The sequence below is a fragment of the Sulfurospirillum sp. SCADC genome (genome assembly GCF_000743525.1).
Taxonomy (GTDB): domain Bacteria; phylum Campylobacterota; class Campylobacteria; order Campylobacterales; family Sulfurospirillaceae; genus Sulfurospirillum.
In genome coordinates, this window is sequence record NZ_JQGK01000001.1 from 1 (window position 1) to 115,343 (window position 115,343).

A 115,343-nucleotide genomic window follows, 5' to 3' on the forward strand; every position below is an offset into this window, starting at 1 on the left:
TGTTTAACTAGCAGTTTGAGTTATTGTAATTATACACTAGTAGGTGGATACGATACCCGCTTTGGCTCTAAACCATCAAAATATGCGCAACGTCCACTAGTATTGGATTACGGCAAAGTACTTTTAGAAAATCAACAAACCAACACCACCACACAGGAGAAATAGAGTATGGCAAATGCAAACTATATCAAAGAACAAATCGCAAAGTCTTCCGCAAAACAACAAGCGGTTTCAGAAGTCACACAAATATTGAAAGCAGTATTGGGTGAAAATTCGGCAGATTATGTCGATGCGGGCAGTAAACAATCCTAAGGAATATTTGCCAATACAATCAATAAATGCAATTATCCGAAAAATATCTTTTACATGTAAAGGCTAATTATACGCTTTCGTCGCTTTTTTGATCTCGAAAATGAGCTCTTTTTGGCGGTTGTACATGTAGCGAAGTAGATAGTCATCGTAAGGTTTTGGGAGATTCCCGAGCATGACGACGATTTTTGTGGTGTCGTCTTTTTGTGAAATGTAGGTAACTTTTGCCTCGATGTCCATGATGACGTAGCCATTTTCGCCTTCTTCGTTGGGAAGCGAAAAGTTGAGGCGGACTTTTTGGTTGAGCATCTCCTCTTCGCGGAACGATTTGCCGACTTTCATCGCAATCGAAGTAACTGAAATGTCGAGAATGTCGCCTTGGGCAGATGAGCGTTGGGCGTATTTGATGAGCACAGGAGTTCGGATGCTGGTTTGAACGCGCGTGTGTTGTCTGCTATTGGCACTGCTTGGCATAAACGAGAGATTTTTAATGACCGCAAACGAGCGTTTAATGTCAACGAGCGAAACCTCTGCTTTGATGTCTTTGGGAAAATTGGGCGCTTGTAAAACCGTCTCTTTTTCGATCTGCATCGCGTAACCTTGGAGGTTTTCGCAACTCATCTGATAGCTGTCTTCCGCCATTTTTTGAATGAACGACGTGGTGTTGATGCAGAGACCTTTGTAGATATTGAGCAGTTTGATCGGAATTTTGTTATTGACACAGTTGTGCATCAAGTACGTGATCTGCTCTTGCTCTTCGATGACATTATCAAGGTAGTCTAACTCAAAGTATTTGATCTTTTCAATGTCGTGTGGCAGAAGCGTTTTGGTGTTGATTTTCTCGATATAGTCGATGACAACGTTGAGATCGTCCGATTCGACATGAAACGCGGACGTGAGAATAATCGGCGTGATTTTTTCATTGATAGTCGCGTGAATCAGCTCTTGTTGCAGGTGTTTGGTCTGTTCGCACGCATGTTCAAAACTTCGATCTTCTCCCATCAAAATGTAAAGATTGGGGCTCCATTGGATGACCTCTTGGTCTTCTTCTTTAAGTTGAAACAGTTTGAGCATCAAGTTTTTAAACGCATCATACAGTGTGGTGCTCGTGAAGGTTTTGCTCAGTTTATCAAGGTTTGAGATGTTGATAAAAACGAGAGAAATAGGCGCTTTTGTCACACTTTGTTGCGCCAAACGGTCTTTGAGTTTGTCGACAAAATCAAAACGGTTTAAAATGGACGAGCAATTCTTGGTCTCACTTTCAGGATCATAATTGATGAGCGTTACGATCTTCTCACGGCTTTGAGGAAACGATTTGATGACGCACAGATAAACCTCTTTTTCAGCCGATGCGGTTTCGATGACAATGCTTCCTTGCGCATCTTCATCCCCTTTAAGCGCTTCACAGAGCTCTTCGTCGCGGTTTAGTTTGACTTGAAGGGCGGCAAGATCATTGGTTTCATAGAGCATTTTCGCTTTGGCATTGGCGTAGGTGAGCGTTTCGCCTTGAAAAACGAGAAAAGGAAAAAAGTGCTCTATCTTTTTTTCCAGTTCGATTTTTTGGAAGGTATAAAGTTTGTCATCGAGTTTATTGGCATTTTTTGAGAAGATGGAAAAGAGGAGATTTTCTTCATTTTTAAGCGGTAAAACATCGGTGATGCCAAAGTGCAGTGCAAATTTTAACAGAAGTCTGTTTTCCACATCGTCAGCAAAAAGATAGGCGATAATCGGTTTATGTTTGGCAAAAAGACTGACCAGAAGTTTGAGTTTGTCTTTACTACTTTCACCTATTTCGATAAAAAGGATGTCTGCCATAGGAACTGTTTTGAGATCTTTTGCAAGATCAAACGATTGAAATGCAGCATGTTCTTTTTTGGCGCGACTCAAAATGGTGAGTTTTTCTTCGTCAAAATAGAGATGAGCGATAGAAAGATAGCGCGTTTCATGCAAAAACTGTTCTAAAAGCATCCAAATTCCTCACAATCATAGTAATTTAAATTCTACCCAAATTCATAGAAAATTTAATCATTTTTTAACTACAATACTATAACATTTAAAAAGGAACAGAGTAATGATGTATTATTTAGCGATCAAAGGGAAACAAAAGCTGAGCGGAACGGTTCTGATTTCAGGAGCCAAAAATGCCGCACTACCCCTTTTAGCGTTAACCCTCCTCTCAAAACGAACGATTACGATTTCAAATATGCCTCAAGTTGCTGATGTCAAAACACTCTTACAGCTGCTGACAAACCTAGGTGCAAGCTTTACATGTAACGATAAAAATGTGGTAGAAGTCAATGCTACAACAGTCAATTCGGCATGTGCAAACTATGACATCGTGCGTAAAATGCGCGCTTCCATCTTGACACTTGGGCCGCTTTTAGCACGTTTTGGACACTGCGAAGTCTCCTTGCCTGGAGGTTGTGCCATTGGTCAGCGACCGATTGATCTGCACTTAAAAGCGTTGGAGCAAATGGGTGCGGAGATCGAGATCAAGCAAGGGTATGTTTTAGCCAAAGCACCGAAAGGGCTTAAAGGTGCTACGATCATTTTCGATAAAGTCACCGTCACAGGCAGTGAAAATATCATTATGGCGGCAGCACTTGCGCATGGAACGACCACACTTGTCAATGTCGCCAAAGAGCCCGAAGTGGTTCAAGTGTGCGAAGTCTTAGCCGAAGCTGGGGTGAGCATCGAAGGTATTGGTACTTCAAAACTGATCATCAAAGGTAGCGGTGGCGAACTCTTAAATATTCCTGATTTTAGCGTCATTCCTGATCGCATTGAGGCGGGAACCTATTTGTGTGCAGGTGCGATTACGAAGTCAAAAATTACCCTTAAACATGTCAATCCACGACATCTCGACGCTGTGATCTTAAAATTAGAACAAATGGGCTTTAAAATCGATGAAAAAGACGATACGCTCACCCTTCATCCTGCGGAAAAAATCACCCCTTCTGACATTGAAACTTCCGAATACCCAGGCTTTCCCACCGATCTTCAAGCGCAATTTATGGCACTGTGTACCCAAGCAAAAGGAACGAGCATCATCGATGAGCGTCTGTTTGAAAACCGTTTTATGCACGTCAGTGAGCTTTCACGTATGGGTGCAAACATCAAACTCAAAGGTCATAGCGCAACGGTTGAGGGAAAAGCCAAGCTTAATGCTGCCGATGTGATGGCAACTGACCTTAGAGCAAGTTCCGCGCTTATTTTAGCGGCACTCGTGGCGGATGGAACGACCAAAATTCACAGAATTTATCACCTTGATCGTGGGTATGAAGACTTAGAAGGTAAATTCTCCAAACTCGGTGCACACATCGAAAGGCTTGAGGAGTAACCCATGGGCAATGAGCACACCGTTAGTTTTGATGAGGCGATCGCGCTCAGCCTTGGGCTTGCATCTTCTAAACCCCATCACGAATGGGTGAGTGTCTTTGAAGCGCTTGGTCGTACGCTCGCGTGTGAGATTACATGTAAGAAAAATCTCCCCTCCTACAATAACGCTGCCTTAGATGGTTTTGCGTTCAAATACCAAGAAGGCTTAAGCGAACTTGCGATTAAAACAACGATTTTGGCAGGCAGTGTCGTTGAGCCATGTTTGGATGCTAAGGAGTGCTATAAAATCATGACGGGAGCAAAAGTCCCAAGCGATGCCGATACGATCATCCCTTTTGAAGAGTGCCTTTTGTATGATGAGCAGAAAATTGTTATCTCTCCCAGCATAAAACAAGGCAATGCGCTTCGTCTCAAAGGTGAAGAAGAGCGTGTGGGCGCTTCTTTGCTCAGCGAAGGAACCTGCTTAACGTCACGTGATATTGCCCTCCTCGCATCGCAAGGTATCAATATGGTTGATGTGTATAAAAAGCTCTCCATTGCCGTTTTTTCAACGGGCGATGAGCTCAAATCGCCTTGGGAAAATGCCACTGAAGATGAAATTTATGACATTAATGCGCTCTCTTTGGTCGCACTTTTGGCAGAACACGGCTTTGGTGCGCATTACTGTGGTGTTATTCCCGATCATTTAGAAGCGGCAACAGAGTACTTTGCGCGGATGAAACAGTACGATGTGCTTGTGACCAGTGGCGGTGTGAGCAGAGGCGAAGCGGATTTTGTGGAGCGCGCTCTTTTGAAAAATGGCTTTAAAGCTTCGTTTCATGGCATCAACATTAAACCCGGTAAACCCACAATGATGGGTAAGATGGGCGAAACGATTGTAGCGTCTATGCCTGGAAATCCTCTAGCAGCGTACGTGAACGCCTTTTTGTTTTTAATTCCTGTGCTTAAAAAGTTACAAGGTCAAAAAAAGTTTAACTTTGAACCCATTGATGTACACAATGCGGAGTCTTTCAAGGTAAAATCAGGTCGTGTCAACCTTGTTTTAGGATCTGTCATAGATGGAAAATTTCATGTCTTTGGTGCGAACAAATACGGCTCAGGCATGGTAAAACCCCTTGTTCAGAGCAATGCGTTATGGATCAGTGACGAAAGTATTGACCACGTTGGGGAAAATGCACCGATGCGTATTTTAGTATTTTAGAAGGATCTGTTACGATTAAATATTGCTTATAGTTCATGAGTTTAAAAAACTTGACCTTGTGAATCTTTTTTGGATACTATTGCTACATAAAATTTGCAAGTGTTTTGGTAAAGGTGTGTAATGTTTAACGAAATAAAGATTTCGACGAAGCTTCTTTTTATCTCAATTGTCACGGTTCTTGGTTTGATAATTCTCTCGTATATCAGTATCAACTCCAGTCTTATTGGCAAAAATTCACTGGAAACGATTTACGAAAAAAATGTGATTCCTGATAGTGAAATTGCGCTTGCGCACACGACGTTCGAGATGATTTTAAACGATCTCATTCATGTGACCAGCGAGTTCTTACCTACAGGTCAGGCAAAAGATCATATTCCTATGATTGAAAAAGAGCTCAATGCGTTTTTTGAAAAAGCACTCGTGAGTGATTTTTATGCGGAACCCACTCTAAAACAGAATCTTCACGAAGCGTATGAACGCTATAACCAAAAAATCGCTCCTAATCTTAAACGCATTCATGAACTTTATATCAAAGACAATCGTGAAGACATCGGTGATATGGCAGTTGAAATCGAGACAGATTGTAAGTATATTTCCCAACGTTTTGATAATATCTCACACTTTACAAGGCAAAGAGTTAAAGATATTAACCTGCAAATTGGCAGAAAACTCAATAGCAATCTCTATTTGGTCATCGTGATCTCTTCGCTTGTTTTAGTGATTACCTCCACGCTTTTACTCTCTATTACGCGCTACATTGTCAAGCGCATTGCCCGTATAGGGGATCATCTCTCAGACATTACCAAAGATTTGGCACTCAATCGTCCTATCGAGATTTCAAACAAAGATGAGATAGGTCATATCAGTGAAAACCTCAATACCCTTCTTTTTACGCTTCAACAAGCACTTATTAAAGCAAAAAAGACGATGACAGCCAATTCTCAAACCAATAAAAGTATGCAAACGTTTGCGCAGACCATCACCAGTGTTGCTCAAAATCAAGACCGTATTGTGGATAATGTTAAAAAATTGACGTCACACATCAATCAAGAGTTGCAAGAATCTCGCGACATCTCTGAAACCTCTGCTGCGTATATGAAAGAGGATTATGCGATGTTGGACCAAATGATTGAGACCCTTGATACGATTGTTGAGAGCATTAATCAAGTGAGCCAAGATGAACAACATATCTCAACCCAAATGCACGACCTCTCCGAACAGACACGCCAAATCCGCTCCGTGTTGGAGATGATCAAAGATATAGCCGATCAGACCAATTTACTCGCCCTCAATGCCGCCATTGAAGCAGCCAGAGCAGGTGAACATGGACGTGGCTTTGCGGTCGTTGCCGATGAAGTGCGAAAGTTAGCAGAGCGAACCCAAAAATCACTCTCAGAGATCGATGTGACGATCAGTGTGGTGGTTCAAAGTGTCTCAAATGCAAGCGATAATATCAAAGAGAACAGTCAAAAAGTGGTTGATTTGAACGAAAATGCTATCAAGATTTCGACTTTGGCCAATGAAACCAAAGAAAAAACAGCCAAAAGCTTAGAAATCACGAATATTGCCTATGAAAAAACGTTAAGTATCACCAAAGAGATCGACAACCTGACGCAAGGGGTCGAAGAAGCAACAGGACTGGCGCACGAAAATAAAAAAATTGCCGATGAATTGATGAGTGTTTCCAGCAGTTTAAATCTCTCGACCGCTGAATTGGAGCAAGAAATTACGATTTTCAAGGTATAAAAAGCTCTTCTAAGCCCTTTAAAATCTATTTGTGCTACAATTATTGTCACAATAGATTGACACAAAGGGTTTTTTTTGGTAGAATTCCGTCCGTTTTGCGGGAATAGCTCAGTGGTAGAGCACGACCTTGCCAAGGTCGGGGTCGCGAGTTCGAACCTCGTTTCCCGCTCCATTTTAATCCTACTTCTTTTTTTCACCTCCCTTTTTTCACAACCTCTTTATATTGATAAAACTTATTGCATTGAAGAAGATACGCTTAGAGCCTCTTTCTTTGGCTATCAAAGCAGTGATGATCCTATTATCCTCACCATTCCCAAAGAACGCGTGCAATACACCGTTCCTACTAGTACCTTGCGTGCTGCTTTTAGTGATCACAATGTCACTATCATCGATAGCAGTGATGGTGTGGTGATTTTTAGACGCAATTGTTCTTTGATGGGTAAAGCAGATGCCATGATCAAACTCTTTTTAAAAAAATTTCAAGAAGCCTCTCCTTTGGTGATGATTGATGAAAAACCGCGTATCTCCATTAAAACCTCTTTACCTGCCGATTTTCAACGTTATGAACTGATTGATATTGTAATTTCAGATGCGATGCTTAAGAAAAACAGTGGCTCTTTTGTGGCTGTTTTTAAAGTAGGTGATCGGAACAAAAAGCTCTATTTTGCGTATGAGATGAATGCAAAAGTGATGGTGTTTAAAGCAAAACATAATTTGCTTAACGGTAAAATCCTCACAAACGATGACTACGAGAGTGTTTGGGAGAGTTTAGATGCCCTTCCAAACCGTGTGATTACCCATGAAATACCTCACAATGCCATGATCAAAAATGGCGTGAAAGAGGGGCAAATCTTGACGGATTTTCATGTGGATATTAAAAAAATGCTGAGTAAAAAATCAAGCATAAAAGCACTTCTCAAAGAAGAAGGTTTGGTCATCGAAGTCCAAGCCACCCTTTTGGAAGATGGCAATATCGGAGATGTTGTCAAAATCAAAACAGAACAAGGCAAAATGTTGAATGCAAAAATTCTATCGCACCATGAAGCGATTATCCTCGAATGAAACGCATTATTGTTGGCATTAGCGGTGCGAGTGGTGTGGAACTTGGACTCTCCTTCATTAAGGCACTTCCGAGTGAGATTGAAAAGTACGTTATTGTCTCCGATCATGCCAAAATCGTTCTCGCAAAAGAGTCCAATACCTTTTTACTGGATGATGAGAACATTGGAGCCATTACGGCGTCAGGCTCCTTTAAAACAGACGCTATGGCGATTATTCCATGCAGTATGAATACACTGGCTAAAATTACCCATGGTATTGCAGACAATCTTCTTACGCGTACCGCTTCAGTGATGATCAAAGAGAAGCGCCCTCTTCTTTTGGCTCCTCGCGAAATGCCTTTTTCCGCGATTGCTTTGGAAAATATGCTCAAACTCTCCATGCTTGGCATACATATTGCACCTCCTGTGCTTGGGTATTATGCCAAGGCTTCCAGCCTAGAAGCGATGGAAAATTTTTTGATTGGCAAATGGTTTGATCTTTTAGGGATTGAACACAACCTGTTTCAACGTTGGGAGGGAGCATGAGAGTCGCGATTTACCCAGGAACCTTTGATCCTATCACCAATGGACATATGGATGTCATTAAACGTGCGCAAAAGCTTTTCGACAAAGTCTTGGTTGCCGTGGCACTCTCCGAAGAAAAACGCCCCGTTTTTGACATCACTACGCGTGTTGAGATGGTGCAAGCTGCCATTAAAGATATGCAAGGTGTGGAAGTGGAGCCCTTTGATAACCTTTTGGTCAGTTTTTCAAAAGAGAAAGATATTCGCGTGATGATACGAGGATTGCGTGCTGTGAGTGATTTTGAGTTCGAGCTCCAAATGGGCTATGCCAATGCCTCGTTGTGGAGCGAAATTGAGACGGTTTATTTGATGCCCAGTCTTAAAAATGCGTTTATTAGCTCCTCTGTGGTACGCTCCATCGCCAAACACGGCGGAAATGTGGCACATTTAGTACCTCCTATGGTTTTACCTTATTTACAAAGTAGATTTACATGTATGTGATTTTTGAAGGCATTGATACAACGGGCAAAAGTACCCAAGTGGCACTTTTTGCACAAAGAAAAAAAACTGTTTTAGCGACCAAAGAGCCTGGTGGAACGCCAACGGGTTTGCACTTTCGTGAAATGTTATTGGGTGGAGCGCTGAAAAGTTCGTTTAACGCGGAGCTTTTTTTGTTTTTAGCCGATCGAGCACTGCATTATGACCATGTTGTCAAACCTGCACGCAATGAGCATTTGGTCATCAGCGATCGTGGCTTTTTATCGGGCATTGCGTATGCGTGTGCCAATCATGAAGAGGTGGATGGCGAGTTATTGCTTGCGATGAACCGTTTGGCATTGCAAGAGTCTTACCCTGAAAAAATCGTACTGTTCCTTACCCATGGAGCACTGATGAGAGAACGGATGGGCACAAAAGAGCACGATGCGATTGAAGCGCGCGGTGTAAGCTATTTGTTACGGATTCAAGATATAATGCGTCGCGTTGTTAAAACCTTGCCGATTCAGGTCTTGGAAGTCGATGCTTCACACGAAATTGAAACGATTTATAAACAGATTGAGGATTTTTTAAATGATTAATGCTTTGCGTGGAATGAAAGATACCCTCTCTCCACAGAGTGAAACCTATGTCTACATGATTAAAACCTGTTCACGTATTGCGGAACAGTATGGCTTTTCATTTGTGGAGACGCCTATTTTAGAAGAGACCGCACTTTTTAAACGCAGTGTGGGTGAGAGCAGTGACATTGTTGGTAAAGAGATGTACCAGTTCATCGACAAAGGTGAAAACGATGTCTGTTTACGTCCTGAAGGCACTGCGGGTGTTGTAAGAGCGTTTATTCAACAAAAATACGACAAAGCGGGTGAAAAAAAACGCTTCTTTTACCATGGACCGATGTTTCGTTATGAAAGACCGCAAAAAGGTCGTTTGAGGCAATTTCACCAGTTTGGTGCGGAGAGTTTTGGCGAAAGCGACGTCAGAGAAGATGCAACGATTATTTTGATGCTTAAAGCGATGTTTGAGGCACTTGGTATTGGGTTTACGCTGGAAATTAACTCTTTGGGTTGCCCTGCGTGTATGCCGCAGTACCGCACGACATTGGTGAAATTTTTAGAGACGCGTGAAGGGTTATGTGAAGATTGTGAAAGACGAAAACTGACCAATCCAATTCGCGTGCTCGATTGTAAAAATGAACACTGCAAAGTGTTGCTTGCGGATGCACCTTTGATTATTGACCATTTATGCGTTACATGTAAAGAGGATTTTACAACATTAAAACATATTTTAGATCAGTTTGATGTGGCGTATGTGGTCAATCCCAAGTTGGTTCGTGGGCTTGATTATTATTCCAAAACGGCGTTTGAGTTTGTCAGCAATGAAATTGGTGCGCAAAGTGCCATCGCTGGTGGCGGACGATATGACCGTTTGGTGGAATTTTTAGATGGCAAGGCAACGCCTGCTGTTGGCTTTGCGATGGGCATTGAGCGATTGATGGAACTGGTCAAGATGCCAGAAACAAGACGCGAGGGCTATTATATCGCAGCGTTGTGTGATGAGGCGAAAGAGATCGTCTTTAAACTGGTCGATGAAAAACGTAAAACCGAGAAAGTTTTAACCTCGTATGCGTCAAAGTCACTCCAAAATCATCTTAAAGCGGCTGATAAATTGTATGTAAAATTTTGTGTATGTATCGGTGAAGACGAGCTTGCGAAGCAGAGTGTTTGGATCAAAGATCTTGAGAGTAAAGAAGAAAAAATTATCAATATGGCACATTTTTAAGGAGCAAAACATTGGACTACGGAATTAAAACATGGGGAAACGATAACTTTTTTATCGAAGATGGTAAGGTAAAAGTGAACACGGGCTGTGAGCCTTCTTTGATAGAGATCATTCAAGAGATACGACGCGATGGTATCCGTGGTCCTATTTTACTTCGATTCCCACATCTGATTCAAAAACAGATCCGTATGATTTACAAAAGTTTTGCTGATGCAAAAAAAGAGTTTGGATATGAAGGTAATTTTAGTGCGGTTTACCCACTTAAAGTCAATCAATTTCCCAATTTTGTTAAAAACCTTGTCACCTTAGGGCAAAAGTATCACTATGGTCTAGAAGCTGGTAGTAAAGCGGAGCTGATTTTAGCGATGGCGTACAACAATCCGGATGCTCCGATCACCGTGAATGGCTTTAAAGACAATGAGATGATCTCATTAGGGTTTATTGCCGCAGAGATGGGGCATAACATCACGCTTACCATTGAAGGACTCAATGAGCTTGAGAGCATCATCTCCATTGCCAAAGATCGTTTTGGCTGTGTGCCTAATATTGGTCTACGCATTCGTCTTCACAGCTCAGGTATTGGTATTTGGGCGAAGAGTGGTGGTATTAACTCCAAGTTTGGGTTGACGTCTACTGAGCTTTTAGAAGCGGTCAATATGCTGCGTGATGCCAATTTGCTTGAAAAATTTACGATGATTCATTTTCATATCGGTTCCCAAATCACCGACATTGCCCCTTTGAAAAAAGCACTTCGTGAAGCGGGAAATATTTACGCGGAACTCTGTCGTATGGGCGCGACGCATCTTCGAGCGATTAATTTAGGGGGCGGTTTGGCAGTTGAGTACTCCCAACACAAAACCACCCTGCATAAAAACTATACCTTAAGCGAGTATGCCAACGATGTTGTCTATCTGCTTAAAGACATCGCAACCCAAAAAGGGGTTCATGAACCGGATATTTTCATCGAATCTGGACGTTTTGTTGCCGCACACCATGCCGTGCTTATCGCGCCTGTTTTGGAGCTTTTTTCGCAAGAGTACACCGATCAAAAACTTAGACCCAAAGAGGTCAACCCTCCTCTTGTGCAAGAGCTGTACGATCTTTTAGGTACGATGAACCGCAAAAATGCGCTTGAATTTTTACACGATAGTATTGATCATATGGAGTCATTATTGACACTGTTTGATTTGGGCTACATTGACCTTCAAGATCGCTCCAATACGGAGATTTTGGTCAATCTTATCATCAAAAAAGCGGTTGGTTTGGTGGCCGATAAAAAACTCAGTGAGATTTTGGACATTCAAGATCGTGTGCAAGAGCGTTACTTAGTTAACTTCTCCCTCTTCCAAAGTTTGCCTGATTTTTGGGGTATTGGTCAGACATTTCCTGTGATGCCACTCGACCGTTTGGATGAAGTTCCAACACGTTCAGCCTCTTTATGGGACATCACCTGCGACAGCGATGGTGAAATTGGGTTTAATACCGAAACACCACTCTTTTTACACGATGTGGATATTAAAAACCGTGACTATTTCTTAGGCTTTTTCTTAGTGGGGGCTTATCAAGAAGTATTGGGTATGAAACACAACCTCTTTACTCATCCAACAGAAGCTACTATTATTATCGACGATGATGGCTATTCGATTGAAAATATCTTAGAGTCGCAAAGCATTAGTGACATTTTAGAAGACCTTGATTATGACATCAAAGAGGTTCAAGAAAATCTCAATGATCGCATTGAAGCGTCTGACATCATCAGTGAAAAAGAGAAAAAACACATTTTAGGTGAGATTTACCTCTTCTTAAATGACAACGGCTATCTTAAAACGATTAACAATGAGGATAATTCGCAATGAACTCTGTCTCCTTGTGGGAAAAAATTAAAGAAGATTTTTCCCAACCGATTCTGCATGACCCAGCCATCAACTCTAAAGTAGAGCTTTTTTTTAACTACCCAGGAGTTTGGGCACTGGTTAATTACCGCATCGCACATGCGTTACATGTAAAAGGTTTTAAAGTATTGGCGCGCGCACTGATGGGCATTTCACAGATTATTACCAACATTGATATTCACCCTGCCTGCACCATTGGTCGTCGTGTTTTTTTAGACCATGCGTTTGGTGTGGTTATCGGCGAGACGGCGATTGTGGGAGATGATGTACTCATCTACCAAGGTGTCACACTCGGTGGCGTCAGCTTAGAGCGTGGTGTTAAACGTCATCCAACCATTGGCAATCATACGGTTATTGGCTCAGGTGCTAAAATCTTAGGCGATATTACTATCGGTGAAAACTGCCGTATCGGTTCCAATTCTGTGGTCGTCAAAAGCATCCCTGATGATTCGACAGCGGTGGGTTTGCCTGCTCGTATCATCGACAAAGGGCGCGACAAAAACCCTATGGCACACAATAAAATTCCCGACATCAACAAAGAGCTTTTCATCTATATGTTTAAACGTATCAAGATTTTGGAAGAGGCGGTGCTTACCACCAACAAAGATCTTAAAATCAAAGATGACGAACTCGAAGCCATTTACAAATGCTATTTGGAATCCGTTAAAGAGTAAACTGTTTTAGACGCGTTTACTCTTTTTTCTTCTTTTTACCTCTCCAACTCTTTTACATGTAAGCTTTACATTTTCATCGTTTTGTACATACTTACCTTTACAATTTTGTTAAAATAGCCCTCCTCTTTTTTCCAATGAGTTCTTCAAAAGCCCTTCAATAGCCACTTTTATCCTTTTTAAATCTCAGGAATACTCCATGCAGTTGGTGTGGGGATGATTGACTACACTAAAAAGGAGAAACCAGCTATGCCACATCATGAATTTGAATGCAGTACCTGCATTCCAGAGCGAAAGTCACATGCGGTTGTGAAAGGTGAAGGTGAGGATCTGACCTCATGTCTTCCAGAAGGTCATCTTCTGACCATCCCCGGAACCATTTCGGAGCGAGGATGTGCTTATTGTGGTGCCAAACATGTTATTGGGACTCCGATGAAAGATGCGATTCATATGATATGAGTCATGGTCCTGTGGGATGTACCTACGACACATGGCACACCAAACGCTACATCAGCGACAATGACAACTTCCAGCTCAAATACACCTACGCTACTGATATTAAAGAGTCGCATATCGTCTTTGGTGGCGGTGATTTGCTGAAAAAAAATATCATTGAAGCGTTTAAGGCGCATCCTCAGATTAACCGAATGACCGTGTATCAAACCTGCGCATCGGCATTAATTGGGGATGATATGGAAGTGATCGCACGAGATGTGCCCAAAGAGATGCCTGATAAAGACATCTTCGTTTGTAACTCTCCAGACTTTGCAGGTCCTAGCCAATCAGGTGGTCATCATAAAATCAACATTGCATGGATCAATGAAAAAGTAGGGACGGTTGAGCCTAAAATCACGAGTGATTATGTGATCAACTATTTGACTTTGCGGATAGCCCATTTTTTTGTAAGCTGATATTTCACAGAAAGTTTGCTTCTCAACCGCTATTCGCTACTTTTGGTATCTTTCTTTCATTATAGTGCATACCTTTCCTTCTGTTTTGTCGATAAAAGGATAGCGTATTTACCTCTCACTTAACCTTTCTATCGACTTTTTAGAACTTTTTGCACTTATGGGTTGAATTGGCGATTCAAAAAATATATTAGTAGCTTTGAAACACACAAAGATTAATGTGAAAATATAAATGATTGATCATTCCCAAAAGTGAAAGCTTGTTTATGAATTGAACTAGGTAGTGTAAAATAATAGTTTCTTTATTATTCTAAAACTCTGGCACTTTTTCAAACTTTTTTATTTCTGACTCAGATAGATATTCAATTCTTGCCATAAAAATTATCTTCCTTTAATTATTTAAAATATAAAAGAAAATAATAACTAAATATTATTAAACTTGTCTATACAAGTGTAACCAGATTGTAACCAATATTTTTGTACTATTACATCATAAACTTGTACATATACCTTGAATGGACACCAAATGATAAAAAAATTTGATTATGAAATCATATATGAATATTTAAAAAACCATATTAAAAATGATTTAAATCCGAATGAAAAAATACCTTCTGAAAATAAACTTTGTACAATGTTTAATCTCACAAGAACTACAGTTAGACAGGGTATCTGTAAACTTAAAAACGAAGGTCTTATTTTTTCAAAACAAGGAAGTGGATATTTTGTTGTAGATGAGAAGATAGAGTACAGGCTTTCAGAAAATACAATTTTTTCAAAAGAGATATTAAAACTTGGTAAAACTCCTAAGATTAAGATACTTGATATTCAGACGATAGATCCAGATGATTTTATTGTAAAAAAAATGGGTATTGCCAAAAATCAAAGTATCTTAAAAATTACACTTATCAGAATAGTAGATGAGATTCCTATTCTTCTTGGTTATAGCTATTTAAATACAACTTTAACTCCAAATATTGATTTAAAAATAGTTACAACAACCTCTTTTACAAAAACTTTTGAAGAATATGAACTAGTGCCAATGAGAAATCATTCAGAACTTGAAATAATACCCAGTGATGAAAAATCGATGCAACTACTGCAAATTCAAAACAATCTTCCACTTATAAAAATTGCAAGTACTTCAATTGATAAAAAAAGTGGGGAGATTATTGAGTATGTCGAATCTTACTTTAGAAGCGATATGGTAAAAATTTCTATTGATTTTAATCAGTCCAAGGAGGTGACAGTTTAAAAAACTAAAGTTGTCAGTAGAAAATTAAAGGTACCACCTATCCAAAAACTGCAAATTTACCTAGATAGATGGCTTTGTGTTGAGTTTTAAAACTCTAATTCATTATAACTAAAAGTAAATTAAGGAAATGAAAAATGAAAAAAATGTTAGCCAAAATATCTTTAGTAGCTGCGATGGCAGTAACCGTCTCCAATGCAAGTGAGTGTTTAAAATTTGGGCTTATTCCAGCAGAAGATCCAAAAGCGATGATAGAACAATATACCCCAATGGCAAAATGGCTTGAAAAAGAGATAGGTCAGTGTATTGAGCTTAAAGTTTCAACCGATTATACAGGCGTTATTGAGGCGATGAAAGCAAAAAAAATTGATATTGCTTGGTTTGGACCGTTTTCATATGCCATGGCGGCACAGAGAGCTGGTGCTGAAGCATTTGCAGTTGGTATGGATGCAAAAGGAAGTACCACTTATACATCATACTTAGTAGCAACGGATACGGTTGCCAATGATTTAAATATCAAGGAGCCTCTAAAGGGTCATGAGGGTATGAAACAAATTAAAGAGAAAATTTCTGCTCAAAAATCAAAATACCTCATGGCATTTACCGATGTAGCTTCAACTTCAGGATATGCAGCCCCTAGATACTATATGCACAAAGCGGGAATTGACCCCAATAAAGCATTTAAAAAAGTAGCGTATGTCGGAACGCATGATGCCGCTGAATTGGTTATCAAAAATAAAATTATGGATATTGTTGCAGATAATGACATCGCTTATCCAAAAATGGTAGAGAGTGGAAAAATCAATCCAAAAGAAAATGTGATTATTTGGGAATCTGATCCACTTCCAGGAAGCCCTTTGGCATTTAGAGGAAGTTTAGATAGCAAAACAAAAGAAAAAATCAAAGCAGCTATCGTGAAAGTTCCAAAAGACATCGTTACGGGATATGGAAAAATCACGGGTTACCAAACAGTGGATGACAAAGAATTTGACATCATCAAAGATATGAAAAAAGTGATTGATGAAGTAAAATAATCTACTCTTAAACTCTCCAATGGGGTCTATTACGTTTTCAATAGACCCCATTCAAACAAAGGCATATACATGAAAATAGAGATTCAAAATCTATCTAAAACATTTGGTGAACACAAGGTTTTAGATCATATCAATTTAACCATAAAACAAGGGCAAAGAGTCGCTTTTATAGGGCTAAGCGGTTCTGGAAAAACAACATTGATGCGAAGTATCAATGGATTTGTCACACCCGATAGTGGGGAGATATTCGTCGATGGTCAAAAAATAGACTACTCGTGTAAAAAACAACTCAAAGAGTTAAGAGCTAACGTTGCAATGGTCTATCAACTCTTTAATCTCATAGAGCGAACGACCGTTTTACACAATGTTCTCACGGGTACATTGGGTAAAAAAAGAGATTTAGCTGAAAGTGTCGCGGTAAGTATTGGTTTTTTCAAAAAACACGATAAGAAAAAAGCAAAAGATATTTTAGAGTTTGTAAAACTTCAAGATAAACACGATGAAAGAGTGGATAGTCTAAGCGGCGGGCAAAAGCAAAGGGTTGCCATTGCTAGAGCGTTAATGCAAGAACCAAAAATCCTTTTAGCCGATGAACCAACGGCAAATCTTGATATAAAAACAGGAAAAAAAATACTCAAATTATTTTCTAAAATTAATGAAAAAGAGCATTTAACAACCATCACTGTTATCCATCAATTAGAGCTCATTAGTGAAAAATATTTCGATAGAGTTGTGGGGCTCGCTCATGGAAAACTTATTTTTGATGGGCATCCCAAAGAGCTCACTCATGAGATTTTGACCTCTATTTATGGAGATTTAGAATCCAGTGAAGATGATGAAGAGTTTGGTGATGAATAAAAAAGTTGAATATATCCTTTGGATAATAGCTTTTTCGGTAACGCTTTGGTCGTTTCAGGTTTCACAAGTAAGCATGACCGCTTTAATAGAAGGGTATCAATACGGTATAGATTTGATAAAAGAGATGTTCCCACCAAATTTTAAAAACTTTGACACCATCGTTGCACTTTTGCTTGAAACCGTTGCCATGGGAGTCTGGGGGACCATTATTGGGACGATTATCTCTTTGCCTCTTGGTTTTTTGGGTGCTAGAAATTTAAGTCCCAATACAATGGTCTATTTTTTGATCAACGAACTCACAAATATTTTACGCTCTATCCCTGATATTGTCTATGCCCTTATGTTCGTAGTCTCTATAGCGGTGGGGAGTTTGGCTGGAATACTGGCTATTGTCTTTGCCACTATTGGGCTTTTGACAAAGTTTTATATTGAGAGTTTTGAGAGTATCGATATGAAACCCATAGAAGCTATCAAATCAACAGGAAGCAGTTATGCCTATATGCTTCGTCACGGCATTTTTGAACAAGCACTGCCGCTTATTAGCAACCATACACTCTATTTGCTAGATCACAACATCCGAATTGCTATGGCGCTTGGGCTTGTTGGTGCTGGTGGGATTGGGATGGAGCTTTATGGGGAGCTTCGGTACTTTAACTATGACAAAGTGGCGGCTATGCTTATGTGTATCTTGGTAATATTGAGCTTAATCGATAGAGTTTCAAACTACGCAAGAGATATTATACTTCACTCAAGCAAACACAATAAAGAGTATTTTAAAAAGTCATTTGTGGCGATTGCATTTATTGCCCTTGGGATTATTTCCATGATGTATAGTCCTGCTGAATTTGCTTCACTGATCTCTGGAATACCAAGGCTCTATGAAGCAATCACAGGGTTCTTCCCCCTTGATTTTAAACGAGTGAATGCGTTCGCTTTTTTAATGCTTGAAACCATAGCTATGGCTATTGCAGCGACTGTTATTGCAATAGGATTTTCCCTACCTCTAGGATTTATATTGGCAAAAAATATAAAAGTATCCGCACCTATAAGGATTATTGTAGCAGAGTTTATTAACTTTTTGCGCGCAATGCCTGATTTGCTTTTTGCGATTATTTTGGTTTCCGTTATTGGACTTGGACCATATGCTGGAGTTTTGGCGATTGCTTTACATGTAACAGGATTTTTAGCAAAGTTTTATGCGGAAACCATAGAGAGTATCGATGAAAAACCAATCGAGGCACTCAACTCTACGGGTTCTTCAAAACTCCATATTTTATACCATGGATATTTTAAACAAATTGTCCCATTGTTTCATAGCTACAATCTTTATATGCTCGATAGAAATGTCAGAGCATCCACAACGATGGGACTTGTTGGCGCTGGTGGGATTGGGTTTGAATTGATTATGAGTATAAAACTTTTTGAGTATCAACAAACAGGAACCATTATACTCCTCATCATTATAGTGGTTTCAATCATCTCTAAAGTCTCATCATACTTTAGAAAAAAATTAGTTTAGGAAAGAAAAATGGTAAGAGAAGATCTGAATTTTATCCTTCAAAAGGCTGATTTCAAAGCCCTTGAAGCGTTATATAACACAATAAAAAATAGCCTAGAGATAAAAGTGCTTCAAGCACCCGTGCAGCAAACACTTTTACAGCCTATTTATGAGCCAATTAGTAAAGGGGAATTTTATGGTGGAGAGATACTTGTTACAACTACAATTGTCCAACTCACAAAAGCAGACCGTTCACACAAAGGATGGGCGATGGTTCAAGACGACAACGACAAGCTATCCCTATATATCGCAGTTTGTGATGGATGTTTTGGTGGGGATATTTTCAAAGAAGAGATTGAAGAGCTGGCTACCCAAACACTACGCAACATACAAAAGGCTCAAAAAGAGTTCAATCAAAAAGTAAATAGCACTAGGGTCAATTTTGACCTTATGGCAGGAGCGTAAACATGGAAACTTTAGATATCGAAAAACTCAATAGACAAAATTTTAAAAGTTTAAGTGATGCCCTCTCAATGCCTGGGAAAATTACACACATTCAAGAACTATTTTCATCACACTTTTTGGCGGTGGCGAATGTCCTTTTGTACAGTGAGGTCTCTTTTTATTATAGTGGCGATGAGGATATGACACTTGTTGAAGCAATTACACATCCTAAGGCTACTACTTTAAAAGAGGCTGATTATATTTTCAGCGATACGATTGATGTGGTTTTGATAGGTGAAGCTAAAAAGGGAGACTATCTGAGTCCCGATTTTAGTGCTACTTTGATTTTTAAATGTGAAGATTTTAACGCGGATAGATACCGTTTAAGTGGCCCTGGAATTGATGGAACTAAAGAGATAAGTTTACCTTGTAAGGCAGAGTTTATAGAGCGTTTAATGGAAAAGAATCGTGACTATCCCCTTGGAATTGAGGTGTTCTTTATCAATCGTTGTGGTGAGGTATTGGCACTTAGCCGTACAACCAAAGTGGAGGGTTTATCATGGGATATGTAGCGATAAAAGGTGGTGAAGAGGCTATTAAAAACTCTTTAGCATTTTATGAAGAGGCGATACAAACACATCAAAACATAGAGGCTTCTTTTGTAGAAAATGCTCTGCGATACGGGGTTGATAGAGTGATGAGTGAGGGGAGTTTATATTCGAAAAAACTAGCAAGTCTTGCGATACTCAAATCTGGTGGAGACCTGCTTAATGCTTCTTTTTTCTTAAGAGCTCATAGAAGTTCATGTGCTAGAGCTGGGATTGCTAAAACTATTTACACTGATGATATGAGAGTGGCTAGACGAATATCTTCTGCTTTTAAAGATATCAAAGGTGGGCAAATTTTAGGACCTTCAAATGACTATGAAGTGAAGCTCATTTTGAAAAAAACACTAAACAAAACCGTGTGGAATGAGTACAAAGATGAAGATATTTTTGTAGAATCAGCACTCAAACCTCTAAGAGATGCAAATATGGTCAAAACTTTACCAAAAGATAAAACAATAAGCGACATCACAAGAGTCTTCCCCTCAGCACCCTATCCAAGAAGTGCCGTGATGCAAGTGATGGCAAGGGGTGAGAGTGGAAGTATGCTAGGCTTTGCTTATACCTCCATGAGGGGATATGGGGATATTCACCCTACTATTGGAGACCTTAGGCTAGGAAGCTGTGAGGTAAAATTTACCCATCCATTGACCAAAAATGAGGTAAAAATCGGGGAGATTGATATGACGGCATGTGAAGTAGCGGCTACTTTTGAAAAGCAAAATGATGGAAGTACGAAACTTACTACGGGGTTTGGGTGTTGTTTTGGGTTCAATGAGACAAAAGCTATTAGTATGAGCATTTTGGATACAACACTCTATAACAAATCCCACACCATAGGGCAAGGTGGCATAGCTGATAATTTTGAGATGATAGTCCATCATATTGACGGTATTGAGTCTCAAGGATTTACCAATCACTATAAACTCCCCCACTATGTAACATTTCAAGCAGACTTACAAGTCTATGAAAATGCAAAGAATTACGCTAAAGATGGGGAGAAAAAATAGATGAGATACGGTTTTTTAGATGAAGATGCAAAAAAAGAGATACGACGAGCAACACTCAAAGCGATAGCAATCCCTGGGTATCAAGTATCGTTTGCCTCTCGTGAACTTCCCATTGCTCGAGGTTGGGGAACGGGTGGGTTGCAAGTGACATTGTCCATTATCAATGAAGATGATTGTTTAAAAGTGATTGATCAAGGGTGTGATGGAAGTGTGAATGCGGTTAATATTAGAAATTTTATCGTTTCAGTAACGGATAATGCGACAACTTTAGATACACAAGAAGCGACCATCATCCAAAGTCGCCACAGAATCCCAGAAGAGCCACTTAAAGAGGGGCAAACGTTGGTTTTGCAAGTGCCCTATCCTGAAGTTTTGACCAATGTTGAAGCCGATAGCTTTAAGCAAAAAGTGATGCACGCTAACAGTGACTATGCGAAACTGTGGGTACTTTTGTATGAAGATACTGCCCAATTTGGAGATAGCAGAATAGGTCACAGATACCCTGTTATGGTACATGATAGATATGCTATGGATCCTTCCCCCATTCCTAAATACGACACAAGAAAGCTCCATAACAATAAAGCTTTGATTCTTTTAGGAGCAGGAAGAGAGAAAAAAATCTATGCAATTCCTCCTTATACAAAAGTAGAGCCCCTTAAATTTGAAGACAGAGCGTTTAAAGTAGAGAGTTTTGAGAACAAAAAATGTGCACGATGTGGTGCTAGTGGGGTGTTTATGGATGAAGTGCATACAGATGATGGAACTGTAAAATACTACTGCAACGACACGGCATATTGTGACAAAAAGTTAGAGGGGAAACTATGATTCTGGACCTTAAAAATGTCAATAAAGTCTATGGTAGATTTTGCGATAGATGTTTAGAAAGCACAGGTGCGGAGTTTGAAAGCTCCATTTGCCCACATTGTGGCAGTGTGGTAGCAGTCAACAGTATCAATCTTCATCTTAAAAGAGGTGAGATTTTGGGTATTGTTGGAGAGAGTGGCAGTGGAAAATCAACCCTTTTACAACTTATCTATCAAGACCAAAAAGCCAGTTCAGGAATTATCCATATGGATACATTTGTCAATGCAATGGGTGGATACAAAAATGTCCTTGAAGCCAATGCCAATGAGCTGGGATATCTAAGAGATGCGTTAATGTCGATGATTTATCAAAATCCACGATTGGGACTTAACTATCAATTTAGTGCCGGTGGAAATATTGCTGAAAAAGTCATCATGAGTGGAACAAAAAAATATGAAGAGATACGAAATAGGGCTTTATACTTTTTAGAAAAAACTGAAATTCCCGTTCAAAGAATCGATGACTATCCAGATAGATTTAGTGGGGGACAGCAACAAAGAATTCAAATCTCAAAAGCACTCTCAAGCAATCCAAAGATTTTGCTTCTTGATGAACCAACCACAGGACTTGATTTGTCGGTTCAAGCAAAAATACTAGACCTTATCAAAGAGCTACAAAAAGAGATAGGCTTTGCGATGGTGATAGTGTCACACGATTTAGGGGTGATAAAACATCTCACCGATATTTGTATCGTGATGAAAAATGGAAAAATAGTTGAGTATGGACTAACGGATCAAATTTTAGAAGACCCGCAGCATCCCTATACTCAAGTGCTCGTTTCAAGTGTATTGTAGGAGTGGTTATGGAAAAAATAAAAGTTAGAAATTTATCAAAAGAGTTTACGGTGCACACACGAGGTGGCATCAAGATACAAGGGTATGAACACATCAATTTTGAAGTGAAAAAAGCTGAATTTTTATCCCTTTATGGACCAAGTGGAATGGGAAAATCGTCGATTTTAAAAGCCCTTTTTAGAACTTATACTACAACAGGTGGAGAGATAATATTTACGAAAGAAGATGGCAAAAGTGTCAATATCGCAACTTGTGATGAGAGCACAATGCTGGATTTGCGAAAAAATGAGATTGGCTATGTGTCACAATTTTTAAAAGTATTGCCCCGAATTGGTGCTGTGGATGTGGTGGCTGCGCCTTTAATAGACAAAGGGGAAGATGAAAGAAAAGCAAAAGAGGTCGCTAAAGAGTTGCTCTCGTATCTAGGGATTAAAGAGGAGCTTTTTAATGTCTCCCCTCTTACATTTAGCGGCGGAGAACAACAAAGAGTCAATATTGCCAAAGGGATAATCGCCCCAAAATCAGTCCTTTTACTCGATGAGCCAACCGCATCACTGGATCATAGCAATACCATGAAAGTGATACAAAGACTTCAAAAAATCAAAGCAGAGGGTGTGGCGATGATAGGTATCTTTCACGACATGGAAGCGATGAGAGCGATTAGTGATACAGTCTATGACCTTCAATCAAAAAACTATGTGGAGATATAACAAGATGCAAACCATACTAAGAAGCACCAATGTTTTGGTGGATGATGCGTTTATACGTGCCGATATTGTTATCCAAGGAGATAAAATAACGGCCATCAAACCTTATCAATCAGTTGATGTTGCAATAGATTTGGGGGATAGAAGAGTGGTCGCTGGATTTGTAGATCTTCACGGAGATGCGATAGAAAAAGAGATAGAACCTCGCCCTGGGGCTAGATTTCCTACCGTTATGGCAGTGGTTGAACTTGACAAAAAGCTCTCTATGTCTGGGATTACTACGATGTTTCATGCCATTGGATTTAATGATGAAGAGCTACGAAAAGGCAGAGGCACTGAGCAATCCAAATCGCTCATACATGAGATTTATGAAGCCAATAGAGAACATTTGGGAGTTGATAATCTCATACACGCACGATTTGAAATCACCAGTGAAAGTTCAATTTCAACCGTTAAAAGCCTCATTAAAGAGAGAAAAATCAATATGCTCTCTATTATGGATCATAGCCCAGGGCAAGGTCAGTTTAAGACATTGGAAGCTTGGAAGAACTATTTTCTTAAAACCTATACCATTAATGAAGAGGAAGTAGAACAATACCTTGCTGACAAAAACGCCAAAGATAAAAACTCAATCGTTCAAGATTTAGTCACATTTGCCATAAATCATCACTTGCCCGTTTTAAGTCACGATGATGATTGTTTGGAAAAACTCACTGTATTAAAAGCACTGGGGGTGACATTTTCAGAATTTCCACTCTCTCATGACGTGGCAAAAAATGCAAAAGAGATGGGCATCAAAACAGGCATGGGTGCTCCAAATGTAGTAAGGGGCGGAAGTCAAAGTGGAAATATCGCCGCTCGTGAACTCATACAAGAGGGGGTTTGTGACTATCTTTGCAGTGATTATCACCCTGCATCGATGCTTCTTAGCCCTTATCGACTTAAAGAAGATATTGGCTTACCCCTTGAAAAGGGCTTTGCAATGATAAGCCAAACACCTGCCGCTTTAGCAGGACTGAGTGATAGAGGAGAGTTAAAAGAAGGGCTTTTAGCTGATATTGTCGTTATTGATGAGTCCCATTTTCCAAAGGTTGTCCTGACCTTTAAAGAGGGTGAAATTGTTTATAATGGCATTAGAGGATTTTCACTTTAATGAAAAAAATAGTTTTAATAGTCGGGGCTAGTGGCGTTGGAAAAGATACACTTTTAAAAGCTGTTAAAAATGAGATTAAAGCAAATTTTGTGAAACGATATATCACACGAGAACCAGACACTAATGAATCTAATTTTTATTTGGATAAAGAAGCATTTGAAAATCTTGAAAAAAGCGACTATTTCGTATCTGTTTGGAAGGCTCATAATAACTATTATGCAATCGCCAAATCACATATAAAAGAGGGGCTCAATATCATATCAATTTCAAGAGAGGCTATCAAAGATTTTGAAAATAGTTTTGATGATGTTACAACGATAGAGATTGGAATACCCAAAGAGATGCTTTATGCTAGGCTCAAAAACAGGGGGAGAGAAAATGAAGAGGCTATTTTAAAAAGAATAGAGAGATATGGGCAAAAAATAGAGGCTAAAAATCTAATCTATTTTGACAATTCTAGGCCACTAGAAGAGAGCAAAAAAGCGTTTTTGGCACTTTTAAACTCTTTATAAAAAGGCTTTTTATGTTTGAATTAAGATTTCTAGGAACGGCTGATAGTGGAGGGATTCCGTCTCATAATTGTGAGTGTAGTATTTGCCAAGAATACAGACAAAAAGGTCAAAAGAACTTAGCAACAAGTGCTTATATTGAGTGTGAAAATGGCGAAATCATACTTCTTGATGCTGGGATAGAAGATAGTGCTTCTATTTTTGATGGGAAAAAAATTGTTGCGATACTTTTGACTCATTTTCACCCAGATCATGCAGTAGGACTTTTACGGCTTCGATATAGTAGTGATAAGATAAACTGCTACCACCCAAAAGATAAAGATGGTTTTGCAGATCTATTTAAACATCCAAAAGCGATAAAATTTATAGAAAATTCTCCCTTTCAATCAATAGAAATAAACAATCTTAAATTTACCCCTATTCCCTTAAAACACTCTAAAAATACTACTGGTTATTTAATACATTCCAAAAATAAAACCATTGCTTATTTAACCGATTGTGCAGGAATAAAAGAAGAATCAATGATGTTTTTGCTTTTACAAACTATAGATGAATGCTATATTGATGCTTGCTTGAGTCCTAATGTTCAAAAAGGAAACCACTTAAATTATCAAGAAGCAAGTAAAATACTGGATAAAATAAATGCTAGAAAATCCTATTTAATTCATGGTAGTCATGTTACTTTAGAGTATATTAGAAAAAATAATTTACAGCTCAAATACAATTATATATAGTTGAATTTTCAAAATTATCTAAAAAGTAATCTCAATGGTTTAATAAATATACTTACGTTGCAGGAATCTACCTATAAAGTTCTTAGCTTTGCACACGAACTCATTCAAACCCTAGACGATCCTTTCTTCACAATGGTTTTTCACAAAGCACCATGGGAATAGCTTTTTTTGTAAAAAATATAAGAGAAATAGGCTAATTTTTCGCTATAATCTGCACGATATTTTTATAGGGGAAAGTTTCATGCTGTCTAAAAGAATCCAAGTTTTATCACCGTCTCTTACTATGGCGATTACATCCTTAGCGAGAGATCTTAAAGCACAAGGTCGAGATGTTCTGAGTTTTTCAGCGGGTGAGCCTGATTTTGATACGCCACAAATTGTCAAAGATGCGGCGATTGCGGCGATTAACGATGGTTTTTCAAAATACACCGCGGTTGGCGGTACTCCAGAAGTGCTTAAAGCGATTGCTGGAAAATTGAAGCGAGAAAACAATCTTGACTATAAACCCTCCGATATTGTGGTCAATGTGGGTGCGAAACATTCATTGTTTAACATTTTTCAAGCGATCATTGACGAAGGTGATGAAGTCATTATTCCTGCCCCTTACTGGGTAACGTATCCTGAAATTGTCAAGTACAGTGATGGAACACCCGTGTTTATTGATACCGATGAAACCAGTGGTTTTAAAATCACCCCTGCACAGCTTAAAGCGGCGATCACACCTAAAACAAAAGCACTCTTACTCAACACGCCATCCAACCCTACAGGTTCTGTCTACTCCAAAGAGGAGCTGACTGCTTTAGCAGACGTGTTAAAAGGAACCAACGTTTTAGTGGTTTCCGATGAAATGTATGAGAAAATTCTCTTTGATGGTCATCTGTTCACTTCCGTTGCATCGATCAGCGAAGATATGTATAAACGCACCATTACGGTTAACGGTCTGAGTAAATCGGTCTCCATGACAGGATGGCGTTTTGGTTACTTTGCCTGTCCTATTAAAGAGATTACCGATGCGATTGTTGATTTTCAAGGACAAAGTACCTCAAATATTAACTCCATTACGCAAAAAGCAGCGGTGCCTGCTCTTAATGGTTTAGCCGATGCGGATATTGAAATCATGCGTTCAGCGTTTGAGCGAAGACGCAATCTTGCGCATGAACTTTTAAATCAAATTGAGGGTCTTTCGGTCTTAAAACCAGAAGGTGCTTTCTATCTGTTTGTCAACACCAAAGCGGTTGAAAATGACTCCATGAAATTTTGTCAAAAATTGCTTGAAGAAAAAGGTGTTGCGGTCGTTCCAGGTATTGGATTTGGTACGGAAGGGTATTTTAGGCTCTCTTTTGCGACCGATGATGCAACGATTATCGATGGGATTGAGCGTATTGCCTCTTTTGTTAAAAATTACAAGTAAGCTTGTAAAGGGTACTCCAAAAAAAGTACCCTCTTTCGTTAAGTTAAAACTTCTCAAAAAAATCTTATAGTTTTGATACAATTCCGACACTATTTTTACATACTTATCACGAAAGGCTTAAAGCGATGAACAAATACGTCATTACCCTTGCAAAAACCTGTTTGGGTTGTAAAAAACCATCCTGTCGTACGGGATGTCCTGTTGGCACTCCTATTCCTGAGATGATTCGCCTTTTTTTGGCAGGAGAGATTAAACAAGCCGGCAAAATGCTGTTTGAAAATAATCCTCTCTCCGTCATCTGTTCTATGGTTTGTCCGCATGAAAAACATTGTGAGGGACACTGTATTCTCAATAAAAAGGGAACGGCGGTGAGTGTGGGAAGTATTGAGAATTATATTTCCGATCTTTACATGAACGATCTTCAGTTTGAAAAACCACTCAAAAATGGCAAAAAAGTTGCAATTATTGGAAGTGGTCCTGCTGGTATTGCGCTTGCGGTTATTTTAGGTGTGAAAGGGTATGAGATCACGATGTACGATGCCCATGATAAAATCGGTGGCGTATTGCGCTATGGTATTCCTGATTTTAGACTCAATAAAGAGATTCTAGATACGATTGAGACGAAACTGCGTCAATTAGACGTGACGATTCGCCCGAACATTACCATTGGTAAAAACATCACGATTGCCGATCTTTTCCGTGATGATTTTAAAGCTGTTTTCATCGGAACGGGGGTTTGGGCTCCGAAAAAATTGGGTATTAAAGGTGAAAGCTTAGGGCATGTTCACTTTGCGATTGACTATCTTAAAAATCCTGATGTGTACCGTTTAGGTCATAGAGTGGTGATTTTAGGAGCTGGAAATGTGGCAATGGATGTGGCACGAACAGCGGTGCGTCATGGTGCACGTGAAGTGATTATTATGTACCGAAAAGGTATGGAGGATATTCCTGCGTCACATCATGAGGTCGAGTGTGCCAAAATCGATGGTGTTAAGTTTGAGCTTTATAAACAGCCTATCGAAATTAACGATCAAGGTGTTCTGTACAGCAGTACCGATGAGAGTGGCGAAGAAGGATTGTTGGAAGCGGATTCGATCTTAATTGCTATTAGTCAAAATCCAAACGATCATATTGTTCAAAGTGCCCGACAAATCGAAGTGGATGGAAAAGGCTTAGTGATTACCGATGAGAGTGGACGCACAACGATGCAAGGTGTTTTTGCTTCAGGTGACGTGGTAACGGGAGCTCGAACGGTAGTCGAAGCAGTCGCTTTTTCAAAACGTGCTGCGGTTGCCATTGAAGAGTATGTCGACTCACTTTAAGAGAGTTTTTGCTGAACTCTCAACACGCTTTTGAATTGAGTTTTACAAGAATCGAATGAGAACGTTTTACATGTAAAGATTCTTTACATGTAAAACGATTGTGTATTATTTTGAAGGTGTTCCAAAACGTACTTTGGCATCTTGAAGTGCTGCGATGAGTTCATCAAGATTTTCGTAAGGGATATGTGCTTTCCAATCTGGCTCTTCACCATTTTTCTTCAATGCAATACCGATGCTTACAACAGGGAATGAACCACTTCCATACGGTTCTTCTAAATGTGAGATCGAAATAATGCCGTTTTTTGTTCCTGCTAATGGAAATTTTGTCAATATTGTGTTTTTTCCGCCCATGGCTTGATCCTTTTAATGCTTTGTAAAAAATTTCGCTATTTTTGCGTGCGTTTTAAGCCACTCACTTTGCAACGTCAGTGGGAAACCGCCATACGTTTTACCGCCCTCTATTGATTTTGAAACGCCACCGCGTGCAGCAATCGTTGCAAAATCACCAATTTCCAAATGTCCAGCTGTCGCACTTTGTCCACCCATCACGACGTTACGTCCGAGTTTGGATGAACCTGCTAGTCCTGATTGTGCGACAATAATACAATACTGCCCCAGTTCACAATTATGTCCAATTTGAACAAGGTTGTCTATTTTTGTCCCTTTTCGAATGATCGTTGATCCAAAAACAGCTTTGTCTATCGTTGTATTTGCCCCTACTTCCACATTCTCTTCCAGAATGACATTCCCCGTGTGATAGATCTTAATATGCTCACCCAATTTTGTATGAGCATAACCAAAACCGTCACTTCCAATCACCGTTCCCGCTTGAATAATGCACCCCTCACCAATGACACAACCATCGTAAATGACTGCATTAGGGTAAATGACCACATTTTTACCAATGGTTACGTTAGAACCAATCGTGACATTGGGCATAATCTGCACGCCCTCTTCCACCACACTGCCACTGCCGATCACTACATTTGCACCCAGACTACTTTTCTCAGAAATGGTAGCAGGAGACGCGGTATCAAAGGGTTTTTTAGCAAAAAAGGCACTCGCATATGCCATGCTCAAATAAGGATTGTCACTGATCAGTGCTTTCGAACTTGAAGGAAGGTGTTCAAGGAAAGCAGCAGGGAGAATAACGACCCCTGCTTTGGTGTTTTGTAAATCGCCTAGAAGTTTAGGATTGACAAAAAAAGCGATTTGAGACGAGGTCGCCTCCTTGAGTGTTGCAAAGGAAGTAACCTCTTGATCGATTCCTGAAAATTCAAGCGAAATTGCTTGGGCTAGAAGGCTTAGTTTCATCTAAATATCCATCGCGACGGAGCCGCTTCTAACGATGTCGGTTGGATTGTATTTTTTAACCGCTTTTAAAAAATTGTCGATGCGATCATAATCATCGGCAACCATGACAACGATAAAATCCTCACCACTGCTTGCAATTGTGCCATTGTAGGCTTTAAGCATCGCATCAAGACCGTTAAAATCTTCCGCGAGGGGGATTTTAACAAGTGCCATCTCTTTTTCAACAAACTGACCCGATTCGATGACTTTGTAGGTCGGAATCAGCTTGTGCAACTGCTTCACGATCTGTTCCAAAACAGGCGCACTTCCAGAGGTAACAATCGTCAATCTTGATAGATTCGTTTTAGGGATGGGCGCCACGGTAAGGGAATCAATGTTGTAACCACGACCTGCAAAAAGACCTGATATACGCGATAAAACGCCATCTTCATTTAAAACAATAACCGACAAAACTCTTCTCGTATAGTGTTCCATCGCTTACTCCTTATACTCAAGCATCATATTATAAAGCGTTCCACCTGCTGGAACCATTGGTAAAACGTTTTCAAAGCGATCGACCTGAACATCGATCATACAGACGGTGTTGCTCTCAACTGCCTCTTTAAGGGCTTTGTCAAACTCATCTTTGGTGGTAACTCTAAAGCCACGACCACCAAAACTCTCAATCAGCTTGACAAAATCAGGCTGAACCGAAAGGTCGGTTGATGAATAGCGTTTATTGTAAAAGAAGGTTTGCCATTGTCGAACCATGCCTAAGAATTGGTTGTTTAAGATGATGTTCACCACTGCAACGTTGTTTTCAACCGCGGTCATCAGCTCTTGAATGTTCATGAGAATGGAGCCATCACCCGTGAAGTTAATGACGGTTTTGGAAGGCACTGCTACTTTCGCGCCAATCGCGGCAGGAAGACCATACCCCATCGTTCCAAGTCCGCCGCTGCTGAGCCACTGGCGAGGGTAGGAAAAGGGATAAAACTGTGCTGCCCACATTTGGTGTTGCCCAACGTCGGTGCAGATAATCGCTTTATCGCCCAGCAATTGCCCTACGCGTTCAATCGCCCATTGCGGTTTAAGAATCTCATTTGAGTCTTCGTATTTCAGCGGATGAATCTCATCGTAGCGCTTTAACAGATCGCGCCATGGTTTGTATTTACTCTCATCGATTTGCTCTTTAGCCAGAGGGATCATCGCTTCAACCACGTTTTTAAGATCGCCTACGATGGGGTAATCAATTGGAACGATTTTCCCAATGCTACTTGGATCAATGTCTACGTGAATGATTTTGGCATGTTTGGCAAATTCACTGAGTTTGCCCGTAACGCGATCATCAAAACGTGGGCCAAAGGCGATCATAAGATCGGCTTCGCTCATTGCCATATTGGCACTGTAACAGCCGTGCATTCCTAACATTCCAAGCAGTAGTGGGTTCTCATCGCCCATAACACCACGCGCCATTAAGGTTTCAACGGCAGGAATGCCGCAAAGTTTCGCAAATTCCCTTACTTCAGCGCTGGCATTAGAATTGATCGCACCACCACCGATATAAAGTACCGGACGTTTAGCCGCTTGGATCGCTTCAATCGCCTTTTTAATCTGGCGAGGATTGCCTTTATAGGTTGGCTTATAGGTTTGCATCTTAATTTCACTTGGATACGCAAAATGCCCCATTTGTGCCGTAACATCTTTTGGAATATCCACATGAACGGGACCTGGTCTGCCACTTCGTGCAATGTAAAACGCCTCTTTTAAGATACGAGGCAAATCTTTGACATCTTTCACCAAATAGTTATGTTTGACACAGGGGCGACTAATACCTACTGCATCGATCTCTTGAAACGCATCCGTTCCAATCATACTAATAGGAACTTGACCGCTAATAACCACCATCGGAATCGAGTCCATATACGCCGTGGCAAGTCCCGTCACCGCATTGGTAAAACCAGGACCACTCGTGACAAAAGCAACGCCTACTTCCCCACTGGCTCTAGCATAACCATCGGCTGCGTGAAGGGCTGCTTGCTCATGACGTGTTAAAATATGTTTAAAATAGTTTTGTTTGTAAACTTCATCGTAAACATTCATGATAGCACCACCAGGATAGCCAAAGACGACGCTGACATTCTCCTTACGTAGTGCTTCTATGACCATTTGGGAACCGCTTAACTCCATGACCTCTCCTTTACATAATTTTTATACGATATTGGTGCTAAAGCGTGCCGAACAGGTCGGCAGAGGCTTAATCATTATTTACAAAGTCTCGTAATACTCTGTAAAAAAAGTGGGTTATTATAGCAAAGAAAGATTAAAAAGGGTTCATTTGGAAGGTGTATTTGAGGATCGTGCTAAATTGTAACACTGCTCTAAAACAACCCCTTCTCTGAGTCCATCATCGACGACAACGCATTTTTCAAAGCCAAGTTTACGCATCATCGCTTTAACAATTAAAATCCCAACAACCACCAAATCCCTACGGTTTGTACCGGTGAAGCGCTCTGCATCACTCTCATTCATACTAATTAAGCGTTCATACGCCTCTGCAAAATCCTTTACATGTAAGATTTTACCATTGACTCGTCTTACATCATAATGAGCATAATCCAGCCCTTCTAAGAAAGCGGCAACCGTGGTAGGCGTTCCTGCAGTTGTTACTAATTGTAAAAAAGTGGAAGAAATATCAGGTTGCGTTTGCATAAAGGGACTAATAGACTCCACAATACGTTCAACATGTGCTTCACGTTCTTGCGTGTAGCGTTCCGCGGTGTTAATAATGCCAAAGGGAAAGCTTTGAGAGTGCTTGATACCATTAAGACAAAACGTGAGTTCCGTTGAACCGCCACCAAGATCGAACAAGGCGTAGGTTTGATGCTCAAAACCCTCACGTTTAAGCGCATGCTCAATCGCCAACGAGGTTAGGTACGCTTCTCTTTCCCCTGAAATAATTTCAAAATGAAGCCCAAATTCTGCCTCGATTTCATCTAAAATCGCTGCGGCATTGGACGCTACACGCATCGCTTCGGTGGTGACACAGAAGCATTTTTCTTCTTTAAAATCAAACACTTTAGAAGCTTCATGCAGGGCATTTATAATGTTTCGTTTGGAAGTTTCGCTAATCATACCCGTTACATGTAAATCTTTTGCCGTGCGCACAATGCGCTCAAACGCTTTCACACGGGTTTTACTCTCACAGGCTATTTGTACAATGCGAAGCGTATTGGAACCTAAATCACACCCAATCATTTTCAGCCTATTTTCGTCTAAAAAGTTTCATAATCGCCTTGATAACCGCGCGAATCAATCCTAAAAAAAGGTAGAGGATTGCGGTGTAAAGCAGAGGATGGTAGGGCATTTTATGGATGGAGAGTTGTTGTAAATGCTCCAAAGGGTGCGAAAGCCATTGGTTCATGTGCATGCCTAAGGATAAGACTAAAAAAATGACGATAAAAATAAGAACTTCTCGTTTTAACATAGTGCCTACTTGAGCTAAAGTGAATAGAGGATTTTAGGAAAAAGAAACTTAAGGTTAGGTTTGGATAATATTACATTATGAGGACAATTTCAGAAGATTATAAACAACTAAAATAATCAAGTATAATATTTATAACCAAGGAAAGCCTCAGATTGTTGGAAGTAGAATAGAAAAACATACAACCAAAAGGATGGGAAAACGATGAAATCAGACAAAATCATTGAGGAGATACTCATTGAGATTGAAAAGCATGATGGTGGAATGTCTCGCCGCCATGCGATGAAGTTATTGGCAGCATCTCCAATTGCTGCAAGTGTTATAGCAAGTGCGACCATTGCAACAGAAGCTGAGGCTTCTAGTTCGAGCGCAACGGGCAAAATTGTGATCGTAGGGGGTGGTCTTGCGGGTGTTGCAACCGCTGCAAAGTTGACACACCGACTTGCAAATCCTGATATTACACTAATCGAGCCAAATCCACACTCTGTTTCGTATCAACCCGGGCAAACGTTGATCGCGGCTGGTGTGTGGGACAAAAGTGATATTACCTATGAAACGGCGAATTTTATCCCAAAAGGTGTCAAGTGGATTAAAGATACCGTAGTGAGTTTCGACCCTAAAAACAATAAAGTAACCACAGCTGATGGTACAGAAATCGGGTATGATTATTTAGTCGTCGCAACGGGATTAACACTGAATTTTGCTGCGATTAAAGGGCTTGAGGGTGAAATCACCTCCATGGGTGCGAATGATGTTGTACGCAAAAAAGTGGGCAAAGATGGCGTTTACTCTGTCTATTTTGCCGATGGTGCTGTGGATACACGCAAAGGCATTGATGAACTGATCGCAAAAGCGAAAGCACACAAAGGTCCTGAGAAACTTCAAGCACTTTTTACCGATCCTGATACAGCGATAAAATGTGGAGGTGCGCCTAAAAAAGTTATGTACATTACCCATGACCTACTCAAAAAAGCGGGTGTCAGAGATAAAGTAGAATTAACCTTTTGTCCATCAGGCGATAAAATGTTTGGTGTGCCTGAATACAATGCTGCCATTTTTGAGCAGTTTAAAGTCAGAGATTTTAAATGGGAGTTTAAAACCAATTTAGTTGCGATTGATACTGAGAAAAAAATGGCAACCTTTGAGAAAAAATGGCTTGAAAAAGGTGAATACGACGAAGATCTTAAAGAGTACACCATGGTCTCTATGAGCAAATTGGTCGAGAAAAAATACGATTTTATCCACATCACGCCTCCTCAAAAAGCACCTGATCTTGTGGGCAAATCACCGATTGGATCAAGCAAAGGCTGGGTTCCTGTTGTCAAAGAAACCCTGCAACACGTTACCTACAAAAATGTCTTTGCACTAGGCGATGTTGCGGCTGTTCCTATGGGAAAAACAGGCGGAAGTGCGCGTAAACAGTACAATGTCGTTGCCGAAAACTTAATTGCTGTGATGGAAAAACAAGAAAAACTTCCTGCCGCGTATGATGGCTACACCGTGTGTCCTTTGATCACGAGTATTGGAACGGTGGCAATGCTTGAATTTAACTGGACAGCCAAACCAGCACCTTCTTTCCCTCTCGATCCAACCCAAGAGCGCTGGATATGGTGGTTGGTTAAAGTTTATGCCCTTAAACCTATGACAATTTACGGCATGCTCTCTGGTAGAGCCTAGTTTTGATGATACATAATAAGGAAAAATGCATGAAAAAAATGAATTTAGCACTCTGTCTGATGGCATTGGTTGTTTTAAGTGGATGTGGTGATAAACCAAAATCGGATGTTGTCACGTATAAATACACGCCAGAACAAGTGTATAAAGAGACATGTTTACACTGTCATGGTCCAAAAGGTGAAGGTGTAGCAGAGAAAAAAGGACCTGCTATTAATAAGCAAACGATCCAAGAGCTTGAGATGTCACTCTTTGACATTAAAAACGGCGGTCTTGGACAATCCACGGCTACAGAGCACGATGTTATGGAACATAACATGAAAAAATTGGCTGAAAAAGGGTATGACTACGACATTAAAATGATGGCGACGTATATTCACAATACCTTTAACATCACTAAATAAAAATTTGAGTATGATGTTTTTTGATGTTTCACCGCATCAAAAAACATCTGAAAGTTACGTATGAATAAAAAATCTCATGAAGTTTTTGTATGGCCTTTGTGTACACGCATTATTCATTGGATTATGGCAATATCCTTTCTTCTCTCTTTTTCTACCTCTTTTTTCCACCATCTGTTTAGGTGGCATCTTGCCTTTGGTCTTATTTTTGGTATTGTGTTACTTTTTCGACTCATTTGGGGATTTGTTGGTCCCAATTATGCCACCTTTAAAACGTTTAAATTAAGCCCAAAAGAGCTGCGAGACTATTTTGTCCAAAAAGTTCAAAACAGATGGCGTAAAATTCATGCAGGACACAATGCTGCGTCGAGTTGGTTTACGCTGATTGTTTTAGGATTGGGGAGTTGGATCGTTCTCAGTGGGCTACTTTTGCAAGGAATCCAAGAAGGCAGTGGAATTTTTAAAGAGCTCAATGAGCACTATTTTCAGTTTTCATCCATGCTTTTGCTGCTCCATGAAGTGCTCTCGTACCTGCTCTTTATCTGGGCATTGATTCACATTGTGGGTGTTTTAATTGAACAGTTTTACCATAAAACACAGATGCTTTTTGCGATGATCACGGGCTATAAAAAAGCGGAAGGTAGTGATGCGCGTGTTTCGATGGTGCGCCATCTTTTTGCTTACGCGGTGATTGGGTTATCGATGGTAACGTTGTATAGTGTGGCATGTTCTAACGAGACATTTTTGACACGAAGCAGGTTTGAGAAGCGCGATTTTAAAGCAGAAAATCCTGTTTTTTTTGAAAAATGTGGTAAATGTCACAAAACGTATCCACCTTTTATGTTACCACATGACTCATGGGTGCGTCTTATGGATGGGTTAGAGAACCATTTTGGCGAGCAAATCAGAGAGAATAATATCACCAAAAGCGAGCAGATGAACATCAAAGCGTATCTTTTAAGTCAGAGTGCGGAGCATTCAACCCATAAAGTTGCTTTTAAAACACTGGAATCCTTGGGTGAGATGCGCCCTATTTCGATGAGCAAGGTTCCTTATTGGCGTGAAGCACACAAAGGAATTGATCAAACTATCTATCACTCTTTACATGTAAAAGGTGCTGCAAACTGTTTTGCCTGTCATCCAGATTTTGAGTATGGCATTTTAGATAACACACGGATTCATATTCCCAAATAGCCATTGAAATTTTTTAGAAATCATATTTTAGCTATAATAATCCCTAAAAAACGAAGGATACAATGATGCTTCTAGGCGTAAATATCGATCATATTGCAGTGCTAAGAGAAGCGCGAAAGATTAATGATCCTGATCCATTGGACGCCATTTCTTTAGTCAAGCGTGCAGGTGCAGATCAAATCACGATTCATTTACGAGAAGATCGTCGTCATATTAACGATGAAGATGCGAAAAAAATCATTGAAATTTCCCAACTCCCGATTAATTTGGAGTGTTCCATTACCCCAGAAATCATTGAAAAAGTGATTGAACTGCGTCCACACCGTGCAACCTTAGTGCCTGAGAAACGTGAAGAGGTGACAACAGAGGGCGGACTTGACGTCGTGAAGAACAAAGAGGTCATTCAAAAAATTGCCCAAAGACTGAAAAAAGAGCAGATCGAGCTTTCACTTTTTATTGACCCTAACAGCGCGATGATTGAAGCGGCAAAAGAGATTCAAGCCGAATGGATCGAACTTCATACGGGCTCTTATGCCAATATTTACGCAATGCTCTACTCTAACCTTTCTCGCTCACGCCACAGCATTAAGGAACTTGAATTGGATCGTGAATCTTTACATGTAAAACTGATTGATGCAACGCATGAGCTGGAACGCGCCTCTAAACTCGCATACCAATTAGGACTCAAAGTCGCGGCTGGGCATGGACTGAATTATCACAATGTGAAACGCATTGTAGAGATCAACGAGATTAGCGAGCTTAACATTGGTCAAAGCATCATTGCGCGCGCTGTTTTTGTGGGTTTTGAGCAAGCGGTTAAAGAGATGTTAGGATTGGTACGATGAAAAAAATAGCTATTAGCATCGGTGATTTAAACGGTATTGGTTTAGAAATTGCCTTGAGAGCGCATAATGAGGTGAAAAAACACTGCTATCCCCTCTACTGCATCAATGAAAATATGTTAGGTTGGGGCACTGCGCTTTTGGGACTCGATGTGCCAAGTGACTTTGAGATACGCGATTGTGGCAAAGTTTTTGAGATAGAACCCGGTGTCTGTTCTGCAGAAGCCGGTGAGAGCTCGTATGACTCGTTTATCACCGCGGTGGCACTCGCCAAAAGCAATGAAGTGAGTGGCATCGTGACCTTACCTATCAACAAAGAGTCATGGGCGATGGCAGGACTGGAATACAAAGGGCACACGGACGCCCTGAGCGATCTTTTGGGTTGCGAAGCGATTATGATGCTTGGATGCGAGGAGATGTTTACCATTTTGTACACGCACCACATTCCACTGCGCGATGTGCCACATGAGATCAAAGCTAAAAAAATTAAGCCATTTTTGCTCAAAGTGTATGAAGAATTGGGTGCAGAGCGCATCGCTGTTTTAGGGCTTAATCCGCATGCAGGCGATCATGGTGTGATTGGAACGGAAGATGAAGAGATCGAAAAAGCAATTCTGAAAGTCAATCACTTTTTGGAACGCGAAGTGTTTGTGGGACCCCTCGTGCCTGACATCGCTTTTTCAAAACATAATCGTGAGAATTTCACCTATTTCGTCTGTATGTACCACGATCAAGGATTGATTCCGCTGAAAACGCTCTATTTTGACGAAAGCATCAATGTCAGCCTCAATGCGGGCATTGTGCGAACATCGGTGGATCATGGCACCGCATTTGACATCGCTTACAAAGAGGGAAATCCTTCGTGTTTAAGCTACATCAATGCGATCAAAGAGGCGGTTAAACTTTCATCTGGGAAAGAGCCTCTTTTAACGTTTTAGGAGCCTTTTCTTTAAGCACCAAGGGTGCGTGGGCGTGCCGCCGAGGCAAACCCAGTGTTAACGTAGTTTTGAAAGCTTTGCTTTAAAAACGTGTTAAGAGTTCTGAAAGAACTTTCTAATGGGATCTAATGTGTATGAGGATGATCACCATGCTCGTGGTGGTGGTTATGCTCATCTTTGAGATTGAGTGAACAGCTCAGTCCTGTGGGCGTTATCTCATAAATTTTTTCAACCACCAACTCAATAAACTCTTTATGGTGCGAGACAATAATAATACTCTTATCAATGCGTCCTAAAATATCCACCAGACGTAACTGCATCGCTTGATCGAGTCCATTGGTGGGTTCATCCAAAAGCATCAATTTGGGCTCCATAATCAGCACACCTGCGAGTGCGACCAGTTTTTTTTCTCCGCCTGAGAGATGGTAGACGATTTTTTTTGCTAAATGCGAAATACCCAAATCTTGCAGTATCATCGCTGTTTTGAGTTTGGTTTCCTCTTTGGAAACACCACTGGCTAAAAGGCTAAAGGCGACATCATCTTCGACTACGGGAGCCAAAAATTGGTTATCGGAGTCTTGAAAAAGGTAACCGATGAGATGACGCATGTTTTTAAAATCTTCCAAAGAGTGCATCGGCTGGTGAAAGAGCTCTAAAGTGCCCTCTTCTAGGTTTCGAAGTCCTGCGATAATCTCTAAAAGCGTTGTTTTACCGCATCCATTAGGACCAATAATGGCGATCTTCTCTTTGTGCGAGACATCGAGTGTCACATTTTCATACAAACGCACACCATCGCGTGAGGTGGAGAGGTTTTTGATATTCACTGAACAGCTCATATAAGGGCTCCTTGTCGCCAAACTAGCGATAAAATCGTGATAAAAGCAAGCAGCGTATCGTAAACACTAAAGTCTTGATGCGCTTCTAACGTATAGACTTCACCACAAAAACCACGCAGGTGCATCGCTTTTTGAAGCCAAAGTGAGCGCTCCAATGCTTTAATGAACAAAATGCCCACAAATCCTGCCATTGTTTTATAGGTTAAAAGATTGGTTTTAGGCATAAAACCTCTTACATGTAACGTGTTTTTGAAAAGTGTAAACTCTCGTTTGATGAGAAAAATGGACTTCGCCGTGAAAAAGAAGATTGAAGTGAGTTTGTGCGGCAGATGCAAACGCTGCATCGCAATGGCGATGGAAAATTCATCCTTGCCTTGAAAAATCATTAATACAAACAATAAAATGAAATTGGATCGTAAAAAAACAAGCAGTGCAAGCTCATAGTTTTCTTGCCACAGCATGCTTGCCGCAACAATAGCAATTAGCGTATTGAGCCAAAAGAGTCGCTTGAAGATACTCCAAAGTAACGCTCTGTGAAGCCAACCAAGCAACAACAGTGGCAGAAGCATGGGGGCATAAAGATGCTCTTGTAATGCCACAACGGTGCTGTACGACAGTGCTAAAAGAAGCGCTGTCGTCGGTGCTATGCGTGGCTGGGTTTGCGTTTTGTCCAATAAAGTGCTCCAAAGAAAAAGACAATTATAGCCAATCCTAAGAGCATTTTATCCCATGGTGTATCGGAGGGCAATGTTTTTGCTTCTTCTTTGGTATGACTTTGTGCGACATAATTCGTTTGTGTCTGATGTCCCATGCCTGCTTCTACGATAATCGTAAACTCAGCAGAGGGCAATTTAACGGACGCTTTGCCCTCATCATCGGTATTGAAGACTAAAAGCTCTTTTTGATTCGCATCTAAGAGCTTTACAACACATTGTTTACACGGCGAAGATTGGGTGAAATAGCTTTGAACGTAGAGTTGTCCCGCTTCATCGTAGGCAAAAAGATTGATTTTATGCGCCCATACACTACTAAAGAGCAGAACGCTAAGCAGGCTTATGCGTAGCATAACACTCCTTTACATGTAAAAGATTGGGGGAGACTTTTTCAATGAAACGAAGGGCAAAAAGCGTGATAAATCCTTCGATAAGCATCGCGGGCAAGTGTGCCAAAAGAGCTAGTTTGGCAGCATCTACAAACGCGTCACCGTTCAGAGCTAAGGTAAGTGAAAGCAGAAAAGCTGAAAGGGCTAAAGGAACAAACCCAATTAAAAACCAGAGCAGATCTTTGTGCCAGCGTTTGGTGGTAGGAAGCATAAAAAGCCAATACCCAACCAGTGTTGGCGTGGCAAGATTAAAGAGGTTGATGCCCAGCGTCGTAAGTCCTCCAAAGCCAAAAAGAACGCCTTGGAGTAAAAGGGCGACAAAGATAGCAATGAAAGCTCTCAACCCTAGCATGGCGCCTATAATGCCCCCTAAAACAAGGTGTACCGATGTGGGACCAATGGGAACATGAACAAAGGACGCTAAAAAGAAAAGGGCCGAAAGTACGGCCGTTTTAGGAATCTCGTCATCTTTGAGTGTTTTAAACGCATACAAGGTAAAAGCAGCCGAAACGACTGCTCCACCGATTAAAATCTCAGGTCTGAGTAATCCTTCACTGAGGTGCATTTTATTTCATCGCCTCTGTTTTAAGCCACAATACTGCGCCCAACTCGACAGGATAACTTTTACCCTCTTTTTTGATCTTTTCATCATCATCCATAAGTGCTGCAAATCCCCACCAGCCTTCTTGAGGAAGTGCTACATAAAACACGCCGTTTTTATCGGCTTTGTACACTTGCGTAACGTACATTTCATTCGGCGCTTTGAGCCCTTTGGTGTTGTAAAATTCGACTTCAACTTCAGCATTCGCAACGGGTTTGCCTTTGTAGAGGACTTGTCCACTGAAAAGATTGCCAGCATAAAGGGAATAAGGGCGAGAAAGTGGGACAATCTCCGCTTTTAGACCAATGGGTTTATCCCAGCCCTCGCCTGAGCCAAAGGCGTCCACAATCGTTTTGGTTTGATGGCGGATAAATTTCTCTTCAGCCGGTTCAAAATAAGGTATAGGATCGACATAAAATTGGTATACGCTTGGACCTTTGATAGTGTATTCACTCTTCCATGAGGTGATTGCACCCTTTTTTACTTCTTGAAACGAAGGTAGAAGGGATGTTTTTTTGCCCTCCGTAAAAACGCCTGCCTCTTTAGGCTTTTCCATATTCATGCTGTTTTGCTCAAAGGGATGGGTAAACTCATACTGAACCGCTACTTTTGGGCTGCTGCCTTGCTCGATAACCGATCTATCTGTCATCACTGTTTGAAAATGTGCCAACAACGATGATGCGCACACAATAGAAGTCAATAATATTTTCATACGAATACTCCTCTTAAATAAGACTGAACTATATTTGGTATTATTGTGGCATTTTGTGGATAAGAAAAGACTTAAAATGAGATGTGTTAAACGGTTGAGAGTTTTACATGTAACGCGTTAAGCGCTTCGAGTGTTGCGCTCTCATCCGCATTATCAAGGATGGCATCGATGTGACGAGGTTTTTTATACACAAGATCATAATACTCAATCAAAAGGATCTTTGCTACTTCTGAAAGATTGCCCTCTTCGTACGCGTGTAAGACAGCTTCTTTCACCGTTTTTTTAATGTACGGTGCGATCATCTGCATTGCTTGGTTAAAAAAGGCAGGTGTCATACTCTCATACTCTTTGAGGATTCGCTCTATGCGTTGCTCAAGTGGTGCTGTAATTTCGATGCGATACCCTTGCAATAGTCTTACATGTAAAAGAGCTGGAATGGTGCATGTACCCATTTTTTTGCTTTCTGCTTCAATGAATATATAGGCATTGGGATCAATTTTACATAAAATTTCACATAAACTATTTTCAAACGCTTTTTGGCTCGGTTGGGCTCCTTTGATGCTTCCAAAGCTCGAACCTAAATGATTGGCAAGCTTTTCAAGATCGATGGAAGGTTGAAGCGATTGCAAGAGTTCACTTTTCCCACAGCCTGTGTTGCCACCAAGGACGATGAAACGGTAATGGGGCAAATTTTCAAGGTAACTTAACACATAAAAACGATACTGTTTATAACCGCCACCCAATCGAAAAACTTGGTAGCCGATGTGTGAGAGAATGATGGCTATTGAGCTTGATCTAAGCCCTCCCCTTGCACAGTAAATGCCTATTTTTGAGCCTATTTTATAGGATTTTGCGATGTGTTCAAGGTGGTGTGCTACGTTTTGACAGATGTAACGCGCACCCAGTAGTTTGGCGTCATTTCGTGAGACTTGCTTGTAGAGTGTACCTACTTCTTGATGCTCCTCATCACTCAGAGCATAAAAGTTTTGGGCATTGGCAATGTGCGATTCGTAAAACTCTTTAGGACTTCGTGCATCGATTAAAAGATCAAATTCTGATTTTTGGGCAATGAAAGCGTCAATGTCAAGCTCAATTAACATGCCAAATACTCAGGAACGAGCCCTTTAAGCTGTGTATAGATTTTCTCAAAATCGGTTCCATAGACTCTGGTATTGGCGATGGTGGTGATAAAATTGGTATCGCCACTCCACCTGGGAATCACATGGTGGTGAATGTGCTCTGCAATGCCAGCTCCGCCACTTTGGCCAAGGTTCATCCCTAGATTGACCCCCTGCGCACCAATACCAACTTTTAGCATCTTGACACAGCGTTGCACGATCAAAGAGAGATGCAGCCACACTTCAGGCTCCAACGCCTCAATCGCATCGGTATGGTGATGGGGAATGACCATAAAATGCCCAGGAGAATACGGATAGCGATTCATCACGATAAAACAGTGTTCATCACGGTAGAGCACATGATGCTGCTCATCAAGCTCAGGATGCTCACTAATGGTACAAAAAACACACCCTTCTGGTTTTTCACTAAAGTAAACATCACGCCAAGGCGCGTACATGTAATCCATCAGTCAACTTTCTTAAAAGCTTCGAGCGCTGTTTGTATATCGGGTTGGCGCATAAAATGTTCACCGATTAAAAAGGCATCCGCACCGATTTTGCTCAGGTATTGAATCGTCTCTTTATCGTTCAATCCACTCTCTGCTACGATAATTTTTCCTTGTGGGATGAGTGGCATGAGCTTTTCGGTTAAACTCATATCCATCTCAAAGGTCTCTAGGTTTCGGTGGTTAATTCCGATGATAGTGGCTCCCGCAAAGATGGCTTTCACCAAATCCTCTTTGTCATGGATTTCAACTAAAACTTCTAGTCCTAGTCGAAATGCGTACTCTAAAAGGTGTTTGAGCTCCGTTTTTGTGAGCGCTTTTGCAATCAATAAGATAAAATCAGCCCCATACACCAGCGCTTCTAAGATTTGATACTCATCGACAATAAAATCTTTGCGTAAAAGAGGGGTTGGCACATAGCGACGAATCTGCGTTAAATACTCCAAATTCCCTTGAAAATAGTGAGGTTCTGTTAAAACTGAGATGGCATCAGCACCACCTAACTCATACGCTTTTGCAATCATCAATGGGTCAAAATCGGCTTTAATAATCCCTTTACTAGGGCTTGCTTTTTTCACTTCAGCAATAATACGATACGGATTTTGGGGCGTTGCTTTGAGGTAAGGTTTCACGTCACGTGGCATAAACGGGTTAAACGCAAGGCTTCTGCCTAACCAATCCATCGTGTACTCTTTTTTCTTTTTTTCTAGATCCTCACGCGTACGTTTGATAATTTCATCTAAGATCATTGTTTCTCTTTCAAACATTTTTTAATCGCTTCAATATGTGCCTTAACCTCTTCTTCCATCACGTGCTCACCAAAATATTTCATAATGTTATACGCCTCATTGCATTGCCCTTGTTTATAAAGTCCCCACGCTAAGGAGTCGAGATAATAGGGAGAATTGGGCTCTAATTTAAGCGCTTCTTGCACGAGTGTAAGACCTTTTGCAATGTCTATATCATGGTCAATAAGTAGATACCCATAGTAGTTAAGATAGACAGAGTCTTTCAGCAAACTGGTCACTTCATCAAATTTATGCGCAATGGATTGCAAGACTTCAGGTGTAAGATTTAGTTTATTGAGCTCATACTCATAAATAGCCATTTTACCTAGATAATCAAGATTTTTACTCTCATCGTAAAGTTTTTCAGCCAACGTATAGGCTTCTTTAAATTTTTTCTGCGTAGCATAGATTTGAAGGAGCATATCTTGGTTAAACCCTGTCTTTTCCAAAAAGGTTGTCGCCCCTTTGACATCTTTAATGTACAGCATCAGTTCAACAATTTTTTTGGCTATCTCTTCGCTTTGTTGTTCTTTATAGAGTTTTTTATAAGTGGCAATTAACCCTTGCACATTGCGATCACGTCCATAAATTTCGACCAGTTTAAAGCAGGCATGCTCACCACACCCTTCCATGTTCGCATACGTCTCAAGATAGGCAATGGCATCGTCTTTGCGTCCTAAAAAGCGGTTTAACAGCTCGACAATATTGATCAAAATATCTTCATTTTGATCTTGTTTGTAAGCGCTCTCAAAGTATTTAAGCGCCAAATCATAGGCTTTCATCTGCAAATAAAGATTACCTGCGATGCTAAGATGTTGGACACTTTTATCAAGTTCAATGAGTTTAAGAATCTCTTTTTCAGCCTCTTCATAGCGCTTCTCTTTGACCAATTGCCCTACTAAAAGTCGGTTGAAGTTTTTCTCATCAGGGTATTTTTTAATCCCTTGCATAATTAAGTCGTGCGCATCAGGATCACCAAGGACAAAAGCAAGTCCTGCATCTTCGGTGAGATACACTTTTTTTTGACTCTGTTCATACAGGGTATGATAAATTTTGCGCGCGTTGACGTAATCGCCATTTTGCTGATAATCTAACGCCTGCAAAATAAGATTATCCTCTTCTTCAAAAACCTTTTTAGTAGTTTCATTCGTAATAACAACCTCTTTGGTGCTACATCCCACCAATAAAACAAGAACGACTATAAGCGAATAATACCGGGACATTCTGTGACTACCTCGTCAATATTTTCTTTAAAATATTCCCAAAAAGGGAATGTACGACACTGTTGTGGACGTACGTCATAGATACGACACATCTTTTTTTCCATATCAAAAAAGACGCAACCATAGCCGCCTTCGTACGCGATCTCTTTGATCGTGAAACGATAGCGAATTTTTAGTAAATAGTTATTGATAAATGCCTCTTTGGACAAAGAAAGTTTCAAAGCAATAGCGTTTATCTCTTCGTGTGTAACCCAAATGTATCCACTCTCTCCAATACAACACTTTCCCGAACAGTTTTGACACGCTTTGGGATCGAAGGCATACGGATAGCCTTCGCACTTCATTAAACCATCCATTCACAACTCTTCGTAGCAGATCGCTCAAAAATGGCTTTCACACGCACGCTGATATGCTCACCCGTATAGATAAAAAGCGGTGGATGAATTTTACAGAGTGTTTTTGAATTTTTACGCGCACGTATCAACACCAACGATGCCTCTTTCTCCTCTTTCGGGTAGACAAAACAGAGGTCTTCGACATTGAGCCCATTTCCAAGCAGAGATGCCATCACGTGGTCTATCTGTTTCGCATCATAGCAGAAACAAAAATATCCCCGATTGGAGAGCGTTTTACTCACTTTTTGAGCAAACGCAGCAAAGGGAAGTGCGCTGCTGTGGCGACTTAGGAAAAGGGCATTGTCTTCATTTTGAACGCCACCTTTGTGGTAAAAAGGAGGATTGGAGACAATCATGTCCCATTTATGCTCAAAAGTTGCTTCTAAAAAATCTTTACATGTAATGTTTTCTATCGCTAAAAGATTGGCTTTGGCATTGGCTTTTGCGATCTCACAATTCAAAAATTGAATGTCCAAAAGGCTTACATGTAAACGAGGAAAGTCACGTTTAAGCAACAGCCCTAAAATACCACAGCCACAGCCCACGTCTAAGAGTTGCCCTTTGGGATGAAAGGAACTGATAAAATCATAGAGTAAAAGGGTGTCGCTGTTGTAACGATACCCTCGCTTGGGTTGAAAAAGATTCATGATTTAGTGGTACACCCTGATTTGGAAGCCGCGTGCTTTATTTTGTTCGATGTTGGAGAGCGCATAACTGATTTTTGCCCCCTCACCTACGTAAGATTCAACCAGATCGCCACCGGCTTTGGCTCTGGCTTTCCCCAATCCGATGTTAGCAAGCCCACTGATACGATCGATCTCCGTATCTTCAACGCCCACTTTTTTGCTTTTGATCAGTTTAAGCGATGCAAAACCACCATTGTCGACAATGGGCGCAACCTCAAAGAAGTAGCTGCTGTCGTATTTTGCAAGAACAGCTTGCACCTCTTTTTTGCACGCTTCTGTGATGGCATTTACCCCTGTGCCCATGTCCGTACATGTCACTTTGTCGATCATGGTAAGTTTTTGACCTTTGGATGGTGGCGTTGCTTTGAGCGCGGCTATTTTTGGTGTGGCTGTCTCTAAAAGCTTGATTTTTTCATTGAGCGTTTTAATGATCTGCTCATTGGCTGCCATGCGTTTGTTCAACTCCTCTTGGCTTTGGACAAGCGCACTCTCTTTGGCTTTGAGCTCTTTTTCAAGCACTATGATTTTAAGCGTCTCCTCTTTTTTACTTGAACCCAGTTGGCCTTCTTTCGTCTTGAGTTCGGCTTGCAAGGTTTTGGTCACCTCTAAATGCTGGAGCTCTTTTTGTTTAAACTCCTCTTTGAGTTTGGCTAAATTTTCCTCCAAGGAAGCTTTGAGCGCTTCTGTTTTTTTATAATTTTCTTTGTTGGCAACGATGGTCGCCTCTTTGGCTCTTAGCTCTTTTTCTAACGCACTGCTTTTGAGAGAATCTTCTTTGTTAAACGCAGCTATTTGGCTCTCTTTGACTTTAAGATCACTTTGAAGGGCTTTGATTTCGGCGAGGCGTTGAAGCTCTTTTTGTTTGAACTCCTCTTTCACTTTGGTAAGGTTCTCTTCGGTTGAGGCTTTGAGCATTTCTATCTTTTTAGCACCCTCTTTATTGGCCACTATCGTTGCTTCTTTGATTTTGAGCTCTTTGTCTTTCTCTTTGATGATGTCCAAATACTCAATCTCTTTGCGACGCAGTTCGTCTTTAAGTCCGACCATTTTGGCATCTTCGCTGATACGATTTTTTTCAAACGTTGCCACTTTTGCTTTGAGTTCCTCAATGTTTTTACTGGTTGCTTTGGTCGCATTTTCTTCTGCATCTTTGAGCTTTACATGTAAGGTTTGAATCGTACCTTCATGACGTGCATTTTCCATCTGAATTTTCTGAAGCTCTATCGCTTTGGTTTTGATCTCTTTTTCCAAAGCTGCGATTTTGAGGGCTTCTTCTTTTTTCGCTGATGCAATCACGCCCTCTTTTTCTTTGATCTCAGCTTGCAGTAGTTGCATTTTGGCTATGAACTCGCTCTCTTTGGCTTTACTACTCGCCTTTAACTCATCCACGGTTGCACGAAGCTCTTTAAGCTTATTTTCATCGCCTTCTCTACTTTTTTGTGTCTCGGTTCTAAACGTCACTATTTGCGTTTTTAGGCTTTGAAGCTCTCTCTCTTTTTCGTCATTTTTGGCTTTAAGTTCGTTGTTGGAAGTTGCAAGTTCATTGATGTGAAACTGAGTACGCTCACTGTTCTCCGTGTTTGAGGCTTTGTACTCATTCATCTGTTTATCTAAGTTTGCGATGAGCTCTTTTTGAGAAGCGTCAAAAGTGGCAATTTTTTCATTAAAGACTTTATAATTTTTATTGTGAATTTTGTCATTTTCATCGAGGCGTTTTTTCACTTCCACTTCAAAATTGGCTTTTTCGCTGTTGAGAAGGGCTATTTTATCATTCAACTCTTTGATCGTACTCTCTTTTTGAGCGATCTCTCCTTTGAGCTTTAAGATAGCAGCATTGAGGGTTTTTTCGCTGTTTTGAGCACTCTCTTCGAGGGTTTTATTGGCGACACTCAGCTCTTTATTGAGTTTTTTCTCATCTTCAAGGTAGGTTCTAAATTTATTAAAATCTTTTTCGTTTTCCAGCATCAGCGCTTCAATATGTTTTTTAGCACTCGCCAGTTCTGTGTTGAGACTTTTAATCTTTTCTTCATTGAGTGCCATTTTTTTCGCGTGATCTTCATCTTGAGAGGCCATATCCTGACGATTTTGCGCTATCAATTTTTCCGTATCGACTTTGAGCTGCTCAATCGTTTTGGTGTACTGCGCGATCTCTTCTTTATGTTTTTGCTCATTGATCACAAGCGTTTGCGTCTGCTTACTCATGATCTCATTCTTCTCTTTTGCCGCGAGTACGATCTCTTCTTTGAGTTTGGTAATCTCCTCTTGCTTGCGAGCACAAGCACTTTTAGCGGTTTCATTGGTGGTGTTGATTTGCTCATTTAAAAGGGCAATTTGATCGTTTAAAAATTTAATTTTCTCTTTATAGTCGCCCAATTTTGACTGCTCGTCTTCCCTAGCGTTTGCAATGGCGATCTGTTTTTTAGCTTCATCTTCAACGGCTTTGGATCTGAGTTCTTCGATTTGGCTACGCAAGGTATTGGCTTCGATATTCGCTTTTTGGGAGATCAGCACATTCTCTTTTTGAAGCTCATTGATCTTCATGGTCAGATCACTGATGTTTCGGTAATGTTGCTGTTCGGCTTCATTCAAACGTTCGGTGTTTTTATTGGTCCATTGATTTCGTTGTTCTTCAAGTTCATTTTGTTGTTCTTCAAGTTTTTTTGAGAGCTCATCTTTTTCATTTGACATTAAGAGGTTGTCATGTTGCACAAAAAGAAGGGTCTTTTGCAGTTTATTGATCATGCGTTTAAAATCTTGCTTAGAAAGTTCAGACTCAGGAATAGGCTTACCCTGCTCATCGTAATAGGCATCTTCAAATAACGTACCATCTTTGCTCTGCTCTATGGTTGCCTCTTTGTCGATGTACTGCTTTTGCACTTCAAAGGGAAGATCACTAAATTTGACATCGCTTTTAGGAATGTATTTTTCGGTGAGTTCATCATAGGAAATGCCACCAAAATTACCGTATTGGGCGGAGGCAAAGCCTCCAACGACCATAGCAAAGCCTAGTGCAATATTTAAAAGCTGAGAAGAAGTAAGAGCCATTCGTAGGTGCCTTCGCTAGTTTGATTTTAAGATATGTGACACAATATGATAGGCGTGATTGAGCGCAATGGCAATGCTTCCTCCACTTTTAACCGCAATGTCGCCAGCTACGTAAAGCCCTTTGGTCTTGGTTTCATAATTTTCATCAAACTCTGGTTTGCCTTCATCATCGAGGGTGATGCCACATTTTCTTAGAAAATCAACCGGTGTTGTACCTCCAATGGCATAAATCACACGATCGTAAATCGTATAGTATCCATCGCTAAAATTGACTTTGACCAGACCATTCTCATTTTCAACAGAGACGATGTCCATCCCAAGACGCAATCGAAGTTTTTCTTGTCCGTTGTACTTTTGAATCAACTCAAGGTTGATCTCATTGAGGCGACTAAAGGTATCGCGACGGTAATTGAGAGTGACATTGTTGGTTTTGGAAAGCTCGATGGCATATTCCACTGCAGAGTTTCCCCCACCGACGATCAGTAACTTTTCACGTTGCGAACATTTATCGAGGTTAAAGTTGATGCGCTCTTTGAGTGAAAGCGGCAGTGTGTAGTCTGGTCTATTGGGCTTACCCATCGTGCCAATGGCGACAATGACATGCTTTGCGCGATACCCCGCTTTGGTTGTAACAATGCGAAACTCGTCATCTTCTTTGATGATGCTTTCCACTTCAGCGTTAAACGCGGAGTCAATCTCACCTTTATCCAAGAGTGAATCAAAGTAGTTCAGCGTGCTCTCTTTTGTGCCATCGCGAAAGTCGATCGAGCCTTGAAGCTCGATCTCTTGACCTTTATAATTTTTATCAACGCGTTTATTGTCTTTGTAAAATTTTCGGATCGTTTGCGAGTGGTTGTCACCCTTTTCAATCATCATGATATGCTTTAATCCAAGCACTTTTGCTTCAACCGCTGCACCAATACCTCCAGGACCTCCACCGATAATGACTAAATCGTAAATTTGCTGCATTGCGTATCCCTTCCTTAATTATCTTCTAATGGTAACTATTATACCCCGATCATACTTATGACATATTAAATACAAACGTGGTAAAATCCCCGTCAAATTCCACTCTAAGGAAGCTAGAACGTGCAACATTTTTTAGAACACGCCAAATCCGCTAGCCGCATCATTGCGACACTCGATCCTAAAACAAAAATCGATGTGTTAATGCACATGGCAGATGCGTTGGAAGCACACAGCAAGATCATCATCACCGAAAACCAAAAAGATTTAGATGAGGCAAAGAAAAACAACCTCAGTTCAGCACTCGTGGATCGCCTTTTGCTCAATCCAAAACGCATTGAGGAGATGGCAAATGCGATTCGTGAAATCGCCGCACTTAAAGAGCCTGTGGGTCGTATTTTAGAGGGTTGGGTTGTGCCAAGTGGGCTTCGCATTGAAAAAGTAAGCATTCCGATTGGTGTGATTGCCATCATTTATGAGAGTCGCCCCAATGTCACGAGTGATACCGCAGCGTTGTGCTTTAAAAGTGGCAATGCGTGTGTTCTTAAAGGCGGTAAAGAGGCGTTTTACAGTAATGCCATCATCGCGTCATTACTGCAAGATGTGCTTGAAAAATTCAACCTTCCAACAGAGATCATCTCGCTTTTGCCAGATTACAGTCGTGAGGGGGTTGCCAAGCTCATCAAAATGGACAAATACGTTGATCTCATCATTCCTCGTGGTGGCGAAGCGCTGATTCGTTATGCGAGCGAAAATGCGACCGTTCCTGTAGTCAAACATGACAAAGGTGTATGTCATACCTATGTCGATAAAGAGGCGAATTTAGACCAAGCGATAGAGATAGTCCTCAATGCCAAATGCCAACGTCCCAGTGCGTGTAATTCGCTGGAAACGCTTTTGGTGCATGAAGCCATCGCAGAGACTTTTTTACCACGCATGAAAGCAGCACTTGATCTCACGGGAGCGCAGATAAAAGGGTGTGAAAAAAGCGAAAAACTTTTACATGTAAAGCGTGCCACCGATGAAGATTACCATACCGAACACCTCAGTAACGCGCTCAATATCAAGATCGTGGAGAGCGTGGATGAAGCGATTGCGCATATCGCGCAGTTTGGCTCTTCGCACTCTGAGGCTATATTAAGCGAAAATTATACAACGGCGGAGCGTTTTTTAAATGAAGTGGACGCCGCGTGTGTCTATATCAACGCTTCGACGCGTTTCACCGATGGCGGTGAGTTTGGTTTTGGCGCGGAAGTGGGCATCAGTACCAACAAACTTCACGCACGAGGTCCCATGGGTATTAATGACCTAACGACCTACAAATTTAAAGTCTACGGTAAAGGGCAGATTCGCGCATGAACCACGAGGTTTTACGCATTGAAAACCTAAGCTTTGCCTACGCTCATTCCAAGCTTTTGTATGACAATTTCTCTTTACATGTAAACATCGGAGAAGTTGTCTCGATCTTGGGTGAGAGCGGTAGTGGCAAGAGCACACTGTTTGAACTCATCACGGGAAATCTTAAAGCCAAAAGTGGCACGATTACAATCACAAAACTGTCGCAAATTTTCCAAGACCCTTACACCTCGTTTCATCCAACCTATACGATCATCAATCAAATAAGCGACGTTGCAGCGCTACATGACTTGCACCAACTCTGCCACGCGCTCGATCTTGACCCCGATGTCTTGGCGCAAAAACCCCATCAACTCAGCGGAGGACAGCTTCAAAGGTGCTCCATTTTAAGGGCACTTTTGATGAAACCTTCCCTCATCTTAGCCGATGAACCCACTTCAGCACTCGATAACATCACCGGCTTACATGTCATGCAATTACTGATGCAGTTTTTAGACCAAGTGGGCATTTTGCTGATCACCCATGATAAAAATTTAGCCTCATGGTGCAGTGATCGTATGATTGAATTAAAAGCCTAGTTATTTCAATTTTTAAAGATATTCATTGTACGATTCAACGAAAGGATAAATCATGCCAAAAATTTTTTCTCCCCAAACGTTTAGTCCTGAAGAGCGCGAAGCTCGCAAAGATTTTATCGACAAACATACGCCTTACATCTACTGTGATACAGCGCTTCAAAAAGATGTTCCCTCTTTTGTACGCGTTCGTGTCGGAAGAGAGCATGCGCATATTGATGATTTTAACCATTATATCTCGACCATTACGCTCTTTGATGCGGATCATATGCTAGCCAAAGTGGAACTGGCCGCGTGCATCGTGAGTACGGATGAGCGAAAGGGTAATGCCGAAGTGGCATTTTCCATTGTTCCAAGTAAAGACATCTACCATTTTAACGCTCAATGCTACTGTACCAAACACGGTTTATGGCAAGGTGAAGAGGTCGAAGTGAGTGTTCAATAACAAAAAGTAGGAGTTTTATGCACGCAATTATTGATTGGATTGTTCAGACGGTTGGAGCTTTTGGGTACATTGGTATTTTTGTGATGATGCTGATTGAAAGCAGTATTTTCCCGCTTCCAAGTGAAGTGGTGATGATTCCTGCTGGGTATTTGTGTGCCAAAGGCGAGATGAATTTGGTGATTGTCATTCTGCTTGGTACACTAGGAAGCATTGCAGGGGCACTTTTGAATTACTATTTGGCAGTGAAATTGGGTCGAAAGTTGATTTTGAAGTACGGTCATTACGTCTTTTTCAAGCCAGAAACACTGGAAAAAGTGGAAATCTTTTTCAAAACACACGGTTCGTTTTCAACGTTTACCGGAAGGCTGATTCCCGTCATTCGCCATTACATCTCTTTGCCTGCAGGGCTTGCACGGATGAATGTGTGGCTTTTTTGTTTTTACACAGGATTTGGTGCAGGTATCTGGGTGAGCATCTTGAGCTTTTTAGGCTATTATTTTGGGCAAAATGAAGCGCTGCTCAATGAGCATCTGCACACGATTACCATCGCGATAGTTGTCTTTATCGTGATTTTTGGCGCAATTTACATCTGGCTTCATCAGAAAAAAGAGCGCAAGCGCAGAACCAAAAAGATCTTATAGGAGCAACCATGATCCAAGGTTTAGAGTACAGCGATTTTGAAAAAGCGCTCACAACCTTGGGCGTTGTCGCCAAAACCGACAAAAAAACCCTTCATAAACTCTACCTCGCCCTCTCCAAAGAGTTCCATCCCGATGCACCAAATGGCGATACTGCTAAATTTCAAGAGATTAATGATGCGTATCAATTAGTGAAAGTATATATGGAAAATTACCGTTTTGATTTTGACGAGGCTGAGTTTAAAAAGCAGTATCCGTTTTCAAAGAGTGATTGGCTCTGTGGAAGATAAAGGTTACATGTAAAGATTTTCATCTTTACATGTAAAGCCGTTTTACTGTGCTAAAAATCTCTGACGAGCCGCTTTGAGCGAGTCTGCGATCAAAAATGCAAGCTCTAACGCTTGGTTCGCGTTGAGGCGTGGGTCGCATTGGGTGTGGTAGCGACATGCGAGTTTTTCTTCGGTGATCTCTTGTGCGCCACCGATGCACTCGGTCACATCTTGACCGGTCATCTCTAAGTGAACGCCACCAGGGAAGGTGCCTTCTTCTTCGTGAACTTTAAAAAAGCCTTTGACTTCGCGAAGCACTTCATCGAACGAGCGTGTTTTATAGTTGTTGGAAGCTTTAATGGTGTTGCCGTGCATCGGATCGATGCTCCAAAGCACATGAGCACCTGCTGCTTTGACCGCTTGAACCAATATTGGGAACTCTTTTTCGATCTTGTCTGCACCCATTCGTACGATGATATTAAGACGTCCTGGCTCATTTTCAGGGTTGAGTTTATAGATAAGCTTCATCAAGCCCTCCGCGGTCATACTAGGCCCTGCTTTAATGCCGATAGGGTTTTTGACACCTGTGAGGAATTCTACATGTGCATTATCCACATCACGGGTTCGATCCCCAATCCAAAGCATATGCGCAGAACAGTCATACCAGTCGCCTGTCAAACTGTCTTGACGTGTAAGCGCCTCTTCGTAGTTGAGAAGCAACGCTTCATGCGAGGTGTAAACGACGGTTTCGTTGATATTTGGCGTATTGGCAGAGGTGATGCCACACGCTTCCATAAAGGCTAACGTCTCGGAGATGCGATCACACAGGTGTTGATAACGCTCTCCCAAAGGACTCTCAGAAACAAAGCCTAACGTCCATTTGTGGACTTGGTGGAGGTCTGCCAAACCACCGCGTGAAAAAGCACGCAAAAGGTTCATCGTCGCAGCCGATTGGTTGTAGGCTTTAAGCATGCGTTTGGGATTTGGGATTCTCGCATCTTCGGTAAATTCAATGTCGTTGATGATGTCACCACGGTAACTTGGAAGTGAAACGCCATCCATCTCTTCATAATCTGACGAGCGCGGTTTGGCAAATTGCCCAGCAAGTCGCCCTACTTTAACGATGGGACAGCCACCTGCAAAGGTTAAAACAACCGCCATTTGAAGCATGACTTTGAACATATCACGGATATTGACAGCATTAAATTCGCTAAAACTCTCCGCACAATCTCCACCTTGAAGCAAGAAAGCTTTTCCTGCAACCACATCGGCTAATGAAGCTTTAAGTTGTCTTACTTCTCCTGCAAAAACGAGAGGAGGATATTTGCTCAGTTCTTGTTCAACACTTTTTAACAACTCTTGGTTACTGTAGGTTGGTTGTTGCTTAATTGGTTTTTCTCTCCATGATGCACGCGTCCAAGAACTCATAAATGACCCTTATTTAGAATTTTTATTGATTAGACTTCTTTCATAGCCCTTGAAAACTAAAGAGTTTGCTTTGAGTACGTTAATTTTTAAAACTCAAAATTGAGTCATAGCCAAAGCTATGGCGATGTTCTTAGTTTTAAAAAGTGATGTGCTATAAGCGATACTCTTTTTTCATTGGGTTATGAAAGAAGTCTATTATATTGAGATTGGCTTTAAAGAGAATTGAATAGTACAATGGCATTATGAAGTTTTAAGATGGATGAGAGGGAACGACTTAAAATTACAAAGTTGTTTCAAAGTAAAACTAACAAAAGAATGTGCAAAAAAATGAACATAGTTTCAATAGATGTAGATTTTACTCACCTGATTATACTGATTAATAAATAGGCAGTTTTTTCGCCAAAAAATAAAATTTAGTGTTAGAATTCTTGCATCAACTTTGAAAGGAAGATAATGATGTTACGTTCTAAACTCGCTAAAATCTCTTTAGCAACAATTACAGTGTTGGGTCTTGGCTCAACAACACTCAGTGCTGATACACTCAGCGAAGTACAAAAACAAGGTTTCGTAAAATGTGGTGTTGATGGTGGGCTTCCAGGCTTTTCTGAAGTAGGTGGTGATGGTGTTTATAAAGGTATCGATGTTGATTTATGTCGTGCCGTAGCAGCAGCCGTTCTTGGCGATGCTAAAAAAGTTAAATACGTTGCACTCAACGCAAAAGAGCGTTTGACAGCACTTCAATCAGGTGAGATCGATATGCTCTCACGTAATACAACATGGACACAAACCAGAGATACAACCCTTGGTCTTAACTTTATGGTTGTGAACTATTACGATGGTCAAGGCTTTATGGTGACTAAAAAACTGGGCGTTAAGAGTGCTAAAGAACTAGATGGTGCTTCTATTTGTCTTCAAACAGGGACCACAACAGAGCTTAACGTCGCTGATTATTTTAGAAGCAACAAAATGAAATACAAACTTGTCTCTTACGATACCAACGATCAAGTTGTTAAAGCGTATGAATCAGGTCGCTGCGATGTTTTAACCTCTGACCAATCACAACTCTACGGTTTGAGAATCAAATTGGCTAAACCAGATGAATCTGTCGTTCTTCCAGAAGTGATCTCTAAAGAGCCTTTAGGACCAGTTGTTAGACAAGGTGATGATAAATGGTTTGACATTGTTAAATGGTCATTCTATGCTATGTTAACCGCTGAAGAATCAGGCGTTACCAGTGCCAATGTTGATGCAATGCTTAAATCTGACAATCCAGACATCAAACGCCTTTTAGGTGTTGAGGGTCAAATGGGTGAAAACTTGGGTCTTAAAAAAGATTTTGCCTATAACATCGTTAAACAAGTCGGTAACTACGGTGAATCATTTGATAAAACCGTAGGGGCTGGTTCTCCTCTTAAAATTGCACGTGGCTATAATGCCCTTTGGAATCAAGGCGGATTACAATACGCGCCTCCTTTTAGATAGTCGTTCGTCACACTATTCAAAGATGCAAAAAGGGCAGTTCGCTGCCCTTTGATTTTAACTATTAAAGGACACGTATGTTAGCACTTTTGAGAAATCAAAAGATTCGAGGAATTTTTTTCCAACTCTTAACCGTTATTGGCTTGGTTGCTTTTTTGTGGTATATTGGTAGCAACACTGTAGCCAATATAGAACAAAGAGGCATTCAAACAGGCTTTGGCTTTTTGGATGGAACCGCAGGATTTGGCATTGACCAATCCCCTATTGCCTACACAGAAGAAAATACCCATGGGCGCGTTTTCGTTGTAGGACTTCTCAATACCCTGATTATCGCTTTTGTGGGTATCCTCTGTGCAACTATTGTAGGTTTACTGATTGGTGTATTACGACTCTCAAACAACTGGCTGATTGCAAGACTGGCAAAAGCCTATATTGATTTTTTTAGAAATATACCTCTTTTGCTTCAAATACTCTTTTGGTATAACGTCGTACTGCGTGCTATGCCCAATCCCAAACAGAGTTTCAATTTTTTCGACATTTTTTTCATTAACAATCGCGGACTTTACTTTCCGCTACCCGAATACAATGCAACATTTTTCACAATACTTGCCAGTGTTATTGGCGCGTTTGTTGCTTCCATTGTCTTAAATACATGGGCGAACAGACGCAAATTAGCCACAGGAAAAGATTTTATGGTCTTCCCTTTTGCGATAGGCATGTTTATTCTTTTCCCCATCTTGGCGTATTTTATCGGTGGTTCACACCTTAATTTTAGTTATCCTGAGCTAATGGGCTTTAACTTCAAAGGGGGAAAGACACTTTCACCTGAATTTTTAGCACTAACGTTTGCGCTCACCATTTACACAGCTACATTCATTGCTGAAGCGGTGCGTTCTGGCATTGAAGCGGTCAGTCATGGACAAAAAGAGGCGGCTATTTCGCTAGGATTTAGTCCTTATCAAGCTTTAAAATTGGTTGTCTTACCGCAAGCCATTCGTATTGCCATTCCTCCGATTATTAACCAATACCTCAATCTTATTAAAAACTCCTCATTGGCAACAGCCGTTGGTTATCCTGAGATTGTGACCGTTTTTGCAGGTACGTCTCTCAACCAAGTAGGACAAGCCATTGAAATTATTTCGATGACAATGCTCGTCTATCTTATTATCAGTTTGATTGTATCGGCGATACTCAACTGGTTTAACCATAAAATGAAGATTCAGGAGCGTTAATATGGCAATTTACAACAAAATTAATGAACGAAAAGCTCCTTCCAATACAAAAGGTCCAACCGTTTGGATCAGAGAAAATCTCTTCTCGACACCGCTGAATGTTGCGTTGACGATTCTAGGGATTATGGTCCTTTTTTGGGTTATTCCTCCTTTTGTCAAATGGGCTTACATCAATGCGAATTTTGCAGGAACAACACGTGAAGATTGTACCAGTGGTGGTGCCTGTTGGGTCTTCATACGCATGAAAATCGATATGTTTATGTATGGTTTTTACCCATCCGAGCTTCGGTGGAGAATCAACACGGTTTACGGGCTCTTCTTTGTGCTGATGGCAGCGTTTAAGTATCTTAAAAGTCCTCTGCTCAAGGTTGCTTTAGCCCATGTCTATTTTATTGTTGGATTTTTGTTGGTACATGGTGGCTTTTTTGGAATCGAAATGGTTCCAACCGATAAATGGGGCGGTTTGATGCTTACCATCATGGTTGCCGCCGTTGGTATTGTGTGTGCCTTCCCCATTGGTGTTCTTTTGGCGCTTGGTCGTGCGTCGCATTTGCCGATTATCAAAAGTATCAGCGTGACGTACATCGAGTTTATCAGGGGTGTTCCACTGATTACGATTCTTTTTATGTCGTCTATTATCTTGCCACTCTTCTTTCCTGAGGGAGTGACATTTGATAAATTGCTACGTGCGCTCATTGGTATTGCAATGTTTGAAGCGGCGTATATTGCTGAAAATATTCGTGGTGGACTTCAGTCTATCCCCAAAGGTCAATTTGAGGCCGCTGATGCCATTGGGCTTTCGTATTGGCAGAAGATGTTTTTGGTGATTCTTCCACAAGCGTTAAAAGTGGCTATTCCTAACCTTTTAAGTGTTGCGATTTCCCTCTTCCAAGACACAACACTGGTTCTTATTATTGGTCTTTTTGACCTACTAGCGATGGTACGTTTGAGTGCGGCTGATTCATACTGGCTGGGCTATGAGACGGAAGGCTATGTGTTTGTTACCTTTATCTTTTGGTTCTTTTGTTACTCAATGTCAACCTTTAGCCAAAAGCTTGAAAAACGATTTAATACCAATTTGAGATAGGAATAGAAGATGAAAGATAGAAAAGAAATTATAGAAATTAAAAACTTAAACAAGTGGTACGGTGACTTTCACGTCTTAAAAGATGTCAATTTAACCATCAATAAAGGTGAAATTATCGTTGTCTGTGGTCCTTCAGGTTCGGGAAAATCAACACTGATTCGGTGTATCAACTATCTTGAGCAGTTTCAAGAAGGTAGTATCATTGTGGATGGTATTGAGCTTGTCAATGATGTTAAGAAAATTAAAGCGATTCGTGAAGAGGTTGCCATGGTATTTCAGCATTTTAACCTTTTCCCTCACTTAACGATTTTAGACAACCTTACCTTAGCGCCTATTTGGGTTAAAAAGACGCCACGTAAAGAGGCAGAAGCTACGGCGATGAAGTATTTGGAGCGCGTAGGGATTGCCAATCAAGCACACAAATACCCCAATCAGCTCTCAGGCGGTCAACAACAACGCGTTGCGATTGCTCGAAGTTTGTGTAAAAATCCAAAAATCATGCTCTTTGATGAACCCACATCCGCACTTGATCCTGAAATGGTAGCCGAAGTTTTGGATGTTATGATAGAATTAGCACGCGAAGATAAAACGATGGTCTGTGTAACGCACGAAATGGGTTTTGCAAAAAAGGTAGCCGATAGGATTATCTTTATGGATGCAGGTCAAATTGTCGAGGAAAATACACCTGAGGAGTTTTTCCAAAATCCTGAGTCAGATCGTCTCAAACTCTTTTTGGAGCAAATCTTATCGCACTGATTTTGGTTTACATGTAAGGATAAGAGATGATGGAACAATTGATTCCTGTTGTGATGATTGTAGCGATGGTGGCGTTTGTGTTAATCAAACAGATCGGAAAACTAACCAACAAACTAGATTCCTTGTCAGATGAGGGCTCGTTTGAGCGTTATGCGCAGTTTTCAGCCATCATCCAAGAGCATGTGCGCAACATAAAGCTCAGTCTTGATAGTTCTAAAACACCGGATGAGCGTCCTTTTAAACTAATAGAGGGCAAAAAGGAAGAAGAGGCTTTAGAGATTCTTTCTGATTTTATTCGTAAATTGGTCTTTTTTGAGACAATGATGGCGAAAAAGAAAAGTGCTAAAGAGATCGAAGCCGATCTCTTTGAGCTTCTGAGTCATTTGGACAGTTTCTTAAAAGAGTATTGTGAAAATGGAGAGACACTCTCAGACGCTCTTCGCGAAACACTGTTAGAAGCATACCAACAACTCGACTAAACGTGAGGGTTTACCCCTCACTAACTTCGTTTAAACCTCTTCTTTAAAATCATATCCTGCGGCTTCTAAAAGTGAGCCGATCATCTTTTGATGCTCGATCCCTTTAGTCTCTAACATAATCGTAATTTGTGCATCGCCATACGAAAGATTGGTTGAAAAGCGGTCGTAATCAATCTGAATAATATTGGCATTCGCATTTTTAAACAAGTCTGTCAGACGCATCAGTGAACCCGGTTTATCAATGAGTGTAATCACCAACTTCATCTTACGATGCGACTTAATCAAACCTTTTTCAATAATGACGGAAAGCATTTGCACATCGATATTTCCACCGCTTAGCACAGCGCCTATTTTCATATTTTTGGTAAAGTTAAATTTTTGGTGTATAATGGCTGCCACACTCGCCGCACCACCACCTTCAACGACCAATTTTTGACGCTCAAGCAAGAACAAAATCGCTGCGGCGATCTCTTCATCATCGACCGTTACCACTTCATCCACACACTCTAAGATGTGCGCTAAGTTGGATTCACTGACATCACGTACGGCGATACCATCGGCAATGGTGCGTACGCTTTTGGAGTTGATCGCTTTTTTGGCATAAAAAGATTCACACATCGCAGGCGCACCCGTTGCATTGACACCGATGACTCTGATTTTGGGATCGATCTGCTTGATGGCAGAAGCCATACCGCTGATAAGCCCTCCTCCACCGATGGGAATAACGATTATATCAAGATCATTGATCTCATCGATCATCTCTAATGCAACCGTTCCTTGCCCTGCGATCACAACATCATCTTCAAACGGGTGAATAAACGTCAATCCGTGTTCTTTGGCGTAGGTGAGCGCATAGGCATACGCTTCATCGTAATTATCACCACTCAAAATCACTTCAGCCCCTAAGGCTTTGGTGCCCGTTACTTTAAGAAGAGGGGTCGCTTCAGGCATAACGATGGTGGCAGAAATGCCAAAACTTCGAGCTGAGTAAGCAACGCCTTGAGCATGGTTTCCTGCACTCGCGGCAATCACGCCTTGAGCACGCTCTTCTTTGGTTAAGGAAGCGATTTTATTATAAGCACCTCTGAGTTTATACGCTCCTGTAATTTGGAGGTTCTCTTTTTTGAGATACACCTGTGCGCCTACTTCTTCACTCAAATGAGGAGCGAGTGCACACGGTGTTTTGGTGACAACATTGGCAAGTTGTCGTTTTGCTTTGACTATTTCACTTAGAGCTATCATTATTTCATTAACCTTTCATATTCTACTTTAGTGCATCGATTTTGCACGGCAATGATGCCGTTTTCATGTGCTTTAGCACACGCATGATTATTGACGATGCCCAGTTGCAACCAAAAGACTTTTACATCACCTTTTTTTAAAACCTCTTCGATCAAACTATCGGCGATTTCAGGCTTTCGAAACATATCTACCATATCCACGCTCTCAGGAATATCCAAAAGACTGCGGTAAACTTTTTCACCTAAAATCATCTCTTCTTTGGGATAGATCGGATAGATTTTAAACCCACGTTCTTGCAAGTAGCGTGCCACTTTATGGCTATCTTTGGTAGGATCTGGAGATAAACCAATAATGGCAATATTCTTACACATCGAAAAAATGTCTTTTATGCCTGCATCACCAGGCATGCTAATAGTTGAAATGTCGCATTCCATTATTGACTCCTTTAAAAAAATTTTAAGTCGTGAGTATAGCACACTCAATCTTTTGCCTCGATTATCCATAGCTTTTATCATATGAATTTGTTATAATCAAAGGGTTTACATTCAAGGAGGAGTAATGTTTCTTAATCACATTAAGATAAAAACAAAGGGATGGTTTTTAGCCATCGGAACGTTGTGTGGGTTTATGGCAAATATTATATTGGTGTCATTGTTAATTACAGGTTCTGAGCGATTGATGTTAATTGTAGGATCGGTCTGTGGAATGGTTTTCTTCTTTATCTTTACACGCGTGATGGTCATCAGCATGACCAATTCAATCGATGCACTCTCCACGATTACCCTCGATCTTGCACAAGGAAGCGGCGATCTTACCAAGCGCATTCAGATCAACTCTAAAGACGAGATTGCAGCTTTATCTGAAAATATCAATCAATTTATTGAAAAAATTCATCAAACCGTTGTTGCTTCAACCAAAACATCGACGGAGAGTGCTTCGATGGCACATCAATTTTCAAGCATATCACATGAAGTCGACAAACGTATGGTTGCAGAGCGCGATTTTGTCAAACAGACCAAAGATCTAGGCGATACGATGAAAACAACATTGGAGCAAAATACGCTTAATGCGACACAAACGAGTGAAAATATCTTAAATGCGTCTAAAACACTCAACACCACAGCGCAAGAGATCAAACATTTGGTTGCCAATATTCAACAAGCTTCCGAAGTTGAATCGCACACCTCTGAGCGCTTACAACAGCTCAGCACGGACGCCAATCAAGTGAAAAATGTCCTCACCGTCATCTCCGATATTGCCGATCAGACCAATCTTTTGGCACTCAATGCTGCGATTGAAGCGGCGCGTGCGGGAGAACACGGTCGTGGATTTGCCGTTGTCGCGGATGAAGTACGCAATTTGGCAGAGCGAACGCAACGCAGTCTTACGGAGATTAACGCGACCATTAATGTCATTGTGCAGAACATCATGGATGCAAGTGGGCAGATGAGTGAAAATTATAAATTTATTGAGCAAATGGCGAATAATTCTGAAGAGGTTGAGCTTAAGATTAGCACCACGGAAGCGATTATCAAAGAGGCGTCCGATGCTTCACAGATCGCATCTGAAGTGTCTCAGCGTCTTTCGCTTGATACCGCGACGATGATTAAAAATATTGGTCAGATTTACGAATCATCTCTGCAAAATAGCAGCGATGTGAAGAACCTCAATGCCTCTTCGGATGAGCTTCTTAATCTCTCCAATACTCTTGCTTCAAAGCTAGCGCTCTTTAAGATTTAGCCCTTTACATGTAAAAAGGTTAAAGGCGTTTTAAGATCACGCCAGATTCCAAATGCTCGGTGTTCGGGAATTGATCGAACAGGGCAAAATGGAGGATGGCGTACTGAGACGTTAAAATTTCCAAATCGCGTTTAAGCGTCTCAGGATTGCACGAAATGTAGATGATATTTTCAAACTGGGAAATAAATGCTAAGCTCGCCTCATCCATCCCCGAACGAGGAGGATCGACAAAGACATGAGAAAATCGATACTCTTCTAAATCGATGCCCACCAAGCGGTTGTATTCACGCTCTTTTTTCAGCGCCGAGGTCAACTCTTCAGCGCTCATACGCAAAAAAACGATGTTATGGACATCATTGAGTTCACAGTTTTGAAGCGCTGATTTGATAGAGGTTTTAGAAATCTCCGTGGCTAAAACTTTTTGAAATTTCTGTGCCATAGGAATCGTAAAATTGCCATAACCACAGTAGAGTTCCAATAAATCTTCACAATTTTCAAGATGACTTAACACCCAATGAATCATTGTTTGATTCATCAGACGATTGGGTTGGGAAAAGCCTCCTTCGATGATGTGATAACGATAGGTTTTACCTGCAATCTCCAAACGATCTTCCACAAAATCTTGACTAAGGACACGCTTCATCCCACGACTGCGCCCTATGATAAAAATACCAAACGCTTGCTCCAATATTTTGGCTTCTTCCTCCCACTCACCATGTAAAGGTTTATGGTAGATAAGCGTAACCAAAAGATGTTCAGAGGAAGCTAAGAATTCAATCGCAAAAAGCTTTTCGCGAAGCATCGCAGACGCTTCAATTTTTTTTAATAACGCAGGCATAAGTGTATAGATTTTAAGCTCTACCTTAGGGCATGATTCTATGCAAACAGCGCCCTTTTTATCGAATGCACCCATAGCATAACTGATGGTATCGCCCTCTTTCCAAATGCGAAATTCAGAACGTCCACGGTAGTGTTCGGAGGGTGTTTGGAAGTACTCAAATGCGTTTACATGTAAAGGGGTAAATAACGTCTGCATCTGTGCTTTTTTATGCTCAACTTGCGCCTCATAATCCAATGTATACAGCGTACAACTCCCACATTTCCCAAAATACGAACACTCCATGAAACCTCTTTAGTATGTATTATTTTATGTATTATAGAACGAGCGTTGAAAGCAGACCGATCACTGCACCAAAAAAACCGCCCCAAACGACGAGCCAGCCTAAATGATCTTTGATGAAATTCTGCACGATCTCTTTCACCATTTGCGGTGTCAGCTCATTCAGCCGTGCATCGATCATCTGTTCGATGGTAATGAGCATATCATCACTAAGTGATGAATTTTGGATACTTTGAGCTATTTTTTGTTGAAATACATCACTTTCACTGATTTCGATGATCGCATCTTTCAGTTTTTCGCTAAAAGGTGCACGAAGTCCCTCTAATGCGCGCTCTCCGCCAAACATACCGAGCATGCCGCCAAAAGATGACTCCATCACGGTTTTAGTCAACGCGTCAAAGGCAGGTGAAAAGTCCATATCTGCGATGACAGGCGCTAAATCAAGCGTTTTCTTCTCTTTTTCAAAGAAAGCATCTAACTGCTCTTTGGTAAAAAACTGATTCATCATCAAATGTTTAATCGACGTTTTAAACGCCTCAAATTGCAGTTGAATCACGCCGCTGCCGTACAAAAAAGGTACTTTTTCAAACAGCATATGTATCGCAATTTGATTGGTAATCGCACCTGAAAGCGCAAAAAGACCTGCAAGCAAACTCCAGTGCGCATACGGTTCTGGTATAGCAAACGAAACTACGACCAGTGACGCACTTAAACTATCGGTTAACCAACTTTTATCAATTTTCATTCTTTCTCCTTAAAAAATCGCCATTATACTGTGGCATGTTTTAACTGACGTTTATTGAGCTTTAAAGATCCCTCTTTTTGGTCATTATTGGGTACGTAATTTTCACGTAAAAAAGAGGGCATTTTGCGTCCGCGCACCGTCATAATATCTTCGATCAGCATCGCTTTGACCTGCGATGCTTCAAGCTTCATGACATCACAAAGGTAGCGAAAGATCAACTCCGCTAAACGATCCAGTGAAATTTGCCATGTTGATTTTGTTTGCGCATACAGCCATTCACTAAAGGCGTAAAAACCTTCATAAACTTTGCCTTCACACCACAAATAGGTGGCACTTTTTTTGAAATTGCCGCTGTTGTAGATCATATCCCAAAAACGGGCAAAACGTTTCATCTTTTGCATTTGCTCAAAAGGTATGAGGTCATTTTGCAAGATGTCATAAGGCGATTTATCGGAGTATTCCATACCGTAAATCTCATCGTGCCTTGAAATCGTTGTGCCTGAGAGCTTTTTGAGGATGCCGATTTGTATCTCACACTGTGTGAGCGAATAGAGCTTATCTAAATTGCGCCCAAAACCCTCCAAACTCTCTCCTGGCAAACCAATAATCAAGTCTACATGTAAATGCGCATGCGTCTCATTTTGCAAGAAGGCAAGATTTTCTTCAATCTTGGGTAGGTTTAGCCGCCTGTGGATATTTTTCGATATTTCAGGATCAAGCGTTTGAATACCGACTTCCAGTTGCAGTGCTGCTGGAGGAAATTGTGCTATTTTTTCACGTAGGATTGAAGGAAAGTGGTCGGGTATGACTTCAAAATGGACAAAATACTCCTCTTTTTTTGAGAGGAAAAAATCCAAAAGTTTTGTCGCATTTTCAATGCTCAAGTTAAACGTTCGATCGATAAATTTAAAATTGCGCACCCCTCGAAGCCACAGTTTTTCAAGCTCAGAAAGAAAGCGTATTATCTCTAAGTCGCGTACTTTTTTATCCGCTGAGGAGAGACAAAACTCACAGGTAAACGGACACCCACGACTCGCTTCCACATAGCAGTAACGGTTTTTGATGTCGTGGTCTGTGTAGTAATCGTATGGCAGTTTGATGGCGCTTAAATTGACCATAGGTGCTTTAATGACACGCTCTGGTGGAAGGTTGCCTTCTAGAAGGGTTTTACACAGCGCATAAAAGGCGATGTCTCCCTCCCCTTGGATGATGTAGTCCGCTTTACTAAAATCAACACGATGGGGAAAATGGCTCGCTTCAGGACCTCCGAGAATAATCAAAATCTGAGGTGCAACTTTTTTAAGAATGTTGCTAAGCTCTTGCACCTCCAACGCATTCCAAATGTAAGCGCCAATACCGACGATTTTGGGCTGGTAACTCAAAATCTCTTCGGCGGCATCGACCACTTGAGAATTAATGACAAACTCCAGTATTTTCGCTCTTTCTTGAAGCTCCTCAAGGTTGGCAAACAAGTAGCGTTGGGCGATGGACGTGTGTGCATAGCGAGCATTAAACGTGGTTAAGAGAATTTCTTTCATTGCTTCCATTCATGATTTTTTCTTAATTATAATAAAACTTTTTGGTTATCTTTGTTAAAATCCAAACTCTTAAATGTGTCGGGGTGTAGCGCAGCCTGGCTAGCGCGCTACCTTGGGGTGGTAGAGGTCGCAGGTTCGAGTCCTGTCACTCCGACCATTTGACGATTTTGTAGACATTTTTTTCTTACATGTAAAATCCAATAGCATAGCTGGTTTTATGAAACCAGAGACGCTTCACACTTTTCACAAAAAACCTATCGTTATCATTGCACTTCTTATCGCGGTCTGTTTAGTAGGCGATATATAAGTTTTACCGACTGCCCTTCTTTGGTTCGCATCGTTTTATTTTATTGGGTACGACGGTAGTCTGTATGAAGAGCTGATTGAAGCAAAAATAACGCATTTTGCTTTACATATAATCTTCTTTTTATAGCGATCTTGATTCTGTTTTGTGCTACTATAGAAGTAACTTTTCATACGGGAGGTTACAATGCGTTATATTCGATTCTTCAATGAACTTCACCTCAGTGATATTGCCCTTGTGGGTGGTAAAAATGCCAATCTTGGTGAGATGTACCAAAAATTATCGACCAAAGGCATTCATGTCCCCAATGGTTTTGCGACCACGAGCGATGCCTATTGTCTGTTACTAAACGAAAATGGCATTGATGCAAAGATCCAAGAAGCGTTAAAAAATCTTGATTGCACCGATACGCTTGCGCTACAAACGTGTGGTCATGCCATTCGTGAGCTTATTTTAAATGCTACACTTCCTGAGCCACTCCTTAAAGAGATACAAAGTGCTTATCATATGCTCTCGCAAGAGTATGGTGCAGAACATATCGATGTGGCTGTACGCTCCTCTGGCACGGCGGAAGATCTTCCTGATGCCAGCTTTGCAGGACAACAAGAGACTTTCTTAAACATTCATACTCCTGAAAAACTTTTGCACAGCGTGAAGCAGTGCTATGCTTCTTTGTTTACAGATCGTGCCATTAGTTACCGTAGCAGTCGGGGGTTTGATCATCTGAGCGTTGCACTTTCTGTGGGTGTTCAAAAAATGGTACGCAGCGACAAAGCCAGCAGTGGCGTTATGTTTAGCATTGACACTGAGAGTGGTTCCGAAAATATCATCTTGATCAATGCCATTTGGGGATTGGGTGAAAATGTGGTCAGTGGCAAAGTCAATGCCGATGAATTTTTTGTTTTTAAACCCACCCTTAAACAAGGACACCATACCATTTTAAAGCGCTCTTTGGGGAGTAAAAAAGAGAAGATGCTCTACAGCGAAGAAACCCATACGATCAATGTGCCTACAATACAAGAGGAGCAAAATAGCTTCTGTATCACTGAGAGCGAAGTGCTACAATTAGCGCGTCATGCACTCATTATTGAGGAGTATTATAAACGTCCGATGGACATTGAGTGGGCAAAAGATGGCTTGGATGGCAAACTCTACATCGTTCAAGCGCGTCCTGAAACCGTACAAAGCAAGCTTCAAAACCATATTTCCATCGAAAAATATACACTCGATAGCACTAAAGAGGCAAAGCTTCTCACCTCAGGTCGCGCTGTGGGCGATAAAATAGGTAGTGGGAAAGTCAACATTATCCACAATACCTCCGAATTTGCTCGCTTTAACGAGGGCGATGTTTTGGTTGCCGATACAACCAACCCTGACTGGGAACCTATCATGAAAAAAGCTTCTGCACTCATCACCAACCGAGGCAGCCGAACCTGTCATGCCGCTATCGTTGCACGTGAAATCGGTGTACCTGCGGTCGTAGGATGTGGCGATGCCACTGAAGTGCTGAGTAACGCTCAAAAGGTCACCGTCAGCTGTGCACAGGGTGATGAAGGCTACATCTATGAAGGTGAAATTGCCTTTACATGTAAAACGATGGACCTAAGTTCCCTCAAAGAGACAAAGACAAAACTCATGATGAATGTGGGCAATCCAGCCGAAGCATTCAATCTTGCCAAAATGCCCAATGATGGCGTCGGACTGGCTCGCATGGAGTTTATTATGACGCATTCTATTAATGCCCACCCGATGGCACTGGTGAATCTGCACAAAGGAAATAAGGTCAAAGATGAAGAGGCGATCAAAGCGTTTATGGCTCCTTGCTGCGATGCTAAAGAGTTTTTCTTGCAGAAAATTAGCGAAGGTGTGGGCATGATCGCCGCGGCATTTTACCCCAAACCTGTCATCATTCGCACGAGTGATTTTAAAAGCAATGAATACCGCAATATGCTAGGAGGTCTTGCTTACGAAGCAGTCGAAGAAAACCCTATGATAGGTTTTCGTGGAGCAAGTCGCTATTACGATGAAAGTTATAAAGAGGCATACGCATGGGAGTGTGAAGCGCTCAAACGCGTACGAGATGATATGGGACTCACCAATGTGATCATCATGCTTCCGTTTGTGAGAACACCCGAAGAAGGCGCTAAAGTCATTGCTATTATGAACGCGCAAGGTTTGGTGCAAGGGAAAAATGGGCTTAAAATTTACGCCATGTGTGAGATACCAGCCAATGTGATCATCGCCGATGAATTTTTGAAGATTTTTGATGGCTATTCAATTGGTTCGAATGATCTGACACAGCTTGTTTTAGGGGTAGACAGAGAGAGTGGGATGATCGCACATATTTTCGATGAGCGTAATCCTGCGGTGACAGAAATGCTAAAAATGGCAATCGAAGCGTGTAAGACACACGGTAAATACATCGGTATTTGCGGACAAGCGCCTTCTGATTACCCTGAAATTACAGAGTTTCTGGTCAAAAATGGGATCAATTCGATCTCTCTCAATCCTGATTCACTGTACAAAATGCACCAAGTGGTCGAAGCGTTGGAAGCAAAATTGATTTAGTCTTGGTGTGCAACTAAAGACTCTTCATGCCCGAGGAGTCTTTTTTCGATCTCATCACTGGTCGCGTCACGCACTCCAATAACGGTGCCATCAAAGACGATGCTAAGCCCTGAGAGAGGGTGGTTGGCATCTAAAATAACGCGATCTTCGAGGATTTCAACCACCGCGTACGTTAACATGATCTCGCTCTCGTCATCTTCGCTAAAAACCATTTCAACATTTTGCCCAACTTCCAAATCCTCTTCAAACATCGTACGCTCTTCAATTAAAACAAACTCTTGCTTGTACTCGCCAAATGCCTCTTTGGGTGAGAGTTGAATATGAATACTCTCTCCCACACTTTTGCCCTCAAGTGTTTTTTCGATTTTTTCAAAAACATCGCCGTACCCTCCATGCAGATAAACAAGCGGTGTAACGCCACTGTCCAAAAGGTTATTTTCCGTGTCAAAAACAGTGTAGTCAAGGGTTACAAGGCAGTTTTTAGTGATAATCAAAAATATCCTTACATGTAAAAGTAAAAGCCACCCAAAACGAGTGGCTTTTGTAGGTTTTATGCTTCTTATAAAAGAAGTAAAGCACCAAAGGTGCGTGGGCCTACTGCCCAAGTTTACCCAGTGTTAACGTAGTTTTTAAAGCTTTGCTTTAAAAACGTGTCAAGAGTTCTTTGAAGAACTCTATTAGTTCGCGAGTTCGTAATCTTCTATGAGGTTAAAATTGAGGTATTTATAGACTTTATCTGTCTTACCTGCAAGCTTTTTAGGCACTAAACTCATATACTCTTCTACGCTTGGAAGGCGTCCTAAGAGTGCGCAAAGTGCCGCTAACTCAGCGCTCCCAAGGTAAACTTTAGAGTTAGGCCCCATACGGTTATCAAAGTTACGAGTTGATGTGGAAAACACAACCGCACCCTCTTTCACATTGGCTTGGTTACCCATACACAACGAACATCCAGGAATTTCAATACGCGCTCCTGATGTTCCAAAGATGGAATAATACCCTTCGTTGGTAAGTTGATCTTTGTCCATTTTTGTAGGAGGTGCGATCCACAGTGTAGTTGGCACTTTGCCCTCGCCTTGTAATACTTCACCAAGCGCACGGTAATGACCAATGTTCGTCATACAGCTTCCTACAAAAACTTCATCGATTTTCTTAGGACGATTCTCATCAGCGAGTACTTCGCTCAGCGTTGCGACATCATCTGGATCATTCGGACATGCCAAAATGGGTTCTTTGATCTCAGCAAGATCAATTTCAATGACTTCGGCATACTGTGCATTCGCATCCGCTTTTAAAAGCTTAGGATCAGCTATCCACGCTTTCATTTTATCGGCTCTTCGTTGCAATGTTTTGGCATCCGCATAACCTGCTTTGACCATCGCTTCAAGGAGTGTAATATTGGATTTGAGATACTCAACGATAGGTTCAACATCAAGCGCTAAGGCACATGCTGCGGCGCTTCGCTCTGCTGAAGCGTCACTGAGTTCAAACGCTTGCTCGACTTTGAGTTTTGGAAGTCCTTCAATTTCAAGGATTTTTCCTGCAAAAATGTTCTTTTTATTTTTCTTAGGAACGGTTAAAAGCCCTTTTTTGATCGCATAGTAGGGAATGGCATTCACAAGATCACGAAGCGTGATACCCGGTTGCATTTCACCTTTAAAACGCACCAAAACCGATTCAGGCATATTAAGCGGCATACTTCCTGTCACAGCAGCAAAGGCAACAAGACCAGAACCAGCAGGGAATGAGATACCAATCGGGAAACGTGTATGACTGTCTCCGCCCGTTCCTACGGTGTCTGGAAGCACCATACGGTTCAACCATGAGTGGATAACACCATCGCCTGCGTTGAGACTCACACCTGAACGTGATGTGATAAAGGCTGGAAGCGTATGGTGAAGTTTGACGTCACTGGGTTTAGGGTAAGCCGCCGTGTGGCAAAAACTTTGCATCACAAGATCGGCACTAAAGCCAAGTGCTGCAAGCTCTTTGATCTCATCTCTGGTCATCGGTCCTGTGGTATCTTGACTACCAACCGTTAGGGTATGCGGTTCTACATACATACCTGCTCGAACACCTTCTACGCCACATGCTCGTCCAACCATTTTTTGAGCCAATGTATAGCCAACACCTTTTTGCTCTTCAGGTTGTTCTGGTTTGGCAAAGATAGTTTCAGCACCCATGCCAAGGCTCGCTCGTGCTTTTGTCGTAAGGCCACGACCAATGATAAGCGGAATGCGTCCACCAGCACGGTATTCATCCGCTAAGGTATTGGGAGAGAGTTTAAACGTTGCAACCACTGTGCCATTTTTTTCAATTTTCCCCTCAAGAGGATAAATATCAATCAAATCGCCCGTTTCCAAGCCTTCTACGTTAACTTCGATTGGCAATGCACCGCTATCTTCGGCAGTATTAAAGAAAATAGGTGCAATCGTTGAGCCTAAAATCAAACCACCTGTTTTTTTATTGGGAACATTGGGGATTTCACGTCCCATAAACCATTGAATCGAGTTAATGCCTGACTTTCGACTGCTTCCTGTGCCTACAACATCACCGACATAAGCGACCTCATAGCCTTTTGCGATGAGCTCTTTAATCTTTTCGATGGAGCCTGGAAGTCTTTTAACCAACATCGCATTGGCATGAAGAGGAATGTCACTTCTGGTAAACGCTTCACTGGCAGGACTGAGATCATCGGTATTGGTTTCACCGGCTACTTTTAAAACAGCCACCGTGATGTTTTCAGCAAGGGAGGGTTTGTTGGTAAACCACTCTGCATTTGCCCACGAGGTCATCACTTCTTTCGCATAAGCGTTCGTTTTGCAGAGTTCTTCAATATCGTTAAAGGAGCCATAAACGAGTACAGTATGCTTAAGTGCATTACAGGCGGCACGCGCTACGGCATCGTCCTTTGAACTCAGGGCATCAACGAGAGGTTGAACATTGTACCCACCAAACATGGTACCCAATAATTCGATGGCATAAACAGGAGAAATCGCTTTACATGTAACCTTTTTTTGAGCCACATCATTCAAAAAAGCCGCTTTAACATACGCTGCTTCATCAACGCCAGGAGGAACACGGTTCGCCAATAGATCTCTTAAAAAAGCTTGGTCACCCTCTTCTTTTTTTAAAAGTTCAACAACCTCGGCTGTCTTTTTAGCATCAAGAGGTAAAGGAGGAACCCCTAACTTTGCTCTTTCATTCACTTCTGCTTCATACGCTTGGAAAAAACTCATTGTGACTGACTCCTTACGATTTGGTTAGTTTACGATGATCTCACGCTGCCCTTTAGCGTTTTGAGAAGAGAGTATTCCCATAGCCTCCAGTTGCTCGACAATCGTCGCTGCCCTATTATAGCCAATATTCAATCTTCTTTGAATATAAGAAATTGAGCTCTTTCTTTCATTAAGGACAATCGCTTTTGCATCATCAAAAAGCTCATCTAACTCACCACTCTCTTTGCTGCTAGAAGAGCCTGAGAAGCCCTCTTCACTCTCTTTAAGAAAACTCTCATCGTATACGACGGGGCGCTGTTTCTTGAGGTATTCAACCACCTTGTCAATCTCATCTTCTGAGGTGTAAGGAGCATGCAAACGAATGAGCCCAGAAGTGCCTGGAGGAGTAAAAAGCATATCGCCATTTCCAAGCAAAGAATCTGCCCCCATCGCATCTAAAATGACTTTTGAGTCAATTTTCTGCCCTACTTTAAAACTAATACGCGAAGGTAAGTTTGCCTTAATAAGTCCCGTGACAACATCCACTGATGGTCTTTGTGTCGCTACGATGATATGAATTCCACTTGCCCTTGCCATTTGAGCAAGTCGTGCAATATAAAATTCAACATCTTTACCACTCGTCATCATAAGATCCGCTAATTCATCAATAATAATGACAATATACGGCAATGGCTCTACACCAATTGCTTTTGCTTTTTCATTGTAATTTTCAATATTTTTAGTCTTTGAACGACTCATCATCTGATAGCGTCGCTCCATCTCACTCACCATATTCGCCAGTGCCACAATCGCCTGTTTAGGTTTGGTAATCACCGGTGTTAAAAGATGCGGGATGTCATTGTAAATCGAAAATTCCAACATCTTAGGATCAATCATCAAAAAGCGTAAAGTATCAGGGGAATTACGGTACAAAAGGGAAAGCAACATCGCATTAATGCCCACACTTTTACCACTACCTGTTGTTCCAGCAACGAGTAAATGAGGCAATTTTTTCAAATCTGTTACAAACGCATTACCCACAATGTCTTTGCCCAGTGCAATGGTTAAAGGTGAAGAAGATTTTTTAAAAATATCACTCTCTAAAATCTCTTTGAGATAAATGGTCTCTATTTTTTGATTGGGTACTTCAATACCGACAACATCTTTACCTGGAATTGGAGCTTGAATACGAATCGTCTTTGCTTTTAATGCCATCGCAAGGTCATCTTGAAGTGTTAAGATACGTGAGACTTTGACATGCGGGGCCGGTTTAAACTCAAATGTGGTAACAACAGGTCCAGAGTAAGTACGCACCACATCACCTTCAATTTTAAAGCGTCTCAGTTTTTCAAGCAAATCTTGAATTTTTTGATCGATTTCACTCTCGTTGACATGAACCACCTTGCTAGGAGGATTGGCTAAAAAGGAGAGCGGTGGCAGTTTAAAATCTTTAGGTTTGTCGCATTCGCCTTGATCGATTTGAGAAAGTAACTTGGTGTTTTCGGCTACTTCACTGAGAATCTCAACTTTTTTGGCACTTTTAAGACGAACCAGTGGCTGTTTGGGCTCTTCGTTTTCAGGATACAGTGGCGCTATAATAGCGGGGTTTTCATCAGGCGTATCATCGTCTAATGTTACTTTTTCCTCAAACGACGCGTCTTGCTTTTTCGTAACTTTACTCTTTTTCGTCTCAACGCTTGGCTCTTCTTCTGCTTGGTACTCTTTAATTTTTGTTTTGGTGAAGGTCGGCTTCATAATCGTCAGAAAATCACTGATACTGGATTCAACCAGCAGGGTCATTGAGAGAAGAAAAATGGCAACAATAAAAAGCCACACACCCATAATCCCAATAGAAGCAATCAACATATCAACAATCGCACGCCCAAAAGAGCCACTCAATTCACTCTTGACAATTACAGACTGAGCCATTAAAAAAGCAAACAACACAATGGTTGAAGCTAAAAACACTCCAATACGTCGCTCTGTGAGTCTACTCTCTTTGTAGAGTGTAAAAGCGGGAAAGATCAATACAAACGGATAGATAAAAGCCGCATAGCCAAAGGCATGTTGATTGGATTTTCCAAGAAATGCACCAAATTTCCCCACAACGGAAGCATCGGGTAAAATGGTTGCTACGCCCAAGAAAAGTGCAATAGCAATGAAAATAATAAAAAGAGTCTCTTTAAAGATAGCAGATCCTTTACATGTAATAAGTGTAGGTATTATAACAAATTATTACATGTAATTGGCTAGCGACATCGACATAACCTTAGAAATCGTTGATAACATCGTTTGATACGAGGTCGAAATAGAGGTGTATTCTAAGTAAGCTTCTGTTAAATCGACACCCACAATATCGGTTTGAATCGTTGTAATACTGGTTGTCAGAGTTGTAGCTGTTGCATTGGCACTTGTGAGGGCATTGGAGAGAGCACCAATTTTAGTATGTGCCTTTTCAACGTGATCTGCAATATGATCAATAACCGCTAAGGCATTTTGCATACCTATGTTACGAGGATCGTCTGATTCTGAATCCATACGGAATGTGCCTGAACGAACAGCCTCAATCATTTCATCTAATTGGTCGAAAAGATCAATTGTAGGGCTTGCTGTCGTTACAGAGTCGTTTGCCATAAAAGAGAGTGCTGTACTGGTTGTTCCACTGTAATCTCCTGTATCACTATCATACATACTAAACTGAATTTTAGACTCCGACGCAGTCCGATCTACGATTGATAATTTTCCTTCATCATCAATACTAGCAGAAACGCTACTAGCGGCTGTTTTAAGTGCATAATTGTACTCTTCAAAATCGGTACTGGAAGCTGGGACACCATCGGTTGGAAGCGTGCCAGATGTAAGCATGCTCATCACATCCGTTAATTGCTGATACGTTACATCATTTGCGGCAGTCGTATTACCTTGACTATCAAAAATAGTAAAGTTTTCATCCGCATCTGTAGTATCGCCATCGCCATTAAGATCTACCGCAACCGTACTTCCGGCATTGCTTAAATTGATAGTTGCGGTATAGCTTGCACCACTTTTATCGGTATACGCTACCGTTAATGCTTTGCCATTTAAGTCCTCTCCAGCAACCTCACTTAATTTTGTCGTTGCTGTCGCATATTCATCCGTTGCAATGACCACTTGAGAAACATTTCCCGTCAGAGTATTGCCATCTTTTTCAAAACCACGTACCGTATAATTGGCAGCATCTGGAATACTAAAACCAGCCGTAGCAGTTGTCGTAGCATCTTGTGCCGTAAGCTGAATACTCACGGTAGCAGTACTCTCAACAATCATTTGTCCATTTTCGATGCGTGCCGTTCCGCCTGTTTCCGTTGCAACAACATCCAATAAATCTTGAACCGTTGTCGTTGCTGTGATCGCTAATGTTGTCGCGCCCACTACAATACTATCAACATTGGAAGGCATCATATCACTTAAAAGCGTTGTTGCTTTTGCAGTATTGCCACTGCTGTCTTCAAGAGGATACCCAATATAATAAATATCTGATTCGTAAGTATCCGCACGTGACGCTATTGTTGAAGCTGAATTGGTGGTTGTATAGTTACTTGCATTGAACTCAATAATATCAACATTTCCCTGCGCAACAAGGTCTTCAACGCTGTTTTGATCAGCATTACCTGAGGTTCCAGAAGCAGCATCTCGATCCACCGCAGCAAAAAGATTCATCTCGATTACATTATTTCCACTGGATAGATCAGTGACTTCTATTTGCCCACGGGCATTCATACTAACATCAACAAGTTTATTCGTTGATGTGTTGCCATAAGCGTTACCAATACTCTCTAAAAGATCGGAAATAGAAGAGGAAGGGCTTATTGTCAATTTAGTCGTAAACGTTTCACCGCCGGTATCTCGACCTGAAAGATAAAAAACAGTATTGGGATCATTCGTGGCATCACTGTCTGTATCACCGACCATATCGCGTATTGTGTCATCTTCAGTCAAATACTCTTCTGTGGACGTACTATTCGTTCCACTGGTCGACATAATATCAGGATGCAAAGACGACTGATTGTACATCGATACATTGGTAGAAATTGTTTTTGTATAGTCACTATCTGAACCTAAAAAAAGTGATTGTCCATCAATATTGTAAGCAAGAGACAATCCTGAACCAACAACAGCAGTTAAACTCGCTCCATTACCATTATACGAACCATCACTACTAATAGGTTGTGTATTCAGTGCTGACCCGGAGAAAAGATACTGTCCATTAATGGAGGTATTCGCTAAATTTTTGATCTGATTTCGAATGGTTTCAAGTTCCAAAGCAATTGCTTCTAAACTTGTTGTAGAATTAGAAGCATTGGACGCTTGGGTAAGAAGTGTTTTAAAATTTTCAAGTTGTTCAGTCATATCACTGAGAGTTGAGTCCGTATTTTTCGCAAATGAACTTGCCTTAGAGCTACTTTCAGTTGTTTGAGATAGCGAGCTGAGTTGAGAATTTAAACGCATCGTATCAACATATATACCTGTGTCTTCATAACTGTTCTGTATCTTTAGCCCTGTTCCTAACTGTTGGTTAACATTATAAAGCTTTTCACTGGCTGTTCGATAGTTACGAATCGAACTAGTGTACAAAAGGTTATTTGTGATTCTCATGATATTCTCCATCCATTTTCTTTGTATCAACATACAAGCAATTTTGATTCCTTGAGCAAAATATCGACTTTTTGGCACTATTCTTTAACTTTTTAAAAAATATTATTGTCTTTTTTTTAAAAAAATTGTACAATCCTCACATTACAACACTTTATATTAAGGAATGGGCAATGAAAAAAGCGGAATTTATCCAAGCAGTCTCTGAGAAAGCAGGTCTTTCTAAGAAAGATAGTCAAAAAGCTGTCGATGCAGCTTTAGAGGCAATCAGCGAAGCACTAGTTGCTGGCAAAGATGTAAGCTTTATCGGTTTTGGTACATTTAGTACTGCTACAAGAGCTGCTAGAAAAGCTAGAGTTCCTGGTACAAACAGAGTCGTTGATGTTGCAAAAACAACAGCTGTTAAATTTAAAGTTGGTAAAAAACTTAAAGACGCTGTAGCAAAAGCTTAATATCTCGCTTCTAAAGCTTAAACATTCAGTTTTACTGATGTTTAAGCTTTTTTTTTGTACACTTCCAAACTCTTATTTACAGTGCCTGAGTGGTGAAATTGGTAGACGCGCTAGACTCAAAATCTAGTATGGAGACATATGCCGGTTCGAGTCCGGCCTCAGGTACCACCCCCCCCCTTTTTTTTATATTTTTTCTTAAATTTTTTTTAAAACGTACAATCACTCTCTTTCTAAGGCTCTTTGTATGAAATTTTGCTATAATCTGACCCTATTTATCTTTACATGTAAAGGCATGCAATGCAAGGCAATCTATTTGAAGATCTCAAATCCCTCAAAGACAAAATGAATCAAGAAGAAAAAAATACCAAAGAGCAACTCATTGTCGAGCAAAAAGAGGAAAAAGAGAAGAAATTACACGTTCACTTTGAAAAGTTTATGCAAAACTCTGGAGTTAGAAAACTATATTAACCCATGACGACGCCCTTTTCACGTATTATCGAATTTTCCACATTAGAAACAAAATGCTCCTACCTTGATGGGTGTAAAACACGCATGGAGTATAAATACATTGATAATGCGACCATGGAGCTCAATCAGGCTTTGATTGAACGAGGGTGGAGACGTTTTGGGCATTATTATTCACGTCCACAATGCCAAAACTGCAAATCTTGTTTGAGTCTTCGCATTGATATTAAAAACTATCAATTTTCGCGCTCGTTTAAACGTGCTTTTAAAAAAGCTGAGGGAATTCGCTATGTAATTCAAGCTCCTACGATTAGCACTGAACATTTAGAACTTTATGACAAATATCATCACCATATGGAAGCAAAACGTGGTTGGCAATACTACTACCTGAAGCCGCAAAGCTACCATGAACTCTATGTAAGTGGTGCGCAAAATTTTGGCAAAGAGGTGCTCTATTTTCAAGAGGATAAACTCATCGGTGTTGATCTCATCGATTTTTTAGATGATGGTATTTCTTCAATCTATTTTTATTATGACCCTGATTATGAAAAACTCTCTTTAGGACGACTTTCCATTTACGAGCAGATCATTTTAGCCAAAGAGTATGATTTAGATTGGATCTATCTTGGCTACTATGTAGAAAATTGTCAAAGCCTCAAATACAAGGCTTCCTATCAGCCTTATCAGATACTCCAAGGCAATCCAGATTTGAATGAAGATGCCATTTGGGTCTAATCGTTTAAACTTGGAATCTTTTTTGCTTTAAGCTTCATAACTTGACACAAAAGGATGGATAGATGCACCTTTCACTCTCTCATGATATGCTCGCTCTGACGATTCAAGAGGATTCAAAAACTTTTTATTATTTGCAAAATATTGCTGATAAGAATTTTCAGAAAAAGATTGGTCGCAAAGAAAAAATGATTATCTTTAAAGAGCAAGACGAGTTAGTGCAACGTCGCTATTTTTTAAAACTGATTGGTAAAATCTATCTGCGTAAAACGGGCAATACGGAACAGGCACAGATCATTGAAAATGCCATCGATAAAACCATTAAAATTTCTCTTTTAAAATCCAATCAAGTGCTTCAAAAAATGAGTATAAACCTTGTGATCGAAGACAGTTACGCCGTTGTCTTTCATCTAGGTTCCCACAACACCCTTTTTGCTTCGTATCTCAAAAGTTATTTTAAAGACCATTTGGTCAGAATTCGCCCCAAAAATGGCACTATTACGCTTTATCCCAACTCTGATGTCACCGTACATCTTTTAGAAAAACTATTGGAGCAAAAAGAGCTTTTTGGTTGCTTTGTGGAATTTTCCTATGCGATGGAAGAGTTCTTAGCGTACAAAAGAAGTTTTGTGGTCAAACGCGCCAAGCGAAGTCGCCATAGCGCCCTTTTTTCTTTACTTGAAGAGTATTTTGGCATTCTAGGGTGTCGAGTGGAAGACTCGTTTGAGATGATTCGCAAAAACTATCTAACGCTGGTTAAAAAGTACCATCCGGACAGTTGTGGGCTTTACGATGGAGATTTATATGTAAAGTATGTGGCGAAGTTTCAAGAGGTTCAAAATGCCTATGAAATGCTCAAAATGCACTTTAGACATCTGGATGCTAAAATCGCTTAAAATTTAAGCGTGTAGAGTTTTTTACGCTCGGATGAGCTGGCGATATTGAACTGCTGGCGGTATTTTGTAATCGTTCGTCGCACCATTTTGATATTGAATTTTCCCTCAATCAACTCCAGAAGTTTAATATCACTGAGTGGCTTTAATTTGCTCTCATTTTTGACCAACTCAATCATATACTCCTTAATCGCACTGTTAGAGATGTCCTCCTCAACCGCTGTGGCAAAAAACTGTTTTAAAGGGATGACACCGCGGGAACATGAGAGGTATTTACCAGCAATAGCGCGCGAAATCGTTGAAGGATTGCGCCCCAAATCATCGGCGAGGTCTTTGAGTTTCATAGGTTTAATCGCTTTTCCAAAGAAAAAATCATACTGATACTCCACGATCATTAACCCGATTTTGTACAGCGTTGCTTTGCGCATTTCAAGCGCATCAATAAGATCTTTGGCATCTTTAATTTTTTGAGAGACAAAACTATGGTTTTCATCTAAGCCTTCGGTATCCAGAATCACTTCGGGATAATAAGCATCATTGAGCCGTACTTCAATCGCCCCTGCTAAATCATAGATAAAAATATCAGGAATCACCTCTTTTTCATCTTCTAAAAAATCAATGGCAGGAGGATTGCGAAACCGCTTGATAATATTTAGTGCATCATGAAAAAGGGGCTCTTTGCCGAAAGATTCAATAGCTTCAAAATTGATGATGAGCTTTTCGGTCATCGCGTAGAGTTCATTTTCCAAGGAGAGATCTTGAAGCTGAAATAAAAAGGTCTCTTTCACATCAAGTGCGCCAACACCCAAGGGCTCAAGGTAGGCAAAACGTTGCCGTATCTTTTCCACTTCTTCAACTTTCACATCCAATTTTTTGGCAATTCCCATCAAGGATTCCACTTCAAAATAGCCCTCAGAATTGATGTTTTCGATAATTTCATACGCAATACGTTGAGATTTTTCCGTAGGAAAAAGGGAAGGATTCACCTGTTCATTGAGGACTTGAAAGAGTGATTTTTTATCTAATGTGAGCGCTTCAATGGTATCGGAAACCGATGTTTTAGCGATTTCTGAGAAAAAACTTCTCTTTTCAAAACGTTTATCGGGTGTTTCAGAGCCTGATTTGACGCTGATAAAGGGATTTTCTTGTACAAACGGTTCCAGTGTCTCCACCAAGCTATCCAGATTGGCTTGGAGTATGGGAAGCCAACCTCGAAGTGTTGAGGAGAACTTTTGTTTGGTGGTTTGTGTACCCGAAACCCTCAGTTTCAAAAACAATCTCCTTGTGGGTTAAAACCTGAAATCTTCGCCAAGATAGTAAGTTTTGACCAGTTTGTTTTGAGCGACTTCATCACTGCTGCCACTGGCTAAAAGTGCACCATCTTTGAGCACATACGCCCTATCGCAAATAGCAAGTGTTTCACGGACATTATGGTCGGTAATCAAAACACCAATGCCTAGTTTTGCAAGCTCTTGCACAATGGCTTGAATATCGGAGACTGCGATAGGATCGACTCCTGCGAAAGGCTCATCCAGTAGAAGAAATTTGGGTTGTAAGACTAAAGAGCGCGCGATTTCACAACGACGTCTCTCACCACCACTCAGGCTTACGCCATTGCGTTTGCGAATCGGCTCGATGTTGAGCAGATTTAACAGCTCTTCCACACGTTTCATCGCATCTTCTTTATTCGGGTAGACAATTTCAGCGGCAAGCATAATGTTCTCTTCCACGCTAAGATCTTTAAAGATACTTGATTCTTGCGGAAGATAGCCAATGCCCAGTTTTGCTCTTACATGTAAAGGTATTTTGGTCACATCATGATTGTCAAAATAAACCGTTCCAGACGTAGGTGGGATAAGCCCACAGATCATATAAAACATCGTTGTTTTACCCGCACCATTGGGTCCTAAAAGTCCTACGACTTCGCCACTTTTCACATCCAGTGAAACCCCTTTGATAATCTGAGTTTTTTTAATCGTTTTTTGTAATTCTTGAACGTTAAGCGTATGCATTGATGTGAACCTTATAATTGCGTTTTAAATCTATTGTTTCGATATCAATTGTACTGTATCCGATCCCAAAATGGTGCAGTAATTTTTCGAATTCAGCGTCACCCCACTCGATGAGATGGTAACCTTCTGCGTCTAATTTTTCGATCAAACCACTTTGCAAAAAACCGTTGCTCCCACATTGGTAAATATCATAGTGAAACAATTTTCTTTCATATTCATGTAAAATTGAAAAAGTGGGCGACGAGATCGCGTCTTTAATGCCTAAAACCTGAGCAAATGCTTTGACAAAAGCGGTCTTTCCACTAGCAAGATTCCCTCTTAACAGGAGCACACTCGCATTTCCAAGCTGATTGCGTATCTCTTTGGCAAACGCATTTAAATGTGCTAAATCGCACACTTTTTCATAGCGTTGGCTCATATGAGATACGAGAGCTTAATAATTTCGCCCAGTTTATCCCACGCTTTTTTGCTTTCAATGGCTTCTTTCATAAGCGCTATGCCTTCTTGCATATCTCTGGCTTTTCCATCGATTATTAAAGCACAAGCACCATTTAAAAGAACGATATCGCGTTTGGCGCCTTTTTCATCACCACGTAAAATGGAGTGGGTAATCTCTGCATTTTGAAGACTATCGCCACCTTTAATCGCCTCAAGTGGCGCTAATGCAAAGCCATAATCTTCTGGGTTGATTTCACCTTTGGTGATGATCTTATTTTCAATCATCGTGTAACGTGTTGGTGCCGTGATGCTCACTTCATCCAGTCCATCTAAAGAGCTTACCACCATACTTTTTGTTGTTCCAAGCTCTCGTAATGCTTTGCTAAAACGATCAATGTAATCCACATGAAACACACCGATCATCTGTTTTTGAGCACTCGCAGGATTGGCAAGAGGTCCCAACATATTGAAAATCGTACGATGTGAGAGGCTTTTTCGAATCGGCATAATGTGTTTCATGCAGGGATGATGATTCCTCGCAAACATAAAGACAAAACCGCACTCTTCAAGCATTTTGATCTGTTTTTCAGGTGTTAAACTAAGGTTGAGCCCTAAAGCTTTAAGCACATCGGCACTCCCAGAGAGTGAAGTAGCAGAACCACTGCCATGTTTGGCGACTTTACATCCCAGTGAGGCTAAAACGATGGAAGTTGTTGTGGAGATATTAAACGTTCCGCTTTTATCGCCACCTGTTCCTACAATGTCGATGAGTTCTGCTTGTAAATGCGCTGGAATATCCAGTTTAACGCTGTGTTCACGCATCACATTGGCTGCGGCTGCGATCTCCTCAAAACTCTCACCTCGCTCGTAGAGTTCGACTAAAAATTGTGCTGCTGCTTCGGAACTGAGTTCATTTTCAAAGAGCGCATTAAACTGTGCATAAGCCTCTTGGTAATTCATTACGCTTCCCTTACGTATTCGTTTTGTTTTGTTTTTGGAATGGTTTTGGCTTCAGGAATTTGCAAAACCTCGTATTTCACTGCTTTTTCAAGATAATTAATCGTAATAATATCACCCACTTTAACATCTTTGGCAGGCTTTGCAACGGCACCATTGATGCAAACAACACCATTTTTGCACATATCTTCCGAGATGGCGCGACGCTTGGTGATATTCACGCTGTTTAAAAATTTATCGACTCTCATACCCCATCCTTAGGATTTAACGCCCATTCTATCAAAAGAATATTTAAACTTGCTTTTTTGACTTTACATGTAAAATGCTACCTAAAGCATAAGCAAAGTTTTTACAAAGTTGCGCTACCATCACGCAATTCTATAAATTCTGTGAGGATTCGTATTATGAAAAAAAATGTCAAAAAAGTAGTTTTAGCCTATTCAGGTGGACTTGATACCAGTATTATTTTAAAATGGCTCCAAGATGAGTATAAATGTGAAGTTGTGACCTTTACAGCGGACATCGGTCAAGGCGAAGAGTTAGAGCCAGCGCGCAAAAAAGCGATCTCTTTGGGCATCAAGCCAGAAAATATTTTTATTGAAGATTTAAAAGAAGAATTTGTGAAAGATTATGTATTTCCTATGTTTAGAGCGAATGCCATTTACGAGGGCGAGTATCTTTTAGGAACATCCATTGCAAGACCTTTGATTGCAAAACGCCAAGCTGAAATTGCTGCAATGGTGGGAGCCGATGGTGTTAGTCATGGCGCAACGGGTAAAGGAAATGACCAAGTTCGTTTTGAAATGGGTTATCTTAGCATGAATTCAGACCTTGTCATCATCGCTCCTTGGCGTGAATGGGATTTGAACTCTCGTGAAAAACTTCTTGCGTATGCAGAGAAAAATGGCATTGTGATTGAGAAAAAACCGGGTAAATCACCCTACTCTATGGACGCAAACTTGCTTCACATCTCTTATGAAGGACTTGTGCTTGAAAATCCAGCCGCAGAGCCTGAAGAAGATATGTGGCGATGGACTGTTAGCCCTGAAAAAGCACCAGATCAATCCGAAGTGATTGAAATTACCTATGAAAAAGGTGATCCAGTCGCATTAAACGGTGTAAAACTCAGTCCTGCAACCATGCTAGCAAAATTGAATGAAATTGGTTGTAAACACGGTATTGGGCGTATTGACATCGTTGAAAACCGTTTTGTGGGTATGAAAAGTAGAGGCTGTTATGAAACTCCAGGCGGTACAATCATGCTTCGTGCGCACAGAGCGATAGAGAGCATTACACTAGACCGTGAAGCCGCACACTTTAAAGATGAGATCATGCCAACGTATGCCAAAACCATCTATAACGGATTTTGGTTTTCACCAGAACGTGAGATGATGCAAGCTGCAATTGATAAATCGCAAGAGACTGTTAATGGCACCGTCAAACTCAAACTCTATAAAGGCAATGTTTCCGTCATCGGAAGAGATTCTAAAACCAATAATCTTTTCAGCGAAGCGTTTTGTACGTTTGAAGAGGACGAAGTGTATAACCAAAAAGATGCGGCAGGCTTTATCAAACTGAACGCCCTTCGCTTTATCATTAGCGGTAAAAACAGAAGAAATCAAGGCAAGCGTAACCCCAGTGGATGAGCCAATTGAGGATGAATGGAATGAAGAAGCCATGATGAATTTAGTCAAAACCGTAACCAGAAGCTGCGAAGTCAGTGGCGAAGCGTTACATGTAATGCTGAACCTCAGAGCTCAAAAGAGGCTTGATTTTGTCTTGATAGACATCAGAGAGATGTATGAATACACACATGAGAGCATCAAAGGCACGGATATTCTTATGCCGACTTCAACCATTCATCAGCAGATGGATGAGCTGAAAAAGCTTTCCGGTAAGCTTTTGATTTTTTATTGCCATGTCGGTGGACGCACAACGCAGATGATCTTTATTTTACGCAGAATGGGCTTTTCAAACATCGCCCAACTCAGTAGCGGCATTGATGCTTTTCATGGCGAAAAGCTGAAAAATGCCCCACTTCCAAAAATAATGAAATAGAAAACGAAAGGATCTTAATATGAAAGTTTTATTGATTAAAGATGTAAAAGATTTAGGTAAAAAAGGCGAAATTAAAGAGGTTAAAGACGGTTACGGTCAAAATTTCTTGATTGGTAAAGGCTTTGCGCTTCTTGCAACCAATGAAGTTATGCGAAAATACGAATCAGACCAACGCAAAAAAGCAGCCGCTGAGGCGGAAGAGATCGCTAATCTTAAAGCGATAGAGACAAAACTCGGTGCGTTAAAGCTTACGGTTAAACGTAAACTTGGTGCCAACGGAAGTCTTTTTGGTGCTGTTACCAAAGAGGAAATTGCGCATGAACTGAAAGAGCAATACAAAATCGAAATCGATAAAAAAATGGTTGAGCTTGAACATGCGATCAAAACAACGGGTAATTTCGATGTGAGCATTAAACTGGGTCATGGCATTCATGCCACATTGGCACTTATTATTCTTGGAGAATAAATTTTATGTTTGAAGCAACCACCATTCTTGCGTGTCGCGGAGATAAAAAAGCGGTTATTGGCGGTGACGGACAAGTCACCTTCGGCAATACGGTGCTTAAAAGTAATGCCACAAAAATTCGCAAACTCTACAATGGCAAAATCTTAGCAGGCTTTGCAGGAAGTACTGCCGATGCGTTTAACCTTTTTGATATGTTTGAAGGCATTCTAGAGCAGAAAAAAGGCGATTTGTACAAATCGGTCATCGAATTTTCCAAAGAGTGGCGCAAAGATAAGATGCTCAGACGTCTTGAAGCGATGATGATTGTACTCACATGCGAGCATATTTATATTCTCAGTGGAACGGGAGATGTGGTTGAACCAGAAGACGGTAAAATTGCGGCGATTGGAAGTGGTGGAAACTACGCCATTTCAGCGGCGCGCGCGCTGGATCGTCACGCCCATTTGGATGAAGAGACACTGGTCAAAGAGAGTCTTAAAATCGCCAGTGAGCTGTGTATTTACACCAACGATAACATCAAAACATTTGTTTTAGAGAGTACCGAAGCATGAATTTAACACCCAAACAAACCGTTGCCTATTTGGATGAGTATATCATCGGACAGTTTAATGCTAAAAAAGCCATCGCTATTGCGCTTCGCAATCGTTACCGAAGGCTCAAACTTGAAGGGGAAATGGCAGAAGAGGTCATGCCTAAGAACATTTTGATGATCGGCTCAACCGGTGTGGGAAAAACAGAGATTGCACGTCGTATGGCAAAAATGCTCTCTTTACCGTTTGTCAAAGTAGAAGCGAGTAAATACACCGAAGTGGGTTTTGTCGGACGCGATGTCGAGTCGATGGTGAGAGATCTGATGATGGCATCCATCAACCTTGTTAAAACCGAACACAAAGAGAAAAATCAAGACGATATAGCGTTACATGTAGAAAAAACGATCATCGAAAAACTCCTTCCGCCACTTCCTAAAGGTGTGAGCGAAGAGAAAAAAGCGGATTATGAAAAAAGCTATGAAAAGATGCGCCAACGACTTCATGATGGCGAACTGGATGATCTAAAAATTGAAGTCGAAATTTCTCAAAACAGCAGTGATTTAGGCGATTCGTCGCTGCCTCCTGAGATGATTAAAGTGCAAGAGTCTTTTATCAAAATTTTAGGCTCAGGCCAAAATAACATCAAAAAAGAGATGAAAGTCAAAGATGCCAAAGAGGCACTTAAAATCGAAGCAAGCGAAAAACTTTTGGACATGGAAGCGGTTAAAAGCGAAGCCAGAGAGCGTGCTCAAAATGGCGGTATTATTTTCATTGACGAGATCGATAAAATTGCGGTAAGCTCTTCACAATCGCACCGCAGTGATCCAAGCAAAGAAGGCGTTCAACGCGATCTTCTGCCTATCGTGGAAGGCAGCGATGTCAATACCAAATACGGAAGCATTAAAACCGACCATATCCTTTTTATCTCAGCAGGTGCGTTTCATGTGAGCAAACCCAGTGATCTCATCCCTGAGCTTCAAGGTCGTTTTCCTTTGCGTGTGGAACTCAGCTCTCTCACAGAAGAGGTGCTTTACAAAATTTTAACCCAACCCAAAAACTCCCTCTTACGTCAATATCAAGCCCTTTTAAAAACCGAAGGTGTTAAGCTGATTTTTGAGGATGATGCCATTGCTTCGATTGCAAAAATTGCACAAATCACCAATGAAAAGACTGAAGATATTGGAGCACGAAGGCTTCATACCATTATCGAAAAAGTCTTAGAAGACATCAGTTACACCGCTGATGAACACGCGGGCGAAACCTTACATGTAAGCAAAGCACTTGTCCATGAAAAACTCGATGCGATTGTCGAGAGCGAAGATAGCAGCCGCTATATTTTATAAAGAAAAGAAGCACAATGAACGAAAAAACAAAAACAGGGTACGTTGCCGTTATTGGTAGACCCAATGCAGGTAAAAGTTCCCTACTCAACTGGCTTGTCGGTGAAAAGCTTGCCATGGTTTCTCACAAAGCCAATGCGACACGAAAGCGTCTGAACATCATTGCAATGTATGAAAACACCCAAATTATTTTTATTGACACACCTGGTATTCACGAACAAGAACGCCTTTTAAATCAATTTATGCTTGAAGAGGCGATGAAGGCGATGGGGGATTGTGATCTTATCCTTTTCTTAGCGCCTGCAAGTGATACCCTTCAAAATTATATTGATTTTTTAGCGCTCAATAAAGCCAATATTCCCCATATGGTTCTTCTTACAAAAACGGATAGCATTTCGCAAACGGCTCTTTTTGATAAAATCACAGAATACCAAGCGTATCAAGATAAATTTGTAGCCCTTATTCCTGTTTCGGTTAAAAAAGGAATCTCACAATCCTATCTTTTAGAAGCGATCTCCAAATTTATGCCTGAACATCCTTACCTTTATGATCCTGAAATCCTCACAACAGAGCGTGCTCGCGATATTTACAAAGAACTGATACGAGAAGCTATTTTCGAGAATACCAGCGATGAAATTCCTTATTTTGCGGATGTTATCATCGATAAAGTCGATGAAAAAGAGACAATCGATAATATTTATGCTACTATTATTGTCGACAAAAAAAGCCAAAAAGGTATTATGATTGGCAAAGAGGGTCAAACCATTAAAAGAATCGGCTCTAGCGCACGTTTACTGATTGAATCGCTGTCACAAAAACGTGTCTTTTTGAAACTTGTTGTGGTTGTCAAACAAGGTTGGAGCCAAGATAAAGAAATGTTGAAGAAAATTGGTTATATAGTAGAATAAAGTCTGTCACCATAATGCAATAAAATCACTGTATGATTCTCATCAGTGGAATGACGATAATTTTTAGAATAAAAGGGGTTTAAAAAATGGCCGCACCTGAGAATAAACGTTATAGCTCAGAAATTGTATCTATAGACCCTTCGTCGCTTGTTTCTTACTCTTATTCTAAAAATGAAATCAAACTCAATAAGCTCGAAAAAAGTGACAAAAATGCTTTTTTTATCTCCTACCTTCAAGCACGCGACGTTATTAGTGCCACGATAGATGTTAGCCGAAATATTCCCGATAGCGATCTTAAAGATGCTATAGAAATCAAAGTTTATGATGAATTAGCCCTTGATTCAGCGATTGAATACGTTATTAGCTATATTGAAACGGAATCTAAAGATGCCAAAAATCGCTCTTTTAATATCTTTATTATTGATGCAACGCTTATTCATTCCAAACTCACACCTATAAAAGAAAAAACGCGCTATATCGATTATGTTACCGCTGCACCTTTTTTAATTAAAGCACTTTACCGCAAAAATTTCATTGAGGCTGAGGGCACACACTGTTTTGTCTATTTTCAAAAAGCCGATGCTTTTTTGACCATCTACAAAGGTGGTGAATACATCTATTCTAAATCACTGCACTACTCACTCAAAGAGATCAACGAAAAATTTTGTGAACTCATTGGTGAACGCATTGATGAAGAAGATTTTTACAAACTCTTAACCAACGAAGGACTGAGAGCAACCAATAGCCAATACCAACAGAGCTTAATGCAACTTTTTGGAGAAATTTTCTTATACATTAGCGATGTTTTAGTCTTCACCAAACGCTCTTACAACATTGATTTTATTGATCGCATCTATTTAGGATCTGAAATTGGTGCATTCTCTGGCATTGAAGAGTATGGTAAAAGTTACCTTGGATTAGAATCTTTTGAGTTCAATTTTAGCATTGCGATTAACTCCAAAGAGTGGTACATCGATCAAATTCATATTTTAATGATGTTGAGTGCTCAGCTTTATATGGAAAATCAAGACGACAATCTTAATTTTTCAATCTACAAAAGACCTCCACCGCTTAAATACAGAGCCTCCGGTAAACTGTTAGCCATTATGGCTGCGAGTATTATCTTCAGTCTTGCCTACCCAGCGTATCAATTCGCATACCACTCATTTCTAAGCCTCAAAGCAGCAAAAGAGACCAGTGAATACAACGAGCTCTTTCAAAAAACATCCGCGATTCGACAAGAGTTAGCCCAACTCAAAGTTGAAAAAGAAAAAGTGGATACTTTGGTCAACAATGAGACCAGTAAGTTTGAATTTAGAAAAAAACTTTTGAGTGAAATCTACAATAAAAAGATCTCCTACCCAATGAAAGCGTTAATACTTTTAGAAATTTTCCAACTTTCAAACCAAAATGGCTGCAAAGTAGAAGCCATAGAATTTAAGCAAAAACAACTCAACTTTTTTGTGCGTAATCAAAGTGAAAAAAGAATTACAGAGTTTATCCAAGATTTAACGGCTTTAAAAAAATACAGGATTACAACCGATAAAATTATTCAAGATGATAAAATCAAACTCTATACCAGTAAAATCTCTATAGGATTGAACGATGAATAGTATTGATACGCTTATGGATAAAATTGATCTCTACTTTCAAGGTAAAAAAAGTAGTGAGACGTATCTTGTCTTTGCAATGGTTTTTACATTGATTGGCTTTTTATTTTACAGCTATCTCTTTCCTATTACTGAAAAAATGCTCAATCAAACCATGCGCAACGCTAAAGAGGTCGAAAAAAAGCTTCATGATGAGCAAGCCTACTTAACCTCAGTTTCTCGCGATGGAGATTCAACGTTTCTCATTAGAAAAGTAAAATCTGATATTGAAAATGCGAAGCTTCTGTTGGAAAAAACGACGTTTACCAATGCCTATGTTGACGGTAAGCTCAAAGAGCTCTCTTACCTTCTTTTTAATGACGAAAATTGGGCAAATTTTTTACACTCCATTACGCAATTGGCGCAAAAATACGCTGTACGTATTAAGGTCATTGAAAATAAAATCAATGAGCCAAGTATGCAAAAAATTGAACAAATTTTAACCCTCAAAGTTGATTTTAGTGGCTCATTTGCCAATACCATGAAATTTATGAATGCCATTGAAGAGAGTGAACTGGTTGTGGATATTTATGAACTGAATTGCACCGGACAGAAAAACATTGATGGGCAATTTAATATCGCTGTTTGGGGGATGAAGTATTGAAACCATTACTAAAAACAGTTATAGGGTTATGTTTTTACCTCACCCTGATAGATGCAAAAGAGGCTTTATCTCTAGGAAGCGAGGTCAAAGAGTATGACAAAATTTTTGAACGCATTGCTGAGCGCAGAGTGGGTGCTGATGTCATTATGCTAGACAAACTTGAAAATCCATTTATCAGCATCACGACCGATCAACAAAATCATGATGGCAATGAAACGATGCAACCCATTGTTTATATTTTAGAAGCAACCTTTGATCAAAAAGCAAAAATTAGTGGCACTTGGTATAAACGAAATGAGACGATAGGCTCCTACAAGCTGACAAAAATTACCCACAATAGTGTTATTCTCCAAAATGAAATTGAAAAAAAAGAACTTGTAATAAGGACAAAAGATGAGAGCAATGTTAAAATATTTTCCAAATAACATTATTGCAATAGCAGCGATATTAGCGATCGCTCTTTCGCCCGTTCACGCTGCTGAAAAAAGTAAGCCATGTGAATATCGCACGTTTAATATCAAAACTAACAACAAAGCCACAGGGGCTGAGCTCCTTGCCGAACTTGGTGACGTGTGTGATTTTAGTATTGTTGTTAAAGATACCGAAGCAGAAAAAGCACTTGCAAAAAACTTAAATGGTGTCAACATTAAAAATCTCTCTTTAGATGAAGTCTTTCAACTCGTGATTCAAGACAATGACCTTTTTTACACCTATGATAAAAACTATTTGAAAGTTTCAGCTCTCAGTACCAAATCCTTTAAAGTAGACTACATCTCTTCCATTCGTGAAGGCAAAGCGGTTATTAACGCCTCTGTAGATGCTACCCCTGTTGAAGCAACAGGAAGTGGAACCAAAAACACAACAACCCAAAGTCAAAACTCTATCTCTTCCAATGAATCCTTTGATTTTTGGAAGACAATCTCAACGGAGCTTACCTCTGTTTTAAACACAGGAGGAGAGAGTTACAAAGCCTCTTCACCGATTATCAACGCCAATGCAGGTATGATCACCGTCACAGCAACCAAAAAGCAGTTGGATCGTGTTTCTGATTATATCGATCTTTTGAAAGATAGGCTCCATAGGCAAGTGTTGATTGATGTCTCCATTATCTCTGTCGCACTAAGCAGTAGCAATAAAACAGGTGTAGATTGGAGTAAGTTTCAACTTGGATTTAGCAGTAGCTCTATTTTGAACAATAGCAATCAAGGACAAACAGGACATACCTATACAGATTCGACTGCAGCAACATATTATGATAATGCGATTACGAAAAATTATAATAGTTTAACCGTTGTGAATGACGCTGTCTTCTCCGTTTCTGGTTTGATTGATTTTCTAGGTTCAAGTGGTGACACTAAGGTTGTTTCGAGTCCAAAAGTTCTCACAATGAATAATCAACAAGCATTGATCACGGTTGGTGATAATATCAATTACCGAATACCCGAAGAGACAAGCTCAACAGAGACCACCACAAGCATCGCTACAACGTATACGAATTACTCCATTTTTATTGGCGTGCTACTTAATATCACCCCTGAAATTTCAGAAGATAATGAGATTATTCTTCGCATTAACCCTTCGGTCAGTAATTTTAAATACTCTAGTGATGATGAGCAGCAAACAACGCCTAGAGAAATTGCACCTGATACCCAAGAGAAAAAGCTCTCCACGGTTGTTAAAGTAAAAGATGGCAGTACGATCATTCTAGGAGGTCTTATTGCGACAACCAAAGGCAAAGAAGAAAGCAGCGTGCCCCTGCTCAGTAGCATTCCTCTCTTAGGAGAAGCGTTTAAACACTCTGCCGATACCGTATCAACCAATGAGCTTGTTTTTGTCATTACCCCACGCCTTATAGGGACGAAAGGGACGGATAAGGCAACGCTTAAAGATCTTGGATACAGCCAAAGAATATATGAATAGCCACTATAGCGATCTGAAAACCATCTTTGTTGATGGTGAAATCTTTGATTATGTGAATTTAGATAAATCGGCAATGGCCTATGATAAATTGGTGCAAACATTAGATAAGCCTTTAAAGCTTATCTTATTTTATGGAAAACCAGGTACGGGTAAAACCTTTTTGCTCCAAAAAATTTACAATGACTTAAAAACCAAAAAACGTATTATTTTTTTCCCGCGTCCTTTTTTTGAAGAGCGAGCTTTGATTAAAGCACTGTATGAGCATATTTTTGGGAGAACTTCTCCAGAGTTTTCCAATTACAATGAATTTTTAGCGCTACTTAGTAAACATATTACGTCTACCGATCAAGCTATTACGGTTCTCATTGATGAGGCACAGCTTTATCCCACAGATTTGATCGAGAAAATTCGTCTGATGGCAGATTCTCGTTTATTCAAATTTTTGTTTACCGTTCATAAGACCGAAAAAGAGGACTTACTCGCCAAAGATTACTTCCAAACACGTATTTGGGAGACCATTGAGATAGACAATGCCTCACAAAATGAGATCAAAACCTATATCGAAAAAAAGCTTCTGTTTCATAATCGTTTTGAATTTCTGAATCTTTTTAAGGATAAACACTATAAATTAATTGCAAAATTGACAGGTGGAAATTTGAGAACGATCAACAAACTTCTCTATAAACTCTTTGAAATTTTAGAGTATTATGATGAGCATAAACCCTCTGTTGTCAAAAGTAATGCTTTACATGTAAAATACCTTGAGATGGCTGGCATTAGTTTAGGGATGATCCATGCTTAGTACCGCAGAAATTGTTGAGCTCGAAAAAAAAGTTTCTCAGTACCGACTGAAGCAGCGTTTGCATTACCTCATTATCGGCTCATCTCTCTTCCTCTTTGTACTGATTGGACTCTTTTTTTACCCTCTGGTACTCAATCTTCTCAATTCAAAAGAGAAAGAGTCTGCTGCAGTTACACAGATGTACAATGGGGAACATAATCTTTCAACCACAACCATCGTTTCAGCAAACGTATCTGAAGTCAATAATAGCACACCAAAAGAGACACCTTTAGCATCCAACAGTATACAAAAAGCAGATGACACGCTTGTTCTTCAGCTTCCTGTCATTGGAAAAAATAGTTCTGAAAAGAAGCCATCCTATCTTCCTGAACCGGTAGAAAAGAAGAGTACTTCTGGCATTTATGAAGAAGAACTTGAAAATAAAGTGCTTACACGAAAAACACCTAACACCATTAATGATGAGAGTTTTTATCGAAGCAAAGAGGAAAAAATCGATACTATGCTCCTTCCACCACCTCTTTTGGAAGAACCCAAGCCAAAGGGGGTTATTAAAATTGAAACCCAAGAGGTTCATTCCATCCAATATCTCAAAGATAAATTTGAAAAAACACACAACATTACTTTTGCATTAATGCTTGCGGAAGAGTATTACCTTGCTAAAAATTACACTGAAAGTAATAAGTGGGCATTGATTGCCAATAATGTTGATTCTGAAAATGAAAAAAGCTGGATTTGGTTTGCAAAATCCAAAATCAAATTAGGGCATAAAGAAGATGCGGCACTAGCACTTAAAGCCTATTTGAAAAACAATAAGTCACAAGCAGCGCAAAGTTTACTCAACCAAATCGCAGTAGGAGAAGTCATTGATTAAAATGAATTGGTTTCTTTGTATGAGAAATGGTACAATAGCCAAAATTTATCAACAATGGTAGAGACAATGAACGATATTACAAACACCCTCTTAACCTATCTTATTCACAACCGTATTATCGATGAAACCAGTGCTGCTAAAATCAAAGACGAGATAAAACAAAATAGCCACAAAGTTTTGGGTGAAATTCTCTTGGAGAATAACTTTTTCACCAAAGAAGATCTGCTAATTTTAGTGATAGAGTTTTTTAAAAAAGGGTATTTGAACTTAGAAGATGTCAATGCTAACTTTGCCATTGAGAGTGAAAAATTCTTACAAGCTTTAGCCAAAAATCTTAACTATGAGTATCTTGATCTTGACTCGATTGACATTGACTATCGTCTAGCCTCTAAACTTCCTTTTGCACAGCTCAAAAAATACAAAGCATTGCCGATTCACGAAGATGAGATCAATATTTTTGTAGCGCTTAAGGATCCTTTGGATATTAATGCCCAAGAGGGCGTTCAGCGAATTTTTCCACGAAAACTCCTCAAAGTCATCATTGCAGAGCCTTCTCAAATTGATAAATACCTGATCAAAATGGAACTGGGCGAGAGCATTAAAGGATTGATTGGCGAGATTCGCAAAGAGATTACCTCCAGTGCGGCTGAAAATCCTCAAGAGTCTTCAGGTATTTTAAAACTGATTGAGATTATTCTTAAAACTTCGATTCTAGCACGTGCGAGTGATATTCACATTGAACCAACCGAGAACAACTGTATTGTCCGTAGCCGAATTGATGGCATGCTGACAGAGACATTTATTTTTGACAAAGATATTTACCCTCCGCTTGCATCACGCATGAAACTGCTCTCAAATATGGATATTGCCGAGAAACGCAAACCCCAAGATGGTCGCTTTTCGGCTACGATTCTTGGGCGTGAGTATGACTTTAGGATTTCAGCCCTTCCTACGATCAATGGCGAGTCCATTGTTATTCGTATTTTGGATAAATCCAAAGTGATGATTAAGATTGAAGATTTGGGAATGCAACCAGCAACCTATGCTAAGTTTGCTCAAGCGATGCGTACCCCTTATGGTATTATCTTTGTAACAGGACCTACAGGTAGTGGTAAAACAACCACACTGTATGCAGCGCTTAATGCGATTAAAAGTGTGCAAAGTAAAATCATTACCGTTGAAGATCCGGTGGAGTACCAACTCAACCTAACTCAGCAAGTTCAAGTCAATGAAAAAGCAAATCTTACCTTTGCCTCGGCTCTGCGCTCAATTTTACGCCAAGATCCTGATATTATCATGATTGGTGAGGTACGTGATACCGAAACCTTGCGCATTGCTGTTCAAGCAGCACTCACAGGTCACTTGGTCTTTTCAACACTCCACACCAATGATGCCATTAGTGCTGTTACAAGGGTCGTAGATATGGGAATTGAACCTTATTTGATCAGTGGTTCTCTCATTGCCATTGAAGCGCAACGATTGGTACGTAAACTCTGCCCTTATTGCAAAACAAAATACACTCTTCCTAAAACAGCTTTAGATGAAATCCAAGCAATGCTGCCTGAAGATTATCAATTTTACAAACATAATGGCTGCGAGAAATGTTCTCAAACAGGCTATTTAGGACGTGAAATGATCTCAGAAATTCTACCCATTAGTGAGAAAATTTCCAGCATGATCGCCCAAGGTGCTTCCAAAAGTGAAATTAAAGAGCAAGCCATTAAAGAGGGCTTTTGTGACATGTATCAAGATGGTATTACACGCGCAGCCAAAGGCATTACCTCACTCGATGAGATTGCAAGGGTGGCAAAAGGATGAAGTATTTTGAAGTGAACTACCTTTTTAAAGGTCAAAAAACCAAAACTATTGTCAAATCACCGAATCGTAGCGATGCCATTGCCATTGCCAAAGTTAAGATTCCTGGCGTTATTATAAACGTTAAAGAGACTTCTGCGCCCCTTGAAGACCAACTGGGTGAATTAAAAACGCAGTTTTTAGGAGCTCTTTTTCGTAAAAAAATTAAAATGCCAAACCTTATTGCTGCGATTAGGCAACTGAGTGTTATGACCAATGCAGGTATTTCCATTCACGATAGCGTCAAAGAAGTTGCCAATGTAACGGTTGATAAATCGCTTAAAGAGATCTTTAACAGTGTCAATGATGATCTCAACTCGGGGCTTAGTCTTACACAAGCCTTAATGAGTTACCGTGAAGAGGTTGGCGATGTGACACTCGCACTGGTTGAGCTGGGTGAAAGTACCGGTAACATGGCAGAATCTTTGGAAAAACTTGCAGAGATTCTTGAAGAGATAGAAGAAAACAGACAAAAATTTAAAAAAGCGATGCGGTATCCTATTACAGTTGTTATTGCCATTGCCATTGCTTTTTCAATTTTAATGGTCTATGTTGTCCCTAAATTTAAAGATATTTTCTCAAAACTTAAAGCGGAACTTCCTCTGCCTACGAAGATTCTTCTTTTTATGGAAAACCTGATTAATCATTACGGGCTCTATCTTCTTGCGGCGATTTTTATCACTATTGTTCTTTTTAAATACCTACTGGTGCATAACGAAGAGTTCAAGAAAAAGTATGATCAATATATTCTCAAGCTTTATCTGATTGGTAACATTATCTTTTATGCCACACTGAGTCGTTTTTGCCTTGTCTTCACCGAACTTATTCGTGCAGGTATTCCCATCGCGGATGCTTTGGATACAGCTTTGTTAACGCTGGATAATACCCATCTTAAAAAAAGACTCTCCGCGGTCAAAGTCTCCGTTCAACGCGGTATCTCACTGACCGAATCGTTTCGTGATACAGGGCTTTTTGAAGGAATGTTGATTCAGATGATTCAAGCAGGTGAGCAAAGTGGTACGCTGGATAAAATGCTTGAAAAAGTGACACAATACTTCAAGTCACGCTTTAGTCAAATTATCGATAATATCGCAAGTTATATTGAGCCGATCCTGCTTGGATTTATCGCAGCGATGGTTCTGTTAATGGCACTTGGTATTTTTATGCCGATGTGGGATATGGCAAAAGCGGTTAAATCGTAATCAAAATCTTGCCTTACATGTAAGGCAAGTGTCGTCCTTAAAACTCTTTAGGAATCGTACAATCAAGTTGATCTTTAAACCGCTCATTGGCTAAAGCAATGAGCTCTTTTTGCCCTATTTTGGCGATCAAACATAAGGCGCCCAGTTTTTTACACCACAAACGCTCGACTTTGATGCGGTAATCATCCTCTTTCACTTTCGTGTAAATACTCCAACTACGAATGCTCTTTTTCTCTTTATACCCTAAAAGAGTAATAATCTCTTTATCATCAATTTTGCGCTCAATTACGGAGCGGAGTTGTGTCTCATTGAGTCCTAATCGCCATGCTTTGTAGCCAATTACCATGGCTCTAGCACGCTCAGGGGTATTGGTTTTGAGTTTATCAAAACTGACACCAAAATATTTGAGCGCTACAATAATATCTTTGGCTTTAAAAATTTTATCTCGTTCGATAAATTTAGGTGCGTTAACGTTTTCCAATCACTGTCCTTTGTCATAAATACATTAAAATGGCCAAATGGTTTCCATAAATTTGGTGCCCCATGGCTTTGTGTTCGTTTGATCAATATCGCCTTCTGTTTTATAGAGAATCTTCGCTTCAGCGATGTATTTTGAATCAATGTTGTTGTATTGATCGATGTCATACGGGCGAATCACGCCACTGACTTGGATCATCTGTTTTTCACCGTTGATCAGTAATTCACGACTCCCCTCAATAAAATAGTTGCCATTATTTAAAATTTTAATAATACGTGCGGAAATCGTCGTTGAAAAACTCTCATTGCGGGTATTCGTTCCTGATCCTGTAAACGAGCTGCTTGATCCTGCCGTAAAGCCGATATTGCCCACTTTATTGAGTTGTCTAGCCGCGTTACCCGCTACACCACCAGCAGCGGTTGTGATGCCTGCTCCAAGGTTACTGGAGTTCTCTTTTTCAAGTGATTTTTTCCCTGAAGAGCTTTGGGCTGTCTGCTCGGTAATCGTCACGGTAACGACATCGTTGACGTGCATTGCTTTAAGATCGGCAAAAAGAGGATTGTCACCTTGCCCAAAGAGGCTTCCAGGGTTAGGTGTCGTATTTTCATTCACGCGCGAAGGAATCTCATCGACATAAACAGGTGCTTTCATGCTAATTTGAGGACTGGCAGGGTGTGCAGAACAACCCACTAAAGCCACAACAGCTACAAAGCTACATGTAAGAATTCTCATACAACTCCATTTTATTCTATTTTTTATCATTATACTATAAAATGCACTGCTCTAAAGCAAATTAAGTTCCTAAGGAAAAAAGATGTCACAACTCAAAACAAAACTCCAAGATGATCTCAAAGAGGCAATGAAAACCAAAGATAATTTTAAACGTGACGTGATCCGTTTTTTGATGAGTGCGCTAAAACAAATCGAAGTCGATGAACGCAAAGAGCTCAGCGATGCTGACATCATGAAAATCATCCAAAAATCACTCAAACAACGCGATGACGCCTCAATTGCCTTTAAAGAGGCTGACCGAATGGACCTTTATGAGAAAGAGATGGCAGAAGCGGCTATTTTAAAATCGTATTTACCACAACAACTTGACGATGAAGCGCTTAAGATCATCATTCAAAAGCACATTCAATCCAGTGGCGCTACGAGCCTAAAAGAGATTGGAAAGATTATGGCTGGTGTGCTTGCAGAATGCGAAGGGGTGGCAGATGGTAAACGCATTAACGCTATTGCTAAAGAACTTTTAATTTAGAGTTCTATTAGAACTCTTATCACGCTTTTAAAGCAAAGCTTTAAAAACTACGTTAACACTGAGTTTTGCTCGGCGCAAAGCCCACGCACCTTTGGTGCTTTGACTTTTGCAAAAAGTCTATTAATCAAGAGGTTTACATGTAAAGATTTGTCTTTACATGTAAACACTGATTTTAGTGATGTTGTTCGATCATCTCCATCGTTTCCATTGCGATTTCCAACTCTTCATTGGTCGGGATGACTAACACTTTGACTTTGCTATCACGTGTGCTAATTTCTAAAATATCGCTTGAGCGAATTTTATTCAGTATTGGATCAATTTTAATGCCAAAATTCTCTAAATTTTCACATGACTTAAGGCGAACCCCACTGTCATTTTCACCAATTCCGCCCGTAAAGACGATACAATCAACACGCCCAAGCACAGCACTGTACGAACCAATGTACTTTTTCAGACGGTAATTAAACATATCGCGCGCAAGCTGCGCTTTCTCATCGCCCTCTTCTGCCATTTGCGTAATTTCTCGCATATCGTTGCTTCCGCATATCCCTTTTAAACCACTCTCTTTATTGAGCATTTTATCGAGATCATCGAGTGTCAGTCCACGCTTTCGTGCCAAATAGAACAAAATAGCAGGGTCAATATCGCCACTGCGTGTTCCCATAATAAGCCCTTCAAGCGGCGTTAACCCCATGGAAGTATCCACACTTTTACCATTTTCAATCGCGGCAACACTCGCACCATTACCTAAATGCAGCGTAATAGCATTGAGGGTATTGACATCTTGCTTCAGGTATTTAGCAGCTTCTTTCACGATGTAACGATGTGACGTTCCATGAAAACCATAACGACGAATGCGTAAATCTTCATAATATTTATAAGGAATCGCGTACATGTAAGCGTATTTTGGCAATGTTGAGTGAAAAGCAGTGTCAAAAATCGCCACTTGTGGCACATTGGGACTTTGATGTACAGCAACCCTCATGCCTGCTAAATGCCCAGGATTGTGCAAGGGTCCCAGTGGGATCAAACGCTCAATCTCCGACATAACATACTCATTGACCATCGCAGGTTCTTGAAACGAAGCGCCTCCTTGAACAACACGATGCCCAATGCCATCGAGCTCATTGAGATCCTCAATCACACCCGAATGAATCAATGCTTGACTCATCCATTTAAGGGCTTCATCATGATCAGGAATGGCGCATTTTAGCTCTCGTTTATGCTCAACATCGTCGGCATCTTTGTACTTAATTTTAGCCATGGACTCTTTTTCGCCAATTTGCTCAATCATACCACTGGCTAAAACAGCATTATTGGTCATATTAAAGAGTTGATATTTAACAGAAGAACTGCCCGCATTTAAAACTAAAATTTTCACTTATTCTCTCCGTCATTGGTTTGTGCTTGAATGGCTGTAATGGCTACGGTATTGACAATATCAGGGACTAGACATCCACGGCTTAAGTCATTAACCGGTTTTCTAAGGCCTTGTAAAACAGGACCAATGGCAACCGCACCTGAGCTTCTTTGCACCGCTTTGTAGGTGTTATTGCCTGTATTGAGATCGGGGAAGATAAAGATCGTTGCTTTACCGGCTACTTGACTGTTGGGAAGTTTGGTTTTAGCAACACTTGGATCAATCGCAGCGTCGTACTGAATCGGTCCTTCAACCAATAAATCAGGACGTGTCTCTTTGACGATTTTCGTTGCAAGACGCACTTTTTCAACCTCCTCACCCTTACCTGAATCACCGGTGGAGTAAGAGAGCATCGCGATTTTGGGTTCAATGCCAAACATCTTCGCGGTATCAGCAGAAGAGATCGCAATTTGCGCTAGTTCTTCAGCATTTGGGTCTTGATTGACAGCACAATCGCCATACACCAAAACACGTGTGTCCAAACACATAAAGAAAAGACTCGAAACAATGGAGATACCTGGCTTAGTTTTGATGATTTGAAGCGCAGGTCGAATCGTCTCTTGCGTCGTGTGAATCGCACCCGAGACCATACCATCGGCATAGCCTGTATAGACCATCATCGTTCCAAAATAATTTTTCATCATCATACTATCGCGTGCCACATCCAGTGCAAGCCCTTTGGCTTTTCGCATCTCGTAAAAAGAGTTCACAAACTCATCCATCAAAGGAGAGCTCAACGGATCAATAATGGTTGCTTTGCTAATATCAAGTCCAAGGCTTGCACTTTTGTGAAGCACCTCTTCTTCAACACCTAAAAGAATAATATCAGCCACATCACGACGCAACAAAATCTCTGTTGCACGTAAAATGCGTTCATCATTACTCTCAGGCAATACAATCTTTTTACGATCCCGTCGTGCGCGCTCAAAGAGAGCATATTCAAACATAATCGGGGTAATAGAACTGGTAGAAGATTCGGTATCAATACACTTTTCGATCTCTGCGCTATTGACATTGGACGAGAAGAGTCCCATAGCCAACGCAATTTTTCGCACACTTTGGGGTGTAATAGTTGCAGGAACCTTCGCAACATTCACCGCCGTATTAAAGGTGCCATCTTCCACACTTAAGATAGGAATGGAGAGATCTTTAAATCCTGCGACCAGTTTGTTGATAGATTTGTGAGGCATCATGCCAGCGGTGAGCAAAATACCTGAGATGTTTGGGTAATTGTTGGAAAAAACCGTGCTCAAACAGCCGACAATAATATCAGAACGATCGCCCGAAGTGATGACTAAGTCGCCATCTTCGATGTATTCTAAGAAATTATCGAGTTTCATCGCTGCAATTTTGCTCTGCTTAACCACACGTCTAAGATCTTTTTCTTCACCGTAAATGTGCATACAGCCAAGCGCTTTTTTGATCTCCGCTACGGTTGGTGTGTCAAGTTCGGGAACTTCGGGTAAGAAATAAAGGGGCGCACCTTGTAAAGCATCTTGTTTGGAAAGCGCTTTGAGCTCTTCGGCTTCGTCTTCGCCTAAACGGTTGACAAAGGTTGCAAAGTGTTGACAGCCTGCCCCTTTAATCGCCTCTGCTTCAATCAAAATCTCATCCATCACCTCTTTGACGCTCTTATGTTTGCCTTTGAGGACACCAATAAAAGGGCTACTGAGATTTTTAGCTATGGAAAGATTGATGTCAAAATCAAGGGCTTGCGAAAAGTTAGACTGATTGAGTCCTTCGATAAGGACAAAATCATACTGGCTTTCCAAGACTTTGAGTTTATCAATAAGGTTCTCTAAAACGTGATTGAACTTATTTTCTGCAATTAAGCTTTCAACTTCATGTACCGTATAGCCATAGGTATCTTTATACTCCATGCCTAGTGCATAATACTCTAACATAAAGTTAATATCTTTATCGGCTCCACTGCCATCTACAATGACAGGGCGAAAAAAAGCAACTTTCCCAAGACGGCTTTTTAACAGCTCCATAATACCCATCGCTACGATCAAACTGCCCGCTGCTGGTGCAAGCGATGAGATATATAAACTCTTCGTTTTCATCTCACTCCTTTTAAATGATCCCCTATCATACTTTAGATCGTATAACATTCGTATAATAAAATAGGATTTTTAGATAAAAGTTGGAGCATCATTCGAAAAAAGTATCACATCTCCTGCATGAGTCTGTTCTGCCAAGGTCTCTTGGAGTTTTGATTTATCGCTGAGTATTATCTTCTGCGCTTTGTTTACATGTAAGTCTAAAACCTCCACATTGGCTTTGCCTGTGAGGATCACGAGATCAAACACATCATCTATTTTTTGCGCTAGGGTCGCATTGGCTGCTTGAGTGCTTTCGACAATACCGGGTGTGATGATCACTTTGCGCCCCACATGCGTTGCAACAAGATCATATGAGCTCAGCATGCCTTCTAAATTGCCATTGTAACTATCATCAATGATGAGCTTTCCACCCGCCTCAATTTTTTGCAAACGATGCTCTACGCTTTGCAGATTTGAAACCGCTTCTTTAATCACAGACAGATCCAGCCCAAGGGAACGTGCGACGTGAATTGCGGCTGCAATATTGATGGCATTAAAAGCGCCCAAGAGCTTACATGTAAAGTGCTCTTTAACCCCATCAAGGAGCATATTAAAGCTCAGTCCTTGCAAAGTTGCTTCAATATCGCTCAGCTCAGAGCCAAACGAATGGATCATCGAGGTTGGGTTAATGTTGGCGCTCTCATGCACAAAAGCGCTCTCAAGTCGCGTTGAGTTGAGCATCTCCATTTTGGTATTGCGGATGTTTTCAAGCGTTTTAAAGTACTCAATGTGCTGTTCACCAATGCAGCCCACCACGGCGATATGCGGATTAATGAATTGCGCAATCTCTTCAATGTCACCTCGAACACGTGCGCCTGCTTCAACGATGTACACATCACACACCTTGGGCAGTGATTCATTAATATCTTTGATGATGCCACCAAGCGTATTGACACTGCGAGGTGTTTTGTAGACCTTGAGTTGGCTACTTAAAATCTGTGCCAGAAAGTTTTTAATGCTCGTTTTACCGTAACTGGCAGTAATAGCAACCACTTTGAGCGCTGTATTGCTCATCAATTTCTGCTGTGCCTCTTTTTTAAACCCATCAAAAAGGATCTTCTCATACACCATGCTCGCACATTGAGCCACAACTAAAGGAATGATAATGCCCAGTTTAAGGCACGATGCAAGCAGTAAACAGAGCAGGTCTTGAAACAGGGTTGCTAACACTAAAAAGAGGAAAAAGCGTTTGACGCGCGCCGTCCAGACCAATTTTTTGTCCATTTTTGTCTGCCAGACAAACAGCAAGAGTAAAAAAAGTGCCACAAAAATGTCGAGAAAAATGCCGTCTAAGAGATAGTAACCGATTAAGGGAATCACAAAAAAGTAAAGATGCCAGTCATAACGGTTGTAATGAAAGAAAATACGCTCAAGTCGGTAGCTGTACCACTGCATGGCGGTGATAAAATAAAACCCGATGCCTACCATAAAACAAAAATGTACCACGCTTAAAACCATTTGATCCATACCCTTTATCTCTTTTCAAAATCATCAAAGATCATCGCATCGATCTTTTGACATGTAACGTCATGAACCGCTGAAAACAGTGTTCCATCGTAAAGCTTGCTGATAAAAAACTCCAACTCTTCTTCAAATTCGGTGTTGATGACCACTTCAACACTCCCATCTACAAGGTTTTTCACATAACCCACATAGTCCAAAGCCTTTGCCACACTGAGCACAAAACGACGATACCCTACGCCTTGCACATGCCCTGTGACATTTAGCATATAGGTACTCACCATCCAAACGCTCCTACTGTTTTTTCAATCTCTTTTGCCTGTTTGATAAAAAAGAAATGATCGCCTTCCATCGCATAAAAATGGCTTCCTTTGATGAGCGCGTGCATCTTTTCACCACTTGAAAGAGGGGTTGCGGTGTCAGCTTTGCCCCAAAACAGAAAGCTTTTGGCTTTACATGTAAGAAATTGCTCGCTAAAGTCTTCATTGACCACACGTTTGAGGATTTCATACATCACATTACTCATTCCCTCTACATCTTTGGTCGCAAAAAAGCGGTAGAACGATTTAGGAGCAAAAGGTTTGAGCATTTTGAAAAGTGCAATTTTTGCTCTTATTTTCAAAGATTTTGGAGCAACGATACCAGCACTGGAGAGCAAAACCAGCACATCTGGCTGAAGCAAGGTGGCGACTTTTCCACCAAAAGAGTGTCCCACAATGATAAGAGGCTTTACATGTAAGGCTTTTAAGAAGACATGAACAATATCTGCATAAGTTCCTGTTTCGATAACGTCATTGATCGAAGACGCTCCAAAACCCGGAAGATCAAGATAGAGATGCTGATACGCAGGAAAACACGTGCCAAACGCTTGCTTCATGATCTCTTTATTGCTTCCCCAGCCATGCAGAAACAGAATCGTTTGAGGTTGATGGTGGTTGAGTAGCTCGTAGGAGAGCGCATACGTGCTATTTTGAAATACAATCTCTTTCTTAGCCATCACTCTTCTTTTTCGTGCTGGCGTAGATTTTTTCCAAAATATGAACCGCTTCGCTCATTTTTTCGTATTCGTCCACCGTGATCATCACCGCTTCAAAACGGTTATTTTTCACGATGACGATACGTTTGTTTTCACCTTTGCTGAGGCTTCCTAAAACGGAGCTAAAGTTTCGCACCATGTCGGTTGCAGTCATTATCTCATTTTTAGCGTAGGTCATTTCATACCTTTGTGCAAAATTTTATGTAATATCTTACATAAACAACACTGTTACTTCCCTTTAGCCGCTTGAATCGAGTTAATATAACGGTACTCTTTGCTCATCGTAATCTGTTGAGGTAAGAAGTTTGCAAGGAGTTTAATCACACCATCAAAATCATCAAAAAGGTAATTGGCCATGCTTCCTGGAATGGGATTGATCTCGTTTAGATAAGGCTTACCATCGATGACAAAAAAGTCGCAACGAATCAGTGCACCTAAAAAGAGAGGATCGTACAGCCTCTCAAATGCCTCTTTAATGCCTACTTCTTCTTGGGCATTAAGGGTGGCTTCATTAACCCTTTTCGTGCGGGAAAAGTCCAAATATTTTTTATCAAAGTCTAAAAATTCCTCTTTTTGAGGCTCTTCAATGATCGAAAATTGGAACGCATCGGTCTTACACCCTGCAAGATTGTACTCTTTGACACCACTGATAAAAGGCTCTATTAAAACCGTGTTATCAAATTCAAAGGCGACGTCAAGCGCGTAAGCAAGCTCTTTTTTCTCTTTGACAATGCTAATACCAATGGAGCTTCCAAGGCGTAATGGTTTAAGAATAAAAGGATATGGAATCCGAATCAGCTCATCACTGCCTTTGCGAAGCGCTTGATAATCGAGTACATTGACACCCACTTCCCCAGCGTAGAGTTTTGTGAAAAGTTTGTTGTAGCTGATACAACTCCCTTCCGTTCGCGGTCCAATGTAAGGCACGCCAAAAAAATCAAGCAGTGAGCTTAATGTTCCATCTTCGCCATCTCTCCCATGTACGAGGTTGATCATCACATCAAAGGCAACTTTCTCTTCTCCCAGCATTTTTTTAGTATAAAAACCACCCAGTTTAAGAAAAAGGGCTTTGTCTTTTTTGTACGCACCACTGCTAAAGCGTTTGGAGGTAATTTTATCGGTTGGGATCAGGTAAAAATTGCGTTCGTAATCACAAAAAATATAAACAATCTCACATTTAAGGACTTTTTTAAGCGCAATGGCACTCACCACGCTAATCTCATGTTCAAAACTTTGGGCGCCAAATAAAACGGCTACAGTCATTTTCTTCCTTTGTTAACTAAGCTTTCTAAGAGCTTCTTTGATCAGTGTTTGGGTATCAATGCCCTGACAGGTGCTCAGGACTTTTTTAATCATCTCTTTCTTAAATCCAAGGCTTTCAAGCGCTAAAGAGGCTTCAACCATACTTCCAGAGCTGTGATCATCATAATTTAATTGCAATGAAAAATCACTCAGTTCCACTAAAATGCGTTTCGCACTTTTAGGCCCAATACCCGGAACTTTTTGGAAGGCTTGTACATTTTGGCTCACTAAGGCTTGGGCAAAATCATCGGGACTCAGCGTAGAGCAAACCGCCAAAGCCGTTGAAGGTCCAATACCATTGAGTTTGATCAATGTATCAAACACTTTTTTCTCATTTTCATCGATAAATCCGTACAAACTGTGCTGATCTTCACGGATAATTTGGCTTACATGTAACGCAATCGTATCGGTTGTAATTTTGCCAATGCAGACCAAGGAGACAAACACTTTATACGTGAGTCCTGAGGCTGTTTTGACATGCACAAACGTCACCTCTTTTTTAACAACACTTCCTTCAATACCTACTATCATTTGTTGCTATACTCCATTGAACGCATCACTCGGTGTTCGCCCGTTCCCATATCTTTGAGGGTAATTTCACGTGCAATTTCGCGCTCTTTGGGATTATACGTCACATCTTTTGGAGGATAAATCAGTCTAAAGCGCACTTCATTAAACTCTTTCCACGCCGAATGGTTAATGATTTTGGCAGAGAAAACCTTATTTTGGACGCGGTTGAGCTCTTCGCGGTACTCTTGCAACTCCTCTTTTTTATCTTTAAATGTTTGCAAAAAGGTGTTGTAATCAATCACTTTTTCTTGGAAATCTTTGATCTTAGCAAAGAGTGTCACAGGAGGCTCTACACCGCTTCGCTTAAGCTCCATAATTTTCTCTTTGACCATCTCTGCCATCGGTTTATTTTTGTCAATAAACTCTTTTTTGCTACTCAGTTGCCTTGGAAATGCTTTGAGCTCTTCTTCAAGTTTTTCGATCTTTTTATTGATCGACTCAATGAGCTCATTAAACTCTTTGGTGACACTTGGATCAATGATAAATTTATTATTGGTTCCTTTAAGCTCTGTTACTTCCAAAATCTCTGAAGCTGTTATTTTGGCATTGGACATAAGATTGTCGATTTTGACAATCTTGGCGATGATTTCACCCCCGATCATATGCTTTACATGTACGGTATCGCCAACCACTTTGCCGCCTTCTAAGCGGTCAATGTCAACATCAATCCCATTGGCTTCGCCACGGTGAACCGCAATGATGATTTTATCGGCTTCGATGTAAGAGCTTTGATGGGTTTGCCCACCAATTTCAGCAATTTTAGCTTTAATTTTTGCCCCACTTCCGATGTTGCCTTCTACATGCACTTCGGTCGTCTCAACACTCATTCCCGCACCAATCGCGTCTTTAAGAATATCTTTTTCTTTGATGTTGATCTTAATGTTAGAGCCTAAACTTGCATCGATAGATCCCGTGGATTTAAAGCTAATCTCGTTAATCTCCATCTGATCTTGAATATCGTAGGTGCCTTTATCAAAATTGACATAACCACCACGATTGGCGATGTATTTGATGCTCGTTTCGCTCTCTTTTTTCGTCAAATTAGGGGTGATCAGAACAGGAGCATCGTTGGCTTTTCGAGGCTCTTTCACAGGAATAAAAGCACCCCTGCAATTGCGCCCAGGCATGCCAACTTGCGGTTTAATGTACTCAATAATGCACTCATCTTTATCTACGGCTAAAACAAACCCTCGCTTGGAATAGTCCACTTTTCCATCGCTGCTTTTCGCATTAATTTTCTTTTTATAATGAAAGATCAGATCGTCATTCACACAAGGCACTTCATCCACACCTTGGCACACGACAAAGGTCTGATTTTGATCAATAATACCATTGACGCGAATATTGGCGACAATCTTTTTAACCTCTTTGTGCATGTTTTGATCACGAATTCCTACCAAAATTCCCGCTTTGATCTTTTTGATTTGAATATCTTCAATCATCTTCTCTTCAAGCTTCGGGGTAAATCGCACATCATTGCTTTTCGCAACCATTGCTATAATCTTGGTCAAGCTTTTATTGCCGCTGAGTGTTATATCAGGAAGGGGGGTGTGATCGTCCTCTTGATCTTCGATTTTATAAATCTCAATGCGGTAGTGTTGTGTCAGTTTCAGATTGGGGTTCAGTAAGAAGCTATCATCCTGTAAGAGTTTGAGCTCGTCCTCATTCATCTCATTGTTTTCACTCTTTTCATCGCTGTAGTACGTGGTGGTACGAAGCAGCGTAAACGCAAGGTCTGTTACATTAAGATGGTTTGCAAGAGCAACATTTTTAACCTCTTTGATGACATTGGTAGTGTCGATAACGATGGATTTAAATTCAGAGGTTCCACCATCGTTTTGCTTCGCCCCGTCGGTATGAGTTCCCTTAATTTTGTCAAATAGCCCCAATGTTATGTACCTCTGTTTTTTGTATGAGCCCTAATAATGCTCTGAATTAAATATCGACAAATGTTATATAAATGTTGCTTATCTTAGCGAAAAATAGATAAAAATTTCGTTTAAACGTTATTTAGATAAAATTCTAAATGCTTATAAAATCATTTTTCACAAACAGTATCGGAACACTGGTCTCACGTATCTTTGGATTTATTCGAGATATGCTGAGTGCTTCTATTTTAGGGGCTAATATTTACAGCGACATTTTCTTTGTTGCTTTTAAATTTCCCAATCTTTTTCGTCGTATTTTCGCCGAAGGGGCGTTTACGCAAAGCTTTATTCCCAGTTTTATCCAATCTTCACGCAAGGCACTCTTTACCTATACTATTTTTTCACGATTTTTACTTTTCCTCATTATCTTCGCATTAATCGTCACGATTTTTAGTGAGTTTTTTGCCAAAATGATTGCTTTTGGTTTTGATGATGAGACCGTAGCACTCTCTTCTCCTTTTGTTGCGATTAACTTTTATTATCTGCCGCTCATCTTTTGTGTCACACTTTTTGGCTCACTGCTGCAGTACAAACACCATTTTGCTATCACGGCTTTTTCAACGGCACTCCTCAACATCGGCATGATAACAGCACTGCTTCTGTTTCAAAATTACGACCGTAAAACGATTGTGTACGCCTTAAGCTATGGTGTTTTAGTCGGTGGACTTTTGCAAGTCATCGCACATCTTTTGGCGCTTAAAAAAGAGAATTTTTTCAAATTTTTAGCCCTTGGATTTAAATATCGCCATAAAAAAGATGCGGCATTAGAAGAGAGTCGTAAAAGCTTTAACCGCTCCTTTTGGCACTCGGTTATTGGCAATTCAACACCACAAATTGTCTCGTTTGTGGACACTACGCTGGCAAGTTTTCTCGTTACAGGCAGTATCAGCTATCTTTATTATGGTAACCGTATTTTTCAACTTCCGTTGGCACTTTTTGCGATTGCGCTTACGACGGGTCTTTTCCCCAAAATGACCCGCTTACTCAAAGCAGACAAAGAAGATGAGGCTTCCAACCTCCTCTCTCAAGGTTTTTGGGTTTTAGCCTTTTTACTCACGACCTCCACACTCGGAGGTTTTATACTCAGCGATGAAATCGTTTGGCTACTCTTTGAACATGGCTCATTTTCAAAACAAGATACCGCCAATACAGGCTTTGTCCTTGCAATGTACATGATCGGATTGATTCCTTTTGGGCTTTCGAAACTTTTTTCATTGTGGCTGTATGCAAGAATGCGCCAAAAAGAGGCAGCCATCATTGCGATGTACGCACTAACAGCCAATCTCATCTTCTCATTTTCCCTGATCAAGCCCATGGGAGCCGCAGGACTGGCACTTGCTGGTTCCTTGTCTGCGTTTATTTTACTCTTTTTTACCCTTCGCTCGTTTGGGCTAGCGAAGTTTTTTGCTATACTGTATAGTAAAAAAACACTTATTTTAGCAGCGCTTCTTCTTATGGAATGGGGCATTTTATGCTATGCAAAGGAACTTATTCATGCTTATTTATGATTCGGTACAGAAGAAAAAAGTACCGTTTATCCCCCTTAAAGAAAACGAAGTTAAAATCTATGTCTGCGGGCCAACCGTGTATGATGATGCCCATTTAGGACACGCTAGAAGTGCGATTGCTTTTGATCTTTTACGTCGCGTGTTTACAGCACTAGGGTATACCGTCACGTTTGTTAAAAATTTTACCGACATTGATGATAAGATCATCACTAAAATGAAAGAGAGTGGTAGGTCGCTTGAAGAGATCACTTCCTTTTACATTGAGCGCTATAAAAACGAAATGCACGCTTTACATGTAAACGATGCAGACATTGAGCCAAAGGCGACGGAGACGGTTGCGGAGATCATTTCGTTCGTCACTTCAATGCTGGATAAAAAAGTCGCGTATGTGACGAGTGATGGTATCTATTTTGATACCGCAAAAGACGCTAAATACCTCTCCTTAAGCCACCGAATCATTGAAGAAGACGCGAGTCAATCACGCATTGAGCAAAAAGAAGAGAAAAAAGATCAAAAAGATTTTGCCCTGTGGAAATTCTCCAAAGCGAATGAACCAAGCTACCCTGCTCCTTTTGGTGTGGGACGTCCTGGTTGGCACATTGAGTGTTCAGCGATGATTGAAAAACATCTGGCTAGCAGTGGTGATTTTCAGATTGATATTCACGCAGGTGGAGCCGATCTACTCTTTCCTCACCATGAAAATGAAGCGGCGCAAACGAGGTGCAAAAGCGATCAAGAACTTGCCAAATACTGGATGCACAACGGCTTTGTAACGATTAGCGGTGAGAAAATGAGCAAATCCTTGGGAAACAGCTTCTTTTTAAAAGATGCCTTATCCATTTACAGCGGTGAAGTGCTTCGTTTTTATCTGTTGGCGACGCATTATCGTGCCAACTTTAACTTTGCCGAAGAAGATCTTTTAAATACGAAAAAACGCCTTGATAAACTCTACCGCCTGAAAAAACGCGTTTTTGAAAACGCGCCTAGTGAAATTTCTGTGAGTTTTAAAGAGGCAATGCTTGAAGCTTTAAGTGATGATCTTAACATCTCAAAAGCCTTAGCAAGTCTGGATGAGATGATCTCCTCAGCCAATGAAACACTCGATGCCAATCCCAAAGACAAAGCGCTTAAAGCGACCACCCATGCCAATTTACAATGGATAGAATCTCTGCTTGGCATTGGACTTTACAATCCTTACATGTATTTTCAAATCGGAGTCAGTGAGACCGAAAAAACAGAGATTGAGTCGCTTATCGAAGAACGTACACAGGCTAAAAAAGCGAAAGATTTTGCCAAAGCAGATGAGATTCGCACACTTTTAGAAGCCAAAGCGATTCAACTGATGGACACAACACAAGGAACACAATGGGAAAAGGTCAACTAAATGCTCAGTATTAAAGGTGTTCTAGCGCGGTTTTTCCCTTTTTTTAAAGACTATATTCCCTACTTTCTCTTAGCCATTTTAGGCATGGCGCTTTCCAGTGGTGGAACGGCGTATTCGGCGTATTTGGTGAAGCCTCTTTTGGATGAAATTTTCATCGCCAAAGATAAAGAGATGCTGCAACTCTTACCCTATGCGATCATCGCCGTTTATGCGACTAAAGAGGCAGGACGTTACATGCAAGCTTACTTTACGGCGTATATTGGGCAAGATATTATCAAACGTTTTCGTGAAAATATTTTAGAAAATCTTTTAAAACTGGATCTTACATTTTTTCATGAGTACCGAACGGGCGAGCTGATCAGTCGCAATACCAACGATGTAGAGCGCGTTAGAACCGTTGTTTCCAATCTTATTCCTGAATTTTTACGCGAGACATTGACTATTTTTGGGCTTGTGGGCGTTGTCATTTATCAAAGTCCTGAGCTTGCTTTTTACGCGTTAATTGTTATGCCCTTGGCTGTTTATCCCCTCAGCAAACTTTCCAAACGAATGAAAAAAGTTTCACGCGCTTCGCAAGAGAAGGTCTCTGACATTACCGCCAAACTGAGTGAAATTTTCAATAATATCGAAATTATTCAAGCCAATAATGCCCAAGGCTACGAACATTCGCTCTTTAAAAAAGATAACGAACGCTATTTTAAACTTACAATGAAATCGGTTAAAGTCAATGAACTCGTCAGCCCTATTATGGAGACATTGGGTTCCATTGGCGTTGCGGTTGTCATCATCGTTGGTGGCAATGAAGTCATCGATGGCACGATGAGTGTGGGCTCCTTTTTCTCCTTTTTAACGGCTCTTTTTATGCTCTACACCCCTATCAAAAAAATCTCAGGTCTTTACAACAAGATGCAAGATGCCATTGTGGCAAGTGAGCGCATTTTCTTTTTGTTGGATCAAATCCCTTCTATCACTGATGGCGATGAAGAGGTTCCTTCCAAAATTGAGACCATCACCTTTGAGAATGTTTCGCTCTCGTACGGCGAAAAGCAGGCTTTAAAAGATGTGTCACTTGAGGCAAAATCAGGCGAAATGATCGCACTGATTGGCGATAGCGGTGGTGGAAAGAGTTCGCTTATGAACATGCTGATGCGCTTTTACGACCCAAGTGAGGGAAGTATCAACATTAATGGAATTGATTTAAGAGCTTTTAATTTGCACCATCTTCGCGATAATATTGCGATGGTTACGCAACGCGTTTACATTTTTCACGACACCATTGCGGCGAACGTGGCGTATGGCAAAGAGGTTAATGAAGCCAACGTCATTGATGCACTTCAAAAAGCCAATGCATACGAATTTGTGCAAAATCTGCCGTTGGGGATCCACACCCATTTGGATGAATTTGGCACCAATCTCTCAGGCGGTCAACGCCAGCGCATCGCCATTGCACGCGCGATTTACACCAATCCTCAAGTGCTTATTTTGGATGAAGCCACTTCAGCACTTGATTCACACAGTGAGCAAAAAATCACCGAAGCGATTGAATATCTGATTAAAGATAAAATTACCTTTGTGATTGCACACCGTTTGAGCACGATTAAAAAAGCCGATAAAATTGTCCTGCTCAAACACGGCAAAATTTGTGCCATCGGCAGTGACGAAGAGCTCTTAAATAGCTCCAAAGAGTACCTCAAACTCAAAGGTCTGCAACACTAAAACTGCCCAAAAATCAACCATCTTTTATCTTTAATAGAGTATAATCGCGTACTTAATATCGAAGGAAATTGAAGATGGTTGATTATTTTGGTTTGATGAAAAAATGTATGTTTAATTTCTCACCAGAGAATGCACACCATATCGCAGAATTTTTCTTTAAACAGGGTGCTAATTTAACACCTTTTATCCTTACACCTTTAGCCGAGCACTTTTTTATCCACGATAAACGCCTTGAACAGCAGCTTTTTGGCAAAACGTTTCTCAATCCACTCGGTCTTGGTGCTGGTTTTGATAAAAATGCCACGATGATTAAAATGCTCACAGCCCTTGGATTTGGGTATATTGAGTACGGCACGATTACGCCTGAGCCCCAAAGTGGCAATGCAAAACCACGATTGTTTCGCTATGTTGAGCAAGAGTCCATCCAAAATGCGATGGGTTTCAACAATGAAGGCATGTACAAAGTGGGCAAACGACTTGAAGAGCTCTACCCTTTTGCAACACCGTTGGGGGCTAACATTGGAAAAAACAAAACGACAACGGCTGAAAATGCGCTCAAAGATTACGAAAAATTGATTAAGCGTTTTAAAGATTTGAGTGATTATTTGGTCATCAATATCTCTTCTCCCAATACACCTGGTCTTCGAGATTTGCAAAATGAGCAGTTTATTCAAGATCTTTTTGTGATGGCAAAAGAGCTTACATGTAAACCAGTGCTTCTTAAAATTGCACCCGATCTTGCGATAGAGGAAGCCTTACATGTAAGCTCCGTTGCACTGGAAAATGGCGCTGCTGGCATCGTGGCAACGAACACAACGATTGACTACTCTTTGCTTCCTAATGCCAAGGATTTTGGTGGTATTAGCGGTAAAGTCTTGTGTGAGAAAAGTTTTGCGATGTTTGAAGCCCTTGCCAAAGAGTTTTTTGGCAAAACAACCCTCATTTCCGTCGGTGGCATCGATTCAGCCGATGAAGCGTATCGAAGGCTTAAAGTGGGGGCGAGTTTGATCCAAGTCTATTCCGCGTTTATTTTCAAAGGACCTTCGCTCAATCGAGCGATCAATCTAGGGATTTTAGAACGTATGGACCAAGATGGATTTACACATATTAACGAAGTTATAGGAAGCGACAGGAGATGATAACGTATGAAAAAGGTACTACTATTTTTAACATTTTTAGGAGCATTGATGGCTAATTCACTTCCTGAGCATTTTACCAAAACCTTGGAGAATGGTCTACAGATCGTCGTCATTCCCATGCACAACAAAAGCGATGTCATCACCACAGACATTTTTTACAAAGTCGGCAGTGGCAATGAAATTATGGGAAAAAGTGGCATCGCCCACATGTTGGAGCATCTTAATTTTAAATCCACCAAAAACCTCAAAACGGGTGAGTTTGATGAAATTGTCAAAGGATTTGGTGGGGTGAACAATGCCTCTACAGGGTTTGATTTTACCCACTATTACATCAAAAGTTCCTCCAAAAACTTGCCAAAATCGTTGGAGTTGTTTGCAGAACTGATGCAAAATCTCAAACTTTCCGATGAAGAGTTCCAACCAGAGCGCAATGTCGTCCTTGAAGAGCGCCTTTGGAGAACCGATAACTCTCCGATTGGGTATCTCTACTTCAGACTGTTTAACAACGCATTTACCTATCATCCCTACCACTGGACACCGATTGGGTTTAAAGACGACATTAAAAACTGGAGCATTGAAGATATTCGTAGTTTTCATGCTAAATATTATCAACCTTCCAATGCAATCGTCGTGGTGGCAGGTGACATTGAGCCTGAAACGGTTTTTAGCAATGTGAGCAAATACTTTGGTGAGGTCAAAAATACGACACCAATTCCTCCTAAGCATCATCAAGTTGAGCCACAGCAAGATGGCGCAAAACGCCTTCTCATTAAAAAAAAGAGTGAAGTGGAGATGGTGGCGATTGCCTATAAAATCCCGAATTTTGCGCACAAAGATCAAGTCGCCCTCTCTGCTTTAAGCGAGCTTTTAAGCAGTGGAAAGAGCAGCAAGCTTCACCGTATTTTGGTCGATGAGAAAAAACTGGTCAATCAAATCTATGGCTATGCAATGGAAGCCAAAGACCCTTCTGTCTTCTTATTTTTAGCGGTGTGTAACCCTGATGTCAAGGCAGAGAGTGTCGAAACAGAGATCTTAAAAATCATTGAGAGCCTTAAAAAAGGCGATGTGAGTGATCGAGATATTGAAAAGATCAAAATCAACACGAAAGCTGATTTTATACACAATTTA

At 40.7% G+C, this 115,343-nt stretch carries 115 protein-coding genes and 3 tRNA genes (1 of these 118 running past the window's edge); 72 read left to right on the plus strand and 46 right to left on the minus strand.

From position 1 onward, the window contains the following. The first annotated feature begins 168 nt into the window (after window positions 1-168). Window positions 169-312 (plus strand): hypothetical protein, encoded by a 144-nt coding sequence (locus tag JU57_RS13880; protein WP_294874751.1) that lies wholly within the window; start codon window positions 169-171, stop codon window positions 310-312. A gap of 63 nt (window positions 313-375) precedes the next feature. Here JU57_RS13880 and JU57_RS00005 read toward each other — a convergent pair whose 3' ends face one another. After that, window positions 376-2,277 (minus strand): PilZ domain-containing protein, encoded by a 1,902-nt coding sequence (locus JU57_RS00005; RefSeq protein WP_037955312.1) that lies wholly within the window; start codon window positions 2,275-2,277, stop codon window positions 376-378. 103 nt (window positions 2,278-2,380) lie between these two features. Between JU57_RS00005 and murA the strand changes: the two genes are divergently transcribed. The 28 genes from murA (at window position 2,381) to JU57_RS00140 (ending at window position 28,102) form a co-directional block, all read left to right on the plus strand. After that, window positions 2,381-3,649, plus strand: a complete 1,269-nt coding sequence (murA, locus tag JU57_RS00010) for a UDP-N-acetylglucosamine 1-carboxyvinyltransferase (protein WP_037955316.1) — start codon at window positions 2,381-2,383, stop codon at window positions 3,647-3,649. 3 nt (window positions 3,650-3,652) lie between these two features. Continuing rightward, window positions 3,653-4,849, plus strand: a complete 1,197-nt coding sequence (locus JU57_RS00015; protein ID WP_037955319.1) for a molybdopterin molybdotransferase MoeA — start codon at window positions 3,653-3,655, stop codon at window positions 4,847-4,849. A 120-nt stretch (window positions 4,850-4,969) separates the two neighbouring features. Then, window positions 4,970-6,595: a methyl-accepting chemotaxis protein gene (locus JU57_RS00020; RefSeq protein ID WP_037955322.1), complete on the plus strand. Its 1,626-nt coding sequence runs from the start codon at window positions 4,970-4,972 to the stop codon at window positions 6,593-6,595. A 97-nt stretch (window positions 6,596-6,692) separates the two neighbouring features. Next, window positions 6,693-6,767 (plus strand) — tRNA-Gly (locus JU57_RS00025). A 152-nt stretch (window positions 6,768-6,919) separates the two neighbouring features. Beyond that, window positions 6,920-7,657 carry a flagellar basal body P-ring formation chaperone FlgA gene (gene flgA / locus JU57_RS13885; RefSeq protein WP_294874762.1) on the plus strand — a complete coding sequence of 246 codons (738 nt, stop codon included), beginning with the start codon at window positions 6,920-6,922 and terminating at the stop codon, window positions 7,655-7,657. Further along, the gene (locus tag JU57_RS00035) at window positions 7,654-8,181 is read left to right on the plus strand and encodes a UbiX family flavin prenyltransferase (RefSeq protein WP_037955326.1); all 528 of its coding nucleotides are present in this window, start codon (window positions 7,654-7,656) and stop codon (window positions 8,179-8,181) included. Before flgA ends, JU57_RS00035 begins: the two co-directional genes overlap by 4 nt. Further along, window positions 8,178-8,660 carry a pantetheine-phosphate adenylyltransferase gene (gene coaD, locus JU57_RS00040; protein WP_037955328.1) on the plus strand — a complete coding sequence of 161 codons (483 nt, stop codon included), beginning with the start codon at window positions 8,178-8,180 and terminating at the stop codon, window positions 8,658-8,660. Before JU57_RS00035 ends, coaD begins: the two co-directional genes overlap by 4 nt. After that, a complete protein-coding gene (gene tmk, locus JU57_RS00045) occupies window positions 8,651-9,235 on the plus strand; it encodes a dTMP kinase (protein ID WP_037955330.1) in 585 nt (194 codons plus the stop codon). Before coaD ends, tmk begins: the two co-directional genes overlap by 10 nt. After that, complete coding sequence (hisS, locus tag JU57_RS00050; protein WP_037955332.1) at window positions 9,228-10,436, plus strand: histidine--tRNA ligase; 1,209 nt, start codon at window positions 9,228-9,230, stop codon at window positions 10,434-10,436. The genes tmk and hisS overlap by 8 nt, the downstream gene beginning before the upstream one ends. 11 nt (window positions 10,437-10,447) lie before the next feature. After that, window positions 10,448-12,292, plus strand: a complete 1,845-nt coding sequence (gene speA / locus JU57_RS00055) for a biosynthetic arginine decarboxylase (RefSeq protein WP_037955336.1) — start codon at window positions 10,448-10,450, stop codon at window positions 12,290-12,292. Continuing rightward, window positions 12,289-13,002, plus strand: coding sequence for a serine O-acetyltransferase (gene cysE, locus JU57_RS00060; protein ID WP_037955338.1), 714 nt, complete (start codon window positions 12,289-12,291; stop codon window positions 13,000-13,002). The genes speA and cysE overlap by 4 nt, the downstream gene beginning before the upstream one ends. A gap of 246 nt (window positions 13,003-13,248) precedes the next feature. After that, window positions 13,249-13,458, plus strand: coding sequence for a hypothetical protein (locus tag JU57_RS13890; RefSeq protein ID WP_294874772.1), 210 nt, complete (start codon window positions 13,249-13,251; stop codon window positions 13,456-13,458). Beyond that, window positions 13,455-13,910 (plus strand): nitrogenase component 1, encoded by a 456-nt coding sequence (locus JU57_RS13895; RefSeq protein WP_294874775.1) that lies wholly within the window; start codon window positions 13,455-13,457, stop codon window positions 13,908-13,910. The genes JU57_RS13890 and JU57_RS13895 overlap by 4 nt, the downstream gene beginning before the upstream one ends. 523 nt (window positions 13,911-14,433) lie before the next feature. Next, complete coding sequence (locus JU57_RS00070) at window positions 14,434-15,162, plus strand: GntR family transcriptional regulator (protein WP_037955341.1); 729 nt, start codon at window positions 14,434-14,436, stop codon at window positions 15,160-15,162. A gap of 134 nt (window positions 15,163-15,296) precedes the next feature. After that, a complete protein-coding gene (gene phnD, locus JU57_RS00075) occupies window positions 15,297-16,193 on the plus strand; it encodes a phosphate/phosphite/phosphonate ABC transporter substrate-binding protein (protein ID WP_037955343.1) in 897 nt (298 codons plus the stop codon). A gap of 69 nt (window positions 16,194-16,262) precedes the next feature. After that, on the plus strand, window positions 16,263-17,051 hold the full coding sequence (gene phnC, locus JU57_RS00080) for a phosphonate ABC transporter ATP-binding protein (protein ID WP_037955345.1): 789 nt from the start codon (window positions 16,263-16,265) through the stop codon (window positions 17,049-17,051). Continuing rightward, entirely contained in the window at window positions 17,044-18,570 is a 1,527-nt protein-coding gene (gene phnE / locus JU57_RS00085) for a phosphonate ABC transporter, permease protein PhnE (RefSeq protein WP_037955348.1), read from the plus strand. Before phnC ends, phnE begins: the two co-directional genes overlap by 8 nt. A 9-nt stretch (window positions 18,571-18,579) precedes the next feature. Next, window positions 18,580-19,014 (plus strand): phosphonate C-P lyase system protein PhnG, encoded by a 435-nt coding sequence (locus JU57_RS00090; protein ID WP_037955351.1) that lies wholly within the window; start codon window positions 18,580-18,582, stop codon window positions 19,012-19,014. A 2-nt stretch (window positions 19,015-19,016) separates the two neighbouring features. Continuing rightward, on the plus strand, window positions 19,017-19,565 hold the full coding sequence (gene phnH / locus JU57_RS00095) for a phosphonate C-P lyase system protein PhnH (protein WP_037955354.1): 549 nt from the start codon (window positions 19,017-19,019) through the stop codon (window positions 19,563-19,565). Continuing rightward, entirely contained in the window at window positions 19,553-20,608 is a 1,056-nt protein-coding gene (locus JU57_RS00100) for a carbon-phosphorus lyase complex subunit PhnI (protein WP_037955355.1), read from the plus strand. The genes phnH and JU57_RS00100 overlap by 13 nt, the downstream gene beginning before the upstream one ends. After that, the gene (locus JU57_RS00105; protein ID WP_037955357.1) at window positions 20,609-21,433 is read left to right on the plus strand and encodes an alpha-D-ribose 1-methylphosphonate 5-phosphate C-P-lyase PhnJ; all 825 of its coding nucleotides are present in this window, start codon (window positions 20,609-20,611) and stop codon (window positions 21,431-21,433) included. It begins immediately after the preceding gene. After that, window positions 21,430-22,266, plus strand: a complete 837-nt coding sequence (locus tag JU57_RS00110) for an ATP-binding cassette domain-containing protein (RefSeq protein WP_037955361.1) — start codon at window positions 21,430-21,432, stop codon at window positions 22,264-22,266. Before JU57_RS00105 ends, JU57_RS00110 begins: the two co-directional genes overlap by 4 nt. An 8-nt stretch (window positions 22,267-22,274) precedes the next feature. Further along, the gene (phnL, locus tag JU57_RS00115; protein ID WP_037955364.1) at window positions 22,275-22,976 is read left to right on the plus strand and encodes a phosphonate C-P lyase system protein PhnL; all 702 of its coding nucleotides are present in this window, start codon (window positions 22,275-22,277) and stop codon (window positions 22,974-22,976) included. A gap of 4 nt (window positions 22,977-22,980) precedes the next feature. After that, entirely contained in the window at window positions 22,981-24,126 is a 1,146-nt protein-coding gene (locus JU57_RS00120) for an alpha-D-ribose 1-methylphosphonate 5-triphosphate diphosphatase (protein ID WP_037955367.1), read from the plus strand. Next, complete coding sequence (locus JU57_RS00125; protein ID WP_037955369.1) at window positions 24,126-24,638, plus strand: AAA family ATPase; 513 nt, start codon at window positions 24,126-24,128, stop codon at window positions 24,636-24,638. Before JU57_RS00120 ends, JU57_RS00125 begins: the two co-directional genes overlap by 1 nt. Before the next feature lie 11 nt (window positions 24,639-24,649). After that, entirely contained in the window at window positions 24,650-25,369 is a 720-nt protein-coding gene (locus tag JU57_RS00130; RefSeq protein WP_037955371.1) for an MBL fold metallo-hydrolase, read from the plus strand. Window positions 25,370-25,610: 241 nt separating this feature from the next. Then, window positions 25,611-26,780: a pyridoxal phosphate-dependent aminotransferase gene (locus tag JU57_RS00135; protein WP_037955373.1), complete on the plus strand. Its 1,170-nt coding sequence runs from the start codon at window positions 25,611-25,613 to the stop codon at window positions 26,778-26,780. Between the two features lie 125 nt (window positions 26,781-26,905). Continuing rightward, window positions 26,906-28,102: an NAD(P)-dependent oxidoreductase gene (locus JU57_RS00140; protein WP_037955376.1), complete on the plus strand. Its 1,197-nt coding sequence runs from the start codon at window positions 26,906-26,908 to the stop codon at window positions 28,100-28,102. Between the two features lie 105 nt (window positions 28,103-28,207). Here JU57_RS00140 and JU57_RS00145 read toward each other — a convergent pair whose 3' ends face one another. From JU57_RS00145 to JU57_RS00170, 6 genes are all read right to left on the minus strand, one after another. Next, window positions 28,208-28,453, minus strand: a complete 246-nt coding sequence (locus JU57_RS00145) for a hypothetical protein (protein WP_025344775.1) — start codon at window positions 28,451-28,453, stop codon at window positions 28,208-28,210. A 12-nt stretch (window positions 28,454-28,465) separates the two neighbouring features. Next, window positions 28,466-29,416, minus strand: a complete 951-nt coding sequence (gene lpxD / locus JU57_RS00150; RefSeq protein WP_037955379.1) for a UDP-3-O-(3-hydroxymyristoyl)glucosamine N-acyltransferase — start codon at window positions 29,414-29,416, stop codon at window positions 28,466-28,468. Next, window positions 29,417-29,890 (minus strand): acetolactate synthase small subunit, encoded by a 474-nt coding sequence (ilvN, locus tag JU57_RS00155; RefSeq protein ID WP_037955383.1) that lies wholly within the window; start codon window positions 29,888-29,890, stop codon window positions 29,417-29,419. A 3-nt stretch (window positions 29,891-29,893) separates the two neighbouring features. Further along, the gene (locus JU57_RS00160; protein WP_037955384.1) at window positions 29,894-31,585 is read right to left on the minus strand and encodes an acetolactate synthase large subunit; all 1,692 of its coding nucleotides are present in this window, start codon (window positions 31,583-31,585) and stop codon (window positions 29,894-29,896) included. A 144-nt stretch (window positions 31,586-31,729) separates the two neighbouring features. Continuing rightward, window positions 31,730-32,653, minus strand: a complete 924-nt coding sequence (locus JU57_RS00165) for a phosphatase (RefSeq protein WP_037955386.1) — start codon at window positions 32,651-32,653, stop codon at window positions 31,730-31,732. Window positions 32,654-32,660: 7 nt separating this feature from the next. Continuing rightward, on the minus strand, window positions 32,661-32,882 hold the full coding sequence (locus tag JU57_RS00170; protein WP_037955388.1) for a hypothetical protein: 222 nt from the start codon (window positions 32,880-32,882) through the stop codon (window positions 32,661-32,663). Window positions 32,883-33,083: 201 nt separating this feature from the next. Between JU57_RS00170 and JU57_RS00175 the strand changes: the two genes are divergently transcribed. The 5 genes from JU57_RS00175 (at window position 33,084) to pdxA (ending at window position 37,928) form a co-directional block, all read left to right on the plus strand. Beyond that, window positions 33,084-34,556 carry an FAD/NAD(P)-binding oxidoreductase gene (locus JU57_RS00175; protein WP_037955390.1) on the plus strand — a complete coding sequence of 491 codons (1,473 nt, stop codon included), beginning with the start codon at window positions 33,084-33,086 and terminating at the stop codon, window positions 34,554-34,556. A gap of 29 nt (window positions 34,557-34,585) precedes the next feature. Then, complete coding sequence (locus tag JU57_RS00180; protein WP_037955392.1) at window positions 34,586-34,957, plus strand: c-type cytochrome; 372 nt, start codon at window positions 34,586-34,588, stop codon at window positions 34,955-34,957. 60 nt (window positions 34,958-35,017) lie between these two features. Then, window positions 35,018-36,148 (plus strand): cytochrome b/b6 domain-containing protein, encoded by a 1,131-nt coding sequence (locus JU57_RS00185; RefSeq protein ID WP_037955393.1) that lies wholly within the window; start codon window positions 35,018-35,020, stop codon window positions 36,146-36,148. A gap of 65 nt (window positions 36,149-36,213) precedes the next feature. Beyond that, window positions 36,214-36,993 (plus strand): pyridoxine 5'-phosphate synthase, encoded by a 780-nt coding sequence (locus JU57_RS00190; RefSeq protein WP_037955396.1) that lies wholly within the window; start codon window positions 36,214-36,216, stop codon window positions 36,991-36,993. Continuing rightward, on the plus strand, window positions 36,990-37,928 hold the full coding sequence (pdxA, locus tag JU57_RS00195) for a 4-hydroxythreonine-4-phosphate dehydrogenase (RefSeq protein WP_037955399.1): 939 nt from the start codon (window positions 36,990-36,992) through the stop codon (window positions 37,926-37,928). The genes JU57_RS00190 and pdxA overlap by 4 nt, the downstream gene beginning before the upstream one ends. A gap of 125 nt (window positions 37,929-38,053) precedes the next feature. Here the strand turns inward: pdxA and JU57_RS00200 are convergent, their stop codons facing one another. From JU57_RS00200 to JU57_RS00260, 13 genes are all read right to left on the minus strand, one after another. Beyond that, window positions 38,054-38,764: an ABC transporter ATP-binding protein gene (locus tag JU57_RS00200; protein ID WP_294874809.1), complete on the minus strand. Its 711-nt coding sequence runs from the start codon at window positions 38,762-38,764 to the stop codon at window positions 38,054-38,056. Continuing rightward, the gene (locus tag JU57_RS13565; RefSeq protein WP_051906396.1) at window positions 38,761-39,438 is read right to left on the minus strand and encodes an energy-coupling factor transporter transmembrane component T; all 678 of its coding nucleotides are present in this window, start codon (window positions 39,436-39,438) and stop codon (window positions 38,761-38,763) included. The genes JU57_RS00200 and JU57_RS13565 overlap by 4 nt, the downstream gene beginning before the upstream one ends. Continuing rightward, complete coding sequence (locus JU57_RS13570) at window positions 39,408-39,830, minus strand: hypothetical protein (RefSeq protein ID WP_051906399.1); 423 nt, start codon at window positions 39,828-39,830, stop codon at window positions 39,408-39,410. Before JU57_RS13570 ends, JU57_RS13565 begins: the two co-directional genes overlap by 31 nt. Then, the gene (gene cbiM, locus JU57_RS00215) at window positions 39,808-40,431 is read right to left on the minus strand and encodes a cobalt transporter CbiM (RefSeq protein ID WP_037955402.1); all 624 of its coding nucleotides are present in this window, start codon (window positions 40,429-40,431) and stop codon (window positions 39,808-39,810) included. Before cbiM ends, JU57_RS13570 begins: the two co-directional genes overlap by 23 nt. 1 nt (window position 40,432) lies before the next feature. Then, window positions 40,433-41,179, minus strand: a complete 747-nt coding sequence (locus JU57_RS00220; RefSeq protein WP_037955404.1) for a DUF4198 domain-containing protein — start codon at window positions 41,177-41,179, stop codon at window positions 40,433-40,435. Between the two features lie 86 nt (window positions 41,180-41,265). Further along, complete coding sequence (mnmH, locus tag JU57_RS00225; RefSeq protein WP_037955407.1) at window positions 41,266-42,279, minus strand: tRNA 2-selenouridine(34) synthase MnmH; 1,014 nt, start codon at window positions 42,277-42,279, stop codon at window positions 41,266-41,268. Beyond that, window positions 42,273-42,764, minus strand: a complete 492-nt coding sequence (locus JU57_RS00230; protein ID WP_294874818.1) for an HIT domain-containing protein — start codon at window positions 42,762-42,764, stop codon at window positions 42,273-42,275. Before JU57_RS00230 ends, mnmH begins: the two co-directional genes overlap by 7 nt. After that, the gene (gene trpC / locus JU57_RS00235) at window positions 42,764-43,552 is read right to left on the minus strand and encodes an indole-3-glycerol phosphate synthase TrpC (protein WP_037955415.1); all 789 of its coding nucleotides are present in this window, start codon (window positions 43,550-43,552) and stop codon (window positions 42,764-42,766) included. The genes JU57_RS00230 and trpC overlap by 1 nt, the downstream gene beginning before the upstream one ends. Further along, on the minus strand, window positions 43,549-44,814 hold the full coding sequence (locus JU57_RS00240) for a tetratricopeptide repeat protein (RefSeq protein WP_037955417.1): 1,266 nt from the start codon (window positions 44,812-44,814) through the stop codon (window positions 43,549-43,551). The genes trpC and JU57_RS00240 overlap by 4 nt, the downstream gene beginning before the upstream one ends. Beyond that, complete coding sequence (locus JU57_RS00245) at window positions 44,790-45,170, minus strand: YkgJ family cysteine cluster protein (RefSeq protein ID WP_037955419.1); 381 nt, start codon at window positions 45,168-45,170, stop codon at window positions 44,790-44,792. Before JU57_RS00245 ends, JU57_RS00240 begins: the two co-directional genes overlap by 25 nt. After that, window positions 45,158-45,856, minus strand: a complete 699-nt coding sequence (locus tag JU57_RS00250; RefSeq protein WP_037955420.1) for a methyltransferase — start codon at window positions 45,854-45,856, stop codon at window positions 45,158-45,160. The genes JU57_RS00245 and JU57_RS00250 overlap by 13 nt, the downstream gene beginning before the upstream one ends. A gap of 3 nt (window positions 45,857-45,859) precedes the next feature. After that, the gene (locus JU57_RS00255; RefSeq protein WP_037955422.1) at window positions 45,860-48,940 is read right to left on the minus strand and encodes a hypothetical protein; all 3,081 of its coding nucleotides are present in this window, start codon (window positions 48,938-48,940) and stop codon (window positions 45,860-45,862) included. A 15-nt stretch (window positions 48,941-48,955) separates the two neighbouring features. Next, entirely contained in the window at window positions 48,956-49,909 is a 954-nt protein-coding gene (locus JU57_RS00260; protein ID WP_037955424.1) for an NAD(P)-binding domain-containing protein, read from the minus strand. A gap of 120 nt (window positions 49,910-50,029) precedes the next feature. On the opposite strand from JU57_RS00260, the gene JU57_RS00265 reads away from it, so the two are divergent. The 5 genes from JU57_RS00265 to JU57_RS00285 are packed head-to-tail and all read left to right on the plus strand — an operon-like array spanning window position 50,030 to window position 53,210. After that, window positions 50,030-51,265 (plus strand): glutamate-5-semialdehyde dehydrogenase, encoded by a 1,236-nt coding sequence (locus JU57_RS00265; RefSeq protein WP_037955426.1) that lies wholly within the window; start codon window positions 50,030-50,032, stop codon window positions 51,263-51,265. Further along, a complete protein-coding gene (locus JU57_RS00270; protein ID WP_037955428.1) occupies window positions 51,262-51,840 on the plus strand; it encodes an ATP-binding cassette domain-containing protein in 579 nt (192 codons plus the stop codon). The genes JU57_RS00265 and JU57_RS00270 overlap by 4 nt, the downstream gene beginning before the upstream one ends. 52 nt (window positions 51,841-51,892) lie before the next feature. Beyond that, window positions 51,893-52,282: a desulfoferrodoxin family protein gene (locus tag JU57_RS00275; RefSeq protein WP_037955430.1), complete on the plus strand. Its 390-nt coding sequence runs from the start codon at window positions 51,893-51,895 to the stop codon at window positions 52,280-52,282. Between the two features lie 17 nt (window positions 52,283-52,299). Next, window positions 52,300-52,923 carry a DedA family protein gene (locus tag JU57_RS00280; protein WP_037955433.1) on the plus strand — a complete coding sequence of 208 codons (624 nt, stop codon included), beginning with the start codon at window positions 52,300-52,302 and terminating at the stop codon, window positions 52,921-52,923. 8 nt (window positions 52,924-52,931) lie between these two features. Next, window positions 52,932-53,210 carry a DnaJ domain-containing protein gene (locus tag JU57_RS00285; protein WP_037955436.1) on the plus strand — a complete coding sequence of 93 codons (279 nt, stop codon included), beginning with the start codon at window positions 52,932-52,934 and terminating at the stop codon, window positions 53,208-53,210. 42 nt (window positions 53,211-53,252) lie between these two features. Here the strand turns inward: JU57_RS00285 and JU57_RS00290 are convergent, their stop codons facing one another. Next, on the minus strand, window positions 53,253-54,617 hold the full coding sequence (locus JU57_RS00290; protein WP_037955440.1) for a class II 3-deoxy-7-phosphoheptulonate synthase: 1,365 nt from the start codon (window positions 54,615-54,617) through the stop codon (window positions 53,253-53,255). 456 nt (window positions 54,618-55,073) lie between these two features. Here JU57_RS00290 and JU57_RS00295 point away from each other — a divergent pair, with 456 nt between their 5' ends. From JU57_RS00295 to JU57_RS00315, 5 genes are all read left to right on the plus strand, one after another. Then, complete coding sequence (locus JU57_RS00295; RefSeq protein ID WP_294874839.1) at window positions 55,074-56,099, plus strand: amino acid ABC transporter substrate-binding protein; 1,026 nt, start codon at window positions 55,074-55,076, stop codon at window positions 56,097-56,099. 74 nt (window positions 56,100-56,173) lie between these two features. Beyond that, window positions 56,174-57,328: an ABC transporter permease subunit gene (locus tag JU57_RS00300; protein WP_037955446.1), complete on the plus strand. Its 1,155-nt coding sequence runs from the start codon at window positions 56,174-56,176 to the stop codon at window positions 57,326-57,328. A 1-nt stretch (window position 57,329) separates the two neighbouring features. After that, the gene (locus JU57_RS00305) at window positions 57,330-58,415 is read left to right on the plus strand and encodes an amino acid ABC transporter permease (protein WP_037955448.1); all 1,086 of its coding nucleotides are present in this window, start codon (window positions 57,330-57,332) and stop codon (window positions 58,413-58,415) included. A gap of 27 nt (window positions 58,416-58,442) precedes the next feature. Next, window positions 58,443-59,171, plus strand: a complete 729-nt coding sequence (locus tag JU57_RS00310) for an amino acid ABC transporter ATP-binding protein (protein ID WP_223809813.1) — start codon at window positions 58,443-58,445, stop codon at window positions 59,169-59,171. Between the two features lie 26 nt (window positions 59,172-59,197). Then, window positions 59,198-59,650: a hypothetical protein gene (locus tag JU57_RS00315; protein WP_294874845.1), complete on the plus strand. Its 453-nt coding sequence runs from the start codon at window positions 59,198-59,200 to the stop codon at window positions 59,648-59,650. Window positions 59,651-59,680: 30 nt separating this feature from the next. On the opposite strand, the gene ilvA is transcribed toward JU57_RS00315, so the two are convergent. Both ilvA and JU57_RS00325 read right to left on the minus strand, forming a co-directional pair. Further along, a complete protein-coding gene (ilvA, locus tag JU57_RS00320) occupies window positions 59,681-60,892 on the minus strand; it encodes a threonine ammonia-lyase (protein WP_037955452.1) in 1,212 nt (403 codons plus the stop codon). After that, window positions 60,892-61,326, minus strand: coding sequence for a CoA-binding protein (locus tag JU57_RS00325; RefSeq protein ID WP_037955455.1), 435 nt, complete (start codon window positions 61,324-61,326; stop codon window positions 60,892-60,894). Before JU57_RS00325 ends, ilvA begins: the two co-directional genes overlap by 1 nt. Before the next feature lie 124 nt (window positions 61,327-61,450). On the opposite strand from JU57_RS00325, the gene JU57_RS00330 reads away from it, so the two are divergent. Next, window positions 61,451-62,632, plus strand: a complete 1,182-nt coding sequence (locus JU57_RS00330; protein WP_051906403.1) for a methyl-accepting chemotaxis protein — start codon at window positions 61,451-61,453, stop codon at window positions 62,630-62,632. Between the two features lie 19 nt (window positions 62,633-62,651). Here the strand turns inward: JU57_RS00330 and trmA are convergent, their stop codons facing one another. Genes trmA through JU57_RS00345 form a run of 3 tightly spaced genes read right to left on the minus strand, consistent with a single transcriptional unit; the run spans window position 62,652 to window position 66,035 of the window. Continuing rightward, a complete protein-coding gene (gene trmA / locus JU57_RS00335) occupies window positions 62,652-63,755 on the minus strand; it encodes a tRNA (uridine(54)-C5)-methyltransferase TrmA (protein WP_037955458.1) in 1,104 nt (367 codons plus the stop codon). Between the two features lie 31 nt (window positions 63,756-63,786). After that, entirely contained in the window at window positions 63,787-64,497 is a 711-nt protein-coding gene (locus tag JU57_RS00340; protein WP_037955461.1) for a hypothetical protein, read from the minus strand. A 23-nt stretch (window positions 64,498-64,520) separates the two neighbouring features. Next, the gene (locus JU57_RS00345) at window positions 64,521-66,035 is read right to left on the minus strand and encodes a B12-binding domain-containing radical SAM protein (RefSeq protein WP_037955464.1); all 1,515 of its coding nucleotides are present in this window, start codon (window positions 66,033-66,035) and stop codon (window positions 64,521-64,523) included. Between the two features lie 79 nt (window positions 66,036-66,114). Here JU57_RS00345 and JU57_RS00350 point away from each other — a divergent pair. Next, window positions 66,115-66,192: transfer RNA gene (locus tag JU57_RS00350), tRNA-Pro, on the plus strand. Between the two features lie 333 nt (window positions 66,193-66,525). After that, a complete protein-coding gene (gene ppsA / locus JU57_RS00355) occupies window positions 66,526-68,907 on the plus strand; it encodes a phosphoenolpyruvate synthase (RefSeq protein ID WP_037955467.1) in 2,382 nt (793 codons plus the stop codon). Here ppsA and JU57_RS00360 read toward each other — a convergent pair. The 4 genes from JU57_RS00360 to flgL all read right to left on the minus strand — a co-directional run bounded on the left by JU57_RS00360 (window position 68,904) and on the right by flgL (window position 76,790). Next, entirely contained in the window at window positions 68,904-69,401 is a 498-nt protein-coding gene (locus JU57_RS00360; RefSeq protein WP_037955469.1) for a peptidylprolyl isomerase, read from the minus strand. The two genes, ppsA and JU57_RS00360, sit on opposite strands and share 4 nt — an antisense overlap. A gap of 183 nt (window positions 69,402-69,584) precedes the next feature. After that, a complete protein-coding gene (gene acnB, locus JU57_RS00365) occupies window positions 69,585-72,143 on the minus strand; it encodes a bifunctional aconitate hydratase 2/2-methylisocitrate dehydratase (RefSeq protein WP_037955472.1) in 2,559 nt (852 codons plus the stop codon). Between the two features lie 24 nt (window positions 72,144-72,167). Then, a complete protein-coding gene (locus tag JU57_RS00370; RefSeq protein WP_037955476.1) occupies window positions 72,168-74,264 on the minus strand; it encodes a DNA translocase FtsK in 2,097 nt (698 codons plus the stop codon). Between the two features lie 93 nt (window positions 74,265-74,357). Then, complete coding sequence (gene flgL / locus JU57_RS00375) at window positions 74,358-76,790, minus strand: flagellar hook-associated protein FlgL (protein WP_349678028.1); 2,433 nt, start codon at window positions 76,788-76,790, stop codon at window positions 74,358-74,360. 137 nt (window positions 76,791-76,927) lie between these two features. Here flgL and JU57_RS00380 point away from each other — a divergent pair, with 137 nt between their 5' ends. The 5 genes from JU57_RS00380 (at window position 76,928) to JU57_RS00395 (ending at window position 79,299) form a co-directional block, all read left to right on the plus strand. Next, window positions 76,928-77,206, plus strand: coding sequence for an HU family DNA-binding protein (locus JU57_RS00380; RefSeq protein WP_037955478.1), 279 nt, complete (start codon window positions 76,928-76,930; stop codon window positions 77,204-77,206). Between the two features lie 83 nt (window positions 77,207-77,289). Beyond that, window positions 77,290-77,374 (plus strand) — tRNA-Leu (locus JU57_RS00385). A 129-nt stretch (window positions 77,375-77,503) separates the two neighbouring features. Next, window positions 77,504-77,674, plus strand: coding sequence for a hypothetical protein (locus tag JU57_RS13900; RefSeq protein WP_294874861.1), 171 nt, complete (start codon window positions 77,504-77,506; stop codon window positions 77,672-77,674). 3 nt (window positions 77,675-77,677) lie between these two features. Then, a complete protein-coding gene (locus JU57_RS00390) occupies window positions 77,678-78,406 on the plus strand; it encodes an arginyltransferase (protein ID WP_037955480.1) in 729 nt (242 codons plus the stop codon). A 62-nt stretch (window positions 78,407-78,468) separates the two neighbouring features. Further along, window positions 78,469-79,299 carry an adenylosuccinate lyase gene (locus JU57_RS00395; RefSeq protein ID WP_037955482.1) on the plus strand — a complete coding sequence of 277 codons (831 nt, stop codon included), beginning with the start codon at window positions 78,469-78,471 and terminating at the stop codon, window positions 79,297-79,299. On the opposite strand, the gene JU57_RS00400 is transcribed toward JU57_RS00395, so the two are convergent. The 5 genes from JU57_RS00400 to JU57_RS00420 are packed head-to-tail and all read right to left on the minus strand — an operon-like array spanning window position 79,296 to window position 82,951. Next, the gene (locus JU57_RS00400) at window positions 79,296-80,567 is read right to left on the minus strand and encodes an RNA polymerase factor sigma-54 (RefSeq protein ID WP_294874866.1); all 1,272 of its coding nucleotides are present in this window, start codon (window positions 80,565-80,567) and stop codon (window positions 79,296-79,298) included. The two genes, JU57_RS00395 and JU57_RS00400, sit on opposite strands and share 4 nt — an antisense overlap. Before the next feature lie 18 nt (window positions 80,568-80,585). Then, entirely contained in the window at window positions 80,586-81,308 is a 723-nt protein-coding gene (gene lptB / locus JU57_RS00405) for an LPS export ABC transporter ATP-binding protein (RefSeq protein WP_037955484.1), read from the minus strand. Further along, window positions 81,295-81,726, minus strand: coding sequence for a tRNA (adenosine(37)-N6)-threonylcarbamoyltransferase complex ATPase subunit type 1 TsaE (gene tsaE / locus JU57_RS00410; protein WP_051906409.1), 432 nt, complete (start codon window positions 81,724-81,726; stop codon window positions 81,295-81,297). The genes lptB and tsaE overlap by 14 nt, the downstream gene beginning before the upstream one ends. Further along, window positions 81,723-82,706 (minus strand): anthranilate phosphoribosyltransferase, encoded by a 984-nt coding sequence (gene trpD / locus JU57_RS00415; RefSeq protein ID WP_037955486.1) that lies wholly within the window; start codon window positions 82,704-82,706, stop codon window positions 81,723-81,725. Before trpD ends, tsaE begins: the two co-directional genes overlap by 4 nt. Further along, window positions 82,706-82,951: an RNA-binding S4 domain-containing protein gene (locus JU57_RS00420; RefSeq protein WP_037955489.1), complete on the minus strand. Its 246-nt coding sequence runs from the start codon at window positions 82,949-82,951 to the stop codon at window positions 82,706-82,708. The genes trpD and JU57_RS00420 overlap by 1 nt, the downstream gene beginning before the upstream one ends. A 156-nt stretch (window positions 82,952-83,107) precedes the next feature. Between JU57_RS00420 and JU57_RS00425 the strand changes: the two genes are divergently transcribed. From JU57_RS00425 to JU57_RS00490, 14 genes are all read left to right on the plus strand, one after another. Next, on the plus strand, window positions 83,108-84,349 hold the full coding sequence (locus tag JU57_RS00425; protein ID WP_037955492.1) for an argininosuccinate synthase: 1,242 nt from the start codon (window positions 83,108-83,110) through the stop codon (window positions 84,347-84,349). Further along, window positions 84,342-84,761, plus strand: coding sequence for a rhodanese-like domain-containing protein (locus tag JU57_RS00430; protein ID WP_037955494.1), 420 nt, complete (start codon window positions 84,342-84,344; stop codon window positions 84,759-84,761). Before JU57_RS00425 ends, JU57_RS00430 begins: the two co-directional genes overlap by 8 nt. Before the next feature lie 19 nt (window positions 84,762-84,780). Then, the gene (gene rplI / locus JU57_RS00435) at window positions 84,781-85,227 is read left to right on the plus strand and encodes a 50S ribosomal protein L9 (RefSeq protein ID WP_037955498.1); all 447 of its coding nucleotides are present in this window, start codon (window positions 84,781-84,783) and stop codon (window positions 85,225-85,227) included. A 5-nt stretch (window positions 85,228-85,232) separates the two neighbouring features. After that, window positions 85,233-85,778: an ATP-dependent protease subunit HslV gene (gene hslV, locus JU57_RS00440; RefSeq protein WP_037955501.1), complete on the plus strand. Its 546-nt coding sequence runs from the start codon at window positions 85,233-85,235 to the stop codon at window positions 85,776-85,778. Next, a complete protein-coding gene (gene hslU, locus JU57_RS00445; RefSeq protein ID WP_037955504.1) occupies window positions 85,775-87,100 on the plus strand; it encodes an HslU--HslV peptidase ATPase subunit in 1,326 nt (441 codons plus the stop codon). Before hslV ends, hslU begins: the two co-directional genes overlap by 4 nt. 14 nt (window positions 87,101-87,114) lie before the next feature. After that, a complete protein-coding gene (gene era, locus JU57_RS00450) occupies window positions 87,115-88,005 on the plus strand; it encodes a GTPase Era (protein WP_037955506.1) in 891 nt (296 codons plus the stop codon). A gap of 86 nt (window positions 88,006-88,091) precedes the next feature. Continuing rightward, on the plus strand, window positions 88,092-89,618 hold the full coding sequence (locus JU57_RS00455) for a hypothetical protein (RefSeq protein ID WP_037955509.1): 1,527 nt from the start codon (window positions 88,092-88,094) through the stop codon (window positions 89,616-89,618). Beyond that, window positions 89,611-90,258 carry a hypothetical protein gene (locus tag JU57_RS00460; protein WP_037955512.1) on the plus strand — a complete coding sequence of 216 codons (648 nt, stop codon included), beginning with the start codon at window positions 89,611-89,613 and terminating at the stop codon, window positions 90,256-90,258. The genes JU57_RS00455 and JU57_RS00460 overlap by 8 nt, the downstream gene beginning before the upstream one ends. Further along, window positions 90,255-90,683 (plus strand): hypothetical protein, encoded by a 429-nt coding sequence (locus tag JU57_RS00465; RefSeq protein WP_037955514.1) that lies wholly within the window; start codon window positions 90,255-90,257, stop codon window positions 90,681-90,683. Before JU57_RS00460 ends, JU57_RS00465 begins: the two co-directional genes overlap by 4 nt. Next, on the plus strand, window positions 90,652-92,178 hold the full coding sequence (mshL, locus tag JU57_RS00470; RefSeq protein ID WP_051906411.1) for a pilus (MSHA type) biogenesis protein MshL: 1,527 nt from the start codon (window positions 90,652-90,654) through the stop codon (window positions 92,176-92,178). Before JU57_RS00465 ends, mshL begins: the two co-directional genes overlap by 32 nt. Next, window positions 92,171-92,980 carry an ATP-binding protein gene (locus tag JU57_RS00475; protein ID WP_037955520.1) on the plus strand — a complete coding sequence of 270 codons (810 nt, stop codon included), beginning with the start codon at window positions 92,171-92,173 and terminating at the stop codon, window positions 92,978-92,980. The genes mshL and JU57_RS00475 overlap by 8 nt, the downstream gene beginning before the upstream one ends. Next, window positions 92,973-93,851, plus strand: coding sequence for a hypothetical protein (locus JU57_RS13575; protein WP_051906413.1), 879 nt, complete (start codon window positions 92,973-92,975; stop codon window positions 93,849-93,851). The genes JU57_RS00475 and JU57_RS13575 overlap by 8 nt, the downstream gene beginning before the upstream one ends. A 66-nt stretch (window positions 93,852-93,917) precedes the next feature. Continuing rightward, entirely contained in the window at window positions 93,918-95,669 is a 1,752-nt protein-coding gene (locus JU57_RS00485; protein WP_037955523.1) for a type II/IV secretion system protein, read from the plus strand. Then, window positions 95,666-96,907 carry a type II secretion system F family protein gene (locus tag JU57_RS00490; RefSeq protein ID WP_037955526.1) on the plus strand — a complete coding sequence of 414 codons (1,242 nt, stop codon included), beginning with the start codon at window positions 95,666-95,668 and terminating at the stop codon, window positions 96,905-96,907. Before JU57_RS00485 ends, JU57_RS00490 begins: the two co-directional genes overlap by 4 nt. 37 nt (window positions 96,908-96,944) lie before the next feature. Here JU57_RS00490 and JU57_RS00495 read toward each other — a convergent pair whose 3' ends face one another. Together JU57_RS00495 and flgH are read right to left on the minus strand one after the other, a co-directional pair. After that, window positions 96,945-97,388 (minus strand): hypothetical protein, encoded by a 444-nt coding sequence (locus JU57_RS00495; RefSeq protein WP_037955528.1) that lies wholly within the window; start codon window positions 97,386-97,388, stop codon window positions 96,945-96,947. A gap of 24 nt (window positions 97,389-97,412) precedes the next feature. Continuing rightward, window positions 97,413-98,117 (minus strand): flagellar basal body L-ring protein FlgH, encoded by a 705-nt coding sequence (gene flgH, locus JU57_RS00500; RefSeq protein ID WP_037955531.1) that lies wholly within the window; start codon window positions 98,115-98,117, stop codon window positions 97,413-97,415. 82 nt (window positions 98,118-98,199) lie between these two features. Here flgH and JU57_RS00505 point away from each other — a divergent pair, with 82 nt between their 5' ends. Beyond that, on the plus strand, window positions 98,200-98,646 hold the full coding sequence (locus JU57_RS00505; protein WP_037955535.1) for a GatB/YqeY domain-containing protein: 447 nt from the start codon (window positions 98,200-98,202) through the stop codon (window positions 98,644-98,646). Window positions 98,647-98,818: 172 nt separating this feature from the next. Here the strand turns inward: JU57_RS00505 and JU57_RS00510 are convergent, their stop codons facing one another. From JU57_RS00510 to JU57_RS00550, 9 genes are all read right to left on the minus strand, one after another. Then, on the minus strand, window positions 98,819-100,027 hold the full coding sequence (locus tag JU57_RS00510; RefSeq protein WP_037955537.1) for an acetate kinase: 1,209 nt from the start codon (window positions 100,025-100,027) through the stop codon (window positions 98,819-98,821). Beyond that, entirely contained in the window at window positions 100,024-102,132 is a 2,109-nt protein-coding gene (gene pta / locus JU57_RS00515) for a phosphate acetyltransferase (RefSeq protein WP_037955539.1), read from the minus strand. The genes JU57_RS00510 and pta overlap by 4 nt, the downstream gene beginning before the upstream one ends. Window positions 102,133-102,201: 69 nt before the next feature. Further along, complete coding sequence (gene murF / locus JU57_RS00520; RefSeq protein WP_051906415.1) at window positions 102,202-103,638, minus strand: UDP-N-acetylmuramoyl-tripeptide--D-alanyl-D-alanine ligase; 1,437 nt, start codon at window positions 103,636-103,638, stop codon at window positions 102,202-102,204. Window positions 103,639-103,643: 5 nt separating this feature from the next. Next, complete coding sequence (locus JU57_RS00525; protein ID WP_294874893.1) at window positions 103,644-103,916, minus strand: acylphosphatase; 273 nt, start codon at window positions 103,914-103,916, stop codon at window positions 103,644-103,646. Beyond that, a complete protein-coding gene (locus JU57_RS00530) occupies window positions 103,910-104,629 on the minus strand; it encodes an alpha/beta hydrolase (protein WP_037955542.1) in 720 nt (239 codons plus the stop codon). The genes JU57_RS00525 and JU57_RS00530 overlap by 7 nt, the downstream gene beginning before the upstream one ends. Continuing rightward, complete coding sequence (locus tag JU57_RS00535; protein WP_037955545.1) at window positions 104,622-104,846, minus strand: type II toxin-antitoxin system Phd/YefM family antitoxin; 225 nt, start codon at window positions 104,844-104,846, stop codon at window positions 104,622-104,624. The genes JU57_RS00530 and JU57_RS00535 overlap by 8 nt, the downstream gene beginning before the upstream one ends. A 50-nt stretch (window positions 104,847-104,896) precedes the next feature. Beyond that, window positions 104,897-105,931, minus strand: coding sequence for a D-alanine--D-alanine ligase (locus JU57_RS00540; RefSeq protein ID WP_037955548.1), 1,035 nt, complete (start codon window positions 105,929-105,931; stop codon window positions 104,897-104,899). Window positions 105,932-105,943: 12 nt separating this feature from the next. Beyond that, on the minus strand, window positions 105,944-106,501 hold the full coding sequence (ruvA, locus tag JU57_RS00545) for a Holliday junction branch migration protein RuvA (protein ID WP_037955549.1): 558 nt from the start codon (window positions 106,499-106,501) through the stop codon (window positions 105,944-105,946). Continuing rightward, a complete protein-coding gene (locus JU57_RS00550; protein WP_051906417.1) occupies window positions 106,498-108,429 on the minus strand; it encodes a flagellar assembly protein A in 1,932 nt (643 codons plus the stop codon). The genes ruvA and JU57_RS00550 overlap by 4 nt, the downstream gene beginning before the upstream one ends. A 137-nt stretch (window positions 108,430-108,566) precedes the next feature. Here JU57_RS00550 and murJ point away from each other — a divergent pair, with 137 nt between their 5' ends. The 5 genes from murJ to JU57_RS00575 all read left to right on the plus strand — a co-directional run. Beyond that, a complete protein-coding gene (gene murJ, locus JU57_RS00555; RefSeq protein ID WP_037955550.1) occupies window positions 108,567-109,976 on the plus strand; it encodes a murein biosynthesis integral membrane protein MurJ in 1,410 nt (469 codons plus the stop codon). Continuing rightward, window positions 109,963-111,360, plus strand: coding sequence for a cysteine--tRNA ligase (cysS, locus tag JU57_RS00560; RefSeq protein ID WP_294874901.1), 1,398 nt, complete (start codon window positions 109,963-109,965; stop codon window positions 111,358-111,360). Before murJ ends, cysS begins: the two co-directional genes overlap by 14 nt. Next, entirely contained in the window at window positions 111,361-113,076 is a 1,716-nt protein-coding gene (locus JU57_RS00565; protein WP_037955555.1) for an ABC transporter ATP-binding protein, read from the plus strand. Between the two features lie 74 nt (window positions 113,077-113,150). Next, complete coding sequence (locus tag JU57_RS00570) at window positions 113,151-114,215, plus strand: quinone-dependent dihydroorotate dehydrogenase (protein WP_037955558.1); 1,065 nt, start codon at window positions 113,151-113,153, stop codon at window positions 114,213-114,215. 48 nt (window positions 114,216-114,263) lie between these two features. Further along, window positions 114,264-115,343: the 5' portion of a pitrilysin family protein gene (locus tag JU57_RS00575; RefSeq protein WP_294874905.1), read on the plus strand. It continues 180 nt past the right edge of the window; 1,080 of the gene's 1,260 nt are visible here — the first part of the coding sequence; it begins with the start codon at window positions 114,264-114,266; its stop codon lies beyond the right edge, outside the window.

Coding starts and splice junctions, on each gene's coding strand:
- JU57_RS00185 (WP_037955393.1), top strand. CDS start 35,018: ATGAATAAAAAATCTCATGAAGTTTTTGTATGGCCTTTGTGTACACGC.
- cysS (WP_294874901.1), top strand. CDS start 109,963: ATGCTTATTTATGATTCGGTACAGAAGAAAAAAGTACCGTTTATCCCC.
- JU57_RS00280 (WP_037955433.1), top strand. CDS start 52,300: ATGCACGCAATTATTGATTGGATTGTTCAGACGGTTGGAGCTTTTGGG.
- JU57_RS00570 (WP_037955558.1), top strand. CDS start 113,151: ATGGTTGATTATTTTGGTTTGATGAAAAAATGTATGTTTAATTTCTCA.
- JU57_RS00460 (WP_037955512.1), top strand. CDS start 89,611: ATGAATAGTATTGATACGCTTATGGATAAAATTGATCTCTACTTTCAA.
- JU57_RS00315 (WP_294874845.1), top strand. CDS start 59,198: ATGATGGAACAATTGATTCCTGTTGTGATGATTGTAGCGATGGTGGCG.
- ilvA (WP_037955452.1), bottom strand. CDS start 60,892: ATGATAGCTCTAAGTGAAATAGTCAAAGCAAAACGACAACTTGCCAAT.
- JU57_RS00180 (WP_037955392.1), top strand. CDS start 34,586: ATGAAAAAAATGAATTTAGCACTCTGTCTGATGGCATTGGTTGTTTTA.
- JU57_RS00220 (WP_037955404.1), bottom strand. CDS start 41,179: ATGAAAATATTATTGACTTCTATTGTGTGCGCATCATCGTTGTTGGCA.
- trpD (WP_037955486.1), bottom strand. CDS start 82,706: ATGAATTACCAAGAGGCTTATGCACAGTTTAATGCGCTCTTTGAAAAT.
- JU57_RS00190 (WP_037955396.1), top strand. CDS start 36,214: ATGCTTCTAGGCGTAAATATCGATCATATTGCAGTGCTAAGAGAAGCG.
- JU57_RS00160 (WP_037955384.1), bottom strand. CDS start 31,585: ATGGAGTTAAGCGGTTCCCAAATGGTCATAGAAGCACTACGTAAGGAG.
- JU57_RS00145 (WP_025344775.1), bottom strand. CDS start 28,453: ATGGGCGGAAAAAACACAATATTGACAAAATTTCCATTAGCAGGAACA.
- JU57_RS00070 (WP_037955341.1), top strand. CDS start 14,434: ATGATAAAAAAATTTGATTATGAAATCATATATGAATATTTAAAAAAC.
- JU57_RS00240 (WP_037955417.1), bottom strand. CDS start 44,814: ATGTCCCGGTATTATTCGCTTATAGTCGTTCTTGTTTTATTGGTGGGA.
- JU57_RS00120 (WP_037955367.1), top strand. CDS start 22,981: ATGCAAACCATACTAAGAAGCACCAATGTTTTGGTGGATGATGCGTTT.
- JU57_RS00345 (WP_037955464.1), bottom strand. CDS start 66,035: ATGAAAGAAATTCTCTTAACCACGTTTAATGCTCGCTATGCACACACG.
- phnE (WP_037955348.1), top strand. CDS start 17,044: ATGAATAAAAAAGTTGAATATATCCTTTGGATAATAGCTTTTTCGGTA.
- JU57_RS13890 (WP_294874772.1), top strand. CDS start 13,249: ATGCCACATCATGAATTTGAATGCAGTACCTGCATTCCAGAGCGAAAG.
- JU57_RS00305 (WP_037955448.1), top strand. CDS start 57,330: ATGGCAATTTACAACAAAATTAATGAACGAAAAGCTCCTTCCAATACA.
- JU57_RS00245 (WP_037955419.1), bottom strand. CDS start 45,170: ATGGATGGTTTAATGAAGTGCGAAGGCTATCCGTATGCCTTCGATCCC.
- JU57_RS13575 (WP_051906413.1), top strand. CDS start 92,973: ATGCTTAGTACCGCAGAAATTGTTGAGCTCGAAAAAAAAGTTTCTCAG.
- JU57_RS00565 (WP_037955555.1), top strand. CDS start 111,361: ATGCTCAGTATTAAAGGTGTTCTAGCGCGGTTTTTCCCTTTTTTTAAA.
- JU57_RS00505 (WP_037955535.1), top strand. CDS start 98,200: ATGTCACAACTCAAAACAAAACTCCAAGATGATCTCAAAGAGGCAATG.
- JU57_RS00475 (WP_037955520.1), top strand. CDS start 92,171: ATGAATAGCCACTATAGCGATCTGAAAACCATCTTTGTTGATGGTGAA.
- coaD (WP_037955328.1), top strand. CDS start 8,178: ATGAGAGTCGCGATTTACCCAGGAACCTTTGATCCTATCACCAATGGA.
- flgH (WP_037955531.1), bottom strand. CDS start 98,117: ATGAGAATTCTTACATGTAGCTTTGTAGCTGTTGTGGCTTTAGTGGGT.
- JU57_RS00540 (WP_037955548.1), bottom strand. CDS start 105,931: ATGACTGTAGCCGTTTTATTTGGCGCCCAAAGTTTTGAACATGAGATT.
- rplI (WP_037955498.1), top strand. CDS start 84,781: ATGAAAGTTTTATTGATTAAAGATGTAAAAGATTTAGGTAAAAAAGGC.
- JU57_RS00035 (WP_037955326.1), top strand. CDS start 7,654: ATGAAACGCATTATTGTTGGCATTAGCGGTGCGAGTGGTGTGGAACTT.
- murF (WP_051906415.1), bottom strand. CDS start 103,638: ATGGATCAAATGGTTTTAAGCGTGGTACATTTTTGTTTTATGGTAGGC.
- trpC (WP_037955415.1), bottom strand. CDS start 43,552: ATGATCTTAGATGAAATTATCAAACGTACGCGTGAGGATCTAGAAAAA.
- acnB (WP_037955472.1), bottom strand. CDS start 72,143: ATGAGTTTTTTCCAAGCGTATGAAGCAGAAGTGAATGAAAGAGCAAAG.
- ruvA (WP_037955549.1), bottom strand. CDS start 106,501: ATGATAGTAGGTATTGAAGGAAGTGTTGTTAAAAAAGAGGTGACGTTT.
- phnD (WP_037955343.1), top strand. CDS start 15,297: ATGAAAAAAATGTTAGCCAAAATATCTTTAGTAGCTGCGATGGCAGTA.
- JU57_RS00020 (WP_037955322.1), top strand. CDS start 4,970: ATGTTTAACGAAATAAAGATTTCGACGAAGCTTCTTTTTATCTCAATT.
- JU57_RS13570 (WP_051906399.1), bottom strand. CDS start 39,830: ATGCTACGCATAAGCCTGCTTAGCGTTCTGCTCTTTAGTAGTGTATGG.
- JU57_RS00300 (WP_037955446.1), top strand. CDS start 56,174: ATGTTAGCACTTTTGAGAAATCAAAAGATTCGAGGAATTTTTTTCCAA.
- flgL (WP_349678028.1), bottom strand. CDS start 76,790: ATGTTGATACAAAGAAAATGGATGGAGAATATCATGAGAATCACAAAT.
- JU57_RS00100 (WP_037955355.1), top strand. CDS start 19,553: ATGGGATATGTAGCGATAAAAGGTGGTGAAGAGGCTATTAAAAACTCT.
- JU57_RS00485 (WP_037955523.1), top strand. CDS start 93,918: ATGAACGATATTACAAACACCCTCTTAACCTATCTTATTCACAACCGT.
- pta (WP_037955539.1), bottom strand. CDS start 102,132: ATGAAAACGAAGAGTTTATATATCTCATCGCTTGCACCAGCAGCGGGC.
- JU57_RS00175 (WP_037955390.1), top strand. CDS start 33,084: ATGAAATCAGACAAAATCATTGAGGAGATACTCATTGAGATTGAAAAG.
- JU57_RS00135 (WP_037955373.1), top strand. CDS start 25,611: ATGCTGTCTAAAAGAATCCAAGTTTTATCACCGTCTCTTACTATGGCG.
- hslU (WP_037955504.1), top strand. CDS start 85,775: ATGAATTTAACACCCAAACAAACCGTTGCCTATTTGGATGAGTATATC.
- JU57_RS00380 (WP_037955478.1), top strand. CDS start 76,928: ATGAAAAAAGCGGAATTTATCCAAGCAGTCTCTGAGAAAGCAGGTCTT.
- JU57_RS00420 (WP_037955489.1), bottom strand. CDS start 82,951: ATGAGAGTCGATAAATTTTTAAACAGCGTGAATATCACCAAGCGTCGC.
- JU57_RS00250 (WP_037955420.1), bottom strand. CDS start 45,856: ATGAATCTTTTTCAACCCAAGCGAGGGTATCGTTACAACAGCGACACC.
- pdxA (WP_037955399.1), top strand. CDS start 36,990: ATGAAAAAAATAGCTATTAGCATCGGTGATTTAAACGGTATTGGTTTA.
- JU57_RS00330 (WP_051906403.1), top strand. CDS start 61,451: ATGTTTCTTAATCACATTAAGATAAAAACAAAGGGATGGTTTTTAGCC.
- JU57_RS00005 (WP_037955312.1), bottom strand. CDS start 2,277: ATGCTTTTAGAACAGTTTTTGCATGAAACGCGCTATCTTTCTATCGCT.
- JU57_RS00275 (WP_037955430.1), top strand. CDS start 51,893: ATGCCAAAAATTTTTTCTCCCCAAACGTTTAGTCCTGAAGAGCGCGAA.
- trmA (WP_037955458.1), bottom strand. CDS start 63,755: ATGGAGTGTTCGTATTTTGGGAAATGTGGGAGTTGTACGCTGTATACA.
- JU57_RS00165 (WP_037955386.1), bottom strand. CDS start 32,653: ATGATTGGGTGTGATTTAGGTTCCAATACGCTTCGCATTGTACAAATA.
- era (WP_037955506.1), top strand. CDS start 87,115: ATGAACGAAAAAACAAAAACAGGGTACGTTGCCGTTATTGGTAGACCC.
- ppsA (WP_037955467.1), top strand. CDS start 66,526: ATGCGTTATATTCGATTCTTCAATGAACTTCACCTCAGTGATATTGCC.
- JU57_RS00295 (WP_294874839.1), top strand. CDS start 55,074: ATGTTACGTTCTAAACTCGCTAAAATCTCTTTAGCAACAATTACAGTG.
- JU57_RS00130 (WP_037955371.1), top strand. CDS start 24,650: ATGTTTGAATTAAGATTTCTAGGAACGGCTGATAGTGGAGGGATTCCG.
- JU57_RS00170 (WP_037955388.1), bottom strand. CDS start 32,882: ATGTTAAAACGAGAAGTTCTTATTTTTATCGTCATTTTTTTAGTCTTA.
- hslV (WP_037955501.1), top strand. CDS start 85,233: ATGTTTGAAGCAACCACCATTCTTGCGTGTCGCGGAGATAAAAAAGCG.
- lptB (WP_037955484.1), bottom strand. CDS start 81,308: ATGCATACGCTTAACGTTCAAGAATTACAAAAAACGATTAAAAAAACT.
- phnC (WP_037955345.1), top strand. CDS start 16,263: ATGAAAATAGAGATTCAAAATCTATCTAAAACATTTGGTGAACACAAG.
- JU57_RS00455 (WP_037955509.1), top strand. CDS start 88,092: ATGGCCGCACCTGAGAATAAACGTTATAGCTCAGAAATTGTATCTATA.
- mshL (WP_051906411.1), top strand. CDS start 90,652: ATGAGAGCAATGTTAAAATATTTTCCAAATAACATTATTGCAATAGCA.
- JU57_RS00290 (WP_037955440.1), bottom strand. CDS start 54,617: ATGAGTTCTTGGACGCGTGCATCATGGAGAGAAAAACCAATTAAGCAA.
- hisS (WP_037955332.1), top strand. CDS start 9,228: ATGATTAATGCTTTGCGTGGAATGAAAGATACCCTCTCTCCACAGAGT.
- JU57_RS00140 (WP_037955376.1), top strand. CDS start 26,906: ATGAACAAATACGTCATTACCCTTGCAAAAACCTGTTTGGGTTGTAAA.
- JU57_RS13880 (WP_294874751.1), top strand. CDS start 169: ATGGCAAATGCAAACTATATCAAAGAACAAATCGCAAAGTCTTCCGCA.
- JU57_RS13900 (WP_294874861.1), top strand. CDS start 77,504: ATGCAAGGCAATCTATTTGAAGATCTCAAATCCCTCAAAGACAAAATG.
- JU57_RS00535 (WP_037955545.1), bottom strand. CDS start 104,846: ATGACCTACGCTAAAAATGAGATAATGACTGCAACCGACATGGTGCGA.
- tmk (WP_037955330.1), top strand. CDS start 8,651: ATGTATGTGATTTTTGAAGGCATTGATACAACGGGCAAAAGTACCCAA.
- JU57_RS13895 (WP_294874775.1), top strand. CDS start 13,455: ATGAGTCATGGTCCTGTGGGATGTACCTACGACACATGGCACACCAAA.
- JU57_RS00125 (WP_037955369.1), top strand. CDS start 24,126: ATGAAAAAAATAGTTTTAATAGTCGGGGCTAGTGGCGTTGGAAAAGAT.
- JU57_RS00200 (WP_294874809.1), bottom strand. CDS start 38,764: ATGAGCTGTTCAGTGAATATCAAAAACCTCTCCACCTCACGCGATGGT.
- mnmH (WP_037955407.1), bottom strand. CDS start 42,279: ATGTTAATTGAGCTTGACATTGACGCTTTCATTGCCCAAAAATCAGAA.
- cbiM (WP_037955402.1), bottom strand. CDS start 40,431: ATGCACCTCAGTGAAGGATTACTCAGACCTGAGATTTTAATCGGTGGA.
- phnL (WP_037955364.1), top strand. CDS start 22,275: ATGGAAAAAATAAAAGTTAGAAATTTATCAAAAGAGTTTACGGTGCAC.
- JU57_RS00255 (WP_037955422.1), bottom strand. CDS start 48,940: ATGGCTCTTACTTCTTCTCAGCTTTTAAATATTGCACTAGGCTTTGCT.
- JU57_RS00525 (WP_294874893.1), bottom strand. CDS start 103,916: ATGGTGAGTACCTATATGCTAAATGTCACAGGGCATGTGCAAGGCGTA.
- JU57_RS00490 (WP_037955526.1), top strand. CDS start 95,666: ATGAAGTATTTTGAAGTGAACTACCTTTTTAAAGGTCAAAAAACCAAA.
- lpxD (WP_037955379.1), bottom strand. CDS start 29,416: ATGAAACTAAGCCTTCTAGCCCAAGCAATTTCGCTTGAATTTTCAGGA.
- phnH (WP_037955354.1), top strand. CDS start 19,017: ATGGAAACTTTAGATATCGAAAAACTCAATAGACAAAATTTTAAAAGT.
- JU57_RS00110 (WP_037955361.1), top strand. CDS start 21,430: ATGATTCTGGACCTTAAAAATGTCAATAAAGTCTATGGTAGATTTTGC.
- murJ (WP_037955550.1), top strand. CDS start 108,567: ATGCTTATAAAATCATTTTTCACAAACAGTATCGGAACACTGGTCTCA.
- JU57_RS00285 (WP_037955436.1), top strand. CDS start 52,932: ATGATCCAAGGTTTAGAGTACAGCGATTTTGAAAAAGCGCTCACAACC.
- JU57_RS00340 (WP_037955461.1), bottom strand. CDS start 64,497: ATGAAAATTGATAAAAGTTGGTTAACCGATAGTTTAAGTGCGTCACTG.
- JU57_RS00105 (WP_037955357.1), top strand. CDS start 20,609: ATGAGATACGGTTTTTTAGATGAAGATGCAAAAAAAGAGATACGACGA.
- JU57_RS00395 (WP_037955482.1), top strand. CDS start 78,469: ATGCACCTTTCACTCTCTCATGATATGCTCGCTCTGACGATTCAAGAG.
- murA (WP_037955316.1), top strand. CDS start 2,381: ATGATGTATTATTTAGCGATCAAAGGGAAACAAAAGCTGAGCGGAACG.
- JU57_RS00270 (WP_037955428.1), top strand. CDS start 51,262: ATGAACCACGAGGTTTTACGCATTGAAAACCTAAGCTTTGCCTACGCT.
- JU57_RS00090 (WP_037955351.1), top strand. CDS start 18,580: ATGGTAAGAGAAGATCTGAATTTTATCCTTCAAAAGGCTGATTTCAAA.
- JU57_RS00390 (WP_037955480.1), top strand. CDS start 77,678: ATGACGACGCCCTTTTCACGTATTATCGAATTTTCCACATTAGAAACA.
- JU57_RS00230 (WP_294874818.1), bottom strand. CDS start 42,764: ATGGATTACATGTACGCGCCTTGGCGTGATGTTTACTTTAGTGAAAAA.
- tsaE (WP_051906409.1), bottom strand. CDS start 81,726: ATGAGCCAACGCTATGAAAAAGTGTGCGATTTAGCACATTTAAATGCG.
- JU57_RS00260 (WP_037955424.1), bottom strand. CDS start 49,909: ATGCAGCAAATTTACGATTTAGTCATTATCGGTGGAGGTCCTGGAGGT.
- cysE (WP_037955338.1), top strand. CDS start 12,289: ATGAACTCTGTCTCCTTGTGGGAAAAAATTAAAGAAGATTTTTCCCAA.
- ilvN (WP_037955383.1), bottom strand. CDS start 29,890: ATGGAACACTATACGAGAAGAGTTTTGTCGGTTATTGTTTTAAATGAA.
- JU57_RS00015 (WP_037955319.1), top strand. CDS start 3,653: ATGGGCAATGAGCACACCGTTAGTTTTGATGAGGCGATCGCGCTCAGC.
- JU57_RS00325 (WP_037955455.1), bottom strand. CDS start 61,326: ATGGAATGCGACATTTCAACTATTAGCATGCCTGGTGATGCAGGCATA.
- JU57_RS00530 (WP_037955542.1), bottom strand. CDS start 104,629: ATGGCTAAGAAAGAGATTGTATTTCAAAATAGCACGTATGCGCTCTCC.
- JU57_RS00425 (WP_037955492.1), top strand. CDS start 83,108: ATGAAAAAAAATGTCAAAAAAGTAGTTTTAGCCTATTCAGGTGGACTT.